The sequence below is a fragment of the Granulicella sp. dw_53 genome (genome assembly GCF_018449545.1).
GTDB lineage: Bacteria > Acidobacteriota > Terriglobia > Terriglobales > Acidobacteriaceae > Edaphobacter.
This window is the reverse complement of sequence record NZ_JAAVUR010000004.1, coordinates 57,672-173,014: the sequence shown is the minus strand read 5'-3', so window position 1 is coordinate 173,014 and position 115,343 is coordinate 57,672. Positions and strand designations below refer to the sequence as shown.

The following is a 115,343-nucleotide window of genomic DNA, read 5'->3' as shown; positions in this document are numbered from 1 at the left end:
ATCCTTCGTATCTCAGAGGAGACAGTCAAGGGTCATATGAAAAACATACTGTCCAAACTCTCGGCGAATGATCGGACACACGCTGTCACGATCGCGCTAAAACGAGGATTTTTAGACAGCTAATAAATCGCAACCTCAGATCATTCTCGCGTGCTTCGTTCGGAGATCTTCCTCCAAGTAGATTCCACTACGCAGTTTGGAGTCTGAGTCAGTCTTTTTCCGCTTTCTCTAACGCACTCAATGTTTCAGGGTGGCTTTGGTCGATCTTGTACTTAGCGGAGACGATTGAGCGAAATTGCTCAATTGCCCAATTGATCACCACATTGCTGGAGTATCTTCGGAATGCCAAGCGGGCCGGTACGATCAGAACCACTTTAGTTCCTTCGTCTACTCGGCTTTCAATTTGAAGCTTTGCCCCAATATTTTCTGCGCGCTCTCGCATGCCAAGAAGCCCCCAATGCCCCTCTCGACCTCGGGAGATGACTTGTGAATCAATCCCGCAACCATCGTCCCGAACTTCAACGATGAGATGCCGGGAGCTGCATTTAATCTTCACCTGGAGGTGTTTTGCTTGGGCATGACGATAGACATTGCCCAAAGCCTCCCGGCCGATGCGGCATACTTCCTCTTGGATACCAGGGCGCAACTCGCGTGGGGTCCCATCCACTGTGACCGTGTGCTTAATATCTTCTTCATCGTCGAAATCTTGCAAGATGGCCGTGAATGCATCTTCCAGCCACATTGGCGTTCCACCGGTCGAGCGAAGTCCGCGGACTGCATCTCGGCCTTCATCGAGAACTCTGCCCATCAGGCCAAGGATTCTGTTCAATTGCGATCTCGCGGGTAAGTCGATCGGCACTTGATCCGCGATCACATGAAGTTGCATGGAGACACTGAAAAATCCTTGCAGGAGAGTGTCATGAAGTTCCTGTGCAATACGCGTGCGCTCTGCAAGCCGCTCATCGAACATCAGGTTGGCCCGTTTGATAATCTGGCGCATCCGTAGTTGATAGAGCAGAAGGGCGAGCAATGCGAAACAAAATACTCCCGCGATCCTAAAGCTCCGTGTCTGCCAAAAGAAAGGGGCGATTGTGATCGGTGCGACTACCTCAAGACCAGACCAGGCTCCTTCGTTGTTACTCGCAATCACATGAAAACGATAAGAACCTGCTGCCAGATTCGTATAAACAGCTTGCCTTTCGGTGACAGGTTCACTCCACACCTTATCGAATCCATCAAGACGATACCGAAACCTGACAGTTTCAGGTGCGGCAAAACTTAAGCCCGTGTAATTGAATGCAATTCTTTCCTGGCCGGCGGCAATTTGAAAACCTCTATTTTCGGCGGTGGGTTTTCCATTCGCCAGCACACTTTCGATGTGCGCGATTGCGGGTGGAGGGCGTTTCGATACAGATGCTGGATCTACTACGGATAGCCCGTTGTTCGTAGACACCCAGATCCTTCCTGCCCAATCTTCGACCAAGGATCGGGTTCGTCTCACGCCTCCTACTCCTCGAAGCCCATCTGAGAATCCATATTGCCGGATATCTGAGGAGTTGATGGCTCCACTTAGAACGCTCTCGCTGGCGACACTAAAAACATGATCCGCGGTCGCAATCCATAAAGTTTTTCGCTCATCTTCTGCAACCCCGAGAATTCTCTCGTGTAGCAGGGGGTTCTGGTAAGAGACAGAATGAATGACGCCTCCAGAGCTGTATGCCAGCCCCTGGGCTGTGCCAATCCAGAGGATCTGCCGTTCGTCTTCGAACAGGCAGGTTATTTCGGAAGAAGGTAGGCCATCTTGCTCAAAATAGTTTCTCTTATAGGTGTTAGAAAAGACACTCAAACCGGCTGACGTGCCGAACCACATTGCGCCATCCAATCCTTCTGCGATGGCCGAAATGGCACCTGGGGCTAAACCATCGTACTTGCCGTAAGTCTTGGTCTCCCCGCCCGCAATGTGGATTACCTCCCCGGTCAGTGTGCCTGCCCACACGCTGGCGTCACGGTTTTGATGGACGGTGTATATAACGTATTGATTACGTCCGCTTCCTAGCTTGTAGGTCTTCGCCTTGGTCTTGCCATCTCTAAGATCTAAGTGGGTGAGCCCGCCTCTTTGTCTTCCAACCCAAATATCGTCGTCGCTCCCGTCGATGGAGTAGACGATATCGGAGCTCAGGCCATCTTCAATCGCCTTATGCACCTGCCCGTCTCGGAGCCAATATAACCCGCCTTGTTTCGGTGCAAACCAGGTGCGATTTTTAGCGTCGACAAAGATGGGGCCGTACTTATCTCCAGGCAAGCCTTCGATACTGGAGAATGTTGTGAACCTGCTGTCGCGGAGACGCTCAATGCCCCGTGAATCTCCGAACCATATATTGCCTTCTCGATCCTCTAGGAGCGAGGTCACCGGACGTCGAGCGCCGTCAGAGTTCTCAAGAACGGAAGCTCCCTTTGAGTTGAAGCGGACCAGGCCACTTTCTGTACCCACCCAGAGATTCCCGTCGTGGTCTTGAACGAGCGAAAGAATAGCTTCATGATCAAGTGGAACCGGCATGGATTTTTTGGAAAGCTCGGTTCCATCCCAAAGGGCTAAACCGCTATCGGTGCCGACCCAAAGTCGTCCATGATCTGCGGCCAGCAAGCAATTTACTTTATTATTTGGAAGTTTTCCAGCGATGGGAGTGGCGTGCTTGTCGTCTATAAAAAATAATCCTGACCCTCGGCTACCTAGCCACACTCTTCCGTCCGTCGTCTGAGCAATAGAGACTACAAGTAATTCCCATGATTTCCCCAGACTCTCGATCCCAGAGCCGACAGATCTGACATTCCCCTCGCCGAGAGTGGCCAGGAGGACTCCTTCCTTGTTTGCACGTCCGATCGCGGTAGCGTCGACCTCGTACGGGAGCGCAGGGAACGCATTTTGGAATACCCCGGCTTCGTATTTCAACAGGTGAGTTCCCTGGGCGCGAACCCACAAAGTCCCTTTGGCATCCACGGTAAGCGCCGTCACATGATGGATCGGTCCGATTGCCGACGCCTCCCCCTCTATCTCCTGGAATTTCTGTCCATCAAACCGATAGAGCGCGGTATCGGTTCCAACCCATAGATATCCATCAGGCGTCTGTGCAATCGCGCTAACTACGCCTGACAGACCTTGTTCGGTACTCCAGCTCTGACGAAAATACTGCGACATCTCACGCTTGCTATCAGCACCATACGCACTTCTGCTCAGCAAAATCATCGCCATTATCGTCACAAAAAGATAAGAGCGAGGAAGATGAGTTACAAACGTGTCACGGAAAATATTGAAATCTCTCAATGATGACCTCCGCATCGCGTTTTAGCGGAACCTTTGAAAAACTGTACTCGCAGAAATTTATGTGAACGGTCTCATTTGCAGGTACAGGAACACCTGAAATGAAGACATGATCGGATACAGTGGATGTCTCCCTTGATCCGGTTGATCCTCTTGACGTGCGAAATGATATACCTTCTGGTTCCCAATCGAACGAGTACGTCATCAAACCAGCGGGTACAACGAAGCGATAGACGTTGGAAGGCACATAGTAAGGCTGGACCACGTATTCGGCGTTCTTACTCTCTGGATCACCTCTTCGGGTAAGATCGATGTCCACTGCATTTTGTTCCTGGCTTTCTACGAGCGGTCCATAGGTAAACATCTCCAAATCCGCGGACGGTTCAAGGTGTGAGATATCCCTTACTACGAAGTTATAGGTTCCATACCCAAGACTGCGAAGAAGGGAAATCTCAGAGCACACCCACTTATCGTATCGCCGTGTTATCAGAAGATGCAGAAGTCCGTTCTTGTCGATCTGGACATTGGCCGGATCATAGGAATGTACGGCCCCTCCGTGTTCATTTTGAGCACCTTGTACTTGCCAGTCGTAACCACTGAAACTGATCAGTTTCTGAACTGTAGGTGGAGACTGTTCCGAGGCCGAAATTTGGCCCTGCACCGAGGCGACTGCGAGCACTCCGCCGCCTATCGTGGGTAACGCCGACAGAATTGGTGGAGGTCGATACCTGGAGTCAACTAACAAAGCCGCATACTCTGTTCCAGGATGAGTCGAGTTTGACCAGGTCCCATCGGCTTGAAACTCTGTATAGGGCTGCAGCCGGGTTGGCTGAACCCACCAGACATCCGCCTTCGCGAAGAGGACAACATGTTGTCCCGGCCGGCTGCCCAATATGTGACCCGCAATCTTCTCCACCTTATACGGGTCGCCGTCGTGCGCGGCCGGTACCACGGTGAATTCGATCGATGGAGTAGATGGAGAGTTCACATGACATCCTGCTAAAGCCGTGCAAAGAAACGAAACTAACAAAACCGTCGGCGACTTTAGGACTTTTTTCGAAGCATCTTTCAGCATTAATTTCATAGGTCGCAGATGCCATTTTCACTCAGCGGAAAAATTACTGAAGGGCTAAACCGCAGCTCCGAAAGCATCCCGAATGGATATAGGCGACACCGACGTGCTATTCAAGCTTTCGTCATGCAAGAAGAGATGTCAAATCACTCTATTTCTGAGACATTGCAAAGTTGATGACGCCGCTCCGTGCATATCGGCGTCAAAGAAGCTTTCCAGATCAAGTGTCGCCGACAGACACTCGCACTCAAACCCCTAAAGTAGGGCTCGAATATCCCCCCGAAAGGGTTGGAGGTTCTGGCGTAAAGGGCCACGAAACGACTCGGAGAAGGTTTCCGTTCTGTTCCTATCTCCATTGTTTGCATGCAAATCGGTTTTGGTCAGAAATAGCTGCTATCCCATGGGATAGATGATGATGTCCGAAAAGCGCGAGTTTTATGGCTCAGGAGGTGGGAAAATCTCAACATGAAGCTGCCGGATCATGAAGTCTGCTATCGAGCGTTGCAATGCAGAGACGACCGCTTCGACGGCTTGATATATGTAGGTGTCAAATCCACAGGCATCTATTGCCGACCCATCTGTCCGGCGCGAACACCGAAGAGCGAAAATTGCTATTTCTATGGTTCAGCAGAGGCTGCTCAAGAAGATGGCTTCCGCCCGTGCCTCCGATGCCGTCCTGAAAGCGCACCAGATCTCGCATCCTGGCGTGGTACATCGAATACGGTCTCGCGAGCCCTAAGTCTCATCGCGGAGGGTGCTCTCGATGGTGCGGAAAGCAACGTCGAGAAGTTGGCAGCACGGCTTGGCATGGGGGAGCGTCAGCTCAGACGCCTCTTTCTTCAGCATTTGGGTGCTCCACCGGTCTCAGTCGCTCAGACGCGCCGGGTGCTTTTTGCCAAGCAACTCATTCACGAGACACAGTTACCTATGACCGAAGTCGCATTGGCGGCTGGGTTTGGCAGTTTGCGGCGCTTCAATGAGACATTTCAGGAGCTTTTTCAGCGTCCTCCCATGGCCCTACGGCGGAAGACGTCGAACGGCCATGCAGGAGCCGGTACTGGGGTGACGTTGCGAATTCGATATCGATCCCCTTACGACTGGGATTCGATTCTTGCCTTTTTTCAGGCGCGCTCCATTCCAGGTGTCGAAGTAGTCGAGAACGGACACTATTTGCGCACTGTCGACATCGATGGACTAATTGGAAGCATAGAAGTAGCTCACCACGCTGAACGGCAAAGTCTAGGAGTCACAATTCGGTTTCCGAGTGTAAAGTCGTTGCCCACGGTTGTTGGGCGTGTACGCCGTCTCTTTGATGTAGGAGCCGACATCGAGACAATTGACGCACATTTGTCCAGCGATCCCTTTCTCGCACCGCTGGTGGCGCAGCGGCCCGGACTACGTGCTCCTGGCGGATGGGATGGATTTGAGATAGCGGTGCGCGCTATCCTCGGCCAGCAGATCAGCGTTGCTGCCGCACGTCGACTCGCAGGGCAACTCGTTGCACTTCACGGCAAGGATTTGCCGATGGAGCAAAGAGTCCATCCAGGATTGATCTATGTATTCCCCACCTCTCAGAGATTGGCTTCCGTGAAGTCTCTCGGTTTGTCTATGCCTGTAGCGCGGCAATTCTTCTTGAAGGCAATAGCGGAAGCCACGGTAGCAGACCCGAATCTTTTCCATCCACTTGGAAGTATCGAAGAAACGGTCGAGCGGCTCCGGATGATCCCTGGCGTTGGCGACTGGACCGCCCACTATATTGCCTTACGCGCTATTCGAGAGACGGATGCATTCCCAGCGTCGGACATCGGCCTGCTTCGCAGCGCGGGGGCGATACAAGGAGAGAAGTCGACCACAGCTCATTTGCTGGATCGTGCACGCTCGTGGCGTCCTTGGCGGGCCTACGCAGCACAGCATCTTTGGGCGGCGGGCCCGGTTGCCCCTTCGAAAGGCGTCAGCGTCGTTTGAGTCTGAGCAGATGTTTGGATAGCCATAAACATTACGTCAACCTAAAAAGGAAAGACAATGAAACTGGTGTATAAAACAATGGATTCTCCGGTCGGAGAGCTAAAAATTGTAGCAAGCGACAAGGGTCTTACCGCCATTCTTTGGGAGAATGACAATCCGCGTCGCGTACGGTTGGGTGAGCTCGTTGAAGACAAGAAACATCCCGTCCTCTGCGAAACAGAGCGTCAACTGAAGGAGTATTTTGACGGAAAGAGAAGATCGTTTTCGCTCGCGCTGGACATGAGAGGTACGCGGTTTCAAAACGATGTTTGGGAAGCTCTTCTGGCTATACCGTTCGGCGAGACGCGAAGCTATGGGCAACTTGCAAAACAGTTGGGAAACCCCAAAGCGACACGAGCCGTCGGCGCTGCCAACGGCAGGAACCCAATCTCTATCATCGTCCCATGTCATCGCGTAATCGGATCGTCTGGCAAACTAACAGGATTTGCAGGCGGTCTTGATACGAAGGCACGTCTGCTTGATTTAGAGGCTGGGAATGGGGAATTACTCAAGGGGAGCGTTAGGCCAGCCTGAGTACAACGATTTTTTCAAATGGTTGCTGCTGGATGGGCCGAACGCCTGTGGGAAGTTGAAAATCGCGTCCGTTAAATTTATGGAGCACCGAGAGGGGATCGAACCCTCGAATACTGGTTTTGCAGACCAGCGCGTTAGCCACTTCGCCATCGGTGCCCTTCTTATAGAACAGCGCTAAGCCATTGGGGAACATCATCCATGCGCTCTACGCTGCTGTGGCTATTATGCCTGTTCTCTATGCATCGAAGCGAACGAGGCATTTCTAGTCATGGAACGCATAGACCGGGAAGACGCCGAGTTCCTAAGCCAATGGAAAGGAAAAACCCACCCGGCGCTTAGCTCTGGGTGGGTTTCTGATGCGTCTCGAGGCTTGTTTACTCCGATTCGCTCATACACGCACACCCTGCATCGTCACAGCAACAGAGCAAGGAAGTCGTATTGGGAATCCTATTCATAGGAGTTCAAACCAATCTAATCGAATCTTTGCCGCAGCTAGCTAAGCTAGCATGGAGCAGGTTATCTCCATCGCGGTCTAAATTCACAATACGTACGAGGCCTCATCGTGTCAAATGGATCCCAAACTCTGCCTACTCCCCAACCCGCCACCCTCCGTGCCTTCGACTACGTCCAACTCGATGTATTCGCGGAGCATCCCCTTGAAGGCAATCAGTTAGCCGTCTTTACCGACGCCAGGGGGCTTTCCACGGAAGAGATGCAATCCCTGGCCCGCGAGACCAACCTCTCGGAGACCGCCTTCATCCTTCCTCGCGACCCTGATATGGAGCGTGGAAGCGGCGTCCAGGTCCGCATCTTTACCGTGGAAGAGGAGCTACAGTTCGCCGGCCACCCTACGCTCGGCACCGCGAGCTGGCTCTACTGGAATCATCCTGTCCTGTGCGGCTCCGAGACGATCACTTTGGACCTGCCCGTTGGGCCCATTCCTGTCCGCTTCAACTCGCCTCAGCTGGGAGAGCACGGCGTCTTCGGCACCATGCGTCAGAACGACCCGACCTTCGGAGCGATCCACACACCTGCCGACATCGCCGCCGCGCTCAATCTTTCGCCTGACGATTTCGATCCCAACCTGCCCATCCAAACCGTCTCCACCGGCATGGCCTTCTGCATCGTGCCGCTGCGTTCGCTTGATGTCGCCTCGCGTCTTTCGATCCCAGCGCAAAGCTCCCGCGCCTATCTCGAACGTAGCGACGCGAAGTTCTTCCACTGCATTACCCCTGCTGCGGCTGATTCTGGCGCGGACTGGCACTCTAGGATGCAGTTCTATAACGGAGAAGACCCTGCGACGGGTTCTGCTTCGGGCTGCACCATCGCCTACCTCGTCCGGCACGGCCTTGTCGCTAGTGACCAACCCATCGTTCTGGAGCAGGGGATTGAGATGCTTCGCCCCAGCCGCATCCATGTTCAGGCTTCGCTCAACGACGGAGTCGTTCAAAATGTGTTCGTCGGGGGACGCACCATTCCTGCTGCAAGTGGACGCTTTTTCCTGCCGTGATACACGCGATTTCAACAGCCTAGGCCTGACGAACCTCAATGTTCATCTGGCATTTACATATATCGGTGGATGCGCAAGCACCAAAGACCTCGCTCTTCGCTCAAACTTCGCTGTTGCCAAGCTCGGTAACGGTTAATACTCTGGGCAAGCGTTGATGACTGCTCTGCACCTTATGGGAGCGCGGTTAGAGACGATAACTTTCGCCTGAGTGTTATTGACAATTTGAGTTGAGAGAGCCCGGCTGTTCGCAGTCGCACCTCCCCGCACGCACTATCGCTGCTTGCACACGCAGTGAGGGGTACCCCCGTTTTTCGGGGGATTCCTCCCTGTATTCGCTACGGTCGGTTCCTTGCGTCGTGTGGAGTCGCGAGGCAACCTGCGCCGCAACCGGTCTCTCTCGCACCCCATGGTTCGGCAGCATTTTGCCGGCACCTGTGGCACTGCTCCTTCGCGAAGCAGACATGAGAGCCTCGTCTCCTTGTCTTATGCGCACGGAGGAGCCGCTACTTCCTACGCCGCAGTTCGCATGCAGCCGGGCCAGGGGTTAGTTTCAACGCTCCGGTCGGGGCCGTCCACAAACCAGCGGACGGCTCTGGCTGGCCCATCCGCCGCGACTCCGCCATAAGGCGGTCTCCGGCAGAATCGAGCACGCATGCGCCCTAAGAAGACCATCCTTTGCGTCGACGACAACGAAGCAATCCTCTCCGTTCGTACCTTTCTCCTCGAAACCCGCGGCTACCGCGTCATCTCCGCGCTATCCTCCCAGGAAGCCCTGGAACACATCAGCCAGTCGGTTCCCGGAAGCATCGATCTGCTCCTCTGCGACCTCATCATGCCTCAGATGGACGGCAATGAACTTGTCCGCCGCGCCAAGCAGCTCCATCCCGGCCTGCCTGCCATGATCGTCTCTGGCACCGTCACTGCCTTCGACCGCGCAGGCTGTGCCGATGTCTTTCTCCCTAAGGGAGCAGCCTCTCCGGCCGAGATGATCGAACGCATTCGCGTCCTCGTAGCTCGCAAACGCGGACCCAAGAAGCAACACCAGCCCGCCTCGGTCAACTCCCATGTCATGGAGCACGCCATCGCCAGCTAACGTTATCGCGGAGCCGCTCGCAGGGCACTCTCTGCGAGCTCCACCGCCCGATCCAGCGCTCCCTGAACCGCCACAGGGTCCGCGGTAACCCGTACAGGCCATGTGACGACCACCCGCGAGAAGGGTTTGGGAATGAGGAATCGGTCCCACGACCGAAGTTCCCAGGCTCGCTCAGGAAGCACATAAAACGCACTCACCTCCGCCTCTACCAGCGTCCCCAACTGCGCCGTCCCGGGTTTGGCTACCATCGCCGGACCCCGCGGACCATCTGCTGTAAAGGCACAATGGCGGCCGGCCCGAAAGGCCCGTTCCATATTGCGCAACCCTGGCGCACCACCGCGTGAACTGGATCCTCGAACAGGAATGAAGCCGAGCCGCTGCACGGTTCGCGCAATCAACTCTCCGTCGAAGCTCTCGCTAATCAGGATGGCAACATTTCGATTGCGGAAGCGCCAGGCACAGGCCAGCAGCGACCGGTGCCAGAACGTAAAGATCGCCGGCTCCGAAATCTCATATCCAGCGATGCCGCCCGCCTCAACCACATCTTCGTACCGCAACGTCATTCCGAGACAACGAATGAGAAGGCTCGCAAGCCGTGGCATTACGGCGAGGGTCAGGCGTTGCTTGAGAGTGAAGGCGCGCACAATCTTAAGTGTAGCTGCGCTTGCCTAGCTGTACTTCAACCAACGCAGAATCTCCGGCAGATTGGGCCGTTTTCCATACATCAGCACGCCCACACGGTAGATCCGTGAAGCGACCCACAGTACCGCATAGATCGTCGCGATCATCAGCACGATCGAGAGAGCGATCTCCTGCCATGGAGGCATCGCCAGAGAGATCCGGAGGTACATGATCAACGGCGTACAAAAGGGGATCAATGAGATCACCCGCGCCACCGGTCCACTGGGATTTGAAATGACCGGAGCCAGCGCAAACATGCACGCCGCCAGCGGCATCACCAGAAACATATTCAGTTGTTGCAGCTCCTGCTCCGAGTTCACCATCGCACCCAGCGCCGCCGCGATGCTGGAGTACAACATAAAGCCCAGGATGAAATAAACCACGAAGAAGATAATCTGCATCGCGCTAAGAGAGACATGAACCGAGCCGCCTCCAATTGCTCCCATGATCGGCCCACTGGTCAGCAGGATCGCAGCAGCCAGCCACACTGCCACTTGCGTGATCCCCACCGAGCCTACCCCGATCATCTTGCCCGCCATCATCTCCTCCGGACGAATCGTAGCCAGCAACACCTCAAACACTCGCGAGGTCTTCTCTTCAATAATCGAGCGAGCCACGTTCATGCCGTACAGCATTATCACCATGTACATCAGAAAGAACAGCACATAGATCGCAACGAAGCTGGAGGTAGTATCCGCGCTCTTCCCGGCCTGCGTAGTGTCCACCGTCACCGGCTCCATCATCGCGTTGACGTCCGAAGAGACCATCCCCTGATGCGCCAGCCGCTCCCGCAGCAACACTGTATTCAACGCTGACCGAATACTACCCTTCGTAGAAATATCCGCAGTCGAACGCGGAGTGTAAGAGAATTTGGGCCGTTCACTCGGAGTCGGCGCTGGATCGATCCACAGATAGCCATCCAGTTGCTTATCCGCGAGCATCGAGTCCAGCGTATCTCGCGTATGCGAGTTGCCCGGCGAGATCACATCCACTGTCATGTGGCTGTCTCTGCCGTTCTCCAACTCGGCCTGCAGATCGGTCGCGAGCTGTTGGTCTGGCGATACCACCGTAATGTGCGACGTGGACTTCGCCTTGCCTCCAGCAATGATCGAGCCGACGATTCCGCCGCCCATCAGCAACGGGATCAGAATCGTGGAGATCAAAAAGGCCTTCGTACGGACCCGCTCCAGGTACTCGCGCTTCGCAATCAGCCAGACATTACGCATCGACTTTATCTCCTACCGTGCTGATGAAGATCTCTTCCAACGTGGGCTCCATCACCTCGAACCGGGTGATGCGTGCATGTTTGACGGCCTCAGCCAGCAGGCCCTGACCATCGGCGTTCTCCACCAGTTTGATCTCGGCCTGGCCGTTGTAGTTCTTAAAGCTCTCGATGCTGGGGTGCCTGAGGAACGAGTCGTCTCCACTGAAGTGCAGCACAACCCGGTTCGCCGGATAGCGCGACTTGATCTCCCGCATCGCTCCTGAGAGAACCACTCTGCCGTTATCAATCAGACAGATCGCATCGCACAGCTTCTCCACCTGATCCATCCGATGTGTCGAGAACAACACCGCCTTGCCCTGCTGCCGCAGATCGATCAACGTATCCTGCAGCAGCGTCGCATTCACAGGATCCAACCCGCTGAAGGGCTCATCCATAATGATCAGCTCCGGATCGTGCAGCAACGCGGCGATAAACTGGATCTTCTGCTGCATCCCCTTCGACAACTCCTCTGTCTTCTTCGGAATCGCCTCGGTGATCTGCATCTTCTCGCACCACACATGCGCCCGCTTGCTTGCCACCGTCGCATCGAGGCCGTGAAGCTGACCCAGGAAGACCAACTGGTCCATCACCTTCATCTTCTTGTAGAGCCCGCGCTCCTCAGGCAGATACCCGACGCGCTTCAAGCTCCCTCGATCAAACGGTTTATCGAAGAGCTGTACCGTACCGGAGTCCGGCACCGTAATCCCAATCATCATGCGGATGCTGGAGGTCTTCCCCGACCCGTTCGGCCCCAGCAGCCCGAACATGGTCCCTGGTTCGATGGTGAAACTAATGTCGTCGACGGCCACCTTGGTGTCGTAAACCTTGCGAACATGCTGCAGTTCAACGATGGGCATAAGATCCTGTTACTTCATAGCTTTCAGCCAAGTTTAGCAGGGGACGTTGACTATCCATTCGTCTTTAGACGAAAATGAGAGCGTGCACGAGATCAGGCATTATGTAACGGCAAGTGGCGTGGATATCTTCGATCAATGGCAATCGTTATTACGAGATAACCGGGCAAGGGCTGCCGTCGACCGTCGAGTCGCCCGCATTGAACTTGGTAACTTTGGCGATCACAAATTCTGCCGCGAAGGTGTTTGGGAGTTGCGCATCGACTTTGGGCCTGGTTATCGCGTCTATTACGCGAAATCGGGTGACCGGATTATCTTGCTTTTGTGTGGTGGGGATAAGAGTAAGCAGAGCGCCGATATTGATCTTGCCTGCAAGTATTGGGCGGATTGGAAGGGGAGAGCGAATGAGAGATAGAAGTCGCGATGAAGCAATGGCGGAGGTCTACAGAAAAGATCCCGAATACGCCGTCGAGATGCTCAACAGCATTCTGGAAGATGGCGAACCCGGCGAACTGCTGATCGCTCTCCGCCAGATGACCAAGGCCTTCGGCGGAGTGCAGGCCGTAGCGGAAAAGGCAGAATTGAATCCTACCCAGCTCTATCGAACCTTATCGGCGGAGGGGAACCCAGCTCTCAGCAGCCTGACGGCGGTTCTCAAGGCGATGGGATTGCGCCTCGCCGTTCATCCAGTCAAGGCTGCATGACCCTGGCCTGATAGGGTAGCAACTCAGTACCCTCCACAACTTGATAGCATCGCATTGTGCTTGAACTCTCCACCCCTACCAAGTTCGTCAAGCGCGTGGGCGAGCGCGTCGCCGAAGGTATGGCCAAACGCGGCGTCGAGACCGTCGAAGACCTGCTTTATCACCTGCCCTTTCGCTACGAAGACCGCCTTAACCCGCTTCCCATGGCCTCCCTCGTCGCCGGAACCATGTCCTCCGTCATCGGCGAGGTGCGCGGCTCCGTCCTCCTCCGTACCCGCTCCGGCCCGCTCTTCGAGATGACCCTGGGTCAGGGCCTCGGCTCCCTCAAATGCATGTGGTTCAACGGCACCTACCTCCAGGACCGCTTCAAACTCGGCCAGATGGTTGCGGTCTATGGCAAACTCGAAGCCTCCCGCTCCGGTGGCCTGGGCAAGTTCAAGATGATCCAACCCCAGTTCGAGATCCTCCCCGCGCCGGACTCCCCCGAGGCCGAGTTCGTCATGCTGGAGATGGGCCGCATCGTCCCTGTCTACGAGTCCCTCGGCGGCACCACTCCGTGGGGCGCGAAGCTCACCTCCCGCTGGCTCCGCCGCGTCCTCTGGTCCATCTTCGAGGAGCTCGAAGAGTCCCGCGCCGAGAGCAAGCTCCCCGAGACCCTCCCCACCGCCCTCCGCGACCGCCTCAAGATCCCCGGCCGCCTTGAAGCCCTCCGCAACATCCACTTCCCCCCCGCTGGCACCCCCATGACGGAGCTGATGTCCTCCGCCACCCCCAGCCATCGCCGCCTCATCTTCGAAGAGCTCTTCTACCTCGAGCTCGGCCTGGAGCTCAAACGCCGCCGCATGCGCGAGCGTGCCGGCACCGTCTTCGCCACCAACGTTAAGGTCCGCGAAGCCATCAAGCAGGTCCTCCCCTTCCATCCCACCGCCGCCCAGAAGCGCGTCCTCGGTGAGATCGCCGCCGATATGCGTCGCACCCAGCCCATGCGCCGCCTCCTGCAAGGCGACGTAGGCTCCGGCAAGACCATCGTCGCCATGCAGGCCGCCCTCGTCGCCATCGAAAACGGCTACCAGGCCGCGCTCATGGCGCCTACCGAGATCCTCGCCACCCAGCACTACCTCAGCGCACGCAAGCTCCTCGCCAACGCCATCTCCCCCACCAGCGGCAAGCCTTACCGCGTCACGTTACTCACCGGCTCACTAGACGAACCCACCAAACGCGATGCCCGCGGCAAGATCTTCCGTGGCGAGACCAACCTCGCCATCGGAACTCACGCCCTCATCGAAGACAAGGTCGACTTCGAAAACCTCGGTCTCGTCATCGTCGACGAACAGCACCGCTTTGGCGTCCAGCAACGCTTCAAGCTCATGCGGAAACCCAACGCCGAAGGCGTCTCCAGCGAGCCCGACGTGCTCGTCATGACCGCCACTCCCATCCCCCGAACCATGGCTCTTACCCTCTACGGAGATCTCGATGCCAGCGTCATCGACGAGCTTCCCCCCGGCCGTACCCCCATCGTCACCCGCCGCACTACCGAGCAACGTGCCGAAGATGTCTGGCAATTTGTACGCAAACAAGTTACATTAGGCCATCAGGCCTACATCGTCTACCCCGTCATTGAAGGAGCCAAAGACGACCAGCCTGAGCTCGACTTCGCTCATGACGAACCCGTAGAGCTCGAGCCTCCAACGAAGTCTGCTACGATCAGGCGAACCCCTGCAACCGCTCCACTCCGTGCTGGTAAATCCACCAAACCCGCTAAGAAAGCCAAAGCCTCCAAGCCCGAAGCCCTCTTCCCCAAGAAGCCTCTTCGCTCCGCCAACCAGATGTACGACGAGCTCCGCGAGGGGGCTCTGAAAGGCCTCCGCCTCGGCCTCCTGCACGGCCGTCTCAGCGCCGACGACAAAGAAGTCGCCATGCGCCGCTTCCAGCGCGGAGACACCGACGTCCTCATCGCCACCACCGTCATCGAAGTCGGCGTCGACGTACCCAACGCCTCCATCATGGTTATCGAACACGCCGAGCGCTTCGGCCTGGCCCAGATGCACCAGCTCCGCGGCCGCGTAGGCCGTGGTGCCGCCAAAAGCTACTGCATCCTCATGACCGGCGGCAACGTCACGCCAGAGGCCGAGGCCCGCCTCGACGCGATGGTCCGCACCCAGAACGGCTTCGAGCTAGCCGAGCTCGACCTTCAGCAACGCGGCCCTGGAGAGTTCTTCGGCACCAGGCAGGCCGGGCTCCCCGAGTTCCGCGTCGCCAACCTCATCCGCGACAGCGCCCTCCTCGAGCTTGCCAAGACAGAAGCGACCCGCTTCGCCCTGCAACCCGACCCCGCCTCCGCCCGCGAAGAGATCGAAGCCGTCTGGGCCCGCCTCAAACACCAATGGCAACGCCGTTACGGCCTCGTCGAGGCTTAGGCACGGTTCAAGAACGCGTTATTCTTCAGCGTTCCTATTCCAGTTCGTCGACAGTCCAATCGCTTGATTGTCTTCGGGACTTCCCAGCCAATAGCCATATTCCTCAACCAGCTTGAGGAAATGCTCCTTCTGTGTAGAAGCTGTTTGGGCGTTCGGCTTGGTCTCGGCCGGGCTAGACGCTTTCTGCAAAAACACGCCCATCCTTACTGTGGTTACAACAAGCAAAAAAGCGCTGGATTGAGATGCATTGCGCCACGCATGTTTTGTATTGCTGAGCACGTCAACAAAATCTCCTTGCTTCAATACGTGCCAAGAGGTGCCGTCATAGAAGTTCATCTCTCCGGAAAGGACATAGAAGCTCTCCCGATCGGAGTGGCTATGAATGGGCACAACCGCACCGGCTCGCATCTCTCCAGAGAAGACACAATAGTCATCCGGTGGGAGAGATAAGTCAGTGAGATAGCTGTTACTGGGACGTAGATTCTGTGACTGGGAGCTATAAACGACAGCCTTACTACCATGGTTACTCATGCTTTTATGATATCCATGATCCGTTTCGTTTTTGCGAGCTTGTGTGCTACGACACAGGCGATTTGCGTTACATGAACCCAACCTCATCTGCATTTTGTTCATGGTCTCAATCTTGTTTCCATGATGTCGTCCCAACCCACTAAACTAAACACCAGTGCGCGTCTCCGACTTCCACTTCGACCTCCCCGAAGAACTCATCGCCCAGAACCCACCCGCCATTCGCGGCACCAGCCGCATGCTCGTCCTCGACCGAGCCACCGGCGTCTACACCGACCAGTCCTTCTCAGACCTTCCGAAGCATCTCCGCTCCGGCGACCTCCTCATCCTCAACGACTCCCGCGTCCTTCCCGCCCGCCTCTTCGCCACCCGCGCCGGCCTCCACACCCAGCACAACTCCCCCGACCCGAGCGGTCGTATCGAGGTCCTCCTCACCGAACAAATCGAGCCCGATCTCTGGTCTGCCCTCGTCCGACCCAGCCGCAAGATCCAGCCCGGCGAACGCCTCCTCTTCCGCGACGAAACCACCCCGGACTCCCCACCCCTCCTCGAGGCCGAGATCCTTACCACCGGCGAGTTCGGGGAGCGCACCCTCCGCTTCGCCTCCACCCCAGACTTTCACAACATCCTCCAACGCATCGGCCACATGCCCCTGCCACCCTACATCCACCGCCCCAAGGAGGCCCCCGATACCCCCGAGGATAGAGCCCGCTACCAGACCGTCTTCGCCCGCCAGACCGGCTCCGCCGCCGCTCCCACCGCCGGCCTCCATTTCACTCCGGAGATCCTCGCGCAGCTAAAACAAAACGGCGTCCAGATCGAATATGTCACCCTACACGTAGGACTCGGCACCTTCCAGCCCGTCCGCGCCGAACACCTCGCCGACATCCGCCTCCACGCCGAGCACTACACCCTTCCCGCCGCTACCGCGCAGGCCATCAATGACGCGCTCCATCAAAATCGAAGAATCATAGCCGCGGGAACCACCACGACCCGAACCTTGGAGCACTGCGCCCAACTCGCCGCTGGCCGCCCGCTTGAACCTCACGCCGGCCAGACCAGCATATTCCTAAGCCCTGGCTATAAATTCCGTATCATCGGCGGTCTCCTCACCAACTTCCACCTGCCCCAGTCCACCCTCCTGATGCTGGTGAGCGCCTTCGCCAACCCCGAAAAAGGCAGGGAAACAATCCTGGCAGCCTACGCCCATGCGGTCAAAGAGAAATACCGCTTCTTCTCCTACGGCGACTGCATGCTCCTCCTCTGATCACAGAGCATGTGCGTCTCATCAAAGGAGAAAATATTACTTTTTCGTTACTGTTCCAGCGATCCAATAACTCGTCCGCGCTGCGACAACGAAAGGACCTGGCGTACCAACTACTTCCACTTTGACTGTATGGAATCCCGGCTCCTTCGAGCTAGGGCGGAAGCTCAGCGTGTAGCCGTTGGCAAGGTCATTCGCCAGAAGCCACACTTTGTGTTCCAAATCGCCTTTATTTTTCAGTCGAACCTGTTCCCCACCGGAGAGAGCGGCCACCTCCGCGGCAGTATCTTCCTGCATCGCCTTCAGGACGGATGCCGGAGCCTCTAAAGCATTTGAGGATGCAATTGGAGAGAACTTGTTGACCGGAGCTTTGGGAAGAGGGTCGTTCGGGAGTGGCTTCTCTGGTGAGAAGCTCACACTGTAGATTGTGGCGTTGCTCTCTCCAATCCGGCGCACAACATCTGCCGCAGATACCTTGCTCTCATCATCCACCGGCTGACTCATCAGCAGAATAATCCGGCGAAGACTCAGCGGCTGCTGCTGTAACAGCTCAATGCCGAGGTTCACAGCATCCAGAATTGCTGCGCCCCGATCCCCTCTCTCAGGATGAATGAACGCGTGTTGCAGCCCATCCACCCTCGGAGGAAAATTCCAGATCTCTTGGGGCCGGCTGTCGAACGTTACCATCGCCACCTTGTAGATCGAGCTCCCCATCATGGGGCCGAGCAGCGTCGTCATGGTCTGGTAGTTCTGAAACTGCCGTGGTGCCGCACCGCCGGTCTGCATCAGAACTACCACCGCGATCGGTTGACGTTGAACCATTTCAACGGACACCTTCTGTTCGACCCCATTGTCGATGAGTCTGAAATTATTCGCCTTAAGCTCAGGAACAAGCTCCCCCAACGGAGTTCGAACCAGCGTCGGGACCATCACCAAAGTCGAAGTAGCTTTGATCGTTGCCGGCGGAGTCTCCTGGAGGCTGGGTCTGCTCTGTCCCAAGCAGGCGTAGCCCGTCAACAAAGGTGCTGCGAGCCACATTGGGATCTTCAAGGAATGTTCCTCATCTGTCCTTGCAACGCAAAGGGTTGCGCTGCTCAATCTTACGAGGACGAGGCCGCCGATCCCAAATAGGTCTCATACACCCGCCCCTGACGCGCTACCATCTAAAAGCCATGGCAACTGAACCCGCAAAGACCGCCACCCCCACCTCCAGCACCGGCGCCAAGCCTCCCATCTACCTCCTCGACAGCATGGCCTTCATCTTCCGCGCCTACCACGCCATGCAGCGCCAGCGGCCCATGTCCACGCGCACCGGCATTCCCACCGCGGCGACATACGTCTTCGTCAATATGATCAACAAGCTCCGCAAGGACTTCGCCCCCCACTACCTTGCGGCCATCTACGATCTCTCCGGCCCGGTCTTCCGCGACGCCCGTGCCAAGGAGATGAAGTCGGTCAAAAAGTTCAATATCAAGACCCAGCAGTTCGACGAGATCGACTACCTCGGCTACAAGGCCAACCGCACCGAGATGCCTCCCGACCTCGCCCAGCAGCTTCCCTACATTCGCCGCGCCCTCGAAGCCTTCCGCATCCCCATCCTCTCCTACGAGGGCTTCGAGGCTGACGACGTCATCGGCACCCTCTCCTGCAAGCTCGCCGAGCTCGGCCACCACGTCTACGTCGTCTCCTCCGACAAGGACATGATGCAGCTCGTCAACGAATCCGTCTCCATCCTCAATCCCACCAAAGACAACCTCATCCTCGATCCTGCCAAGGTTGAGGAAACCCTCGGCGTTCCACCCCGTCAAGTCATCGACGTCATGGCCCTCCGTGGCGACTCCATCGACAACATCCCCGGCGCGCCCGGCATCGGCGACAAGGGCTCCATTGAGCTCATCCAACAGTTCGGCTCTGTCGAAAACGCCCTCGATCGCGCCGACCAGGTCAAGAAGAAGACCTACCGCGAGTCGCTTGAGAACAATCGCGACAACATCCTCCTCTCCAAAGAGCTCGTCACAATCCACACCTTCGTCCCCATCGAGTTCTCCATCGAAGACATGGAGACCCAGCCCCTCGATAACGCCGCCTGCCGCGAACTTTTCTCCGAGCTCGAGTTCACCACCCTCCTCAAAGAGCTCGCCCCCTCTGTCGACAACACCCCTATCGTATTCAACCTCAAGCCCGCTCCTGACGATATCGCCGCCCTCCTCGCAGAGGCGCGTGCCTTAGGCCCTGACGGCAAGCCCAACGGCCTCTCCGTCTTCCTCTTCGAAGACGCTACCGCCATCGCCGAAGAGAAGGCCACCGACACCATAGATCCCGAGACCGAGGCCGAGCCTGCCCCCGCCGAATCCGGCTTTCTCTTCGGCACCCCGCAGGATCAAGCCGCTGCAGCCGCCGCTGTTACCCCAGCAGCCTCACCGCAAGACCCCGCCTGCAAACTGGGACTAGCCTCCAACTCCACCGCCGCGATCGAAACCTCGCTCGACGCCCCCGGCATCAAAGAGGCTCTCGAAGACCCAACCCTCCCCAAGCAGGTTCACGACCTCAAAGCCGTCCTCCGCGCCCTTGCCCCGCATAACGTCACCCTGCGTGGCCTTCGCGACGACGTCATGCTCTACAGCTACCTCGTCAATCCCACCCACGGCTCGCATACACTTCCCGACGTCACCGCCCGCTTCACCAACCGTGCCCTCTCTCACACTCCTGAGACCCTCCTCCCCGAGTCTGCCAACGCCATCCATCGCCTCGCCTCCCAACTTCGCGCCGACCTCGAAAAAGAGTCTCTCACTCACATCTACGAGTCCATGGACCTGCCCCTGGTCCCTGTTCTTCTCCGGATGGAGCAGGCCGGCGTCCGCATCGACCCCGAGATCCTCGGCACCATGTCCACCCGTCTCGCCGTAGAGATCGACGACCTTGCCGAGCGCATCTACGAGCAGTCCGGCCACCGCTTCAATGTCAACTCCCCCAAGCAACTCGGCGACGTCCTCTTCAACAAGATGCTCCTCCCCAAGCCTATGAAGTACGGCAAGGGCAAGGTCGTCTCCACCGCCCAGGATGTCCTCGAAGAGCTCGCCGAACATCACACCGTCCCCGCCCTCGTCCTCGAATACCGTCAGCTCGCCAAACTCAAGTCCACCTACCTCGACTCGCTCCCGCAGCTAGCCGACTCCCAGGGTCGCGTCCACACCACCTTCAATCAGGTCGGTACCGCCACTGGACGTCTCTCCTCCACCAATCCCAACCTCCAGAACATCCCCATCCGAACCGCAGTTGGCCGCGAGATCCGCGCCGCCTTCATCTCTGCCCCCGGCAACTTGCTTATGTCTGCAGACTACTCCCAGATCGAGCTTCGCCTCATGGCACACTTCTCTCAGGATCCCCTCCTTCTCAACGCCTACCGCACCGGTCAGGACATCCACACCCTCACCGCCTCCGAGGTCTTCGGCGTCGATCCCGCCACCATGTCCAAAGAGGTCCGCGCTCGCGCCAAGGCAGTCAACTTCGGCATCGTCTATGGCATCAGCCCCTTCGGCCTCGCCGCCCAGCTCAACATTCCTCAGAGCGAAGCCAAGCAGTACATCGAGACCTACTTCGACCGCTACAAGGGCGTCCAGCGGTTCATCGAGACCACCCTCGAAATCGTTCGCCGCGACGGTGCTGTCAAGACCCACTTCGGCCGCGTCCGCCCCATCCCCGACATACAGTCCCGCAACCCCAACATGCGTGGCTTCGCGGAGCGCACCGCCGTCAACACTCCTCTGCAAGGCACCGCCGCAGACCTCATCAAACTGGCCATGATCAAGATCGACGCCGAGATCACCCGCCGCAATCTTCGCTCCCGCATGACCCTCCAGGTCCACGACGAACTCCTCTTCGACGTCATCCCCGAAGAGGCCGAAGAACTCCAGTCCCTCGTTAAGCAGGAGATGGAAAACGTAGCCGAATTCACCATCCCCATCGTCGCCGAGGTAGGCCTCGGCCAGAACTGGCGTGACATCAAGTAAGCCGCTGCAAGACTACTTGCAAATCATAGGAATCGAGTTATGGCCGACAAACGAATCATGCTGAAGTATCTTCTCGCCTCATTGGTCTATCGAACTCAGAAGGCCCTCCGCGACGCTCCACCCGACTTCCCTGATTTCACCGCTGGCAACAAGGTCCGTTCGCCCCATCAACTCATTCGCCACATGGACAGCGTCCTCGGATACTCCCGAACCTTCTTCATCGGCGGCAGCTACCAGCCGCCATCTTTCCCGGACTTCGCATCCGCCGTGGCCCACTTCCACGAGGTCGTGACCGATCTCGCGCGCCATCTGGATCAGGGAAGCGAACTCCACGGCATCACCCTCGAAGTTCTCCTTCAAGGGCCCTTCTCGGACGCCATGACTCACGCAGGTCAGCTAAGTCTGTTGCGGCGTCTCGCCGGCAGCCCCGTAGCGCCGGAGAACTTCATCTACGCCGATATCAACCCCGCCAATCTGGGCATCGACCAGCCTCTGCCCGTAAGCCCCGACAAGGAGTGGCCGGAAAAGCTCTAAAGCACAAGCCACATTCAGACTTGCCCCACCTAAGTATCTATGACAGCCCCATACTTACTTACTCCTACGCCTGCGCGCAGGGCCAGTGGACTCCCGCACGATTAAAGTAGTCTTCACGCTGTGTTGCTCACCCTGAGCATGCGGATTGCTTTTGAGATGTTCGAGCGCATCGAAGAATACTTTGGCTAACTCATATCTCGGCAGCCGTAAGGTTGTGAGCGGTGGATGGACGATATCGCTCATCTCGATATCATCAAATCCTATGATCGAAACATCGCCAGGGATCGAGAACCCCATCTTCATCGCGGCGCGCATCCCGCCGATGGCCGTCAAATCGTTCGCAGCTAAGACCGCCGTGGGTCTGTCTTCGAGCGAGAGCAACTCACTCATTGCCGCCATGCCGCCTGTGATCCGGTAGTTGCCGACCTTGATGAACTCCGGCCGCGGCATAAGATCGACCCGCTTCAGCGCACGAATAAATGCCTGGACGCGGTGATCTGAAATAGTAAGGCCCGCAGACCCCCCGATATAGCCGATCTTTGTATGGCGCAGCTCTTTCAGATGCCGCAGAGCCTGGTCCATCCCGCTCTTGTTGTTGATCGCCACATCGCTCAATCCATTCCCAACATGCCCCCGGTCCATGGTTACAAGAGGGACTCGATTTTCTATCAGGTCTTCAAAGGGCTCTGTCTCGATCTCCGAGGCCAGCAACGCCACGCCGTCCACCTTGCGAATCAGCATCCGCCGAATCGACTGCTGCATTCGCCCCGAATGAAAGTCGGTTGTCGCCATCAACATCTCTTGATCGTTCTCGACGACGATTCCTTCGAAGCACTTAATGAACTCCGGAAAGAACGGATTTGTAATGTCCGGGATAATCAAGCCATAGGTCCCGCTTCGCCCATACTTCAAGGTCGTCGCACTGTTGTTCGGAAAGAATTTGACTTCTTCGATGACCTTGCGAACGCGCTCTACGGTCTCCGGCCGAACGAGACTCGATCCATTAATGACGCGCGATACGGTGGCGCTGGAGACACCTGCCAGCTTTGCGATCTCGCGCATATCCATTGTGCGATCCATCTCCTTCGTAGTGCGAGAACAGTGTGCAAGTTTACATCGAAGAAGTAAAGGGTTTACGCGGACGGGAAGCGACAGAGGGTGCGTCTACCAAATTAAAAGTTCCCGCTTGCCATATTCCCTTATGTACACGTATACATAGTACCGCGAGTTGCCCGTCTTTCAACGGCAACTCCCAACGAAACGAGAGCCCGAACAGGTTGAGTATGCGAGACGCATCCCCAACGCATACTCTGCGACAAAGCGCACAGCGAAAGCAGTGACTCGACGAAACATCTGCGGAGACGAACAGAAGATCGTCATGTCACCTCGGCTGCGGAGCAAGGCTCGGCAGCATGGCAACTCATTCAAACAGCAAAAGAGGAAATACATGACGACCATCCCCTCATCGTTCATCGCGTCAAGCCGCGTGTGCCGAAAGATCCGCAACTATCGCTCAGTCTATGCGGGTCTCTTAACGGTAACCGCCTTTCTAGGATCGGCGATCTCCGGACACGCCCAATCGCCTGGAGTTGCTGAGAAGCCTTACCTGGGCTGGAGCAGCTTCAGCCAGCAGACCATCTCCAGCAGCTTCCTCACACAGGCGAACATCGCGGCCCAATCGGATGCGATGTCGTCCTCCGGTCTGCAGGCACACGGCTTCAACTACATCAACATCGACTCCGGATGGATGGGAAGCTTCGACGCCAACGGGCGCCCCATTCCTAATACCTCCACCTTTCCCGATATCGCAGCCTTAGTGGCGCACATTCATCAGAATGGTCAAAAGGCCGGTATCTACTGGATCCCCGGAGTCGAACAACCAGCAGTGGATGCCAACTATCCCATCCTGGGCACGCAATATCACATCAAAGACATCCTTGCGGTCCCCTATACCGCGGGGAACTCCTTCGGTGGCTCCGGCACCTCTCCGTTTCATTACAAGATCGACTTCACCAAGCCCGGCGCGCAGGAGTACACAAACTCTGTCGTCAATCTCTTCGCATCCTGGGGCATCGACTTTATCAAGCTCGATGCAGTGACGCCCGGCTCTTATCGGGATGACACCTCGATCGACAACCGCCCTGATGTAGCCGCCTGGGCCAAGGCAATCGCCCAAAACGGACGGCCCATGTGGTTCACCATCTCCTGGGCGCTGGATCAGGACTATCTCAGCACATGGCAGACATACGCAAACGCCCGTCGCATCGAAGGCGACGTCGAATGCGAGGGGAACTGCTCTACGCTGACCAATTGGACGATGACATCGCAGCGTTTTTACGATCTCGTAGGCTGGCAGAACGCCGCTGGCCCGACGGTCGGTTGGAACGATCTCGACTCGCTCGAAGTAGGAAATCCCAATACCGATGGCTTGAGCCCCGAAGAGCAGCAGTCCGCAATCACCCTTTGGGCAATGGCAAATGCACCCCTCTACCTCGGGGGAGATCTGACAGCTCTGGACAGCGTTGGCAAACGCCTTCTATCCAACGACGAGGTCATCGCCGTTGACCAGTCGGGGGCTCCTGCAAAGCAGGTCGCCGGCGGATTCTCGCCTGTCTGGGCGATGCACACGGCAGACGGAAGCTACTACGTCGCTCTCTTCAATCTGAACGCCTTCCCATCGCAGGTCGCCATCAAGTGGAGCCCGCTCGGCTTCACGAGCGCTCCACGCGTCCGCGACGTATGGAACCAGATCGATCTTGGTCGTTTCGACGACGGCTTCAGTGCCGTTATCCTGGGTCACGGCGTTCGCCTGCTCAAGGTGACTCCAAACGGCCACGCCGCGCCACCCAACTCTCAGGTCTATGAGGCAGAGTCAGGAACACTGAGTGGATCGGCATCGGTCGTCTCCTGTTCAGCCTGCTCAAGCGGCTCCAAGGTGGGTAATTTGGGATTAGGCGTCAACAATACTGTGACGATTAACAACATTCGCGTCGACCGAGCGGGAACCTACGCGATGGAGATCGACTCTATGACGATCGGCAGCAGGGCGCTCCTATACCAGGTCAATGGCGGTCCATCCACAACTCTCAATGTAGGAGGCGGAAGTTTCAACCTTCCCTCCAGCACGACCGTTCCCGTCCAGTTGAAGGCCGGCTGGAACAGCATTCAATTTGGCAATCCCACCAGCTACCCTCCAGACCTGGATCGAATCGTAATCAGTGGCAATGGGTCCGCCGTTGCGCCGAACTACACCGCCTATGAAGCGGAACTCGCCACCTTCAGTGGAAGTGCCAGCGCCTCCTTCTGCGGGAGCTGCTCCGGAGTCTCAGAGGCGGGAAACATCGGTGGTGGCGCCAATAACAACGTCACCTTCACCCACGTCACCGTTCACGCAGCGGGCACCTATCAGATGGAGATCGACTACCTCACCAGCGGACCTCGCTCCTTCTTCATGAGTGTTAACGGTGGTACCAGCACAGAGCTAGATCTCGATGGCAGCAGCTTCAGCTTGCCCACTAGCACGGTAATTCCAGTGACGTTGAAGGCCGGCTCGAACACGATACAGTTTGGCAATCCGATCGGCTTTGCTCCGGCTCTTGATCGCATCGCAATCGCTCCGACGGCCGGGTCTGCAACGCTCTCAGGATCGATCGCAAAGAAACTTGGCCCTCCAAATCTTCGCATCTGGAAGCTATCTCTCGGCAATAGTGGCTCGACGCGCGCAGAAAGATCTCAGGTCAATCTCTTTTCCCTGACGCAAGCGGAAGGAGACAAAACCTGTCACCCTCGCGTAATAGGCCGATTGCCAATTGAAGTAGGAGACATCTCTCCCGGTGGCCAGAAGAACGTAGAGATCCCAATTGATTTCTCCAGATGTGCTGAAAACGCGACCTTTGCCGCAAGCATCGTGTTCTCGTCAAACAATGGAGCCGCCGTCGATACCATCACCGAAACCACTACAACAAAGTAACAATCTTCGTAGCCCTAGCGGCTGGTGACCACGGCATAAACTCCACGCCACGGGCGCCAGCCGCTTACTTTGAAACCGCCTCCAATGTGAATGCAGCAGCCTGAAAATCTCCCCGAAGATCCACATCCACACCATGCTGCATCCAGAATGCACCACTTGCAACTGCAGGTGAGCCCGTCGAAAGCTTTCCATCCAGTGCCTTAATCCGATACGTAACATCAGCCTTCAGCCCACGAAGGTAGATACGCGGAAACGGATAGAGCATCTGGCTAGAATGGAGGAATGCGAAGGCTACAGCCAGCTTCTGATCCTCCGCAATAGATTCAGTTACAGAGTATTCGCTCCCGTTCTGAGGGGAGATCAATCGGTAAAGAGATCCCCGTTGCACGGTCTCTCGGATCTGCTTGTACTGTGCAACCATCTTCTTCGCAGTCTCAAAATCCTGCGGTTTCCAATGATTCAGATCCGCCCCGATTCCAAGCGATCCTTGCATGGAAGAGAGAAAGCGATATTCGAGCGAGAGCGTACGTTGATTGACCCATGTGGGCGAATCTGTCACCCACGCCATCATCACCCCCGGCGTATAGGCATAGGTGAAGCCGTCTTGTATAAGCAGCCGGTCGAAGGCATCGGTATTATCCGAAGGCCAGACCTCATCGGTGTACTGCATAATGCCAAGGTCCACTCGCCCGCCACCACCAGAGCAGCTCTCGATCTCGACATGGGGATGTCTTCTGCGAAGCTCCTCCAGGATGGAATAGAGGTTCTGCACATACGTGATGTAGACCTTCTTCTGCTCTTCAGGAGCCACAGCGGGCCATCCGGGCTCAGACCAGTTACGGTTGTAATCCCACTTTAGAAAGGCGATGTCATTCTCGTTCAGAAGGGAATCGAGAAATTGAAAGACATACGCACGCACATCAGGTCGCGCAAGATTGAGCATGAGCTGATTTCGTCCCTCAGTCCGCGGACGGCCAGGGAAGTTCAGCACCCAATCAGGATGTTTGCGATATAGGTCGGAGTTAGGATTGACCATCTCGGGTTCAACCCAAAGTCCGAAGTCCATACCAAGCGAATGGACCTTATCAATCAGCGGCCTCAGCCCATGAGGAAATTTGACTGGATTTACATTCCAATCTCCCAGCCCCGCTTTGTCGCCCGATCGCTGACCGAACCAACCATCGTCGACCACGAAGCGTTCGACCCCAATAGTGGCAGCCTTCTCTGCAAGCGACTCCTGACCAGCCTCATCCACGTTGAAGCCAGTAGGCTCCCAGGAGTTATAAAGCACAGGCCGCAGCTTTGGATGAGGTGCGTTTGGCAGGATGCTGCCAAGTTCAAAGCGATGGAGAAGCCGTGAGGCGCCGCCGATGCCATCGTGCGAGTAGCCCGCATAGAAATTAGGCGTCTGGAGCCGTTCTCCCGCGGCCAGGCGATAGTTGAAGTCGAAGTCGTTCGGACCTCCCGTCACCCGCACCTGTTGGACCTGATCCTGCTCAATGCTGATCCGCCACGATCCACTCCAGCCCAGTGCCCCAAACCAGACATCACCATGGTCTTGATCGTTCGAGCCATCTCGGTCAATGGCGAACCATGGATTATTTTGATCCCCGGTAGATCCACGGCGACTCTCTAAAACTGTCTTGCCAGGCTGAATGCGCTGCTCCTGCAGCCTCCACTCTCCCGCCCACCGGCCCGTGAGGTAACGCAATCGGTAGTCTGTTCCACGAGGCAGATTCCAGGTGCCAGATGCGATCTGCCCAATATTCAGTGGGGAAGCAGTCTTGTTCTCAACCTGCGCTGACCTGCGCAGCACCCCGGTAATTGGATCCGCCTCATACTGTAGGTCAACGTAAACCTCACGCGATATATCCTTCAGCCTCAGAGTAAGCAGACGGCCATCGATAGTATGTGACTGATACTGCAATACCAGATCGCGGTTCCCATCCGGAAAGGTGACCTTCAAATCAGGTTCAATATAAACCCCGCCACCCCAGGCGACAAACTCTTGAGGTGTAGTGTTCGTGGAAAGATCGAACGAAGAGTTACCAGAAGCCGAATGCGGCGCCGCAAACGTATCGTCCATACTGAGGCGCTTCCCCCAGTAGAGCGTCTGTACCTGCTTCACCTCGTTGATGCCGAGGACATAAGACGTGTCGGCAGCATCGATGCGAAAGACCTTAGTCTCCTTGTCAAAGCGGATGGAGGCATCATTCGATTGCGCTCGAACCATCTGCGAAACGAATGGATTCAGAAAGAAAAACATGAGGAACGAGACATGGCAAATGCCAAGCCCGCGTATGGCCTCCGCGCGAAGGAATAATAAATCACTCAATCGACGAAGTATGGCTCTTCCTGAAGTATGCATCGCTACGCTCCATCCAACCATTTTGTCTGGCCCTCGGTAATAAAACTTATGACTGCTTCGTTCAAGGCGAATTCAGCAGAGTATCGATCGAAGCCTCTGAATGACCATCCCTGGCTTTAGCGGAAGACAATGCTCAAGCACAGACAGATGGCGAGGATAATGAGCGCGTGGAACACAGTCGTTCTAGGAATCCGAATAGATCCGCGGGTTCCGGTCCAGCAAGTGAGATCTGCAAGCTCCTCGTGCGGTTTAGCGGGAGTGATCGCACTGAGGAGCGCCGTAACGAGAAAGCAGCTCGTCCATGCAAGAATCGCCCCGTAAAAATTGGCGCTCATATCGCTGCCGTACGTGATCCAATGCAGCCGGTATGCGAAGTTATGTGCGATGGATGCCAGCGTGCCAAAAAGAAGTCCCCAGAATCCAGCCTTGGGAGTAGCCCATGTCGTGAACATACCAAGCAGGAATGTAGCCAGAAGCGGCGCGTTGAAAAGAGAAAATAGCAGTTGCAAATAATCCATCAGATCGTTGAAAGACAATGCCAGATACGCAGTCGCAATACTAAGCAAGATAGCAGCGAGCGTAGAGATTCTTCCCGCTAGAACATAGTGATCATCGCTCTTGCCAGGTGCCAGGGTAGCTCGATAGACGTCATGGGTCCAAATCGTAACCAGCGCATTGATATTACCCGCAAGTCCCGCCATAAGGCTTGCAAGAATGGCTGTAATGCCGAACCCTAGCAGACCATGGCGATAGTAACGCATCATAAGCACCGGCAAGGCCTGGTCGTAGTTGAACTCGAGCTGAGGACGAAAGAGGACGGCCGCCGCGAGACCAGGAAGCACGACCAGAACAGGGAAGAAGATTTTCACGGTAGCGGCGATCAACGGAGTGTTGATGACGCCTGCTGTGCTACGCGCAGCAAGAGCCCTCTGGATCAGCACAAAGTCCGTGCACCAATACCCGAAGCTCAGAACAAAGCCAAGTCCCATCGTGATGCCGACAACATCCATGCGGGCAACATGTGGACTCGCGATAGGAAGCCCAACCCACGTATGACGCATGGAAGGTTGCAACTGGGAGAGGATGGCGCCTAGCCCATGAAAATCGCGCAGAATGAAAAATACGAGCGGCAGTAGCCCCAGGATAATAAGTCCGAATTGAATTACTTCGTTGTACATGGTCGCGGTGAGGCCACCGAGCGAGACGTAGAGAAAGACAATCGCAGCGGCAGTGAGGGTGGTCTGCGTGAAGCTCCAACCGAGAAAGGTACGTAACACCTGCGACAGCGCATAGAGACTAATGCCAGAGACCAAAATCATCATGATCCCGCAGCAGATGACATTCAGCGTTCGGGTAGCCTCGTTGAAACGCAGCTTGAGGAATTCTGGCACCGTGAGAGCACGGCTTCGCATATAGATCGGCATCATGCAGAGAGCCACGAAGACCATGGCAGGAATAGCGCCGATCCAATAAAAATGTAAAGTCTCCGCTCCATACTTCGCACTCGCAGAGACGATGCCCACAATCTCAAGCGCCCCGCAGTTAGCTGCAAGAAAAGCAATCGCAGTGATGGCGGTGGGCAAGGTGCGAGCGGCATGGAAGAACTCCGAAGACGACTGTGCCTTTCTGCGAAAGAGCCACCCAACCACAAGTGTGGTGAAGAAATAGACCCCTACAGTCAAGAGGTCAACCGTGTTGGGAGGGAAAGAGCGCAACAAGCGAAATACTATCTGATCGTTGGGATAAGACCATATCGATGGCTAGAATATTCCGTCGGCCACTCGATGGTAGGGTGTTCGAAGCCGACGAGCGTCGCGCCATAAGAGATGATTTCACTAGGTAAAGATCTTCAGTTGACAACCCCCTATTCACTCAAATATAGATACTGACGCACTGCATTAATGTATACGTATACATTACCAGAAGGGCTGGTCCCGGGAAACGTCAATTTCATGCATCGAAAGGGAAGGCCAGAATATGTCTAGAGATCTAATCAAAAAGAGCCGAAAGCAGCTCTTTCTTAGTTCATGGTTTGTGTTTTCACTCTGTGTGCTTCTGCTTTTAGTGCCGACAACATGGGCGCAGGTCGATCAGGGAACCATCTCCGGCTTGGTACAAGATGAGTCTGGCGCAGTAGTCTCCGGGGCAAAGGTAACTCTTACCAATACCGACACCGGGTTTGTTCTGGAACGTACCGCAAACAGTAATGGCGTCTACGTCTTTTCGCCCGTGAAGATAGGGAACTACAAGGTGAGCGCCGGAGCGCCAGGATTTCAGACGACGGCTCGTGAAAATCTACACTTGGATATTCAGCAGCGCCTGAACGTCATGCTCGATCTGCACGCTGGCGAGGTTTCGCAGTCGGTAACGGTATCGTCCTCGGAGGTCCCTCTACTTCAAACGCAGGATAGCGCTGTGGGCCAAGTCATCAGCACGGAAACCATCAACAACACCCCACTTAATGGCCGCAACTGGGTCTACATCGCTCAACTCACCGCCGGCGTCGCTCCGCCCTTCGGAAACACTCGCGGGAGTGGAACGGGCGACTTTGTAGCCAACGGCCAGCGTGCGGAGCAAAATAATTTCATCCTGGATGGAGTGGACAATAACACCAACCTAGTCGACTTCCTCAACGGTTCAAGCTTTGTGATGCGTCCTCCCCCGGATGCCTTGGCCGAGTTCAATCTCCAGACCAGCAACTACAGCGCGGAGTTTGGGCACTCAGCCGGCGCCGTTATGAATGCCAGTATCAAATCCGGCACCAACCAGATCCACGGCAGTGTGTGGGAGTATCTTCGCAACACCAGTCTCGACGCACGGAATTGGAATACCTTGGCAGGAGCGCCCGTCCCTCCTTACCATCAGAATCAATTCGGAGCCACGCTCGGGTTCCCCGTCTTGAAAGACAAGCTCTTCTACTTTGGCGACCTGGAAGTAAATCGAATCGCGATTGGCCAGCCAAACATCTATACGGTGCCCACCCCACTGATGAGACAAGGCGATTTCTCGGAGTTACTAAACCCCTCCTTGACCGGGTCCAATCCGATCCAGTTATATCAACCAAACTCCGGCGGCGCGCAAACGCTATCTTGCGGCGGGAGAAACAACGTCTTTTGCCCAAATCAGATCAGTCCGGTCGCGCAAAATATTCTCAAGATGTATCCAGCTCCGAACACAAATGGCGGGAAAACCTTCAACAATCTTGATGAGAACATTGCGCGCCACGACAATACCTTTCAGTGGGATCAGCGGCTGGACTGGAATCCAACCTCCAAAGATCAGGCATACGCACGTTACAGCTATATGCATCAGATCATCTCGAACGGTCTTCCCCTTGGTCCAATCCTCGATGGAAGCGGATTCGGTGGGGAAAGCGATACGAACCTGGCCGAGAACTTCATGCTCAGCGAGACGCACGTCTTTACTCCCAGTCTCACCAACGAATTTCGATTCGGCTATAACTGGGGTGTCTTCAAGTTCCAGCAGCCAAATGCAAATAACACGACGTTAGCAGCGACACTCGGACTAGGTGGCGTTCCCAATCTAGGTCCAGGACTCGGAGGCCTGCCACTGGGATACTTCAACAACAACACCTCCACGCTGCAGCAGTGGGGTTCTGTCGGCACTCAAAACGAAGCTCAAAACGTATATCAGATACTGGATAACGTCAGCAAAACCCTCGGCAATCACTCGCTGAAGGTCGGCGTATCCTTCCAGGCGATCCGCGTCTTCGACCGGTACGCACCCGCTCCCCTAGGTCAATATTTCTACAACGCTGTATACACAGGAGCTCCAGGCGTAAACTTCACCGGCTATGGCGTGGCGGATTTTCTCGCCGACCAGATGAATACGGCAAGCATCGCGAACGCCCCCAACATCAATGATGCTCAGTGGTACGACTCCGTCTACGCACAAGATGACTGGAAGATCACGCATAACCTCACCCTCAATCTAGGCCTTAGATACGACTACTATCAGCCCTATAAAGAAAACAGCGGAGCTCAGGCGAACTTCATACAAACAGGAGGGCTCGGTATCGGCACCGGAACAGGCATCTATCAGCTTCCGAGCCGTTCGCGAAACGTAGATCTAGGCGCACCCTTCCTGGCCGCGCTCGCGCAAGACCACGTCGCTTTGCAGTATGTAGACAACGAGCGGCTGGCCACCTCGCAAAAGTTGAACTTCGCTCCGCGCATCGGATTTGCATATCAACCTGGTCAAAATACTGTCGTTCGCGGCGGCTTCGGTCTCTTCTACGGCGGTCTGCAAAGCCAGGGAAATACGAACCTGGGAACGAACTTCCCCTTTTCAAACACCGCAAATATGACAGCTCCAAATTGCGTACAAGGCAACTGCCCATCCCTGGCAAGTCAGGGCGTTAGTTTGGAGACGGGCCTTATATCGCAGACTGCCGGCGGTTTGCAAAACTTCGTATCGAACCCTACCCTTCACGCCATCGATTCTAAGATCAAGACGCCGTATACCATGAACTACAACCTGTCCGTCCAGCGATCGATATCGAACAACGTAGTCGCGACGCTTAGCTACGTTGGCAACGTCTCGCGTCATCTTTCGCTGTTCTACGATCCCAATACGATTCGAGGACTCTTCGCGCCGGGCACCAGCACCCAGGACAAACTACCATTTCCTAACCTGGGCAGCATCGGGACCATCCACTTCGGAGGTGTCAGCGATTACAACTCACTTCAAGCCAAATTAGAGAAACGACTGTCCCACGGTCTCACCTTCCTCGCAACCTATACATGGTCGCACGCGCTCGACGACAGCAGCGATGCGGGAGGTCTATCCACAGCGGTCGGCGACCGTAACATGGCAATCATCCCCTACACCGACGAGTACACCAACTCGCCCTACGACATCAGACACCGCGTCACACTTAATGGTAACTACCAGCTTCCCTTCGGCAAAGGCAGAACGTTTCTAAATAAATCACGTTGGGAAGATGAAGTAATCGGCAACTGGTCTTCGAGCCTTACGTTCGCCGCCCAGACTGGCACGCCGTTCACCGTCACTCCCAACAACAGCACCGCCGCGGGAGGGAGTGCGCGAGCAATTCAGATAGGCGATCCATTCGCCCCCGGCGGAGGTCCCAATTGCCCAACCCGGACCAAGACACGCGATAACTGGTATAACCCCTGTGCCTTTGCAAATCCGCTGGATGGCAGCACCATCGGAACTAGGTTCCAATCACCGGTAACAGACGAGCAAACTGCGATTGCACTCCTTGGTGGCAGGTCAAATACCATCTACGGACCTGGTTATTACAGCATCAATATGTCGCTGTTCAAAAACTTCACCACCTTCCGGGAGCAGTATCTACAGTTTCGTGTGGATACCTTCAATCTTCTGAACCATCCCACCCTAGCCAATCCGTCGACCACGAATAACAACTCGAATGGCGGTCAAATTACAGCTCCAAAGACCTTCCAGAACAACACTCCCGATGCCCGCTTCTTACAGGTCTCTTTGAAATATGCCTTCTAAGAAATAACAATCAGGATGGAATGGGTATATAACTCATTCCATCCTGGAAATTTGTAACATTCTGCCATAGGGATCTGTCATGAGATGTTCCATTCGTTGGCCCCGGATATCTGCACGAATTGAAATAATTGTCTTCGCCTGGTTCGTCTGGTTAACTTCTTTGCAGGCATCTGCATTCGCTAAATCTGCCGCACCAGACTACGAAGTTACCTTGCAAAGCCAACTGGTAACCGTTCGTTATCACATCCAATCTGGCACGATGGACATCTCTTGGAAAGACGGCCACAAGCTTCTTGGCATCACCAGCAGCGCTCGCTTGGAAGACGGGCGTTCGCTCTCAACTGCCGCTTACACGTTGCACGAACTAGACCGGTCAAGCAACACCGCAGATGCAGCCTCGGAGCATGAATACACCATCCGAAGCACGGCCCCCGGCCTGCCCTCGTTTCTTCAACACATCCGGCTCTATGACGGAAAACCCTGGATCTCAGTTGAATCAGAGTTAGCTCCGGAAGCAGGTGCGATTGGTACCCGGCACTTCGATACCGTGGTAGTCAAAGGCCCAGCCGCAGTGCAACTCGGAAAGATCCAATCCTTGCGGCTTCTGCACGTACCCTTCGACAACGACATGTGGTTTCGCTACAACAGCTTTGGCGTTGCAGCCATGAAGGCTGGTCAGACCTATACGAGTAATGAAGTTACAGCCATCTACGACAACGCCACCCGCCAGGCTCTTATCCTAGGTTCCATCAATCACGATACCTGGAAGACGGCCATCGAAACCCATGCTACGGATGGCCATCTGACCGACCTGGACATCTACGGCGGCATCTCTTCACCAACCGGAGTAAGAACCGACACGCACGACACGACAGAGCACGGCCTCGTTCACGGCCCGCATGTAGTCTCGCCTCGGATCTTTATTGGTTCCTTCTCCGATTGGAGAGATGGGCTCGAGGCCTATGGTGCGGTCAACGCGGCTATACATCCTCCTCTAAAATGGCCTGCCGGAACTCCCATGGGATGGAATAGCTGGGCGGCTTACGCAGAAAAGATCAACGACCATCGTTATTTAGAGTCCGCCACATTCGTTAGGGACACACTAGTTCCTCAAGGCTTCGGACGAAATAAGGTGGTCTACATTAATCTCGATGCTTTCTGGTCGAACCTCGACGGCGTGCAGCTTGCCGATGCGGTTGCCAACATCAAGGCCATGCATGGGGCAGACGGCACCCACTTTGAGCCCGGCATCTATTGGACACCCTTTGCCTACTGGTCTGACGATCTGGATGCCTACGTCGAAGGCACCGGAATGAAGTACCGGTACCGCGATATCTTGTTGAAGACGTCCGACGGGTCACCGCTCCCCAAGGTAGATGGTGGTCTGCCAATTGACCCCTCGCATCCTGGAGCGAAGGCTCGCGCCACCTATTTCCTGCAGCAGTTCCAGCAGCTTGGATTTAAATACCTGAAGCTGGATTTTCTCTCCCACGGCGCTCTCGAAGGAGTCCACTTCGATCCCAAAATTCAAACAGGAATTGAAGCCTACAACGCCGGCATGAAGCAGATCGTCGACGAGACAGGCAATCGCATGTTCCTTAGTCTCTCCATCGCTCCGCTCTTTCCCGCAGGATATGGACACGCACGGCGCCTCTCCTGCGACACTAAAGGCCACATCAGCGGCGGCGATCAGACCACCGAATACATGCTCAATTCATTGACCTACGGTTGGTGGACCGATAAAAATCTCTACATCACCGATCCCGATCACGTTGTCTTAGGTACAAAAGCCGACCAGGGCGCGCGAACCGTGATCGAAGGGAAGAGCCGCCTCCTCTCGGCAATCATCAGCGGCGGAATGATCCTCGACAGCAGCCGACTTGCCGATGATCCCCAGGGCCGCGAACTCGCCCAGGCGGTCTACAACGACCGCGAATGGTTTGCGATAGCTGACGAAGGGAAAACATTTCGCCCCATCGAAGGGGATACAGGGGATAAGGCGGCAGCCGTCTTCGTTCGTCCTTCGCCGCACGGCGAATACGTTGCACTCTTCAACTACGACGAGAAGCTCCCTCAAACGATCACGCTTCCTTTGAAGCGCATCGATCGCGCTGCCTCCTCTGTCTCCATCACGGACGTCTCGTCCGGCAAGACGCTTCAGTCTGCTCGCGGGACTGTCAGCATCGAGTTAGCGCCATCAGAGTCGAAGTTGATCGAGCTACATTGGAAGAAGTAGTTCAATCTCTGTCCCTAAGAACCTCTGTGCCTCGCCTGAAAAGTTTGCGAAAGGATTTACGTGACGACTACAAGACGAGACTTTGTGCGCGGATCCGCTGCCCTCGCGGTATATCCTCCTCGACTGCTCCCTGCAATGACGAGCCTTCCCACCCGCAAGACCGAGCTATGGTTCTCGAAGCCCGCCAGCCGCTGGATGGAGGCCTTGCCAATCGGGAACGGTCGCATCGGAGGCATGATCTTTGGCGGCGTATCCATGGAGAGCATCGCTCTTACAGAATCCACCGTCTGGTCAGGAGCCCCGAGCGACAGAAATATAAATCCAACTGCGTTTGAAAACCTCGGCCGCATCCGCGAACTGATGTTTGCTGGAAAATATGCTGAAGGCGGCGACCTATGCAAAGAGCATCTGCTAGGCCATCCCGACTCATTCGGAACCAATCTTCCCATGGCCACATTGCAGATTGCATTCGACGATATCGCACCCGTACAAAATTACCGGCGCTCCCTCAATCTGGACGAGGCGATCGCACACGTCGACTACACTCAGGGCGGCCTCAGCTTTCATCGTGAGATATTCTCATCCAACACTGACGACGCCCTCATAGCCCGTCTAACATGCAGCAAGGCAAAATCGATCTCCTGCACCATCTCCTTCGCGAAGCTGACCCTCCCCGGCAAGGTGACAACAGAAGGAGACGACACGCTTATCCTCCGCGGCCAGGCCTTTGAGCACCTGCACAGTAACGGCAAACAGGGCGTCGAATTTGAAGCTCACATTCGTCTGCGTGCGGAAGGAGGCGTAGTTACCAGTCGCGAAGAAAGTATCACCGTAAAGAACGCCGATGCTCTCACGATATTAGTCGTGATATCGACAAATTACGGCGGAGCAGATCCGTCAAAACGCTGCACCCAAACGCTGCAAGCGTTACGGCATAAGACCGTCACCCAACTTCGCTCTGCACATCTTGAAGACCACCGTGCACTCTATCGTCGCGTGGCGATCGACCTGGGGACAAATCCCGCCGCCGAACAGCGACCCACCGACGAGAGACGCAAAGCCGTTCAATCCGGAGGAGCGGATCCTGGCCTGTCGGCACTCTTCTTCCAATACGGTAGATATCTTACGATTGCAGGCTCACGCCCAAACTCCCCATTACCCCTTGCACTGCAGGGCATCTGGAACGACGGGCTCGCATCCAGCATGGGTTGGACGGACGACTTCCACCTCGACATCAATACAGAGCAAAACTACTGGGTGGCCGAGGTCGGCAACCTCTCCGAGTGCCAATCTCCACTCTTCGATTTCATCGACGCAATGCGCGTAGCAGGACGAATTACCGCCCGCAAGATGTATGGCGCACCCGGCTGGGTCAGCCACGTCGTCACCAACCCATGGGGATTCACCGCCGCTGGATGGGGCCTGGGTTGGGGAATCTTTCCAACCGGCGGCGTATGGCTCTCCTTGCAGCTATTGGAGCACTATCGTTTCACCGCGGATAAGCAATTCATGAAGCAGCGCCTATACCCCGTCTTCAAAGAGGCCGCCGAGTTTTTCCTTGCCTACATGGTCCAACACCCCCAACATGGCTGGTTGGTGACGGGCCCCGCCGTCTCACCCGAAAACTGGTTTCTCACCCCCGACGGAAAGAAATGCAGCGAATCGATGGGACCCACAGCCGACCGGGTTCTCGTCCACTCCTTGTTGAACGCTTGTATCGAAGCCTCAACGACCCTCGGCATCGACGAGGACTTCCGCGCAAAGGCAAAAGACGCGCTGGACCGCCTGCCTCCCCTCCAAATAGGAAAGCACGGCCAGCTTCAGGAGTGGCTGGAAGACTTTGACGAAGCGGAGCCCAATCATCGCAGCACGACGCATCTCATCGCGCTCTACCCTGAGCACCAGATCTCACCAGCTAAGACTCCCGCCCTCGCCCAGGCCGCTCGGATCACCATCGAGCGGCGCATCAGCCAGCCCAACTGGGAAGACTCCGAGTGGGGTCGGGCAAATCTCGTCAACTACTACGCCCGGCTTCTCGACGGAGAAGCAGCCCACAAGCATCTCATCGGTTTGCTTTCAAAAGCCGCAGAGGACTCGCTCCTGACTTATTCTCGCGGTGGCGTCGCCGGCGCCGAGAGCAACATCTTCTCCCTCGACGGAAACTGCGCAGGAGCCGCCGGCATCGCAGAAATGCTGCTTCAATCCCACGAGGAAGAGATCCACCTCTTACCCGCTCTCCCCTCCGCCTGGCCCCAGGGAAGCATCCATGGTCTGTGCGCTCGTGGCGGCGTACAGGTCTCGCTCTCCTGGGTTGCAGGAAAACTGATCTACGCCTCCTTCAAAAGTAAATTAGGAGGAACGCATAAGGTGCGTTACGGTACAGGCACCACGCAGGTCTCTCTCATAAAAGACCGTGAGGTCACAGTCCGCGCAAGAAGCTTCAACCACGGTTGAATCGGTTGAAGCCGGAAGGAAACGATGAGATCCCACTTACAGAAGGTCACCGCACTTACAACCCTGGTCTTCAGTCTGTCGATACTACTTAGCCCAATCCATACCTACGCCCAGAATCCATCTTCCCGGCCAGAAGAGATCGAGTGGACCTGGGAGGTAAGACCTTCCCACGTCGATACAAAGCTCCCCAACGTCCTGCTCGTAGGCGATTCCATCTCCAGAAACTACTACCCGGAAGTACAACGCCAACTGGACAAAGTCGCGAACGTCTACCTCATGGCCACATCGACCTCCATCGGCGACCCACGTCTCCCCTTGCAAATCGCAGAGTTCGCACGGATGGAATCCGTTCCTTTCAAAGTAGTGCACTTCAATAACGGCATGCACGGCTGGACCTACTCCGAGCCCGAATACCGTGCCGCATTTCCGTCACTTCTAGCCGCTCTGCACAGCATCGCCTCGGCTGCATCGTTCGTATGGGCAACCACCACTCCAGTCAAGGAAGATGCAACACCCGGGCCCACGAACCTCCGCATCGAAGCCAGAAACAGCATCGCCCTCTCCTTCATCAAGTCCGCCAACATCCCCATCGACGACCAGCACGAGCTCATGTCCCACCACGCCGATCAATACGAAGACAAAGTGCACTTCAACATCGCCGGAGCCGCGATCCAAGGCCAGCAGGCAGCACAAAGCATCCGCCTCCTTCTTACAAAGCCATAAAGCCGCTCCGCCGCTCGCCAGTTGCTTTCTATACGCCAAAGCCTCTATACCTTATGGCGCGGCAAATCTGGCACGATGCTGTCAATTCAATGGATTCCTTCGGAGAGCGTGCGTGAACAAGCGAGACTTCCTCAAATCATCAGGTGCAATTCTCACCGGCTCCATGCTGTCCCGCTTCGCAGCCTCGGAGTCCCTCGCAGATTCACAAACCTCTCGCACCGCACCCGCGAAGACCCCAGAGGTACGCACCAACTGGGGCGGCAACCTCCACTACAGCACCGACAAACTCATCACCCCCGGCACCGTCGCCGAGGTCCAGCAGGCCGTCAAATCTGCGTCCTCCCTCAAGACCCTCGGCTCCCGCCACGCCTTCAACACCATCGCCGACAGCTCCGTCGAGCAGATCTCCGTCAAGAACCTCACCACCATGACCGTCGATGCGCAAGCCCACACCGTCACCGTCGGAGGCGGCGTCACCTACTCTGACCTTCCTCCCTACCTTCACTCCCAGGGCTTCGCGCTCCACAACCTCGCCTCGCTCCCCGGCATCACCGTCGCCGGAGCCTGCGCCACCGCCACCCACGGCTCCGGCATCCACAACGGCAACCTCACCACTGCCGTCTCCGCCATGGAGATCGTCACCGCCGACGGCCAGCTCCTCCAGCTCTCCCGCGCCAAAGACGGAGACCGCTTCCTCACCGCCGCCGTCACCTTGGGAGCCGTAGGCGTCATCACCAAAATCACCCTCGACATCCAGCCCACCTTCCAGATGGCCCAGACGCTCTACGAGAACCTCTCCTTCTCCCAGCTCGAAAAGAACCTCGACGCCATCTTCTCCAGCGGCTACAGCGTCAGCCTCTTCACCGACTGGCAGCACAACCGTGCCGGCCAGGTCTGGATCAAACGTCGCGTCGAACCCAACGCAAAACTCGACATCCCCGCCCAGTTCTACGGAGCCACCCTAGCCAAGGAAAAACTCCACCCCGTCCCCGGTCACTCCGCCGACTCCTGCACCGACCAGCTCAGCGTCCCCGGCCCCTGGTTCGACCGCATGCCGCACTTCAGAATCGGAGCCGTCCCCAGCGCCGGAGCCGAAATCCAGTCCGAGTTCTTCGTCGCTCGCAACCAGGCCTACGCCGCCATCCGGGCCGTCGAAGAGCTCCGCGACCACATCACCCCTCACCTCTTCATCACCGAGTTCCGCACCATCGCCGCCGACAACCTCTTCATGAGCCCCTGTTACCATCTCCCCTCCATGGCCATTCACTTCACCTGGAAGCCCGAACTCGAAGCCGTCCGGAAGGTCCTGCCCCTCATCGAAGCCAAACTGGCTCCTTTCAACGCCCGCCCCCATTGGGCCAAAGTCTTCACCATGGCGCCCGCCCACCTGCAGTCTCTCTACCCCAGGCTGCCCGACTTCAAAGCCCTTCTCCAGCAATACGATCCCAGCGGCAAGTTCCGCAACCAATTCCTCCAGACCAACCTCTACAGCGCTTGAACCGCCGCCCCGGCAGGGAAGGGCCGACAGATACCCCATCCGCTGATAGACTTAAAGTTCTGCGTTGACCACTCGCGCTATCAAGTTCTCTCGAAGCGGACGACCGCAGCGAGCCAAAAGGAAAATCAACATCGTGGATCACGAAACTAAAGTAGCCCTCAAGAACGACCAGTTTGTCACCACCACCAGCCACGGCCTCGAGTGGGCCGCTCAGAATCGCCGCTCCGTCATCACCACCAGCGTGATTCTCATCTTCGTCATCCTGGTCCTCGTCGGCAGCTTCGTCTTCTTCAACAACCGCTCCCAGCAGGCCAGCGTTGCCTTTGGCGAGGCGATCGCAGCCTACCAGGCCCCCATCGCTCAGCCCGGCCAGCCCATCCCCGTCGGCATGAAGACCTTCAACTCCATCCCCGAGCGCGCCAAGGCCGCCAACGGCCTCTTCCTCGCAACCGCCAACAAGTACGGTATGACCCCCTCTGGCAAGAACGCGCGCTACTTCGCCGGCCTCACCTATATGGAAGCCGGCGAGAACGCCTCCGCCGAGTCCACCTTCAAGCAGGTCGCCGATTCCTGGAACAAGGACCTCGCCGGCCTCGCCAAACTCGCCCTCGCGCAACTCTACCGCCAGACCGGCCGATCCCCCCAGGCCATCGAGCTCTACAACCAGCTCACCGCCAAGCCCACCACTACCGTCCCCGCCGGCCTCGCCCAGCTCCAGCTCGCCGAGCTCTACGAGAGCCAGAACCAGCCCGACGCCGCCAAAAAGATTTACGCCCAACTCAAGGACAAGGACGCCAAGGGCCCCGCCGGACAAATCGCCGCGCAAAAGCTAAACCCCGCTCCCGCAGCCCCCGCCGCTCCTCCACAGTAACCTCCTAACCGCCACAACATTCGATTGCCCCATCCTTCGCTTTTGCAAAGGATGGGGCATCGCCTTTAAGCACCCGTCTTCCATAGACCACACCCAAACTCACCCTGCCACCACTGCACCAACTTCAACAATGCACAAATTTCTAGACCAATTAACAAATTTGTCATCCTGAGCGAAGTAACTCGCAGCTCCATCGCGAGTTACGCAGTCGAAGGACCTGTGGTTGTCTTTGCAGTTGCACTCGCCGTTGCCTGTCCTTACCCAACCCAACCTCAATGCCCCTCATCCTCCAGATCACTCGACACCGCCAAAGCGCTCACATGCACAGCCCCACCCAGCACATCTTCAGCCTCGCCCCGCAGCCGAGTGATCGTCCTCCACTGATCCTTCGCCTCTTTCTCCGGCAGCCAGGTTGGCAGCGGCATCCGCAGATACTCTGACAGCGCAATTGCATGCGGCTCATAAAGCGTACGAATCGTATGCAGCCGCTGCGCTGAAGCCGGATCGCCGCACATCCGTATGCTGATATCCCCCAGCGCATCGCACACCCGCGCAAACTCCTTCGGCGGCAGCCGGTCCAGCCGTGTCCCCTCATACAGGCACGCCTTCGACTTCTCCTCCAAATGGAACACATGCCCCAGATCGATCAGCGCATGTCGCGCCATCGCAAACGTCAACTGCGCCTGCCTCGCCGGAGTTCCATCCATGATCGAGATCAGCAGGGCACAGGTATCCAGGATCGAAACCAGCGCCGACAGCCAGCTCTGGTTGTCATGCTGCGACCGGTAGTAGCAAAGAATCGGATACGAGATGTGGGACTCCAGAATCTCCGCCGACCACCGCTCCCACTCCGCCAGCAGCAGACTCAGCGCCTCCTGCCCACCCTCGAACCCGTGCCTCCGCAGCAGCTCCGTGGCCGTCGGCGGCGAGCCCGCCCGCGCATCCAGCAGCGCCACACTCACCTCCCGCCGCGAAAACGCCTGGTACAACACCGGCACATAGCCGATCACCAGCGCCACAAACCCTAACCCCACCCCAGACTCCGAGATCAGCAGCACCCGCGCCGCCACCGCCCGCGGCACCACATCTCCCAGACCCAGCGTAAACAGCGTCGTGCCACTCACATACAAATCGGTGCCGAACCGCCCCAGCAATCCCGACCCCTTCGCCTGCATCGCATCTTGGAAAGGCGATCCCAGCGCAAAGTAGAAAAACGCAAATCCCGTCACCAGCAACAGCGCCCACAATCCCAGCAGAAGCAGCAACGACGACGGCCCATAAATGCTGTACGCCTGCTCACGTACTTTTTTATTGCGAATCCGCGGAACCAATATGGACCAAGGCCCCCAGGTGAGGGCAAAAAAAAGTGTCGTAATCCGTAGCCGTCCGGTGGGTCGTCGTGGAAGAATAATCGTCTGGAACGCATCCAGCGCTACGCCCAGGCAGCAGATTAATCCTGCAATCAACGCGACGAGGTGCATGGCTCCCTTTCTTTTTTCTGATGCGTCTCACCTAGAACAAAGCCGAAACCGTGAGTTGGGGGTTTAAGCTCGCAAGCCCTTGGCGCTATGTTAGATAGCCAACGTAACTGTCGGGAATTTTATTCGACAGTTGGATGTTTAAAGACTAGATTAAGGTTCTGCATTTACCCGTTGCTTCTCTTGGAGCACCTGTCTGCTGATCCTTTGGATGGTTTCACCAAGTAGAGATAGAGGCCCCCATGCAACGTGTTCTGATCGTAGATGACGAGCGTTTAGTAGCCGACACTTTGGCTCTGGTCTTCCAGAAAAGTGGTTTCGAGGCGCATGCCGCATATACCGTCAATACCGCGATGGTTGACGTTCGCACATTTAGGCCCGATCTTCTGCTCTGCGACATTACCATGCCCGGCAAGGATGGCCTCGCCCTGGTCCGCGAGATCACCAGGGAATTGCCAAGTTGTCGCATCATCGTACTCACCGGCTTCTACTCCAATCTTAAGATAGTTCGCGAAGAGGCAAACCGTCTCTCCCTGCCCGTCAGTATCCTCACCAAACCCTGCCAGCCCACCGACCTCCTCCGCGAAGCCAATAGCCTACTGGGGGCTATCGCCTAGTCTCTCCAACTGGGCTTCCCGAAGTGGAACCCGTCTCCGCTAACGTGGTTTTCCGGACAGACATAATCGCGCAATTCGACGACAATTCAGCCATGGAAACCGCCACCCACCCTCAGATAGTCTCTGCAGATCGGATGGATCACGGGGTCATTATTTACTTCAGCGATGGAAGCGCTGGACTCTTCTCGGACGTTCTCTTGTACTCCGTATTGTCCCAGGCATCGCCGCTCGATGAAGTCGATCCGCACGATTGATTCTCAGTTCGTCTGACCTTCAGCAACGATACCCTCCCGCGAGGCTGTCGACCACAGCCGCACCGGACCCTTCACGGCCCTCCCTCCTGCATCACCACCCCGCAAATGCTAGACTCAGGCGGTATGTCCGACAGGGAAGAGAACCCGCTCACGCTCGCCAGCCTGCGCGCACGCCCCTCGAAGGCCCGCTCTGCAAAGTCCCGCTTCACCGAGTCGGCCGCCCCCCGCAAAACCTCCGAAACCCCCCAGCTAGGCCTCCTCTTCAGCTCCCCATCCACCCCTCCTGAAAAAAACATCCCGGAAACACCCACCCCCGCAAAGCCAGCCGCCAAGCTCCCCCTCGAGCGCCGCATCTGGTCCGTCCGCGCCCTCGTCAGCGACGTCCGCCAGCACATCGAATCCGGCTACACCGACCTCTGGGTCGAGGGCGAGATCTCCAACTGCCGCCCCGCCCCCTCCGGCCACATCTACTTCACCCTCAAAGACGGCGAAGCCCAGCTTCCCGTCGTCCTCTTCCGCCGCCAGGCCCAGCTCCTCCGCTTTCGGCCCGCCGACGGCCTCGCCGTCCTCGTCCGTGGCCGCATCTCCATCTACGAGACTCGCGGCCAGCTCCAGCTCATCGCCGAAACCATGGAGCCTCGCGGCGCCGGAGCCCTGCAGCTAGCCTTCGAGCAGCTCAAAGCCCGCCTCCTCGCCGAAGGCCTCTTCGACGCCGCCCGCAAGCGCCCACTCCCGCCCTTTCCCCACTGCGTCGGCATCGTCACCTCGCCCACCGGAGCCGTCGTCCGCGACATCGTCAACGTCACCCGCCGCCGCCACGCCCGCCTCAACCTCCTCATCTACCCCGCCGCCATGCAAGGGCCCAACTGCCCCTCCACCGTCGCCGCCGGAATCCGCTGGTTCAACCAGCACCCCGGCAAAGTCGACCTCATCATCCTCGCCCGCGGCGGCGGTTCCATCGAAGACCTCGCCGGCTTCAACGACGAGCTCCTCGCCCGCGTCATCGCCTCCTCGCAACTCCCCATCGTCTCCGCCATCGGCCACGAGACCGACTTCACCATCGCCGACTTCGTCTCCGACCTCCGCGCACCCACTCCCTCCGCCGCCGCCGAGCTCGTCACCTCCGCCCAGCACCGCATCGAGGAGCGCGTCCTCGACCTCGAGCGCCGCAGCCACCGCGCCATCCGCTTTCATCTCCTGCACGCCCGTCAGCGTCTCGCCCGCCTCTCCGCCGACTCCGTCCTCCTCCGCCTCCGCGACTCCGTCAGCCGCCGCGATCAGCACCTCGACGAGCTCCACCGCCGCCTCGAAGACGCCATCGCCCGCCGCCTCCGCAACCGAACCCAGCGTCTCGAATCCCTCACCGCCCGCCTCCTCCGCCAGGACGTAGCCCTCCGCCTCGCAAACGCTCGCCACCGCCTCCAGACCGCTCGCCAGCGCCTCCTCCAGCTAGCCGCCCAGGCCGGAGCCCCCCAGCGCCACCGCCTCGCCCGAGCCTCCGCCCGCCTCGAAGCCCTCTCCCCCCTGGCTGTCCTCCAACGCGGCTACGCCCTCGCCTACTCCGCCGAGGGCACACTCCTGCGCTCCGCCACAGAAACCGCCCCCCACCAAACCATCCGCGTCCGGCTAGGCTCCGGCTCCCTCACCGCGGAAGTGGAAAAGATCGACCCCTAGAACCCGCAGAACCTCACCTGCACAAGACCTTCGTCTCGCCCTAGGAGACATGCTGTTCCCCTAACGGTTGAATGGATTCTTGTTCTGATCGAACCTGCGCCGGGCTGTTCGAGCCGTTCCTGTATACGTCTCGGTCCGGGCATCGCCAGCCAGCTTGCTGTACTTCGTGGCGTTAGCAAAAAGATCCTGATCGCGAATGTGTTCGAGATCCTCGGCGATGGCAATGTCCTGCGTATATCCGTAAATATTGCACAAGCGATAACCGAGGGTCCCCATCGCGGAACTGAATTGTTGGGCGAAACTTTGCTCGCCAAATCCAGAGCCACAACTGACAATTCGTATCGATCCGGCGAACATTCTGGATAAACCACTCCGCTGAAGCAGGAGCGCTAAATCGATAGGATCCAGAAAGGGGATGTCTGTGACGTCATTTCCCGTAATACGTGTCGACCCAGGCTCTCCATGACCCGTAATGTAAATATTGGTTCCAAATCCGGCATTGGACAAATTTTCAGCAGAATCTCGGTACAGAACCCGAATGTTTCGTTCTTCGAAGCTCTTGAGCAATCCAATATTAAACTTCCACCACTTCGGTCGCCTTCCCGTATTTGTGACCAGCCTCTGACCAGTGCCCCCAAAATCTTGTTCGGCCTGATTCTGGTCGAATGGAATATAAAAGATTGCCATATCTCTCCCGAAAGATCCGTGTAAAGCTCAACCCAAGACATCAGAGCGATACTCGTATTAAGTTCACGGCTCCTCGTTTTATTCCGCGCGACAGGGAATAAAACAACGAGCCCCCACACACCTAGGTAAACGCTCCCTCTCCAGCCGGGCATCGCCGGTTGAACTCCCTCGACAAGACAAAAATTGCGCTCTCGAACCCGCCACGCCTGATAATAAAAGGCGACGAACAAACTCAGACGCAAAGCCCGATCAGAACGACGGAGACCCACCCCTTCATGAAGAAGCTCTTTGGAACCGACGGCATCCGCTCCGTCGCCGGCCAGCACCCGCTCGACACCCCCACCGTACACGCCATCGGCCTCGCCTTGGCCCACTCCCTCGCCCGCATCACCCCTAGCCCCAGAATCCTCCTCGGCATGGACACCCGCGAGTCCAGCGCCTGGATCGCCGCGACCCTCACCGCCGGCATCATCTCCGCCGGAGTAGGAGCCGCCGTCGAATCCGCCGGCGTCATCACCACCCCCGCCGTAGCCTTCCTCGCCCGCGCCCACGGCTTCGCCGCCGGAGTCGTCATCTCCGCCTCCCACAATCCCTGGCAGGACAACGGCATCAAGCTCTTCGGCCCCGACGGCTTCAAACTCCCCGACGCCACCGAGCTCGCCATCGAAGACGAGATCTTCCACCAGCTGGCCACCTCCAAAGCCATCCCCGAGCTCTCCACCCCGCCTCCTGTCAACGACGCCGACCGCGCCGAGTACGTCCAGTTCCTCCTCGCCGCCGTCCCCGGCCTCTCTCTCGACAATCGCCGCATCGTCATCGACTGCGCCAACGGAGCCGCCTCCCCCGTCGCTCCCCAGCTCTTCGCCGGACTAGGCGGCGAAGTCATCATCACCCACGCCAGTCCCAACGGCCGCAACATCAACCAGGACTGCGGAGCCCTCTACCCCGCCATCGTCGCCGCCGAAGTCGTCGCACAAAAGGCCTCCATCGGCATCACCTTCGACGGCGACGCCGACCGCGCCCTCTTCGCCGACGAGCACGGCAACGTAGTCAACGGCGACGCCGTCCTTCTCCTCGCCGCACGCGACCTCCAGACCCGCGGTCTCCTGCAGAACCCCACCATCGTCGCCACCACCATGTCCAACATGGGCCTCGAAGCCGCCCTCAAACGCTCCGGCATCGCCATGCTCCGCGCCCCCGTCGGCGACAAGTACGTCCTCGAGCAGATGCTCGCCACCGGCGCGGCCCTCGGCGGTGAACAGTCCGGCCACATCATCTTCTCCGGACGCAGCACCACCGGCGATGGTCTCCTCACCGCTCTCCTCGTCCTCGACATCATCCACCGCTCCGGAAAATCCTTGGCCGAGCTCCTCGCCGACCTCAAGGTCTTCCCCCAGGTCATCGTCAACGTCAAGGTCCGCGAAAAAAAGCCCCTCGAATCCATCCCCGCCGTAGCCGCCGCCATCCTCGCCGCCGAGCAGGCCCTCGCCGACTCCGGCCGCGTCGTCATCCGCTACTCCGGCACCGAAGCCCTCGCCCGCGTCATGATCGAAGCCGAATCCGAGCCCCTCATGCGCCTCCACGCCGACACCATCGCCAACGCCATCCGCACCGAACTAGGCATCTAGCCAAGCCACAAAAACGGGTGCCCCATCCTTTTTGCAGCTTCATCGCAAATAGGATGGGGTATCGTGCGAAAGCACGACCGCTCTCCTCGACACCCTCAATAATCTCTCCCGAAAATTACGTCGCTGTCTCCAGCACCAATCGCCGCACCTTCACCCGCTTCTTCCGCGAAGCCACCCACAAGTCCCGTTGCACCTGCATCCGTAACCACACCTCTGCATCCAGCCCAAAAGCTTCGGACAGCTTCAAAGCCATCTCCGCCGAGACCCCCGCCTTGCTGTTCAGCACACGGGAAAGCGCAGCCCGCGTCACGCCAAGATGCTTGGCGACCTCGGTCACACTTCGCTCTCCCATAAACTCCGCCAGCAGTTTTCCCGGATGCGCCGGATTGTGCATCTGCATGGTCTTCTCCTTAGTGATAATCCTGATAGTCGACCAGAATCGCGTCCTCACCATCGAATGTAAAGGTCAATCTCCAATTTCCATTCACGCTTACCGCCCAATGACCCTCCAGCTCGCCGCGCAAAGGGTGCCATTGCCAGCCCGGAATGTTCATCTCTTCCGCTTTCTTTACGATATTCAGCAAAGTAAGCTGCAATGTGAGCTTTACGGCTTGTTTCGGTTGTATCCCCGCCTTCGACCCGGTTCGGAAATACCGCTCAACGCCCTTATGCCGAAAGCTCTTAATCATTCAGAGATATCGTATACCGAAACTGCACACTATACGAAATAATCTTGCCGGCGACCTGGCCTGCCACTCAACTCAAATCTCCACCTCAAGTCCAGCCGCAAAGGCCACCAGCAAACGCTGCCATCCCGAAGCGGATGGGGAGATAGGCTTACCGGGCCGAACCTCCTCTTGTCTTGCTGCCATTTGAAACATACCCTGCAACAAGGAAAGTGTAATAAGCATCGTCATCCTGTCTTGTACGCCAAGAGAACGAACGCGCTACAGATAATCAAGTCCAGATCACAAGGCCACAGGAAGCGACCACCGAATAGTTCGGCTGCCGCAACTGTGAGTTTTATTTGATGGGCCGGATGACGAGATTCACTTCATTGAGATGAACCGGCACGAGGATTTGGTGAGTGCTCGACGTTCGCAAAATCCTTTTAACATTTCTCTTTGTCATTCCTTCTTGCCTCATAACCCATTCCATTTACGCACAGCCTTGATTCCTCATACGAATTCGGGCAGAAAGTGATTGCGATGAAAAAATTCATTCTTTTTTCCCTATCTTTAATACTTGTTGGCGAGGCTCAGGCACGCATCTCAGGAAGCCCCTCGGGCGCTCTGCCAAATAGCATGTACGCCGGTGCACAGTTCAGAGACATCGGAGCTGAGGTCAACGACGAGATCGCTCTGCTCCCAACCGTAACTCAGAATGGACAAACATGGGCGCAAGGAACAGTAAATATTCCCGTAGGCAACTACGCGCAGACCACAACGATTCTCATCGCCTCTCCGTTTGTTAATTTGCGTTGCGAGCCCGGCACCATCCTCACATTTATGGGAGCTGGCGACGCCGTTCGCATCCTGCCCAGCGCACAGATCACAGGGCTCGCCCAGACCCAGCCGAATCAAGGTCCCTCCGTACAGAACTGTTCGTTCTATAACGTATCGCCGACAGCCACCAGCGCCATCCACGCCGGCGATATCTCTCAGATCCACATCTCCAATGTCGCCGTGAACAACTTCAACGGAACGCCCACATCGGCAGGCTACTGGTTCGATAACACCGTCTCCTTCACCGAGGGCATGGCTCTCAACGATATCGCCTCGAACAACAACTCCATCGGGATGCGCTTCACCAACACCGCCGGAGGCGTGCTCACCCAGAGCTTCGGATACGCATCCATTCGCGGCTTCCGTGCACAGGTCAGAACCAATCAAATCGGCATCTCCGTAGAGACCGGAACCTTTCTGTATCACAGCTTCATCGATGCCATCATGGAGACCTCGGACCCCACCGGCACGGCTATGTCTGTAACTGGAACCGGCAAAGTCGGAGGTAACTCCGGCGACGATGTCGTCTTCCTGCGCGGAGAGTGCGTCAACACCTCCGGGCCCTGCAGCGGATCGACCTTGCTCAACCTCGGGGCCGCCGCTCAATTCGTAGCGAACGGCTTCATGAACGGTCTGGGCAGTACCATGACAAACATCATCGCCCCCGGCGCGGTACTCACCTGGAACGGGACGACCGAGATCAACCAATCGACCTTCAACTTCGGTTGGAGCAGCGACAACAGCATCCTGATGCGCTTCGCCAGCACTCCTGCGGTAGCGATCTTCTCGAACAACATGAGGCTCGGTGGCTCGTACGTCCTGGGCTGGTCCACCGGACCCACCACCGCCGCGAACTACGTCGGCTTGTCTCCCTGCGTCTTCGGCGCTGCGACACTCTGTGTCGGAAATGGAGTAATCTCCGACGCCTCCGCTGGCGTCACCGCCGGCACCTTCACCGGATCGCAGTTCGTCGGCAACTCCCCTAGCCCCCTCATCTCCGCGGGACCCGCTGCAGGCATACAACCGGAGAACGTAACCCTCGCTCCCGGCAGTACCAACGTCTCCGGAACGATCGTCTTCAAGACAGGTTCTTCCCCAGCCGCCGGTGCCACGGTAGCGACGATCACCTTTGCAACCCCCCTGGCTCAACCGCCAAACGTCTGTATCGCCTCAGCACTCAATACATCGACAGCAGCAGCACTCAAAAGCCTCTTCATCCCGCAGCCCACCGCAACAGGCTTTGTACTGGCCAGTGGACAGATCCCTCTCAATCCGGCCACCGCATTCCTGGTCGGCTACGCCTGCTTCTAGAGCAAATTCTCTGATGGTATAGAAACGCTGCATAATGCAGGGCCGAAGATCCCACCGATCGCACGAAACTTACCCCGGAGATTTAGTTCTCCGGGGTAAGTCGCATAGCAAGCAGATATTGCCCAATGCATAACTGGAGATATTCATCCAGACATAACGGCGAACGTAATCGTAGCCTCACTCTATCAACGGCGCGCAGACTTACCGCACTCTCAGCGAATGGATATACAAAAAAAGAAATTGGTAGGAGTAAGAAGAAACCCAGAGGCTAGAGTTAAAAATCGGGGAAGTGATTTTCATAACAGGAAATCAACCTGCGTCCACTACGTCTTCCCAACCGAGTTATCCCAAGATCAGATCAAACCAAAGACTTCTCTAAAAGAAAGATGGACGAGGGCTGCACAAGAATCTCAGACCTTCGATACGCCACCTCTCTGACAATTTGAAAACCACAACGCAGATACGCAACAGTCAGCTCAGTCTTGGAGGCCAGAACCACGCCCTCCACGATGCGGCAACCATGCTCGCAGCAGAACGCTTCCCCCGCACGGATCATCTTCTTGCCCACGCTGGGGTGCACATTGGGATTTATCGTCAGCATCGCTAAATAACCGCGGTGCTTATCGCGAAGTTCGACATAAATTGCTGCGGCTATCTCCGTCTTTCCTTCTACTTCAGTCAAAAGAAAGCAGCCAGTCTCGAGAAGCCTCGCTATCTCCTCACGATGAGTGAAGTCGCTATCTCTAAAAGGATAGTTATCTTCGGCAAACCCATGATTGACGAACGTTACCAGGACATCCAGGTCTTCATAGGTAGCCACTCGAGTGGATAGCCTATCAACTAAATACAATTCGGCTTTCAATGGCGTTGATCTCCTTCACCTTAGTCTTTTAACTAACTAATATTGAGAAACACGTCTCCCTCCGTACTATTCCTAGGTCTTAGAAGAAGGAGAACAGACCACTCACAAGAGCTAATAAAAGATAGGACGAAAGACTTAGTCGCACCTGCCGAAAATTACGCATACATACAAATCCCCCACCACCACCCATAAAACATAACTAATCAGGAAGACACACGGCATGAGTTAATGCATACCCGACAAGAACTTGGACCCACCCAATCCTTGCAGATATTTAGCGCCCATAGCCCCGGGCTACATCCAGACGGACCCAGCCCACACGTAGCAACCATAGCTACGCATGCGGCTCCGTCATCCTCTTCGGATCGAGCACCTCGCGAATCTGCTCTTCGCTCATCAACCCCTGCTCCCGTGCCAGCTCCACGATGCTCCGCCCCGACGCCACCGACTCCTTCACCAGCCCCGCCGCCTTCTGGTACCCGATATACGGATTCAACGCCGTAGCCAGCGCAATCGTGCTGCCCGCATAGAAATCGCACCGCTCCCGATTCACCGTAATCCCCCGCACGCAACGCCGATCCAGTTCCCGTAGCGTATTCGTCAGAATCGTGATCGACTGCAGCGTATTGTGCGCCATCGCCGGCATCATCACATTCAACTCCAACTGCCCCGCCTGCACCGCCATCGCCACCGCCGCATCGTTCCCAATCACCTGGAACGCCACCATCGCTGTCAACTCCGCCAGCACCGGATTCACCTTCCCCGGCATGATGCTCGACCCCGGCTGCAGGCTCGGCAGATGAATCTCATTGAACCCCGTATTCGGCCCCGACGACAGCAGCCTCAGATCGTTCGAGATCCGCACCAGCTCCAGCGCCAGCCCGCGCAACGTCCCCGACACCTCCGCCATGCAAGCGCACGACTGCATCGCCCACCGCAGATCCTCCGCCGGACGCAGCTCCACCCCCGCGATCCGCGCCAGATTCGCCACCGCCTTCACCCTGTAAGCGCGATGCGTATTCAACCCCGTCCCCACCGCCGACCCGCCCAACCCCAAATCCCGCAGCCCCTCCGCCGCCCTCGCCAGCGAAGCCAGCGCCTTCCGCATCGCCACCGCATACGCCGCAAACTCCTGCCCCAGCGTGATCGGCACCGCATCCTGCATATGCGTGCGCCCCGCCTTCAACACATCGGCAAACTCCTCCGCCTTCTGATCGAACCCACCCGCCAGCCCGATCAGCACCGGATAAAGCTCATTCAACGCCAGCAGCGCACTCACCCGCATCGCCGTCGGAAACACATCGTTCGTCGACTGCCCATAGTTCACATGGTCGTTCGGATGCACCTTCGCATACGTCCCCAACCCCACACCCAGCATCTGATTCGCCCGATTCGCAATCACCTCATTGGCGTTCATATGCAGGCTCACCCCCGCTCCCGCCTGAAACACATCCACCACAAACTCCCCATCCAGCCTTCCCTCGATCACCTCCTGCGCCGCCGCCACAATCGCCCCACCTTGCTCCGGCGTAATCAATCCCAGCTCCCGATTCGCCTCCGCCGCCGCCCGCTTCACCATCCCCAACGCACGAATCAAAAACCCACTAGCCCGCAACCCGCTAATAGGAAAGTTCGCCACAGCCCGCGTCGTCTGCGCCCCATACAGCGCTTCTCCTGGAACTTCGACCTCTCCCAGCGAATCCTTCTCTACTCTTGTAGCAGGCATAATAAGACCCTCTCTTGGTATCATAGGATTCGGTTCTTGACCTCGGTGGATACCCACGATTCAAGAGGTGCAGAAGAAAAGGGAGATTTCGGATGAGCGACGAAGACCTTGCTGAATTCATCGCAAACATGAAGCGTCTTCGTGAAGAACGCGCCTCAACCCCCGAAGGCGCTCGCGCCGTTCTCATCGAAGAGGGCTACCTCGATCAAAACGGAGAAGTCGCCGAGCTCTATCGCTGATCTCTAGACAATCGTGCATCGACTCTCCTCCTCCTTTGTCCTCGGATACCACGGCTGCCAGCGCCAGACAGGCGAAAAGCTTCTCGCTGGAGAACCCTTCGTCCCCAGTGAGAACGACTACGACTGGCTCGGTCCTGGAATCTACTTCTGGGAATCCAATCCGCGCCGCGCAATGGAGTGGGCCGCTCTCTCCCACCAAAGAAAATACCCGGAAGGCCTCTCGGAACCCTTCGTCGTTGGGGCGGCAATCGATCTCGGCTTTTGCCTCGACCTGCTCTCTTCCAATGGCCTGGCCGCGGTCAAAGCAGCCCACGAAGACTTTGCCTATCATCTACAGATGTCAAACCGTCCGCTTCCGCGAAACTCCGGCGGTGAAGACCTGCTCTCACGCCGACTCGATTGCGCAGTCCTGGGACACCTTCACGACATCCGCTCGCGAAGCATCCAACCAGCATTCGATACCGTGCGTGGAGTCTTCATCGAAGGCGCTCCCATCTACCCGAACTCTGGTTTTCGAGAAAAAACGCACATCCAGATAGCAATCTGTAATCCTGATGTCATCAAGGGAGTATTTCGAGTCCCTCAAAAAGATCTGGAGTAAGCATCATGGCAATCATCAAACAAACCGACCTAATCCAATCCATAGCCGACGCGCTCCAGTACATCAGCTACTACCACCCGCTCGACTACATCACCAACCTCGCCCGCGCCTACGAGCTGGAAGAATCCCCCGCCGCCAAGGACGCCATGGCCCAGATCCTCATCAACTCGCGCATGTGCGCCGAGGGTCACCGCCCCATCTGCCAGGACACCGGCATCGTCACCATCTTCCTCAAAGTCGGCATGGAGGTCGTCTGGCAAGGCCCCAACGGCGGCCCCGCCACCCTCACCCTCCAGCAGATCTGCGACGCCGGCGTCCGTCAGGCCTACCTCGACCCCGACAACAAGCTCCGCGGCTCCATCCTCGCCGACCCCGCCTTCTCCCGCAAAAACACCGTCGACAACACCCCCTGCGTCGTCGAGGTCTCCCTCGTCAGCGGCGGCGAGGTAGACGTCATCGTCGCAGCCAAGGGTGGTGGCTCCGAGGCCAAATCCAAGTTCGTCATGCTCAACCCTTCCGACTCCATCGTCGACTGGGTTCTCAAGACCGTCCCCACCATGGGCGCCGGCTGGTGCCCCCCCGGCATGCTCGGCATCGGCATCGGCGGCACCGCCGAGAAGGCCATGCTCCTCGCCAAGCAGTCCCTCATGGACCCCATCGACATGCAGGAGCTCAAGCAGCGCGGACCCCAGAACAACCTCGAAGCCCTCCGCATCGAGCTCTACGACAAGGTCAACAACCTCGGCATTGGAGCCCAGGGACTCGGCGGCCTCACCACCGTCCTCGACATCAAGATCCTCGACTACCCCACCCACGCCGCCAACCTTCCCGTCGCCATGATCCCCAACTGCGCCGCCACCCGCCACGCCCACTTCCACCTCGACGGCGGCGGCCCCGTCATGCTCGACCCACCCTCGCTCGACTCCTGGCCCCAGCTCACCTACGACGTCAGCTCCGCGCGACGCGTCGACCTCAACACCGTCACCCGCGCCGACGTCCTCACCTGGAAGCCCGGCGAAGTCGTGCTCCTCTCCGGCAAACTCCTCACCGGACGCGACGCCGCCCACAAGCGCATGACCGATATGCTCTCCCGCGGCGAAAAACTTCCCGTCGACTTCACCGGCCGCTTCATCTACTACGTCGGCCCCGTCGACGCCGTACGCGACGAAGCCGTCGGCCCCGCCGGACCCACCACCGCCACCCGCATGGACAAGTTCACCCGCCAGATGCTCGAACAGACCGGCCTCCTCGGCATGGTCGGCAAGGCCGAGCGCGGCCCCGCTGCCATCGACGCCATCCGCGACAACCAGGCCGTCTACCTCATGGCCGTCGGCGGAGCCGCCTACCTCGTCTCCAAGGCCATCAAGAGTAGCCGCGTCCTCGCCTTCGAAGACCTGGGCATGGAGGCTATCTACGAGTTCGACGTCAAGGACATGCCCGTCACCGTAGCTGTCGACTCCAAAGGCACCAGCGTCCACACCACCGGCCCTGCCGAATGGTCCCACCGCATCGCCGCCAGCCAGGCCATCGCGGGAGTTCCAATCCTCGGCCAATAACCAGGAAAGACAAGGGCTCACTCGACCTGTGAGCCCTTGTCCTCATCCCAACCTCCAGGCTCCGAGTCGTCCCTGACACTGTCCGGCCGCTCCACAAAGTCCGAGTGGAGATAGCTCGTTCCCTTCATATCCGGGTGGATCGAGCAATACAAACCGCCATCGACTGCTTCTCGCTCGCATTCAAGACATTGCATACTTCACCTCGCAAACAAACCCACGACACTCGCAATCACCCGTACACAAAGGTTCTCCACCAGCACCAACAGCAGAGCGGTCGCAACCAGCCCCATCGCCACAGTTAAAAGTGTCTGTGCCCACCGCAGAATCGAAGCCTTCTTTTGATTCATCTTCTGCTGGCGGTCCAACATCTTGTCCCACAGACGGTCGGACGAAACTCTGGAACCCTCCTGCAGCTCGTCCGTCATCGACGTCACGGGACGCTTCAGGATACTGGACTCCATCCTCCGAAAGACCTCCATCGGAGCCACCTGCTCGCGTACCCATAACACCCACAGACACAGCCCAACCGCAACGGTCAAAATAAAGATCGCGCACGCCAGCAGCAGAAGCGTCCAAAATCCGCCCAGTGGCGAGTCCGCTCGAAGATTCTCCTGCTTGATAAAACCGAAGCCCGCCGCCAGAAACACACCCGACAAAGCTGCAACCTTTTGCGCCTTATCCTCGATCACCGCCATCACCCGAACCATCTCTTTATACGACTCGGTCGCGTGCGAGATCATGGACTTCAACAGATCGTCGCGGTAGGCTCGTGATTCCATTTTTGATGGAGCATACAGCAGTTTCCGCAGACAAACCAGTAAATCCGTGCTCTCTCCGGCTCAATTTTTCAATCGACTTTTGCGAGACGCTCTGCTCGGCTCCAAAGCAAATTTCCTGACGGGACAAAGAGCGCATGGATGTAGGGTCGAAGGTCCGCTCGATATCAGCATCTGGAGGACGCCAAGGATAAGGGGATGCGATAAACCAAGGGCCAAAGGCCCGCTCTATACTAGCCTGGGGCAGGGCCCCAGGCTAGACTACAAAATCCGCGAAGGATGCTCTGCAGGCGGTGCAGCCTTTGCCTTCCGGCTCAGCACACTCGTCCGCCTCGTCCTCGCCCGCTCGCTGGCATGGTCGATCTTCTTCCAGAACCCCACAAAGTAATCCACCGCCGAGATAATCGACACCGCCGTCATCCAATAGATCGCCGTCACCGCGATCAGATGGACCGCCACCACAAAGTGCCCACCGAACCACAGCCAGTAGTCCCAGCGATGCGCCAGAATCGCCGCCACCACGCTCACAATCTGGATCACCGTCTTCAGCTTCCCAATCTCGCTCGCATCGATGGTGAAGCCCTCAGACGCCGCAATCGACCGCAATCCACTCACCAGGAACTCCCGCCCGATAATCAGCACCGCAATCCACGCCGGAACGATCCGCGGGTTATACGCCACCAGGATGATGTACGCCGCCGTCACCATCAGCTTGTCGGCCAGCGGATCCAGCAGCATCCCGATGGTTGTAATCTGTTGCCGCTTCCTCGCCAGATAGCCATCCAGCCCATCCGTAATGCTCGCCACAATAAACAGCGCCGAAGCCGCCAGCTCCTGCTCCCCGTTATTCCCCTTGAAGGGAGAATGAGGGCTCAGAAACCAAATCAGCAGAGGCACGCTGGCAATGCGGCTCATCGTAATGGAGTTGGGCAGATTCATCGTCGAAGCGAAACCCGGAGACACACACATTCTCCCACACCCCGGCATCAAAGGCGTAACGGTGGTCCAAGGGATAAAGGCTGATAGGAGCAAGACAAAAACTTAACGCCGATCTTCACCGATCACACCAATTTGATCTGTCTGTCATTCTTTGTTTGTCCTCCCGCTTCGGACCGTTTTTGTTTGTCATCCATCCACCAGCCACGCCCAAATTAAAAATCCCGCAAAACCCCAGCAAAATCGCATGTCAAGCCCCAAAACCACCTAACCCACTCAACCACATCAACTTACAAGTGGCACTTTAGTTTCGGTCCATTCCATAAAATAGAACTAGACATTAAGAAAGCCTCGGCAAACACGCCGGGGCTTTCGCATTTAACCAGCTAAGTCCAAAGCTGACACGAATTTGGACGCAACCCCAATGGTTGCACCGATTTAGCGGAGCAAGCCTCCGCTAGCTGCAAGCAACCATTGCGCTTACACGCAGGCAAGGGGGGGGGACACCCCCCGGAAAACGGAGCACATAACATGCAATACGCACTCTGCCGTCACATCAAGACCAACGGAACCCGCTGCCAGGCTCCATCCCTCCGCACGGGAATCTACTGCTACTTCCACCAGAGCCTCCACCAGCGCCACAGCGGCTTCCGCCACACCCAGGCCACTCGCAGCTACCTCGTCCCCGGCCAGCACGTAGAGCTCACCGCCCTCGAAGACCGCGAATCTGTCCAGATAGCCCTCTCCGTCGTCGTCAACGCCCTGGCCACCGGCCAACTCGAGACCAAACGAGGCACAGCCATCCTCTACGGCCTCCAGCTAGCCAGCATGAACTCCGCCCGCCTCAACACCCAACCCTACGCCCCCACCATAGTCCAAACCTCAACCCCCTCCCCAGAAGGCCTGGACCTGGCAGACCCAGCAATCAAAGAAATCCTAGAAGAGGAAGAAGAAGAAAACCCAACCAACTAACAAATCAAAAAAGCACAGCGAAGCCCATAAAAAGAAAGCACTAGCAAGGAAAACAAAGAAGCGAAAGAAGGCAGGAAAGGTAAAGGTAAAGAAGAAAGAAAGGTAAGAGAAATGAGCACAGGCAAGAGAACAGAACAAGCAGACCCAAAACAAAGATCGGTGCAATCGGTGAAAATCGGTGTTAAGCCGTTATCCCGCTTTTATCAGCAGTTATCCCTCGAGTCACCGTTACGCCTTGGCCGTGATCCAAGGGTCCTTGCCCAACCCACCACCCTGCTCTACTCTAAGGACAGCCATGTATGAAGACTTCACAGTAACCGACCGCTGGACAGCCGAGCCCCTTCACTGCACCTGGAAGGGCACCGTCGTCGCCATCGCGACCCGCCACGCCGACGCCACCGACATTCGCTTCGCCGTCAACGGCCGTCCCGTCTGGATCGCCATGCCCAATACGGCCTGGGTCGAGCAGAAGCGCCGCACCGGCTTCGTCATCACCGACTACCTCGCCGCCCAGACCGCTGGCCGCTACCTGAAGACCGCCATCGAGTCCGGCTACGACAACGGCCGCGAGATGTACACCATGACCGTCGACGAGGTCCTGGAGCACGCCGACGCCGTCGTCCGCGAGGCAGGCAGCACGGACAAGCTCCCCAGCCTGCCCGTCATCTCCGACGACATGAAGCCCGAGAGGTTCCTCGGCCAGCTCCCCGGAGACCCAGGCTCCGCCGCCTACTTCGGCACCGCGGAACCCAGCGTCAACGACAAGGCGACCATCTACCCCGAGTCCCATCAGGCTCCCGAGAACCTGACGCGACCCTAAGAGGTCGACCAAAACAACGCATCCCCGAGCTTCAGCTCGGGGATGCGTTGTTTAACAGGTTGTGTTTTGAGTCGTGCTCTTATTCGTCGTAATGCAGCAGACTGAAGACGTCATACTCCGGGAACTTCGCCCGGCCCTTCAGGAAGTCCAGCTCGACCGCGAAGCCGAGTCCGGCAATATCGCCACCAAGCTGACGCACTAGCTGCACCGTCGCCTGCATGGTTCCACCCGTGGCCAGCAGATCGTCCACGATGATCACACGCTGTCCCGGCTGAACCGCATCGAGGTGAATCTCGAGCGAGTCAGTACCGTACTCCAGGTCGTAGTTCACCCGGGCCGTCGGAGCCGGCAGCTTCTTCGGCTTGCGAATCGGAACGAAGCCCGCGTTCAACCGGTACGCCAGCGCAGGCCCGAAGATGAAGCCTCGCGCCTCGATGCCCAGCACCAGGTCGATGTCCTTACCGATGTAGTACGCGGCGAACGCATCGATCAACTGAGCGAAGCCGTTCTTGTCCTTCAGCAGGGTCGTAATGTCGTAGAACAGAATCCCCGGCTTGGGGAAGTCAGGTACCGTGCGAATGAGCTCTTTCAAAGGCTCACAATTAATTGGAATCGTCATGGGTCACCAGGCTCCTTCAATCTCAAATGCTCCAAGCTGCGCGCCTTCGCTCTCGAGCAATTCGTCTTCCAGTACAGCATCGACGCGGCTTCCACGCGATCCTTTGCGCAGCGCGGCCTTCAGCTCAGCCAGCAGATCGGCTTCGCCAGCGGCCACAATCTCAACGTGTCCTCGATCGGTGTTCCGCACCCAGCCGCGCAGACCAAGCTCAGCCGCCTCCCGCTGCACAAACCAGCGAAAGCCAACTCCCTGAACTCGGCCTTTGACGAGGAAATGCAGCACCATGGCTCGCTTACGCCCTGCTGATGTAAGCGCCTTCAGCGGTATCGACGCGAATCTTCTCGCCCTCGTTGATGAACGGAGGAACCGCAACGACCAGACCAGTCTCCATTTTGGCAGGCTTCGTCACCGAAGACGCAGTCGCCGACTTGATGCCAGGTTCCGTCTCCATCACCGTCATCTCCACGACGCCAGGAAGCTCGATGCCAACCGCTTTGCCGTCGTAGTAGCTGACGCTGATGCTCAGGTTCGGAATCAGGAACTCGACCGCATCGCCCAACGTCTCACGCTTCAGCATGGTCTGCTCGAAGGCCTCGTCCATGAAGTAGTAGTCGTCGCCGTCGTTGTAGAGGAACTCCATCTTGATCTCATCGACGATGACGCGGTCGATCGGATCAGGCGAGCGGAAACGCTCGATGAACATCGCGCCAGTGCGAACATTCCGCAGCTTGGCCTGGATGAAGGCACGAAGGTTGCCCGGAGTGCGATGCTCCACCGAGAAGACCAGGTGAAGGTCGTTGTTGTGCTTGATAATCATGCCCGGGCGCATCTGCGTTGCGGGAATCGACATAGAAAGAGAACCCCTGATCTGTGCTGTACTTCACTTTAGTTGCTAAGCTGCGCTGTCATCGACAGAAGGCGCTCGCTGCTCGACCGACTGGACTACAACCCTTCGATTGTAGCGCAGCGGGCGCAGATCGAGCCCTTCAGCCCTGGCCAAACAACCGCTTGAAGAAGTGTCCGATGCGATGAACCAGATCCGTCCCGGAAGGCGCCGCTGGCGGCGGAGGAGCCTCGGCACGGACGTCAGCCGGCGGATTGGCTGGCGCAGCCGGAATCGCCACGACATTGGGAGCCGCTGGCGCAGGGCTACTTCCAGCCGGAACGGAGGTGCTGTCAGGAGTCGTTCCAGCGCCTGCTCCGTTGCCCGCTGGAGCCGCGGCGTCGAAGCTCAAGGTCGCTGCCACCTGCGTGTGGACCGCTCCCGGAGGAGCAGCTGGAACTGGCGGTCCGGGCGCTAGACCTTGGCTGACCGCCGCAGGAAAGGGATGCTCTTGTGCGGCCTGCTGCGCCGCAGCCGCGCTTCCAGGAAGCGCCAGCGTGGAGGAACTGGCACCCGCATCCGCGACGGAGACCACAGGTTGCGGAGGACATCCGCAGGGAGAGCTCTCGTGATCGACGACCTCCTTCAGGCTGGCGTGTTCGAAGAGGACGTGTTGCCCGCTGTGAAGATCGTAGCTCGCGTCGCCGAAGGTGTCGGAGATGTGGAGGATCGGCGCGTTGCTGCCCCGATTCTCGACGCAGGTGTCGCCGCTTCTGCTTACACGGAGCCTCAGGTCAAGCGGCCCTGCGCCCTGAATCACGAAGCGCAGATCCGGAGTCAGCACGGCGTCGTTGGCGGTCGCAGCCATCTGCACCTCGATCGCACCGCGGTCGAGCGACAGCATCAGCGGCTGAACGCCGGGCAGGCTCTTGCCAGGGCTCAGATGCAGTCCGCTGGTGGCGCAGACCAGAACCTTGCCGCCGCGGTCCAAGGCGATCTCGGCGGTATGGTCCTTCGCCGTGACGGTGGTGTTGCCAACTAGCATGGCTCGTCCGTTCTCGATCTGCAGAGCACCGGTAACGGTCGCATCCTGAACGCCGACGTTCCCCAGCGCTTGCTGCTGTCCCATCGCCACCGCGGAGAAGAGTCCGATCTGGACGAGTTGCAATACAAGCATCCGAACCATCTTCGTTCTACCTTCGTTCCTACATCTTTAGGAAGTTTTCGATGATCTGCTTGCCATGGGAAGTTAGCACGCTCTCTGGATGAAACTGAACGCCCTCGATCGGAAGCGTGCGATGCCGCAGCGCCATGATGGTCTCGCCGTCAGCAGTTCGAGCGGAGACCTCGAGCTCCTCCGGAAACCCCTCTTCGGCGACGATCAGCGAGTGATAGCGCGTGCAAGTCATGGTCGATGGAAGACCTTCGAAGATGGTCTTACCGTCGTTGTCTACCTCGCTGGTCTTGCCGTGCATCAGCTTCTGTGCACGAACGACGTTGCCGCCAAAGGCCGCGCCGATCGCCTGATGCCCGAGGCAGACGCCGAGAATCGGTACTCTGGCAGACACGTCTGGATTGGCAAAGTGCTGGATGAGCGCGATGCTGATTCCTGCGTCCTGAGGAGTACAAGGTCCAGGCGAGATAAGGATGCGGTCCGGATGAAGCGCCTCAACCTCAGCCGGAGTCAACTCGTCGTTCCGGCGGATCACCATCTCCGCGCCGAGCTCGCCCATGTACTGGACCAGGTTGTAGGTGAACGAGTCGTAGTTGTCGAGAACAAATACCATAGCTGCTTCCTTCATTCTACGCGGGTCTGAGGGTCAGATTCCCCTCGCCCGTTCTATGGCCCGAACCACTGCGCGAGCCTTGTTTCCGCACTCCTCGAACTCCTTTTCGGGAACCGAGTCGGCGACGATGCCTGCTCCGGCCTGGATGTAGCCCTTTTCGCCGTTCATGAAGAGGGTTCGGATGGCGATGCAGGAGTCCAGATTGCCGTTGAAGTCCGCGTACAGGATGCTTCCGCCGTAGACGCCGCGTCGTGCAGGCTCAAGCTCTTCGATGATCTCCATGGCGCGGATCTTGGGCGCGCCGCTGAGAGTTCCCGCAGGGAAGCAGGCCTTGAAGGCGTCGATGGGCGCGAGGTTGGCGCGCAGGCTGCCCTCAAGGGAGCTGACCAGGTGCATGACGTGGCTGTAGCGTTCGACGAACATGAGGTCTTTCACGCGGACGGTGCCGAACTCGCTCACTCTGCCAACGTCGTTGCGGCCCAGATCGACCAGCATGACGTGTTCGGCGACCTCTTTGGCATCGGCGCGAAGGTCGGCTTCCAGGGCCAGATCTTCGACCTCGTCGGCGCTTCTGGGCCGGGTTCCGGCGATCGGCCTGTATTCGACCGTCTTTCCGTGGACTCGGACGAGCAGCTCCGGCGACGAGCCGACGATGTGAGCGACGCTGCTCGCAGCCTCGGGCGAGGCCGCTTCCAGGCCGAAGCGCAGGAAGTACATGTACGGCGAAGGATTGACGATGCGCAGCGCACGATAGATATCGAAGGCGTCGACGTTGGGGACGCAGTCGAAGCGCTGCGAGAGGACGCACTGGAAGACGTCTCCCGACGCGACGTACTCTTTGACCTTGTTCACCGACTTCAGGAACGTAGCCTTGGAGGTTCGCGCCGTCAGCTTGAGGGGGCCTTGAGGCTTCTTCTTCCGGACGATGGGAAGGGCCTGCGCCAGACGGCGCTCCATCGCGTTCAGCCTGCGGATGGACCGCTCGTATGCGCCTTCGCGGGGCTCGCGCTCGAGATCGGCGGTCGCAATCAGGTGAATCTCCTTCTTGACGTGATCGAAGGCCAGGACCTGATCGAAGAACATCAGGCAGGAGTCAGGGACGCCAAGCTCATCGGCCGCGGTCGAGGGCAGACGCTCGATCTGGCGAACGACATCGTAGGCGAAGAAACCTACTGCGCCTGCGGTGAAGGGAGGCAGACCGGGAAGGCGAGCGGGCGTGTGTCCGCTGAGGGCCTTCTTGAGCTCCTCGAAGATGTCTCCGGTGAAGGAGCGCTGCTTGCGGCCTTCGTGCGAGGTGATGTTCTTGCCGCGCGAGACCAGCTTCTTGTAGGGCTTGATGCCGATGAAGGTGTAGCGGCCAACGTACTTTCCGCCTTCGACGGATTCGAAGAGGAAGGCTTCGGGCTCTTCGGCGGCGATCCGGAGGAAGGCCGAGACTGGCGTCTCAAGGTCTGCTGTGACGGTTCGATAGACCGGAACCAGTGAGTGCTTGCGGCTGAGCTTGAGGAAGTCGGCGACGGACGGAAGAACGTTATTGCGCGCTTGAGACATGTTCTTTCCATCATAAATTGTGGCGAATCCGAAGGCACTTCCGCCCCCTCGCGAGGAGGTTTGCCGGGGACGGGAGGGTGAGTCTATACTCCGCAGGGTTCTTGAGGTCCTTCCGCGAGGCGTATGCTCCTCTCGTGGGGGATGCGTATGAAGACCAGAGAATCGCTGATACCAGCAACGGAGAAGAAGGAAGACCTGATGACGACACTTACGCTTGAGCAGGAGACGAATCCCTGGGAAGCTCAGGCTGCTCGATTCGATTACGCGGCAAAGAAACTCAACCTCGACCAAGGCATCTGGAAGGTGCTTCGCTACCCTACGCGAGAGATCATCGTGCACATCCCGGTGGGGATGGATAACGGCTCCGTAGAGGTCTTCACCGGCTACCGGGTGCAGCACTCGATTGCGCGCGGACCGGCGAAGGGCGGCATCCGCTACTCGCCGGATGTATCGCTCGACGAGGTTCGGGCGCTGGCGAGCTGGATGACCTGGAAGTGCGCGGTCGTCAACATCCCGTTTGGCGGAGCCAAAGGCGGCGTGATCTGCGACCCGAAGAAGATGTCGCAGGGCGAGCTGGAGCGCATGACGCGGCGCTACACGGCCGAGCTGATCGAGTTCATCGGACCGGAGAAGGACGTTCCCGCCCCGGATATGGGCACCGACGAGCAGACGATGGCGTGGATTATGGACACCTACTCCATGCACACGCGGCAGACCTGCACCGCAGTAGTGACGGGCAAGCCGGTGAATATCGGCGGCTCGCGAGGTCGGCGCGAGGCCACCGGACGCGGCGTCTCGGTCGTATGCGACCAGGCAATCCAGCACCTGGGCATGTCGATCCAGGGCTGCCGCGTGATCGTGCAAGGCTTCGGAAACGTCGGATCGAACTCGGCCAAGATCCTGGCTGAGAAGGGTTATACCGTCATCGGCATCGCCGAGTATGACGGTGCGCTGTACAACCGCAACGGCATCGATATTGTCGCTCTGATCGCCCACAAGAAGGCCGCGGGCACGATCAACGGCTTCACCGGAGCGGAGGCCGCCGACAAGGACGAGCTGCTGACCTTTGAGTGCGAGATCCTGATTCCGGCGGCGACCGAGAACGTGATCACCAGCCGCAACGCCGCGCAGCTACGATGCAAGATCCTGTGCGAGGGAGCGAACGGCCCGACCACGACCTTGGCGGATGACATCCTCGACGACAAGCGAATCTTCGTCATTCCAGACATTCTGGCCAACGCAGGCGGCGTGACCACCAGCTACTTCGAGTGGGTGCAGGACCGCATGGGCTACTTCTGGACCGAGGCCGAGGTGAACCAGCGGCTGGACTCGATCATGACGGAGAGCTTCTCCGACGTCGTCGCGTACGCCAAGTCGCACCTGGTGAACAACCGGATCGCGGCTTATATGCTGGCGATCGACCGGGTGGCTTATACGACTAAGCAGCGGGGGATGTACGCCTGACCTCCCCCCGCGGCGAAGCAACGAACGCATACGCTTAGCGAGGTTCGTTACTTGATCTTGCCGAAGCGGTAGACGATTCCGGCGTTGACCCCGATGTTGTTTTGAACTTCGCCGCCGAAGGTGGTTCCCACGTAGGTGGGGGTCAGGCGGAAGGCGAAGTTGGGGTAGAAGTTGTAGTCCAGGTTGAAGCCGGCGGAGAAGACGGCCTTGTTCGAGGTGGGCCACATGCCGAGGAGCGTGGCAGGGATACCCTTGGTGCCGCCGTCGAAGTTGCCCAGCGAATAGCCGCCGAGGACGTGGACGCTGGCTGCCATCTTCTGCTTGGCGTAGAAGCGGTAGGTGGGGCCGCCCATGAAGGTGTACTCGGTGATGAGCGGGTTACGGATGTTGAAGATGGTGTTGCCGACCTTGGCGTTGCCGTAGGAGCCGCGCACATCGGCGATGATACCGACCTTGGGATTCAGGAAATAGGTGGCGCTGGTGGCCCAGGTGATCTCGTTATTGCGCTGCAGGTTGTCCCCAGAGCGGAAGCGGAGATAGCCGCCGCCGCCGAAGAACTCGTAGCGGTGGTTGTAGGTCTCTTGGGTGGTGCGGGCGATGCGGGCCTTGCGGTTGGCGTTGGACTCGCGGCGATTACGGCGGAGTTGGGCGTGAGCGGAAGGAGTTGCAACCATCATCGTTGCGACGGCGAGAGCTGCGATGGTGAGGGCCGCGACGCGAGAGAGGAGGCTCTGCCGCTTGGTGCTCGATCTGAAACCAGACATCTATTCTTACTCCTGCAAAAGCTTTGATCGTACTGCAAATGCTGGGATTGCTCCTGCAGATGCCTTTGTTTGCTCTTGTGCAATTTGCGGACTGCATCCAGACTTGATTGCAGTCCTGTCTTATTAGAACATTTGCGACCCTTCGCGGGGCGCACGAACCTGCAAGGAGTGCATGAGATGGCGAAAAAGAGTGGCGGCGGCCTGGGCAAGGTGCTTTTGGGCTTTGTGCTGGGTATTGTGGCGGTCGCCGCGGTGGTTTTCCTGGATCTGAGGTTTGGAGCCCTGCCGGTAGCGGTCGCGGACAAGGCTTTTCCGCTTGAGGCCCAGATTGTGAAGGTTCCAATGCAGGAACGGATCGACCGGGAGAAGAAAGAAGCTCCGTTTGGAATCAGTGAGGACGTCTTCGAGGGGGGAGCGAAGGTGTACCGGAAGGAGTGCGCGAGCTGTCATGGGACGCCGGGCCACGATGTGCCGTATGCGAGGTTCATGTATCCGGCGGCGCCACAGTTGTGGAAGAAGCATCCGCGCGGAGAGGTGGTAGGAGTCAGCGACGACGAGACCGGGGAGACCTACTGGAAGGTCGCCAACGGGATTCGCCTGACGGGGATGCCGTCGTACAGCAAGGTGCTCTCGGATACCCAGATGTGGCAGGTGAGTTTGTTGCTGAAGAATGCGGATAAGGAACTGCCGATGCCGGTTGCGGAGATTCTTAATGGGCCTGGTAAGTAGCGTTCTGGTTAAATAACAACGGTCGTGCCGATTTCTCGGCACGACCGTTGTTATTTGGTCTTCCATAATTCAGGGTGTTAAGGATGACGGCGTAAACGTACCACGGCAAGTAACAACGACAGCATCCGCAACCAACTAACAATCGGCAACCAAGCCGCCAACAACGCTCTAGTGGAGGGTATAGGTAAGGCCCGTAACAAACTGGTAGCTGTTCTTCTTGAATCCGGGTGAGGGGTTGTTGAGGAAGTTGTCGGTGGTGTTGAAGCTGACGCTGAGGCGATGGTAGACGGGCAGGGCCAGGCCGGCGGTGGCGTTGGCGGAGTAGGCGTTGGAGTTATTGAAGGCGGGCAGGGCGTTGAGCGACTCGGTGAAGACCAGTTTGCCCGGGAGGTTGCGCATGTAGTTCTCGGCGATGGTGGCGCCGATCAGGTTCTGGTTGCTGGCGTCCAGCTCGAAGGTCTGCTTTTCGTAGTGGATGTTGACGGTAAGGTCGAGCTGCTGCTTCGCGTTCTGAACGGGAGTCCAGCCGATTCCTGCGCCGTAGACCTGCTGCAGGTCGAGGCCCTGGGAGAAGTTGTGATCCAGAGAGGTGGTTCCTAGTGCGTACAAGCGGGCGCTGAAGTATTGGTCCTGCTCGAAGTCGGTGTGGAAGATGTTGGTCTTGGTGACGGAGGCGATGATGTTGCTTTGGGGGACCGCCGGCTGGGTCAGCTTCCCATAGGTCTCGGAGAGGTTGAAGATGCTGCGGCTGCGCTTGGGAAGGTAAGGAACGGTCGGGATGGCGCGGATGGCGGTGACGCTGGCATTGAAGTTGGATCCGGTCTGGGTAGAGCGGACGATGGTAGCGCCAGCGGTGATCGATCCGTTCCAGCCCTGCCAGGGCTTCTTATGCCCTTCGAGCTCATTGGTGTAGGTGGGGGAGTCGATGATGAAGGCGAGCTGCTTGACGGGGATGGTCTCGATGGTTCGGCTGGAGCTGGAGCTGGAGACGGTGATGTTACCGTCGTCGAGCTTAATGGTTCCAGCCTCGACAGCCTTGCGGGTAAGGGGGACGTCCTTGCGCAGGACGGCGAAGTTGGAGTTCGAGCGCAGCTCCTTCACCTTATCCAGGGGAACGGTGATCTCGCCGGCCATATCGCTCTTAAAGACGATGGAATCGCCGACCCCGCGTTCGAGAGTGCCCGTGAGCTGATCGCCGTTGGTGAAGATAAGGACGTCTGGCGCGGGCTTGGGCGCAGGGGCAGGAGCCGGGGGTGTCTGAGCCGCTGCGGTGGCAGGTTGGAACATCAGAACGCCGGCTGCCAGAGAAAAGGCGAAGAGACCGCTCGCGAGGACGGAGCCTCGGGGGGGGAAGGGCTGAAATCTGCTCATCTGGTTAATTTAGCTTAGGCTACCTGATAAGGAGACAACTCATGCACCCTGTCGTTCGTGCGCTTGGAAAGGTTTTGCGTCTGGTTGGAATATCGAGCCCCGAGGATGCACTGGCGAAACGGGAGGCCTCCGATGGTCCGCCGTCGTGGCGCAAAGAGGCGGAAAAGTCTGCCGTGGTGGCCTCGGATTCGAATACGAAACGGGAATAAATTGGAAGATGCGCTTCGGCGGTGGGGCGCCGGGCGGCTTAAATGGCAGCGGACGGACTTGTTTTGGCTTGGGCGGAAGGGCCTAAATCGTCAATTTGCTGGGGAATTCTGCATTTCCGGAAAGTGCCGAACTGTTGCTGTCACAAATGCGAGATTGATATTGCCAATCATCCATAAAGAGGCATAGTATCCGTTTCGGCTCGGATCGAAAGCGTTTTATCAGACGTTTTCCTCCGGGTCACGGCCAGTGTAAGCGTTTTTAAATGAGCAATCTCCGACCAAATCTGGATTGAGATCACTACCACTTCCTGACGGGGCAGTAAGACCCCTCAGCGTATTGAGGAAGGTACAAAACCATGGCATGGTACGCCTACTGTATTGCCGAACGACAGGCATTTCCTGAGCTCTGCCGCCACCGTCGCCCGATGCCCCTTACGGGAGTCTCGGGTCTGTTTGGGAACCAAACGTTCCTGTTTCCTGCCAGCGATCTCGCAGTCATCGTCTCTGAACACAGCCCCGAGGACAACGCCCGCATCCAGGAGTCCGGTCAACAACCCGCCAAAGATCACGCCCGCGTTATTGCAGAATGCTTCAAGCACTCCACAGTACTGCCGTTCCGTTTCGGTACCACGTTTCAGGATGACGACTCGCTCCGGCGGTCGGTCCGTTCCAACCAACGTCACTTCCAGGCCAATGTAGAGCGTCTGCGCGGCAAGGCGGAGATGCATCTCAAGGTGCTCGTCGACGATACCTGCCCTGGCAACTCGGCCCGCAATATGACCGTGGGACAGGAGTATCTGACCAGCCTGCGCGAGAGCGCGAGCCGGCAGCGGGAGCGCCAGTCCAAGGCGCGCGCGTTGTCCATCCAGATGCACCGCATGTTCCTTCCGCTCGCGGAGGAGATCACCTGCAAACGCATGGACTCCGGCAAGATGCTGCTAGATATCGCGCACCTGATCGACAACAAGACGGTCGAGCGATACCAGAATAAGTACTCGTCAGCGACACAAGAGCTGAAGGAATGCAGCATGCAGCTCTCCGGCCCTTGGCCTCCGTATCACTTCGTTCACCGGTCTGGCGCGCATCCTTCGCACGCTTAGGCGCACGTTTATAAACTTCATTAATTTTTGACTTCGAGCCCGCTTCTTTTCCGGTCATTTCGACGGAGGAAGAGCGGGCTCTTTCTTTATATGGAATCTTTTAGCCGGACTACCTTTGTTTCTGTATTGGCATCGCATGATGTAGCCGTGATTCGCCTCGAATCCCTTGTGTTCACGGCTAACGCCGATACGGCAAGGAGAACGAGCGATGGAACGCACGACAGGAACTTTGACAGGCCGGATTACACTGGCTCTTTTTATTGGAAGTTCACTTGGTCTAAGCAGCATCACTTTGAATGCGCAGGAACCAAATCCCACCGCTACGATGCCCGGTCAGGAAAAGCCGGAGCGGAACGGCATCAAAGAGCAGGATGGGATCTATCTCTATCGTGTGAAGGTTGTACAGCGTGACCTGGATGCAGTGAACTATCTGCACCGCAGTGGTTCCACGACCATCGGCTTCAAAGGCACGACGCTTCTGCCGATGGCCAAGGGCGAAGCAAAGGTTGAGAGCGAGCGCGGCGGAATCACGGTCGACGCGAAGTTCGAAGGGCTCACCCCTGCGAACGGATTCGGTCCGGAGTATCTGACCTATGTCCTTTGGGGAATCAGTGCGGATGGTCGGCCAGCGAATCTTGGCGAGATCCTTCCGTCGGGCAATAAGAACACCATTCATGTGACGACTGCACTGCAATCCTTCGGCATGATCGTGACGGCGGAGCCTTACTTCTCCGTCTCGCAACCGAGCGATGTGGTCGTTCTGCAAAACGTGATTCAAAACGACAAGACCTCGGGCGTTCTCGAGAAGGTGAATGCACACTATGCCCTGCTTCCGCGTGGCACCTATGCGGATACGGACGGCTCCAAGAGTGTAAGGAACCCGATTACGCGCGATGAGCGGTCTCCGTTGGAGTTCTACCAAGCCAACAACGCCGTACGGATCGCGCAGAATGCAGGCGCGGATAAGTATGCCGCCGACATTATGCGTGAGGCACAGGAAGACCTGAAGAACGCAGCCGACATCGACAGCAACAAGAAGGGCGATCGCAAGATGGAGATCACCTTTGCGCGGCAGGCGGTACAGCGGGCTGAGGATGCGCGGTTAGTGACTTTGCGCAAGCAGGCGGCCGAGCGTCAGTTGAACGCAGAGCTCGCCAAGCGGGATGCACAGGCTCAGGCCCAGCAATCGCAGATGGATGCGGCTCAGGCGCAGGCTGCCAAGGCCCAGGCGGATGCGGATCGTGCACGCGCCGAAGCTGCAGCAGCAGACGCCAGAGCGCGGGCTGCCGAGGCGAATAAGAGTGCAGACAACGCCAATTCGATTCGTGAGAAGCTGCGTGCGCAGTTGAACAGCGTTCTGGCTACCAGCGAGACGGCCCGCGGTTTGATTGTGAACATGTCCGATGTGCTCTTCGACACCGGTAAGTACACGTTGAAGACCGAGACCAAGGTCAGCCTGGCCAAGGTCGCCGGTATTCTGCAGGCGTATCCGGGGCTGAAGCTGCAGGTCGAAGGCTATACGGATAGCGTCGGCGGCGATGACTACAACCAGAAGCTCTCGGAGAATCGGGCTTCTGCAGTGCGTGACTTCCTGGTCTCTCAGGGTGTGCAGATGAATAATATTTCGGCTGCCGGTTACGGCAAGAACAACCCGGTTGCGGACAACGGTTCGGCTACGGGGCGTGCGCAGAATCGGCGCGTTCAGCTGGTCGTTTCGGGCGATGCGATTGGTATCCAGCAGAGCGGTCCTGAGGCTGGGACGACTCCGCAGTAAGACCTCGCGAGAGGGGAGAAGGAGAGGCCGCCCTATGCGGCCTCTCCTTTTTTTGTTTATAAGAGAAGGCATGAGCAAACTTAGCGGAAGTACGGTACTGGTGACGGGGGCAAGCTCGGGCATCGGTCGAGCAACGGCGTTGGCATTTGCGCAAGAGGGCTGCAAACTGCTGATCTGCGCGCGGCGGGTGGAGCGTCTGGAGGAGCTGGAGCAGGAGCTTCTTAGGGCGGGCGCGGCAGGCGTCCATCGATTTGCATTGGACGTGACCGATCGGGGAGCGGTGAATTCCACGCTTTCGACGCTGCCGGAGGGATGGACCGAGATCGATGTCCTGGTCAACAATGCGGGGCTGAGCCGCGGTCTGGCGAAGGTCTACGAGGACGATCCGCAGAACTGGGAAGAGATGATCGACACCAACATCAAGGGACTCCTCTATGTCACGCGGCAGGTGGTGCCGGGGATGGTGGCGCGGAACCGCGGGCATGTCATCAGCCTGGGTTCGACGGCTGCCTACATCACCTATGCGGACGGAGCGGTGTACTGCGCGACCAAGGCGGCGGAGAAGTCGATCAGCGAGGGTTTGAAGCTGGACCTGATGGGAACGGCGGTGCGAGTAACATCAGTCGATCCGGGGATGGTGGAGACGGACTTCAGCAAGGTGCGGTTTCGCGGCGACGAAGGCCGTGCCGCGAAGGTCTACCAGAACATCACGCCCTTGCAGCCGGAGGATATCGCGGATGCCATCGTTTGGGCCGCTGGTCGGCCTGCACACGTAAATATCCATACCATCGTGATGACCACGATCGATCAGGGGAACGCAGTGACCTTCCATCGGCGCGGATAGAGGGCCGGAAGCTTCTGTTTAGAGGTGGATGGTCCAGCCGAGCTCGGCCAGTTTCTCTTCGATGTCCGCGAGGGCGTTGGTGAGGGCGGTGCGGCGGTGAGGGCTCGAGGTGCGCTCGGAGAGGATGCGTTCGCGCTGCAACTGCAGTGCCTGGAGCTTGCGTTTCTTCTCCGCCTCCTCCACGCGGCCGGTGGGAACGGCCTGTTTTGGCGCTGCAGCCTGGGTCAGCCTCTCGGCTTGCTGTTCTTCGATGGACTTGCTCTCCCAGCCTTTGGACATGGGTTCATTCTAACTCCTCCCTGCAAATGAACGGGAGTCCAAAGGTTTTTTGCAACAGAATCGGGTGGGCCAACGTCCTTAAAGAGAACCCTAAAACTGGCAGTTTTCCGCGATTCGCGGATGTGTGTTCCTCGTGCCCACCTTGTGGAGGCCGTGTAGCGCACACTTGGTTCGGTAATCGACCAAATCTTTACCGTCGTACGACGGTTCTACTAGGCAGGTCACCAGATGCATCGGCACAATAGGGAGTCGGAGATGGACGGCTGCGCAAAGGGGCTGACGGAACCATCTCTCGATGCAACAATGGTTACACCGGCAATCAATGTAGCTTGTATCGGACCGACACTCTTCCGCCTGGCGCGAAAGAAGGGGAACTGAGATGTGGATTGTTCGACTTGCGCTGCGACGGCCTTACACCTTTGTGGTGATGTCGCTGCTGATCCTAGTAATGGGTATCGTCAGCATTCTGACCATGAGTACGGACATCTTTCCGACCATCGATATTCCGGTGGTCACGGTGATCTGGACCTATAGCGGCACCAGTCCCGACGAGATGGAGAAGCGCTTCACGACCGTCAGCGAGCGCGCCATGACGACCACGGTCAACGACATCGAGCACATTGAGTCGCAGTCGGTCAGCGGCATCTCGATTATCAAGATCTTCTTCCAGCCGGGAGCCAAGATCGAGGCGGCTGTGGCGCAGGTGACGTCGGTGAATCAGACGATTCTGCGCATCCTCCCGCCCGGCAGTACCTCGCCCTTCGTGCTGCAGTTCAGCGCTTCGAATGTGCCGATCCTGCAGGCCGTGCTCTCCAGCGACAAGCTCTCCGAGTCGGACCTCTTCGACTTGGGATCGAACTTCGTGCGAACCCAGCTGGCGACGGTGCAAGGCGCGCAGGTTCCGCAGCCCTACGGAGGCAAGGCCAGGAATGTGACGGTGGACCTGGATCTGGGTGCGCTGTACTCCAAGGGACTGTCGCCCACGGATGTGGTGAACGCCCTCACCGCGCAGAATTTGATCCTGCCCGCAGGAACGGCGAAGGTCGGAACGATGGACTACATCGTCCGCACCAACGGAAGCCCCACCGTGCTGGAGCAGTTGAACGATCTGCCGGTGAAGAGCTCGAACGGAGCCGTGGTGTACATGCGGGACGTAGCGCAGGTGCACGAAGGCTTCGCCATCCAGCAGAACATCGTGCGGGTCAACGGCCAGCGGGCCGCGCTGCTGACGATTCTGAAAGCAGGCTCCGCCTCCACCTTGGACATCGTGAAGAAGGTAAAGATCGCGCTGCCCCGCATCACCGCCGGACTGCCTCCAGAGCTGAAGACGACGCTGCTCTTCGACCAGTCGCTGTTCGTGCGCGCGGCTCTGCAGGGGGTGGTGAAAGAAGCCGCCATCGCCGCCACGTTGACGGCTCTGATGATTCTGCTCTTCCTGGGAAGCTGGCGCAGCACGGTCATCGTGGCCATCTCGATTCCGTTGTCGATCCTGACCTCGATCATCATCCTGAAGCTCTTCGGCCAGACGCTGAATACGATGACCCTCGGCGGTCTGGGGCTGGCCGTAGGCATCCTGGTGGACGACGCGACCGTAGAGATCGAGAACATCCACCGCAATCTCGGCGAGGGCAAGGAGCTGGAGCCCGCGATTCTCGATGGAGCGGCGCAGATCGCTGTCCCGGCCTTCGTCTCGACGCTGGCGATCTGTATCGTCTTCGTTCCGGTGGTCTTCCTCTCGGGCGCTGCGAAGAGCCTGTTCACGCCCTTGGCGATGGCTGTGGTCTTCGCGATGCTGGCCTCTTACCTGCTATCCAGAACCCTGGTCCCGACGATGGTGAAGTTTCTCCTCGCCGGTGAAGTCGAGATGTACCAGGACCACGAGCAGGGCCACGAAGCGGCCTCGGCCAGTGGCGGACCGATCTGGCGGATCCACCATCGCTTCAACGCTGGATTCGAGCGGCTGCGGCTACGCTATCAGGCCGTCCTCGTCTGGGTTCTAGGACACGCCCGCTTCACCCTGGGATGTTTTGCGTTCTTCGCGTTGCTCACCTCTCTGCTGGTGCCCTTTATCGGCCAGGACTTCTTCCCCACGGTGGACGCGGGCACCTTCCGGCTGCACGTCCGCGCCGCGCCAGGAACGCGAATCGAAGAGGTAGAGCAGCTCTTTACCCGCGTGGAGTCCACGATCCGCGAGGTCATCCCAGCGAACGAGCTGGCGATCGTACTGGACGACATCGGCATCCCCAACGGAAGCTTCAACCTGGCCTTCGGCGATGGAAGCCTCACCGACGTGCAGGACGGAGAGATCCTGGTCTCGCTGGACGAGAAGCACCACCCGACTGCCGCGTACCGGGAGCGCCTGCGAAAGGTGCTGCATGAGCGCTTCCCGGATGTGATCTTTTACTTCCAGGCCTCGGACATCGTGAATCAGATTCTGAACTTCGGCCTGCCCGCACCGATCGACATCCAGATCAGCGGACGGCAGTTCCAGGCGAATCTCGATATCGCGGAGAAGATCCGGCGGGACGTCGCCGCCGTCCCCGGAGCCGTGGACGTCCACCTGAACCAGGTGGTCTACGCCCCGGAGCTGCGCGTCGATGTGGACCGAAGCCGCGCCCAGACGATCGGGCTGACCGAGTCGAACGTCGCGAACAGTATGTTGTTCGCGCTTTCCGGCAGTGGACAAGCGTCGCCGAACTACTGGCTGAACCCGCAGAACGGGGTCAATTACCAGGTCGTCGTGCAGACGCCGCAGTACAAGATCTCCACCGTCGATCAGTTGAAGAGCATTCCGATTACCTCCGGCGACGGATCGTCTCCGCTAGGCCCCAACGGCCAGCCGCAGAACCCGCAGGTGCTCAGCAATCTCGCCCAGGTGCGCCACGCTACCAGCCCGGCGATCACCAACCACTACAACGTGCAGCCGGTCTTCGACGTCTTTGTGAACACCCAGGGCCGCGACCTCGGCGGCGTCTCCAACGACATCGACAAGATTCTGGAAGGCTATCGCAAACATCTGCCCCCCGGAGCGCAGCTCACCGTGCGCGGACAGGTCACGAGCATGCACGAGTCGTTCCTGGGCCTCGGCTTGGGAATGATCTTTGCCGTGCTGCTGGTCTACATGCTGATGGTGGTGAACTTCCAGAGCTGGCTCGATCCCTTCATCATCCTCACCGCCCTTCCCGGCGCTGCGTGCGGCATTCTGTGGATGCTCTTCCTCAGCGGCACAACCTTCAACGTGCCGTCGTTGATGGGCGCGATCATGACCGTGGGAGTGGCGACCGCCAACTCCATCCTGATGGTGACGTTCGCAAACGATCAGCGGGCCGCCGGAATGACGTCCCTCGAAGCCGCGGAGTCCGCAGGCGCCACGCGTCTGCGTCCGGTGCTCATGACGGCATTGGCGATGATCATCGGAATGCTTCCGATGTCGCTGGGCATGGGCGAGGGCGGAGAGCAGAATGCTCCGCTGGGCCGTGCCGTGATCGGCGGCCTGCTCGTCGCCACCTTTACTACCTTGTTGGTTGTTCCTTTGATCTACAGCCGTCTGCGCAAGGGCGAGAGCTCCGCCTTGCAGATGGAAGAGGTGCCGGAGTAAGGGGCGGAGGCGAAAGCCTCCGTCCTGGAACGGCTTCCCGCACGCAGACTTTTGATTATGAGAGACCCAATGACTCTGACTACACCCGCAGCTCCGGAACGCAGCAACCGTACTCCCTATCTGTCGGCGATGGCGTTCTTCGCCCTCCTGGTCGTCGTCGGCGTCATCGCCCTGTTGCCCAAGTTGCGCCATCGCGATTCGCTGAAGGTGGAGGCAGAGGCGGCCTCCGGACCTCCGATCGTGTTGGCAACGCGGCTGAAGGCGGGCGAAGCGGGCGGCCACCTCGAGATGCCCGCGAGCATCGAGGCGTTCGCGCAGACGCCGATCTACGCCCGCACCTCCGGCTATGTAAAGGCGCGGTACGTCGATATCGGCGACCGCGTGAAGAAGGGACAGTTGCTGGCGGTGATCGACGATCCGCAGACCGAGCAGGCGCTGCTGCAGGCCAAGGCCTCGCTGGCGCAGTCCAAGGCGCAGGTAGCCCAGGCCCAGGCGAACGCGGATCTCTCCAAGACCACCAACCAACGCTGGCAGAGCCTGCAAGGCGAAGGAGTCGTGGCGCAGCAGGATGCGGACCAGAAGCGTGCCCAGTTCGGAGCGGACGCCGCCAGCGTCATCGCAGCCCAGGCGAATGTAGCCGCCAGCGAGGCCAACGTACGCAACCTCTCCGAGCAAGCCTCCTTCGCGCGGGTGATCGCCCCCTTCTCGGGGATCGTTCTATCCCGCTCCATCGATAACGGTTCGCTGATCAGCTCCGGCAGTCAGACCGGCGTGACGCAGATGTTCACCATCGGTCAGGCCGATACGGTGCGTGTCTTCGCTAACGTTCCCCAGACGAACGCCGTCGGGCTGCGCGAGGGTCAGGTGGCCAAGGTCGCCGTTCGAGAGCTGGCCGGACAGACCTATACCGGAATCGTCGCCCGCACCAGCAGCAGCATCGATCCAGGCACACGCACGTTGCTGATCGAGGTGGACCTGAAGAACGATGGACGCATCCTACCGGGAATGTATGCCAATGTGATCGTAGATATCCCTCACGGAGGGACATTGCCGGTGTTGCTGCCTGCAAACGCCCTGATGGTCCGTACGGCCGGTCCGCAAGCCGTGGTGGTCGACTCGGACAACACCGCCCACTTCCGGTCGATCGTCCTGGGCCGGGATCTCGGGGTGGCGATCGAGGTGATCAGCGGTCTAAAAGACGGTGATTTGGTGGTGTTGAGTCCGGGGGACACGGTTGTGGACGGCATAAAGGTACGGCCCAACGTCCAACGGTAGGGTTGCTTATAATCGGAAGGCCTAACGTTTAGGGAAGACCGGGCTGTCCAGGAATGCCGGCGGCGGGGAGATGGTCTGCGTTGATTGTCGAGATTGAAGGGCTTCAAAAGATATATGAGGGCAAACAAAGGGTAGTCGCCGTCAATGGGATCGACCTGAACGTCCGGGAGGGCGAACTGTACGGTCTACTCGGCCCGAACGGCGCGGGGAAGACCACCACCATCAGCATCTGCACGACGCGTGCTCTGCCAACCCACGGCAAGGTAAGGATCGCGGGAATCGACGTCGTCTCGGCTCCGGCCATCGCCCGCAAGGGCATCGGGGTCGTCCCGCAGTACAACACCTTGGACCGCGCCTGCACCATCTTTGAAAACATCCACTTTCATTGCCTGTACTTCGGCTTCTCACGCCCAGAGGCCAGGGCCCGGACGGAGCAGTTGCTGGAGCAGTTCCACCTGACCGAGCGGTCCACGGCCTATCCCTCGCAGCTCTCCGGCGGCCTGGCCCAGCGGGTGCAGATCGCGCGCGCCATCGCGCACCGGCCCAAGGTGCTCTTTCTCGACGAGCCCAGCGCGGGCCTGGATCCGCAGAGCCGTATCGCCATGTGGGACGCAGTCCGCGGACTGCGCCAGGAGGGCATCACGGTCGTATTGACCACCCACTACATGGAAGAGGCCGACGAGCTGTGCGACCGCGTGGCAATCATCGACCACGGTAAAATTCTGGTAGAGGACACCCCCGCTGCGCTGAAGGCTTCCATCGGCGCGCAGCGTGTGTATATGCTGGACCTGAAGGACCGGAAGGGAATCCAGGCGCTGACGGCGCGGCTGAATACGCTGAACGGCGTGACCAGCGTGGAGGCGACCGATCAGGGCGTCCGCATCTTCGCCGAAGGCGCGGAAGGCCTGCTCTCCGAGATCGTGCAGGAGGCGAATCTATACGGCCTGCGCGACCTGACCATCAATGAAACCAGCCTCGAGACCGTATTTATCCGATTGACCGGCAGAGATCTGCGCGAGTAGCCCAGGCAGCGGGAGGCGAACCATGAGCATGACCGAAGTTGCATTGGAATCGAAGGTAAGCCCCAACAAAGAGGCCTCCCGGTCCGTACAGTACACGCGTGCGTTTGCGGGACTCTTCCTGCGCGACCTGTACGTTCTGCGGCGCGAGCTCTTCCCCTTCATCATTCGCGTCTGCATGAATCCGCTGCTGTTTCTCTTCGTCTTTACCTTCATCATGCCGCACATGAGCGGCGGCGCGGCGATGAACCCGACCGCTTCCATGGCCGGAGCCAACTTCGGCACAGTGCTGCTGCCCGGGCTGATGGCGGTCGCGATCATGTTCAGTGGAATCGCCGCGGTAGCCTTGCCGCTGGCTCAGGAGTTCGGAGTAACCCGCGAGATCGACGACCGTGTGATGTGTCCGCTGCCGGTGGCCGCGGTTGCAATCGAGAAGATGTGCTTCTCAGCGTTGCAGAGCATGATCGCGGCAGCGGTGGTCTTTCCGCTGGCGTACTACATCCCTTCGACGCCGGTGGCGGCCCATGTCACGAGCTGGCCCTTTCTGCTCGCGGTGCTGGTGCTTGCCAGCCTGACCTCGGGTGCGCTCGGCCTCACCATCGGCACCAGCGTAAAGCCGCAACAGATCGGACTGATCTTCGGCGTAGTAGTGATGCCAATTACATTTCTAGGCTGCGTCTACTATCCCTGGGCCGCCTTGAATCACATCCGCTGGCTGCAGATCGGGGTCCTGATCAATCCCATCGTCTACATGAGCGAAGGACTGCGCGCCGCCTTGACTCCCGTGCTTCCTCATATGCCACAGGCGCTGATCGTTGGGATGCTCTGCGTCTTCCTGGCCCTGCTGAGCTGGCTTGGCATCCGCGGATTCATGCGCCGCGTAATCGGCTAGACCGGCTGCCTCTGATCCTGCGCGTTGTGGTCCAGCACGCTGGAGGAGAGATGGTCCGCGATAAGCTTGCCATGGAAGCGCCCGTTCTCGATAAAGATCTCGTTGGTGCGCTCTCCCGCCACGATGACGCCCGCGAGGTAGATCCCCGGGACGTTGCTCTCCAGCGTCGCCGGATCGCAGACGGGGCAGCGGTCGTTCTCCGCGTCCAGCTTTACGCCCAGCCCTTCGATGAAGCTGAAGTCCGGATGATATCCCGTCAGGGCAAAGACAAAGTGATTCGGAAGAGTAAGCTCCCCTTGAGGCGTAGCGATGGTCACATCATCCTCTGAGATCTTCGTGACCGAGCTGCTGAAGTGCGCAGTGACCTCGCCGTTGGCGACGCGGTTGTTGATGTCCGGCAGGATCCAGTATTTGACGTGGCGATGCATCTCCGCGCCTCGATGCACCAGCGTGACGCGCGCGCCGTGCCTCCAGAGATCGAGCGCCGCGATGGCGGCGGAGTTCTTGCCTCCGATCACCACCACGTCGAGTCCATAGAACGGATGCGGCTCATGATAGTAGTGCATCACCTTGGGCAGATCCTCGCCAGGAATACCGAGGTAGTTGGGCAGATCGTAGTAGCCCGTGGCGACGACCAGCTTGCGGGCGCGGTGCTGCGAGATGCGTCCAAAGCGGTCGGTGGTATGCACGGTGAAGTCGCCATCGCTTCCGCTGACCGAGTTCACCGTCTCATACTGTCGAACCTCGAGGCGATAGTGCTCCGCCACCTTGCGGTAGTACTCCAGCGCCTCGTTACGGTTGGGCTTCTGGTTGGGGCTGGAGAAGGGCATATCCCCGATCTCCAGAAGCTCCGGCGTGGTGAAGAACGTCATGTTCGAGGGGTAGTGAAAGAGCGAGTTGCACAGGCAGCCCTTATCCACCAGTACGGCGGAGAAGCCCGCACGTTGTGCCGCGATGGCGCATGCCAGCCCCGTAGGCCCGGCTCCGATGACCAGAAGATCTGCAATGTTGGATAAGTCTGAAGTTACGCCGTCGGTCATACACCCATTTTACCGAAGCGGCCCACGCACCCTCGCGAAGGCCCTTCCGAGCGCATTAGCCAAGAGCATTAGCTGTCGAGCGCGACCAGCTTATGTGCGATGGCAAACAACGCCAGCTCCAGGCGTGTGGAGACGCCCGTCTTGTCGAAGACGTTCGACAAATGACGCTTCACCGTCTCCTCGCTAATCGTGAACTGCCTCGCAATATCCTTATTGCTACATCCTTCGACGATGCAAGTCGTGACCTCGAGCTCACGCGGCGTCAGTCCATACGTCTTACGCTCGGGGATAGCTGCAGCCTTCTCCATCAGTTCGCGGAGCGCGCGCAGCAGGTTGACGACGCGTTCGCCGCCGATCCAATAGTCGCCCGAGAGCACCGCACGCAGCGCCTGCGACAGATCGCCTGCGACCGAGTCCTTCAGGATGATGCCGCGAGCGCCGATCTGCAGCGCCTCGATGATCTGTTGCGTTGAAATCGTGCCGGTAAGCAGAATGATCTTTACCCGCGGCGAGCGGCTCATGATGGCGCGCATCGCCTCCAGCCCCGGCAGGCGCGGCATCGCGAGATCAAGCAAAAGAATGTCAGGTTCCAGCTCCAGCGTCTGGGTGATGGCGACGTCGCCATCCTCAGCCTCGCCCACCACCTCAAAGCCAGGCTCGCTCATGAGCATGTTCTTCACCCCGAAGCGCACGACAGGGTGGTCGTCAGCCACTACGATTCGAATGGACGCCAAGCCGAGTGGAGCTTCGTTGGACTTCTTGACCGCTTGATTCATACGTGCCTTCTCCTGACGTCCTGTGTCCATGCTTGCTCTAGCAATTCTCCTGTGGGTCTATAGGAGAGGCTTCGAATCTATGGCCGTTTTTTATCAAGAAAAACGGCACTTCTCAACTTCATCCACTCCACAGCAACAGGAGAATTGCTTTAGATCGCCCGGTGTTCGTGTGCGACCAGCATACTCCGCAGCCGTTCGCACGCTTTCAGCATTTCATCGAGTGAAACTACATAATTAGCATGTTGGATGCCAAATGTCTCCGCCGCGGCGGCAAGCCGCTGCAGTTCGATCGCCCCCACCATGCTCGAGCTGCCTTTGATGGCATGCGCCTCCGCATGGAAGGTAGCATCGTCTCCAGAGGCGCCTGCAACACGCATGCGTTCGATCCGTGTCTGGGCGTCGCTAATGCAGAGCGCATAAAGCTCCTGTAACTGGGCGGCTGGAAGAGATGTCTTCAGCCGTCCATAGGTGGTTTCGTCCAGATAGATGGTCTCGTCCAGACTAGGGACATCTGCTGCTAACTCCTCGCCTGAGTCCCCTTGCTGGCTCTCTAAAGCTCGGCCGCCCTCGCCGGCAAGCGCCACAGCAAGCTGCTCCATCGTGAAAGGCTTCGCAAGAAAGCCATCATAAGCAGCGAGAAGCTCTCTGCCAGGATGGCTCGCACTCATCGCCAGCAAGACCATCCCCTCAACCCCTGCAGCGCTCGCCAGCGAGCGAAGCTCCCGCGCCAGCTCCAGGCCCGAGACGCCAGGCATCTGCAAATCCGTCAGTACAGTCTCGGGAAGCTGCGCTGTCTCCTTCAACTGGCGCAAAGCCGCATCCCCGGAGTCGGCGGTCTCGAGAACATACCCCTCGGCTTCGATCTGAAGCGTCAAAACCTCGCGGGTCAGTTCATCATCCTCGATCAGTAGAAGGCGAATTGGTCTGTTGCCAGTATTCATCGGGTGAAAAGGGAACTTACAGCAAGCTTTGATGGTAAGGATGGCGTTAGAGTAGTTTTTATGGGCCGTGATTTCGAGTTCGATTCAGAGCATCAACAAGCACTAAGTGGATCGGCTAAGTCCGAGGAGTTCGCGGCCCTCGCTGCCAGAGTGACTGCACTCGAGCAGCAGGTGGCCACCCTTCGTGCAACGCTCTCCCCACAAGGCGAGAGCGTAACCAACCAGCAGTATCCCGCTGAAGCAGCCGAAGTTGCGCCTCCACCTCCGAAGCCTACAACAAGTGCCGCTGCGCAGATATTTGCACACTCCGCCGCAGCCCCAGCCAACCCCAGATCCTTGGAAGATCGCCTAGGCTCACAGATCTTCAGCCGTGTCGGCATCGTAGCTCTGCTCATTGGTGTGACCTGGTTTATGAAGCTGGCGATCGATAATCAGTGGATCGGACCCACCGGGCGAATCTTGGCCGGCCTGATCGCGGGAGCCGGGCTGGTGGTCTGGTCCGAGCGCTTTCGCAACCGGGGGTTCTCCGCCTTCTCCTACTCCTTGAAAGCTGTAGGCAGTGGAGTCCTCTACCTCTCCCTGTGGGCGGCGTTTCAGATCTACCATCTGCTCCCCGAGAGCGTCGCCTTAGCGGCCATGCTCTTGGTCACCGCATGGAACGCCTATATGGCGTGGGCCCAGAACGCCCAACTACTCGCCGCCTACGCGCTCATCGGAGGCTGCGCCACTCCGTTGCTGCTCTCAACCGGCGGCAACCACGAGAGCTTCCTCTTCACCTATCTCCTCGCGATGGACGTCGCCGCCATCGTCCTCGTCCGCCTCAGACCCTGGCCTCGTCTCTTGATCGGCGTCTTCCCAGCCACCGTGGCTTACTTCATCGGATGGTACGTGCAGTTCTACTCGGCGGACCAACTCGGCCTCACCTCCGTCTTCATCGCTCTCTTCTTCCTCAGCTTCGCCGGTGTCCCGCTCCTGGCATCACGGAAGCCTCAAAGTCAGAGCCCAACCTCCCCACACCCCAGCATCATTACCGAGATCCTGCTGCCGTTGGCGAACGCGGTCTTCGCCTCGCTGGCGTTCTACGCCGTGCTGCAGAGCTCCGGTTATCATGGCTGGCTTCCATGGATGGTGCTGTTATTCTCCGCGGCCTATCTCGCCATCATGCGATTGCCGCAAAGCACCGCGGCCTCTGCCGTTCACCTGTCCCTTGCGATCGTCTTTCTCACCATCGCAATTCCTCTCAAGATCAGCGGCCGCTGGATCACCGTCTCCTGGCTGGTGGAAGGAGCGGCGCTGCTGTGGGTCGCGGCGCGCCTCGCCTCCGCCCGTTCAACGCGGGACGACTCCCCAGCGGACGCCTATCGTGTGCTGCGAGCCTTATCCATCGTCGCGCTTCTCCTCGGACTCGCTGGCCTCCTCCTCCCCGCATACGGCTTCGATCTCTCCGAAGTGGCGTTCCTCAATCGCCGCTTTGCAACGGCGCTGGTCGGGATCGCGGCCTTCTCCATCGCCTGCTGGATCGCTCTCCACGTAAGGCAAAGCGAGCCCCCCTCTAGCCCGGCGGCGCTGCCTACGGTATGGTCGCGCATCGCCGGAGGCTCCATCATCGCGATCAATCTGATCGCAATCTTCGCCACCGTGCACGAGATCGTCGCGCTCTGGAACGGCACCCCGGCGAACTCCGAAGGCACCCTCCAGCAGGCGCTGGCCATCTCGGCCTTCCTCATGCTCTACGGAGCGGCTCTGCTCGCCGTTGGCTTCTGGAAGCGAACCGCCTTCATCCGCTGGCAGGCGCTACTGTTGATCGTGTACACCATCGCGAAGACCTTCCTCTACGACATGCGCAACCTCAGCCAGGGATACCGCGTAGCCAGCTTCATGGCTCTCGGCGCCCTGCTGCTGGCCGTCAGCTTCGCCTATCAGAAGGACTGGCTGGCATTGAAGGACAGCATCCCAGCCGAGGTTCCGACAGAGGATCGTCCATGAGCCTCGCGCCCGTCCTTCTGCTCGCCGCCTGGCTTCAAGGTGCCCCTCAACCTCCAGCCACGCAGCCGCAGCAGTACTTTCGCTATCACCGCAGCGTCATGGCGGTGCAGGGAAGAGGCGAGGCCTGCTCCGTCATCGACCCCGGCATCTTCCCCAACGCCGCGCCTTCGCTGAAGGATCTGCGCCTCTACCAGGACGGCCGCGAGATCCCCTACGCCGTAACCCTAAGCGAACCCGAGCAGCTCGACAGCGACTCCGCGCGTGTCCTCAACCTCGGCATGCGCGGAGCAAGCATCGTCTTCGACCTCGAGATGCCCTCGCGTTCCTATACCGACGTCGTGCTCGATCTCACAGGCAAAGACTATCTAGCCACAGCCTCGGTCACAGGCGGCGACTCGCCCGACACTACGCCCACGAAGTTGGGAGAGTTTACCCTCTTCGATCTCACCTCGCAGCATCTCTCCCACACCACCACCCTGCATCTGCAGGAGTCGAACCTCCGCTTCCTGCACGTCGTCCTCACTGCCTCTCCCGCACCCGGCACCGTAGGGTTTACAGCCTCCCCGCAGATGGTGCAAGGCGCGACCGTCCCACCCAGCCGCGAGGCCCAGACCCTCTACACCACCGCCATCGCCCTCCGCGACATCCAGCAACGCGGCCATCAGACCGTCGCAAAGGCCTCCCTGCCCGCAAGGCTGCCGATCGAGCGCGTCTCGTTCCTGCTGGCTCCCGAGTACAAAGGAAACTTCAGCCGCGACGTTATGCTGTCCGTGCATGCAGCCCATCAGACGGAGGTGGAGCGCATAAGCGGCGCCATCCTGCGCGTGCACCTCAACCAGACCGGCCGCGAGATTCGGCAACAACAACTAAGCATCCCCGCTGTGCTGGGGTCGAACCTTCAAGAGAGTGCGCAGTTGGAGGTAGCGGTCGAGAACGGAGACGACGCCCCGCTTCCCATCACCGAAGTCCTGCTGGAGATGCGCCAGCGCCAGCTCTGCTTCGACGCGTCCGTAGCCCCTAAGCCGGAGCTCTTCTACGGCGACGCCGCACTGCCCACGCCGCAGTACGACTTTGCGCGGTTGTTCTCGCCCTCCGCCCATCTCATCCAGGCGCAGCTCGGCCCGGAGCAGAGAAACGTCGGCTACCATGCGCGGCCCGACACGCGCTCCGCGGCGGAGCGGCATCCCGACCTCATCTGGATCGTGCTGATGATCGTCGTCTGCGTCCTCGCCGTGGTCGCGCTGCGGTCCTCCCGGGCGCTTCCAAGATAAAAAAAGACAACAGAACTTAGGATAAAAAAGACAATAGAACTAGGATAAAAAAGACAACAGAACTAACGAATCGCCGCGTCTACTTCGCTGATCCAGCTCGGTGACTTCAGAATCTCGCGTGGCTTCGATCCATCCGCCGGACCTACCAGGCCATCGTTGTACATCATGTCGATCAGGTGAGCCGCACGGCCATACCCGACGCGCAGACGGCGCTGCAGCAACGAAGTGCTCGCCTTGCCGAACTCGAAGACCAGCCGCACCGCATCGTCGTACATCGGATCGTCGGTCTCGCCATCCGAGCCGCCATCTCCATCCTTGCCATTCTCTTCCTTGGGTCCTTCGAGGAAGCCATGAACATACTCCGCCTCGCCTTGCGCCTTCCAGAAGGCCGTAACCGCGGAGATCTCCTTCTCGGTCACGAACGGAGCATGGACACGCTGCACACGGCTGGTGCCTGGAGGAAGGTAAAGCATGTCGCCTCGGCCCAGCAGGCTCTCAGCGCCGTTCGAGTCGATGATAGTTCGCGAGTCCACCTTCGTCGCGAGCCGGAAGCTCATACGCGTTGGAACGTTGGCCTTGATCAAGCCGGTGATGACGTCCACGCTGGGCCGCTGCGTCGCAAGCACTAGGTGAATGCCAACGGCACGCGCCATCTGCGCCAGCCGAGTGATGGACTCCTCAACATTCGAGCGGTCCAGCATCATCAGGTCGGCCAGCTCATCGATGATGATGATGATGTAGGGCAACGGCTCCTGGTTCTGATCTTCAAAGAGATACTCGCTGCCATGATCGAAGAGCTTGTTGAACTGGTCGATGTTGCGAACATGATTCGCGGCAAGCAGCTTCAGCCTGCGCTCCATCTCACGTACCGCATTGCGGAGCGCGTTGGCCGCCAGCTTGGCCTCCGTGATGATCGGAGTAAAGAGATGCGGAATGCCCTCGTACATGCCAAGCTCAACCCGCTTCGGGTCGACCAGGATCATGCGAACCTGCTCCGGCGTGCTCTTGAACAGGACGCTCATGATCATGGCATTGATGGCCACTGACTTACCCGAACCAGTCGAGCCCGCGATCAGCACATGCGGCATGCTGGCAAGATCGGCGGTAACGATCCGTCCGTTGATGTCCTTGCCCAGCGCGATGGCCAGCTTGGACTTCGACTGCGCGAAGCTCTCGCACTCGACCACATCCCGCAGCCAGATCGTCTCGCGCTCGCTGTTGGGCACCTGGATGCCGACCGTGCTCTTCCCCGCCATGCGCTCGATCAGGATCGACTCGGCCGCCATCGCAAGACACAGATCATCGGCGAGCCCGGTGATGCGCGCCACCTTAACCCCTGCATCGGGACGGAACTCGAAGGTCGTGACCACCGGCCCGGGGTTGATGTGCGTGACCTGCCCGTTGACGTCGAACTCGGCGCACTTCTCCACCAGGATGCGGGCCTCCTCACGCAGCGTCTCCTCGCGAACCACCGTCTGCTCATCGCTACGGTACAACAACGACGACGGCGGCAGCTTGTAGCCTCGGATGCTCTTCGGAACGATGGTGACCGGCTTGATATCCGCATCCGCACGCTTCCCGAAGGAGATGGACTCATCGGCAGCCGCAGGCAAAGGCATCGCTGCAAACGGAGCAATCGGAACCGACCGCACCGGCGCTGCAACAGGAGGATTCGGAGGGCGAATAGGAGTCGGAGTGCGTGCAGGCCGTAGCTCAGGAGTCTCCACCCGTCCTTCCCCAAAGTCGAAGCCGCGCGGACTATCGAAGTTGGAGACGTCGTCCACCGCATGGATCGGAGCAGCCGCCTTCGCCAGTGCATCCGCAAACGGCGCTACCGCCGCGGCAGCCGTGCCCAGCGCAGTCACCGGAGGAGCATCGACCAGCGTGCGCGGCATAGCCTGCCACATCGAACCCGCAGGCGAGGCGACTTCTCCGCCGTCGTCCTCAGGTGGAACCATGAGCGGCTCCGTACGCCGCTTCCTGCGTCCCAGCCAGCCAAAGAGGCTGCCCAGCAGCGTGGTGCTCTCTTCTGTCTTGCTCTCTGCCTTGGCCTCTGCAAGCTCGCGTGCGCGCCGAGCCTTCTCTTCCATCTGCTCCCGCTTGCTGCGGAACTCCTCCTGCTGCGCCTCGAACGCATCGGGCAGCTCCTGCAGCCTCGCGTTCGCGCGGCGGTTGCGGAAGTTCGTCCACCGGGCCCAGATGGAATGCAGGAAGCCGAACCGCATATAGGCCCACTCCCCCGCCGTGTTGAAGGTAAACGTCGTGGCAAGATACAGCGAAAGCGCAACCATCAGCGTGAGAACGATGCTCGCACCCGGAAGGTTCAGGTAGTGCACCATCGCATCGGAGAGCAGACGTCCCGTAGTCCCTTCCACCGGCAGCGCATGGCGCCAGTGTAAATGATAGGGAAGCAGCGCAATCGCCGCAGGCGCAAAGATCACCCACAGCCCAAGCCCCAGAAGCTTGGCCTTCGGCGAGCCCGCCGGGCGCGACCGCATCCAGCAAAGTCCCAGCCGTCCAGCGACCAGCGGAAGAAAGAATGCCGCGACGCCGATCATCTGCAGAATGGCGTCGGAGAAGTAAGCTCCCACCATCCCCGTCCAGTTGTGCGCCGGACGTCCTGTGGCATATCCGCCCACCGTGCTGAAGGAGGGATCGGTCGGCGTGTAGGTCGCCATCGCCAACAGCAGTAGGCCGGCAGCGACCAGTACCGTCAGCCCGAGGATCTCATTCAAGCGCCGGTTGCGCGTCGGAGTGGTAACGAGGCGAAGACTCTTCATTTGGGGGTGCCTTCCTGGAGGTGCGCGTGGCCTCTCCCGTACCCGGCGGCACGTCTTCCGGCCGGGACGATCGGGCGAACTTCGATAAGGCCGTAAACCACCAGAGCAACTTTGATTATCCCAGAGCGGCACCGCCAAAAGGGCCATCCGGCGTTTGGGGTATCTGGATGCAAACCCATGGCGAAACCTTGCATCTATAGTCTTCAGTACGCGAAAGCATACATTCGCCGCCGGATTTTATTCCCGGCGGACCTTAGTAAACGGCTGGCAGGGGAGCGGGATTTTCGCGATTTCTTCTGCTTGCCGCCGGTGAAGGAGAATCGCACTCAGCCGGCGGACCCTGCTCCAGCCGTAACGCACGCACACGAATTCAGTACGTATCCGAGGACATCATGGCGACAGACGAGAGCAAACAGCAAGAGATGCAACGTGTTTTGAAGTCCGTCATCAACACCCTGCAGGACAGTCAGAAAGGCTTCGCCGACATCGGGGAGCACCTCAAAGACGACACCCTGAAGCGCTACTTCCTCGCAGAGTCCCTCAAGCGCGCCAACTTCCGTGCGGAGCTCGAAAACGAGCTGCACCGCGCCGGCGTTCACGACGTGCATGAGACCGGCACCACCTCCGGCACCCTCCACCGCGTCTGGGGCGACCTCAAGGCCAAACTCGGCGGCGGCGATCATGGCCTCCTCGAAACAGCCGAACAGGGCGAAGACGTCGCTAAGAAAGAGTACGAAGACGCTCTAAAGCAGGATCTGCCCTTGCCCATCCGCCAGCTACTGGCCGAGCAGCAGGCGCACGTCCTCACCTCCCACGACTACGTAAAAAATCACCGCGATGCGTTAGTCGCGAAGTAGCAAATACTAAGTAGCAAATTCAGCGTTTACATCTGTAAGATTTAGGGCGGAAGTCTACGATTGGGCCGGCAGAATCCACTGCCGGCCCGTCAGTTCTTATGGAAGGAACGCGATTGGGCGTCATTCTCGAAGATCGCGCAAGCGAGAGTGCGGGGCTCGGAAGAATCTTTCTGTCGATTGTCTTCATCGGAAGCGGAGTCCTGCACTTCGCCGTCTCTGACGCCTACATGAAGATCATGCCGCCCCAGCTCCCTCAACCGCTCCTGCTGGTTCAGATAAGCGGCATCGCGGAACTTCTGGGCGGAATCGGCCTGCTCGTCGACTCCACCCGCCGAGCAGCCGCGTGGGGATTGGTAGCGCTCCTCATCGCCGTCTGGCCCGCCAACGTGTACATGGCAATGGCCCACCTGAATTTCCCTGGTGTCTTAGGCCAGAGCTGGGCGCAGTGGCTGCGTGTGCCACTGCAGATCCCCATGATCCTCTGGGCATGGCTCTACACCCGCAGCCCGCACCCTCTGGCGAGACATCTTCAGTAGCCTACATGGTGCAGATAGAACACCACGAACGAAGCCACAATGCAGTAGATCCCAAACAGATACCAGCGGCCCTGCTCCAGCCAGCTGCTCAGCCACCTCAGCGCCACCAGTCCGGCAAAGAATGAAAACACCATCCCCAGCAGACTCGTCACAAGGCTGGCATGCAGATCGATCGGAACGCCCGAAGCCGTAGCCTCATGCGACGCCTTCACCAGCCGCAGCGCCTCTAGCCCCACAACCGCGGGAGTCAATACCACAGCCAGCGCAAAGCTGAACCGCTCCGCCCGCTCCTTCGACGCCCCCACCAGCATTCCAGCCGAGATCGTCGAGCCCGAACGCGAAAACCCACGGAAGGGAAGTGCCAGCCCTTGCACGGCTCCCATCCATCCCGCCTGCCGCATCGTGACGCTGCCCTCACCCAGCCCCAGCGTGCTGTTGATCTTCGGAGCCGCTCCCAGCATCTGCCGCTTCTCCAGCAATCCAGCGATCAGGATCAGAATCCCCGCAGCCAGCAGCGCCGGGGCAATCAGATCCAGCCGCCCAAACAGTTGTTCGATCTCTGCCTTCTCGGCTCCTTTGAACAGAGTCTTCTCAATCACCTTCTTGATCAGCTCCCCAAGAACCCCAGTCAGCGCCGTAGCCCAGATCACCCGCACCGCAAATCGCTGGAACGCATCGGAGCTCGAGAAGTAAGCCCTCTTCCACTGGTTCCAAAAGTAGACGATGACAGCGAACATCGTGCCGGTATGCAGCATGACAAGCAACAACGTCATCTGCGGCGAGGAGGGGTCCAGCCCCATCAGCTTCTCCGCGACGACCACATGTGCAGAGCTGGAGACCGGCAGAAGTTCAGCCAGGCCCTGCACGACAGCCAGGACAATTACATGAAAGATCGACATCCTCCTATCCTAAACGGACGGCACAGAGAGGAAGATGAACGAAGATGAATCAATCAGTCGAGAAGCTTCTCGAATACCTTCGACGTCTTCACCTCCGTGAAGCCATCCCGCAGGTAGAAACGATGCGTATCGAAGCGTGTACTCCGCGAAGTAACCCGCAAAACCTTGATGCCCCGCGCACGAGTCCACGCCTCAGCCTCCTCGCACAGCCGTCTGCCAATCCCCGCGCCGCGCAGCCCCTCCTGCACTACCAGCCCGCCGATCAGCACAAACGGCGCGGACTGCAGATGGTAAGTAATGGCCACCTCGATCCAGCCCACCAGCCGAGCCTCCATACAAGCCACAAAGACCGCCTGGCTCTCCTGGCAGCTCGCCAGCCTCTCGATCCGCTCGCGCAGCTCCACCCCCGAAGCCTCATACCCAAGCTGCACGCTCAACGCAGCCACCGCCTCCGCATCCTCCACCGTCACCCGCCGAACCAGCACCTGCGCAGCAGCCGTCAGCTCTTGGTTCAGATCAGTCATTAGTCGCGATCAGTCCCATAGATTGGAATCCCCTGCTGCACCCGATAAGCAATGCTAGCCGCTCGAGCTGAGTAATCCGACTGGGGAAACTTTGCCTTCATCTGCTGTGCGATCGATTGAAGATGAGCATTCGCCGCATCGGCCTTCTTCTTGTTCTCTTCGACGGTATACATCGTCACCACAACGCCCTGCCGGTAGGCCGCGTTGTATAGCGCCTCCGCCGTCTTCGGCCCATCGGGAAACTGCTGCGCATACTTCTCATACAGCCCGGTCTCCATCTCCGGACACTTCGGCAACCCCTGCCAATCCCCGCAGAGCTTGTTATCCAACATCTCGAACGCGGCCTGCGCGGCGTACTTGCTGCCCGGATAGGCCTTGATAATCCGCTTCATATCGGTGTCGTAGATCTGCGGCCGAAGATACGCCTCCTGCTCCTTCGCAGAGGGCAGCGACCGCGTATCCAGACGCTCGATCTGCCACCGCACATCCGCCGACCGCCACGCCGCCTCCGCCGCCAGCGGCGAGTCCGGAAAGTAGTCCGCCGCCCGTCGGTAGAGCATATGCGCCGCCCCAGCCGCACCCTTGGGAGCATGAGGCTGCGACGCCAGCTCCTCCAGGTTCGCCGCCGCGCCAAACAGAATCGCATCGCCTCCAGGCGTCGTCGGAGTCACGACGCCCTTATCGCGAATCCAGCCCGAGGCCGGCGTCACATTGTCCTCATCCCCAAAGATCGGCTTCGAGTCCTCATCCGGATCCTCTTCCACATCCGTATTGGCAAAGACCTTCACCCACGGTCCGCTGTGATCCACGATCACCACCTCGTGGCCCGGCGTCACCAGCGAGACCCTCTGGCTCTCTGGGTCCGCGGCGACATACACGATCGCCTCATGCAGCAGCGTCGCCCGCGCCGAGCGGTCATAGCCGGAGCGATTATCCTTCTTCTTCTGCGCAGGCGAGGTGGAAGAAAAGCACGCAACCGCAAGCAAGGCAGCACAGCAGGCAGATCGTCTCAAATGGCGTTCACGCATAAACATCAGAACCTCGAAGGAGCAGGGGGTTGGAGCTGCTTCATTAGACGCTTCTTCTAGCTTTGGAGAAAGTGCACAGCGCCGGCCGCTCAACTGGCCTGCGCAGCCGCCAGCTCCCGCTCCAGCCGGTCCTTCAACGCTGGCTCCAGATTGCCTCCGCTCAGAATAACTGCGACCTTGCGAACCTTGTCCAGACCGATCTCCTCCGCGTGGAAGAGCGCTGCCGCCAGCGTAACCGCGCCGCTCGGCTCCGGCACCAGCTTCGTGATCGTCAGCATCAGCCGCATCGCTGCAAAGATCTCGTCCTCGCTCACCGTGCAAATCCCATCGACGTAGCGCAGCACATGCTCGAAGTTCAGCGCGCCCAGGCTCTGCGTGCGCAGACCGTCGCCAATAGTGCGTGTCGTCATCGCCGCAGGCCACTCCACCAGCCTCTTCGTCTCGAAGCTCTCCTTCGCATCCGCCGCCAGCGCGGGCTCCGCGCCCCACACCTTCACGCCGGGCTTCGCCAGTCCTGCCTCAGCCGCCAACTTCACCGCCGTGGCAGTCCCACTCAACAACCCGCCGCCGCTCACCGGCGACAGAATCACATCGACATCCGGAAGTTGCTCGACGATCTCCAGCCCGCACGTCGCCTGCCCCGCGATGATGTGTGGATGATCGTACGGCGGAATCATCGCATAGCCGAACTCCTCCGCCAGCTCCTCCGCCTTGATCCTGCGCTCCGACGAAGCCGGCCCCACCAGCACAATCTCCGCGCCCAGCGCCTCCGTGGCCACCTTCTTCACCTCCGGGGCGTTATCCGGCATCACGATCACGGCCTTGGTCCCCAGCGCTCGCGCTGCGTATGCCACGCCCTGCGCATGGTTGCCGCTGGAGTAGGTGATCACCCCGCGCTTCAAAACCTCCGGAGCCAACTGCGCCACCATGTTGTACGCGCCTCGCAGCTTGAAGCTGCCAATAGGCTGCTCACTCTCCGCTTTGATGTAGAGATCGAAGACCGGCTCTGCAAACTTCGTCATCCGCAGCCGCGCCCGCTCCACCCTGTATAATGGGGTTCGAACCGCCACTCCCGCAATGCGCTTCTCTGCCGCGCGTATCTCGTCCAACGTAACGAACTCGCTCATATCGCTCCATTATCTCTTTCCAAGGCAGTCACCGCGAAACAAGAAAATTACCAGGCAATGCAACACATCCGCCTTGGGAAGATCGAAAAACGCTGTCAAGCCCTCAAAAGCCGGTAAAATCCTCTAAGCCCATAAAAACAAACCAGATAATAAATAAAACAAAGTGGCATGTTAGTTATGCGCCACTCGATAAAATAGAAACAGCAGCAGAAAAACAAAACCCCGGCCAACCGGGGTTTCGCTCTTTAAAACAGTTCAGTACCTTAACCCAAGTGATTGCACATATTTGGCCGCAAGCCTTTTATTTGGAAGAACTTGCCGCGGGTCGCCCCGCGTATCTCGTTGCCATAGCTCCGTTTACGCCTAGGCAAGGGGGGGGCACCCCCCGGACCGGAGCGAACTGAAGTTTAAGCAGGAAGAGCGCCCCAAAGGAGCGCTCTTCTAGACAAGCGTTGACGGCAAACCCGATCAAAGCTCCAGAATCACCGGCATGATCAAAGGCCGGCGGCTGGTGCTCTTCTGGATGTAGCGCTTCAGGTCGTTGCGAATCTTTTCCTTGATCACGCCATAGTCGGCCTTCTCTTCAGGACCCGAAGAGTCGAGCGTCCGCTGCACGATCTGTCGTGCCTCGGCGATCATCTTCTCGTCGTCGATGGCCATGCCGCGGATCACGATCTCAGGCGTATTCTCCAGCTTGCCCGTTCGACGGTTGATCGCGATGATCGGCAGCACAATGCCATCCTCGCTCAGATGCTTGCGGTCGCGGATGACGACATCTTCCACCACATCGGTGGACGTGCCGCCGGAGTCGATACAGACGCGTCCCACCGTGACCTTGCCAGTCTTGGTGGCAGTCGTCTTGTCGAACTCCAGGACCTCACCGTCCTCCAGCATGATCGCCTTCTCGACGATGCCCATGCCGGCGGCCAGCTCCGCGTGACGCTTCAGGTGACGGTAGTCGCCGTGCACCGGAATGAAGAACTTGGGACGGACGAGATTAATCATCAGTCGCAGCTCTTCCTGGCTGCCATGTCCGCTGACGTGGATCAGGCCCTGCGTACCATCGTCGTGGATCACCTTGGCGTCGCGGCGCTCCAGGTGGTCGATCATCCGGTAGATGGACTTCTCGTTGCCCGGAATCACGCGCGAGCTAAGCAGCACGGTGTCGCCGGCGTCGATGCGGGCGAACTTGTGGTTGTTCACCGCGGCGCGGCTCAACGCGCTCATCGGCTCGCCCTGCGTTCCGCTGATCAGGACGCAAACCTTGTTCGCCGGCATCTCCTTGATCTGCCCCGGATTGATGATCAACCCCGCAGGAAGATCCAGATAGCCAAGGTCCTGCGCGATCTCGGTCGAGTTATCCAGCGAGCGCCCGATCACCGCGACCTTGCGGCCATGCTGGTGAGCCAGCTCCATCGCCACCCGAATGCGGTGGATCGAGGAGGAGAAGCAGCTAAAGAACAGCTTCTTCTTGGCCTGGGTAAAGATCTCGTCCAGCCGAGGACGAACCGCCCGCTCGCTCGGCGTGTAGCCGGGACGGTCGACGTTGGTGGAGTCCTGCAGCAGCGCCAGAACGCCCTGCTTGCCCAGCTCCGCAAAGGCGTGAAGATCGAAGGCCTTGCCGTCCGGCGGTGAAAGATCGATCTTAAAGTCGCCCGTGTGGAGAATGACGCCCACAGGCGTATGGATCGCCAAAGCGACGCAGTCCACCAGCGAGTGCGTCACCCGGATGGGCATGATGGAGAACGGCCCCAGCGTAAAGCGCTTGCCGGGCAGCATCTCGATCAGGTCGGCGTCATCGAGCAGCCGGTGCTCTTCGAGCTTGCCCTCGACGTAGGCGAGGGTGAACTCGGTCCCGTAGACGGGAACGTTAAGTTCAGAGAGTATCCAGGGCAGGCCACCGATGTGGTCTTCGTGCCCGTGGGTCAACAGGATTGCGCGGACTTTACTCCGGTTTTCAGTCAGGTAGCTGATGTCCGGGACAACAATGTCAACACCCAGCAACTCTTCTTCAGGAAACATCAGACCGGCATCGATGACAATAATGTCATCTTGCCAGCGGAGAGCCATGCAGTTCATACCGAACTCGCCGAGGCCCCCCAGCGGTATCATCTTCAACTTATCGTTAGCCATCAATGCTCAATCTTAGCACTGGCAACGAAATGTCCTTTAGAAAGTGCGAATCCGAGCCGCTCAAAGCGCTCGCCGTTCCCGTTTGCTAAAACCAGCCTAAGCGTGACGTAATATCTCATGGTTGGGACCTCCAAAAGGACGTCTGCGAGAGATGGAACCTGCCCAGCAGAGAGGCAACAATGGCGAACACAGAACACTTCGACGCGATCATTCTAGGCACTGGAGAGGCCGGCAAGTATCTGTCCTGGCACCTCGGCGGCCAGGGCCAGCGCGTCGCCGCAATCGAGAAGGACGACATCGGCGGAGCTTGTCCCAACGTCGCCTGTCTGCCGACGAAGAACGTCATCCACAGCGCCAAGGTCGCCTCCTACTTCCAGCGCGGCAAGGAGTTCGGGATAGCGCACGGAGATTGGCACGTCGAGATGGCGGGCGTCGACGCTCGCCGCCAGAAGATGGTCGACGACCTCCATCAGGTCCATCTTGGAAACTTCACCAAGAGCAAGACCGAGATCGTGATGGGATTTGGCCGCTTCGTCGCCGAACGTACCATCGAAGTGGACTTGCACGCCGGAGGAACCCGAACGCTGACCGCCGACAAGATCTTCGTCGACACTGGCTCCCGCGCCACCATCGACCCTATCCCCGGCCTCGCGGAGGCAAAGCCGCTCACCCACGTCGAAGCGCTGAGACTGGACGTTCTGCCGGAGCACCTGATCATCCTCGGCGGCGGATTCGTCGGCCTCGAGTTCGCCCAGGCGATGCGTCGCTTCGGCGCTCGCGTCACCATCGTCGAGCGGAACCCCCGCCTCGTTCACCGCGAAGATCTCGACGTCTCCGAGGCATTGCAGCAGCTCTTTTACGACGAAGGCATCGACATCGTGACCAGCGCCAGGATCAGCCGAGTCGAAGGCCTCTCCGGGACCAAGGTCTCGCTGCACCTGACGCACGCAACCGGAGATTCGGTTCTGGAAGGTTCGCATCTGCTCGTCGCGACAGGCCGAACGCCCAACACCCAAGGCATCGGACTCGACCTCGTGGGAGTGAAGACCACATCAAGCGGCCACATCCAGGTGAACGATCGGCTGGAGACCTCCGCGCCCAACGTCTGGGCCATGGGAGACTGCGCGGGCTCGCCGCACTTCACCCACATCTCCTTCGACGACTTCCGCGTCGTTCGCGACAACCTCGCTGGAGGCAATCGCACCACCGCTGGCCGACAGGTGCCCTCCTGCACCTTCACCGACCCGGAACTGGCTCACGTCGGCCTCACGGAGACCGAAGCAGCCCAGCAGGGAATCGCCTATCGCCTGGTGAAGATCCCCACGCTGGCGATCCTCCGCGCACGCACCCTCTCCGAGACGCGCGGCTTTATGAAAGCGCTCATCGCGAAAGAGAGCGACGCGATCCTCGGCTTCACGGCCTTCGGGACAGGAATGGGAGAACTACTTCCGACCATCCAACTGGCGATGGTCAACGGACTACCCTATACGGCGATTCGGTCGCTCATCGTCACCCATCCGACAATAGCCGAAGGCTTGGTGACACTCTTCTCCGCGACGCCGTCGATCCCGGCGAAGCAGGCGGACGCGCATTGAGCACGGCCGCATTGCTCTAGCGGAGCAGGTCTTCGAGCGCGAGAGAAAGCTCGGTCTTCTCGTCGCGGTACTTGACGATCACCGGAGTCGCGACCGAAAGTCCCCACTCCGCGCCTTTGCCGGAGGTGACCGCGCGCGAGCCGGGAACCACGACCGCGCCCTCCGGGATGATCAAGGGAGTCTCCGCCGTCGCCTTGTAGATCTCGCCGCGCACCAGGTCATAGACCGGAGTGCCGCGGGTCAGGATCGTTCCCGCCGCCAGCACAGCGCGTCGGCGCACGATTGTGCCTTCGTAGACGCCGGTATTGCCGCCGATCAGCGCATCATCTTCGATGATCACTGGCGAGGCGTTCACCGGCTCCAGCACGCCGCCGATCTGCGCCGAGGCGGAGAGATGGACACGCTTGCCGATCTGCGCGCAGCTCCCAACCAGCGCGTGCGAGTCGACCATCGTTCCCTCGTCGACGTAAGCGCCGACGTTGACGTAAGCAGGTGGCATCACCACCACGCCCTTGGAGACGTACGCACCGCTACGGACGCTCGAGCCTCCGGGAACGACTCGCACTCCGTCGGTGATGGCAAAGCGCCGTGCGGGATAGGTCGCCTTATCCACGAACGAGAGTCCTTCGGACCCTCCCATCTCGACCATCGACCCGAGACGGAAGCCAAGAAGGATTCCCCGCTTCACCCACGCATTCACCCGCCAGCCGAGGGCGAGGGAATCGTCCGGCTCTGCCGAGCGGAGCGTACCAGCCTCCAGCCCGTTGCGGAGCTCATGAAACGCCGCCTCTGCCTCTGCGTTCCCAATCGCGGCTGCCCCCTGGGCAAACCAATGCTCAATCTTTTCCTGCAAGTTGTCGCTCAAAAGTCTCTTCCTGTTCTTCTAGATGGTTTGTTCGCGGGCTAAAACATCCGCAGATCTTCGCCGTTGGAAGGCGCAGTCGCCAGCAATCCCAGTTCGCCCACCATGGTCTCCAGCTTGCGCCGCGTGCTGGACGAAACTGGCACCATCGGCAGACGCAGCACGTTCTCGCAGCGTCCCAACAGCTCCAGGACTGCCTTGATCGGTCCTGGACTCGCCTCCCAGAAGTGCGCCTGCATCAGCCGGAAGAATCGCCGGTTGATCCGCCTCGCCTCGGTCCAGTCCTCTTCGAGCGCCGAGTCGACCATCGCCGCCATCTGCGCCGGAATGGCGTTCGACGCCACCGAGATCAGTCCTGCTCCGCCCAGCGCGATCACCGGCAACGCCACGCTGTCGTCACCTGCGAAGACCTTGAAGTTGCGCGGAACGCTCGTGATCAGCTCCGTAATCTGAGCGATGTTCCCACTCGACTCCTTGATGCCGATGATGTTGTCGATCTCGGCCAGCCGCAGCACCGTCGCCGGCTCCAGGTTCACTCCCGTGCGCCCAGGGATGTTGTACAGCAGCACCGGAAGCTCCGCCGCCTCTGCAATGGCGCGGAAGTGCTGGTACTGTCCCTCCTGCCCGGGCCGGTTGTAGTACGGATTCGCGGTCAGAATGCCATCGAGTCCGTGCACCCGCGACAGCTTGCGCGCCCTCGCCACGACCTCGTGAGTTGCGTTGTGAGTACAGCCCGCAAAGACCGGAATCCGCCCAGCGGCCGTCCCTACCACCAGCTCCACGGTCCGCAGCCATTCGGTCTCGCTAAGAGTCGACGCCTCACCTGTCGTCCCGCAGGGGATCAGGAAGGAGATGCCGCTTTCGATCTGCCAGTTCACCAGCGCATGCAGCGCCGGCTCGTCCACACTGCCGTCCCTGCGAAAGGGAGTTACCAGTGCCGTTCCACAACCCATCAGTTCCATAATTCCTGTAAGTCTATCGCGTTTGGCGAGGGCAAATATCGTTCCCCGCGCCATCGGCAGCGAGAAAGCTTTGGTGAGACAAAGAAAAACCCCGGCAGTCGCCCGCCGGGGCCTTCGGTTCAAGTGGAAGACAGAGTTAAGCGTACATTCCGCGGTACAGCTCGGAGGGTGCGTTGTACTCAGGCAGATGCAGCTCCGCACCGGCGGAGACGACTCCCGGAGTCTGGTCCATGCACTTTACGAACGCCGTCTGGAACTTCGTCATCTCATCCTTGGTGCCGACGGTGACGCGAACGTAGTTCGGCATCGCGGGCCAGCTGCGGCCGATCGCAATATTCTCCTTCATCATGGCAGCGCCGAAGTCGCGGCCCGGACGCTTTACGTCCACCATGAAGAAGTTGGCCTGCGAGCCCGGCAGAACCGTATAGTTCTTCTTCGCCAGGAACTCCAGCGTCTCCGAACGGATATCCGCATTGATCTTGCGGCGCAGCGGCACCAGATCCTTATCCTGCAGGCTGGCGCGAGCGGCAGCCGCGCTGGTGATGGAGATGCTTGCCAGGCTACGGCCAGCAGGAGAGACGGTCTGGAACTTCTGCAGCAGGTCAGGACGAGCCACCGCAAAGCCAGCGCGAATGCCGGCCATGCCGTAGATCTTCGAGAAGGTGCGCAGAACGATGATGTCTTTGTCCTTTGCAACCAGGTCGATGCAGGACTCGTCGTTCGAGAAGTGGTGATACGCCTCATCGACGATAATCACCGAACCCGCGGGCTTGTTGGCCAGCAGCCACTCGATATCGGCCTTCGGAGTCATCGTGCCGGTCGGGTTGTTGGGGTTCACGATGTAGTAGGCGCCGGGCGAAGGATGGGCCGCGAGCATCGCCTTCACGTCGTGCGCGTAGGTCTTGGTCAGCGGAACGGGGAACTTCGGTGCCTTCATGGCATCGGCGGCGCGGAAGCCCTGCTCGTAGCTGGGATCGCCGTAGACGAGCGGCTTGTCCGGGCCGATGTTCGACATCAGCGCGAGATCCAGCGGTCCACCCGATCCGGGGAAGAGCGCGGAGTAGCCGGGCTTGCCCATCGCGGGCATCGGCAGGGCAAAGATCTGGTTGAAGGCCTTGATGGTCTCCATGCTCTGCTCCTGGTGATAACGTCCACCCAGGGCAGCGGTCGTACAGATGGCATCGAGCGCGGACTTCGCCGGCCCGAGGGGATTCTCGTTCGAGCTGATGATGACCGTGTCGGGATTGCGCATCGCACGCATGTCGCCCATGTCGGACATACCGCCTGCGCCACGTCGGGAGGCTGCCCCTGCGGCAGGTGCCTGCGAGGCAAAGGCCGGAAGCGTGGTCGCTGCCGAGGCTGCTCCAAGAATGCGCATGAAGTTTCTGCGCGATACACCATTTTTGAGATCGGAATTCATTTAAGTCTCCTGTGCCTTCGATGATGGGAATATGACTTTGTACGACAGAGGTACGAGTGCCTTCGGCTCGAAGACAGGTACCAACTACGGACCGGATACATCGATTCCCTGCTCAGCGACGTGGCTGTCAGCGACTTGAAAATTTGGGGGGCAACACACTACAGACGAATCTGCACTGTCTATGAGATTCAATTTACCGCATTTTCTTATTAATGCCGAAGAATTTAGGGAATTTTTGTCGAAATCGCCTAAACGCCCGTTCCAGAAAGCCCAAACGGGCGTTTCACGCCACTTCGGCGGCAAACGCAGCCTGGGAATCTCCAGAATCAGCTTGCAGAATCGGAGCTAGACCCACTCACCGCGGCGCATCAGCGGCTCGTGTGTGCCATCGGCCGCAACGCCGTCCACGTTCATCTCTCCCGAGCCGATCATCCAGTCCACATGAATCAGGCTGGAGTTCGCGCCCAGCTTGGCAAGCTGGGCCGCATCCATCTTGTCCCCGCCGATCAGGCAGGTCGAATAGGCCTGTCCCAGCGCGATATGGCTCGCTGCATTTTCATCGAAGAGCGTATTCCAGAACAGCACGCCGCTCTGCGCAATCGGAGAAGAGTGCGGCACCAGCGCCACCTCGCCCAGCCGCCGCGCTCCATCGTCGGTCGAGATCAGCCGGTTCAGAACGTCCTCGCCCGCTGTCGCCGTCGCTTCCACGATCCTTCCACCCTCGAACCGCACCGCGATGTTCTCGATCAACGTTCCCTGGTGAGAGAGCGGCTTCGAGGCCTTCACGACTCCATCCACGCGGTCCTTGTGCGGAGTCGTAAAGCACTCCTCCGTCGGGATATTCGGCTGGCAGTAGATGCCATTGCCCGCCGTCGTGCCGCCTCCTGCCCACAGATGATCGTCCGCCAGGCCGACGGTCAGGTCGGTCCCGCCATCCTCGGACTTGAAGTGCAGGGCAGAGAAGCGCTTCGCATTCAGCAGGTCGACGCGCTGCTTCAGACGCGCTCCATGCTGCTGCCACTCGGCGACCGGATCATCGACGGCGATGCGCGAGGCGACGAAGATCGCCTCCCAAAGCTTCGCCACCGCGACGTCTTCGAGCTCTCCAGGAAAGACCAGCTTCGCCCACTCGGACGTCGCGCAGGCCACGATCGTCCAGTTGATCTCGTGCCGCGTAATCAGCTCCATGGCTGGCTTTGAAGCCTTGGAGATGGCCACATTCGCCCGCGCTACCTTGGTCGGATCCTGTCCGGCGAGAAGTGCCGGATTGGTGCCGGAGATGGCGAGCCGCGCCGCGCCATTCCTGAACGCCGTGGCAATCGCCTCCTGCAGCCAGACCGGTGCATAGTCGAAGCTCCCGTCGGGGCCGTACTGGAATCGAGAGAGCACGGAAGGATCGTCGCTGTAGAAGGTCGTCACCAGCAGCGCGCCCACCTTGTAGGCATGCTCCGTAATGCGCCGCACCAGCGGCAACGCCTCGATGGGAGCCGACATCACCAGCTCCTGCCCGGCACGCAGACCCAGCCCAATCTTCACTGCAACCTCGGCCAGACGGTCCAGCTTCTGGTCGAAGGTCAGTGCGGAAAACTTCGTCGAAATCATTGCCTCTGCCACGCTCATCGGTTCAGCCCCTGCTAGATCTTGGTGTACACATCCTGGAAGTCGTAGCATCCGGTGCGCGTCGAAAGCCACTCCGCCGCCCGGACCGCACCCTCTGCAAAGCCGCGCCGCGAGTAGGACTCATGCGTCAGCACCAGGCGATCCGCCTCGCTCTTCGCCGCCAGGACGTGCGTTCCAGTGGCATCGCCTTCGCGGTGCGAGGTGATCGGAACATCGCCGATCCCGCCCCCGGACTTCACTGCCTGGGCCAGCGTCAGCGCAGTGCCGCTGGGCGAGTCAACCTTGCTGACGTGATGGGTCTCGTCGATGGTGAAGGCATAGCCAGCATCCTTCAGCAGCTCACCCATCTTGGTCGCCAGTTGCAGCATCACCTGCACGCCGATGGAAAAGTTCGTCCCGTACAGTAGCCCGGCCTGCTTGCGCTCCGCCAGACCTCGCATATCCGGCAGCTTCTCATACCAGCCGGTGGTGCCGACGACCATCTTCGCGCCGGTCGCGAGGCATGCGCGCATGTTCTGCACGACCGCCTCGGGCGCGGTAAAGTCGATGACCACGTCGAAGCCTGCCACGAACGGCGGTGTCAACGCCATCGCATCGGGATTCTCCTTTGCGTCCAGTACATGCACGCTGTGGCTCCGCTCGGCTGCAACCTGTGCCACCAGCTTGCCCGTCTTGCCGTGTCCCAGAACCAGAATCCGCATTGTCTTCCTTCCTAATCTCAAACCTTGCTCGCCACCTGAACTGCAGCCGCTACATCCCGTGCAGCGACGTCGAAGACCGTTGCATCCGGATCGGCGAAGAAGACCGCATGAAGGCTGCGAATCGCCTCCTCCACATCTTCTTCCTCGATCATGAAGCTCATGTTGATCTCGCTCGCCCCCTGCGAGATCATTCGGACATTTACATGGCTTACAGCAGTGAAGACGCGCCCCGCGATGCCGTTGTGTCCGCGAATATCCTCTCCCACCAGGCAGATCAGCGCCTTGTGGCCTTCCATCTTTACATCGGCGATCTTGGCCAGCTCCGCACAGATCTCCGGAAGCCGCTGGTTGGAGTCAACCGTCAGTGAGATGCTGACTTCGCTGGTCGAGACCATGTCGATCGCACACTCAAACTTGTCGAAGACATCGAAGACGGCTTTGAGATAACCGTGCGACATCAACATCCGGCTCGCGACGATATCGATGATCGTCAGCCGCTTCTTCGCCGCGATGCTCTTGAAGGGGCTCGCACACTTCGGAGCCACCGCCGTAATCTTCGTCCCTTCGTTCTCCGCGTTGCGCGAGTTCAGCACCCACACCGGAATACTCTTCTGCACCGCTGGCAGAATCGTCGCCGGATGCAGCACCTTCGCTCCGAAGTAGGCCAGCTCCGCCGCCTCCTCGAAGCTGATGGCCTTCACCCGCAGCGCGTCCGGACAGATGCGCGGATCGGTGGTCATGATGCCATTCACGTCCGTCCAGATTTCGATGGCTCCGGCGTGCAGTCCGCCGCCCACCAGCGCAGCCGTGTAGTCGCTTCCGCCGCGTCCCAGCGTCGTCGTAATACCTTCCGCTGTAGAGCCGATAAATCCGCCCATCACCGGCGTCTGACCGGCCTCGATCAGGGGAAGCACCAGCGCCAGCAGCTTCTGCTCGATGGCAGCCTCCTGCGGAACTGCCTTGCCATAGTGCGTGTCGGTGATGATGCAGGTCCGCGCATCGACGTGCGCGCCGTTCAAGCCTCGCTGTGCAAAGGCCTCAGCGACCATGCGGCTCGAAAGCCGTTCGCCGAAGCTCACCACCAGATCGTTTGTGCGCGGCGTCAGCTCACCGACCGCCGCGATGCCGCGCAACAGATCGTCCAGCGCGTCGAACTCCAGATCCAGCGTCACCCGCAGCTTCAGCAGCCGCTCCGCATCCAGCAGGTCGGCGGCAGTATCGATGTGCCGGTTGCGCAGCCGCGACGAGACCGCCAGTGCGCCCGCCCGGTCGCCGCGCCCAGCCGCAACCGCAGCCGAAAGCAACTGATCCGTAACCTTGGCCATCGCCGAGACGACGACCACCGCTCCCAGCCCTCGATTCCTGCGGCCCGCGACGATCGCCGCTGTCCGCTCCATCGCCTTGGCATCTTCGACTGAGGTACCGCCAAACTTCATGACTACGATAAATTCCCGCATTCCACTCACGCCAACACCGCCATCGGCTGTGGTGGAACGCCCAGCTTATCCAGCTTGCCCAGCAGCGCCAGCACCTCGGCGTTCAATACGGCAGCTCCCGCCGCCCCGCGGATAGTGTTGTGCGACAGTACGACAAACTTCCAATCCAGCAGGCTGCACTCGCGCAAACGTCCGACCGTAGCAGCCATGCCCGCTCCGCGCATACGGTCCAGCCGGGGCTGCGGACGGTCCACCGTCTCCTCGTATTCGATGGGCTGATCGGGAGCCGTAGGCAGCGGCTTGCCACCGGCAAAGCCACGCAGCGGGGTAAACTCACTCCACGCCGCCAGAATCTGCTCCTTGGTCGCCTTGGTGCGCAGCTTGATGCTGACGCACTCCGTATGGCCATCTTCAACCGCGACACGGTTGCAGTGCGCGCTCAACTTGGCATCCAGCATCTGAACGTGATCGCCTGCTACCCGGCCCAGCAGCTTGACGACCTCCTCTTCCATCTTCTCTTCCTCGTTCTTGATGAACGGGACGACGTTCCCCAGGATGTCCAGCGAAGGCACGCCCGGATAGCCCGCGCCGCTTACCGCCTGCATCGTGCTCACAAACAGGCTCTCGATCCCGAAGCGCTCCTGGAGTGGCTTCAACGCCAGAACCAGCCCAATCGCGCTGCAGTTCGGGTTGGTGACGATGTAGCCCCCACTCTCCTTGCGCCAGCTCTGCTGCTCGATCAGTTCGAGGTGATCCGCATTGACCTCCGGCACCACCAGGGGGACATCGGTCACCATCCTGAAGGCGCTCGAGTTGGAGATCACCGCGCAGCCCACCGCGGCAAACTTCGGCTCCAGTTCCCGGGCGATATCGGCGTCGAGCGCCGCGAAGATAATCTTCGGCAGCTCCCCGACGCAGCCCTCCGGAACGTTCGGCTGAACCGTCATCGCGGCGATCTTGGGCGGCAGAGGAGTGTCCAGCTTCCACCGGCACGCCTCGCCGAACGTCTTGCCCGCGCTGCGATCGCTCGCCGCGAGCCACGTAATCTCGAACCAGGGGTGATTGCTCAGTAACTGAATGAATCGCTGCCCGACCATGCCGGTCGCGCCGAGTATGCCTACCTTGCGCCGTTCCATATCCCTCAAGAATAACGCGGTCTACATAAAACCGTCACATCGGGCCGGAAATCGCCTCTAGTAGTCGTCCCTGCGCCTGCGCCGCGAGTGATATCCGCCCGAACCGCCCCAGACCAGCAACGCCACGATCAGATGGATGAGAAACCATGTGCTCAGGCCCTGATCCAGGTAGATCAGATAGCACACCAGCGCCCTTGGCAACAGCACCCAGAAGACCAGCGGCACCAGTCCTACCAGGTGGAACGGGACCAGCGTCGTCTGCAGCCACGCCACCAGAAGGGCGACACGCGGTAGAAACAACGCAAACACCAGAAACCAGAACGGCAGAGTATGGATCAACATCAGGATCACCTCAAAGACGAATGCCGCAGTTCGCGGGTTACTTCATTCCAAATCTGAAATCTGCCTTGCCCGTCTCGTGTGGTTCGATCGTGACGGTCAGGGTCTGCTCACCCAATCTCTCATGAACCGCTCCAAAGACATAAGTCCCCTCCGGCAATCCTTCGATCTCGAACTGGCCATCCTCGTCCGTCACCGCGAAAAACGGCGTATCGGACACATTGATAAACCCGGTCATCCACGGATGCAGATCGCAGCGCACCGGCATCATCACCTCCGGCTGCTGAAGCCTCACAACCTCCGGCGTCCCCTTCGGACGCTGCGTCACGTTCACCTGCCTGCTGTCGCCCTCCGGCAGGGTATGGATGTTGTGCATGGTCGCATCCGAGCTGCGGAACTCCACCATCCCGCTCCGCATCACCGCCACGACATGCGGCGCATACTGGCAGCCCTTCTGGTCCATCACCACCGGTTTGTTGGTGGTGGGAGGAGCAGCCAACGCCGCCGCCGGTCCACTCTTCATGTAGATGTAGACGTTCGCCAATCCCCCCTGGTGCACCACATACTGCTCGGAGTAGTTCTCCTGTCCAGTCCCGACACACGCCGGGTCCTGGCTCATATCGATCCGAACCCGCGCCGGCGGCTTGCCCTCGAAGCGGACCTTCCCGCTCAGGCTCCCCAGCGTCTCGGGATCCAGGACCTCCGCCGCCTTCGTCCCGTTCCCCAGCACCGCGCCTTGCTTGATCGCTCCACTGGGCTTGCAGCCCGCCAGCCCCAACACCATCGCGCCGGATAGCCCAACCGCGGCCATCCACTCGTACATGCGCTTCATAAAGCCTCCGTATTCGGTCGTGCAGAACCACGGGCCCAAAGGTATACGAACGGCCGCGATGTGTCGAAGCAGCGGGCGCAAAGCCGAATTAAGCAGGAACCGCCACTGGAGACTCCATCGCCTGCAACACCGCCTGTGCGAAGGCCTTCGTCCCTGCCTTGCCGCCAACGTCTTTGGTCAGCGTCTTGCCCTCGCGATAGACCTGTTCCAGTCCGGTCTGTACTCGCTCCGCCGTCTCCGACTCGTTGATGTGGTGCAGCATCAGCACCGCGCTCTGCAGCAGAGCCGTAGGGTTGGCCATATCCTTACCCGCGATATCAGGAGCCGAGCCATGCACTGCTTCGAAGATCGCGCACTCCGTCCCCAGGTTCGCTCCCGGAACCAGCCCAAGCCCACCCACAAACGCGCTGCAAAGATCGCTCAGGATGTCGCCGTACAGATTCTCCGTCAACAGAATGTCGTATTGGAACGGATTCATCACCAGTTGCATGCAGGTGTTGTCCACGATGTGCTCGTGGTACTCGATCTCCGGAAAGCCCTCACGCACCTTGCGGCAGCAGCTCAGGAACAGCCCATCCGACAGCTTCATGATGTTGGCCTTGTGGATCGAGTGAATCTTCTTCCGGTCATGCTTCCGTGCGTAGTCGAACGCAAACTTCGCAATGCGGGTAGAGCCCTTCTCCGTGATGATCTTCAGCGCCTGCACCACACCCGGCACCACCACATGCTCCAGGCCGGCGTACAGATCCTCCATGTTCTCGCGCACGATGATCAGATCCAGCCCCGGATACCGCGTCTGCAGCCCGGGCAGGTTCTTCACCGGACGGAAGTTCGCAAACAGCTCAAACTTCTGCCGCAGCGTCACATTGATCGACGAGAAACCTCCGCCGATGGGCGTCGTCACCGGCCCCTTCAGCGCCAGCCGGTTCTCCTCGATGGAGTCGTACAGATCCTGCGGAATATAGTGGCCCGTCTGCTCGAACGCCTCTGCTCCTGCGGCAAAGCGGTGCCAATCGAACGCGACTCCGGTCGCCGCTCCAGCGGCCTCCAGAATCTCCACCACTGCTCCTGAAACCTCGGGCCCAATCCCGTCGCCGGGAATCAATGTAATCGTATGCGTGCGCTTTGCAGTACCTGGTTGAGTTGCCATGAAATCGCTTTCTCCTCGAAACGTTTGTTGTCTTATAAAAATCTTGGTCTAACGCCGTTTTTGGTTGTCTCTATTGCTCAGCAGTTCTTCAAGCTCTTCCTTGAACTCGCGAACGTCTTTAAAGTCCCGGTACACGCTCGCAAAACGGATATAAGCCACCGTGTCGATGCCCTTCAATCGCGTCATGATCAGCTCGCCGACCTCGCTGGTCGAGCGCTCCCGCTCCGGCGAATCCACCACATAAGCTTCCGTCTCATCGACGATCTGTTCCAGCTTGCTCGCCGACACCGGACGCTTCTCGCAGGCATGCAGTAACCCGCTCAATACCTTCTGGCGGTCGAACTTCTCCCGCCGTCCATCCTTCTTCACCACCATGTACGGAATCTCGTCGATCCGCTCGTACGTCGTAAAGCGCTTATTGCAGCCCTCACACTCGCGCCGTCGGCGAATGGAATCGGCCTCTTTACTCTCGCGGGAATCTACAACTCGATCCTGGGCAAAACCACAGTAAGGACATCTCATCGTTATAGAACGATTCTAGCAGTGGTTACCGGGGCATCTCTTCCCCATCCTGGCTCGCGGCGGCTTCGCTCTCCTTCGCCACCTGCTTGAGGCTCACATGTTCCACCCGCGCAAACACCAGTCCCGTCGGAATAATGCAGATCATCGTCACCACCAGCAGCATCGCTCCGCACGCCGTCGCCACCTCAATCGGTGCGCCGTACAGCGCGTGCATCGTGCCCGCCGTTACTGCAATCTGCGTGAACCATCCAACGATAGGAAGCTGCAGTAGAGATCCACCCAGGCTCGCCGCCATCAGCAGCATGGTGCGCGAAAAGGTAAGCCCCGCCAGCTCCGGCGTATCGACGAACGCGTGCACCGTCTGCAGATACGCCCCGCCGATCATCCCCCACATCGCCAGCGACAACAACGCCGCCACTCCAAAGTCCCGTATCGACGAGAGTGCATTCAGCCCATCGCGAAAGCCCAGAATCTTCGTCGCAATACTCTCCGCCACCGGCTTGGAGAGCACCCCCAGCGTCACTCGCGAAAAACCCGCCACCGCCGCACCCGCCACCCGCACCACCACCGCGAAGACCGCAAGCGCCAACGTCGCACCCAGACTCAAAAGCCCCGTCCGAACGAACAGATCGTGATGCGGCAGATCCTTGGGGGTAAACGCCAGGGCACTCGAAAAGATAATCGCCGCCGACCCCAGGTCGAACATCCGCTCAATCGTGTACACCGCCACCTGCGAGCTAAGCGGCAACGCGATTCTCCGGGCCACCAGGTAAGGCCGCGTCAGGTCCGCCAGCCGCCCAAACAGCGCCACCGCCGTAAATCCGATGAACTGCGATCCAATCAGGGAACTGGGCGACACCTTCTTCGTCGGCGACACAAATACCGACCATCGGACCGCGCGCAGCCAGTACGTCCCATAGATCAGCGCTACCCCCGCGCCAAGATGCCACGGGCTGGCATGCTTCAACTGCTTCCAGAACATCTCCCAGTCGAAGTGGATCTTGTCGTGGAACAGCACCACAGCCAGAACCAGCACCACCACCAGCGAGAACCAGAGAATCCCATCGCGCTTCTTCATCGACTCCTAATGTACTCGCAACGAAGAGGTTTACTGCGCCCGCGCCACCAGCGAGCTCTGTTTTCGCCGATTGAACTCCCGTATCACCCGCGCCACATAGGCCCGCGTCTCGGCATACGGAGGCACCCCACGATACCGGTCCACCGCCTTCGGCCCGGCGTTATAGGCCGCCAGCGCCAGGGCGATATTGTCGTGATACCGCACCAGCAGAGCATCAAGATACGCCGTTCCGCCTGCGATATTCTGGTCGGCCTGGAACGAGTCCTGCACTCCAAGATCGCTCGCCGTCCCCGGCATCAACTGCATCAGCCCCCGAGCGCCGGTCCGCGAGACCGCCCGTACATGCCCGCCACTCTCGGCCCGCACCACGCTGGCCAGCAGGTCGGCATCGATATGATGCGCCGCCCCCGCATGCGTCAGCATCTCCTGCAACTCGGCTTTGGTCGGCTCCGTAAACAGGGAACCCGCCGCCTTTGCAGGCGTAGCAGCAGAAGGCAAAGGAGCTACATCCGCAATCGGCTCCACCCGAACCACGGAATCCGCCGCCACTTCAAGAAAGTTCATATCCTCAGAACCGGAAGCCCCGGCAGAAGTAGAACCGCCAGCAGCGTTCGTCGCAAAGTACAGCCGTACCTTGTCCCCCGATATCTCCCGGCGAACACAATCCAGTTCAAACCCATTCCGCAGCGTGACATGCTCCATCGCACGGACCAGAGGACACGCAGCACATAGAGCCATCAACAGCGCGAGACCGCGCCCAATCGAACTGAATCTTAAGACCACGCTAAAAGCCTACCACCGCCGGACCAGTGCAAGCCTGCAACTAACGCGTACTGGAGAGCGCCCCTTCCAGAGCCGCCTCAATCGCCACCGCCACCCCGTCCTCATCATGCCGTCCACCCAGCGTCCATCCCATCGCGGCGGCCCGCTCCTTCAGATCCTCCGGAGCGTTCGCCATCAAAACCCCGCGGCCAGCGGCCTCCAGCATCGAAACGTCGTTCCAGTTATCCCCAATCGCCAACAGCTCCTGCATCTTCACCCCGCGCTTCGCCGCCAGCCGCACCAGCGCCGAGCCCTTGCTGCACCCAGCCGGAAGAATATCCACGATGCTCAGGTCGCGCCCCGGATACTCCGTCCGGTGCAGCGCCACCTCTTTCCCCGCCGACCGCTCCTGCATCTCCACGCCTACCGCGGATACGCCGGGATGCTCCAGCAGCCGGGCCTCCGCCCGCCGCATCCGCTCCGTCGTCCCGCACAGCATCATCTGGATCGGTGCCTCGTCCAATCCGCTCTCCGGCCCCGGCAACGCCAGCTCGATCGGGTTGACGTGCGAGATATACGGCTCGTTCGCCGCCATCCACTTCTCCATGCTGTGATTCAGCTCTTCAAAGCGCTCCACCACCAGCGCGCCGCGCGCATCCTCGCCATCAGGACCCACCTTGTCGAAGGTCACCACCAGCGCATTGCGAAACTCCCCAAGATGGCCGCACAACCACAGCGCCGTCTCCCTGCCCAGCAGATTCCGTTCGATCAGCTCCGTCCCCAGCGTTCGCGTCACCGTGCCGTTCGAGCTCACCAGCGCGTTCGCCTCGTTCAAACCCAGACCCCGCAACTGACGCATCGCATAGCAGTGCCGCCGCCCGGTCGCGACCACCACCTCCACTCCAGCCTGCTCCGCAGCCTTCATCGCCGCGAGGTTCCGTGCGCTCACTTTGCCATCCGAACCCAGCAGAGTGCCGTCCATATCCACCGCGATCATCCGAACCGGTAAACCATGTGACCCCACGCGTCTCGCCCTCGGTGTTTCTTTGGATATTCTCTCACCGCTTTGTATAAATATTCATAAACTGTTTTATTTGAGTAATTTACAGGAAATTGACTGGACTTTTAGGCTATTTTGAGGTGAAACTTGTTATAGGCACCACAAAGGCTCGTATATGTTTCACAAAAATGTCTCAAACTCCATCCGGAGTGGCTTTTCCCCAGCAGCAAACGATTCGAATCAGTTCCTTCCTCAACCGCCCCGTCTCGTCCTGGTTCCAACAGGAGGTGGCGGCTCCACTCAGACGGCGTCCTCCCCGCTCGTCGATCTCATCGCCATCTCCGCCCATCGCTGCTCCTCGTTCTTTGCAGAGGCGGCGGTTCTGGTCCTCGTCCTGGCCCTGCTCGACAGGTTCATGCTCAAGGGCCGTATGGAGCTCAGTTGGGTCGTCAGCGCCTTTTCGATCAGCCTGGCATTGCTCGCCGCCAGCATCGCCACCGAGTTCTCCGCTCGCCGCTGGCTCAAAGCCCACTAGCAGTGCCAGCGTACCTCCTCTCTTCCACTCTGAATAAGGCAACGGGAGAGTCTCGGCGCAAAATCCCAATCAATCTTCATCGCCTATAGGTCGATGAGCGATCGCGACAGATCCACCTGTTCTCATCGTCATCTCGGGATGACTGTGTGAGAACAGGCGAATCTGCGTTTTATACTTGCCGGCTAAACAAGTTTGCAGCGCTGTCCCGAGAGGCCGATCCTGCGCTCTGAGTTTGGTACTCCTCCATGTGGGAACGGTGGCAGTCCAAGCAGGTGATGGGTGGGACACTATATATGCTCTAGGGCAGAGGAAAGGCGCCATACACTGAGTCACTTGGGAGCGCTAGAACGGATTGCAAATGAGCAGCCGGATAGTACGAGGCTTGATCCTAACTATCTTGTGACATGCATTCGAGCGTCTCAAGGCGAATCTTCACTTTGCTATTCGACTTATATTTGTATTGCCTTGGAGATAGTGTATGAGCCAAATATCTGTAATCGTCCCTGCCTACAACGAGGCGTCACACCTTGAGAAATGCCTCCAAGCCCTAGCCAACCAATCTCTTTCGGAGTTCGAAGTTGTCGTAATTGATAACGGATCGACGGACCATACTCCTGACATCGCCAAGACGTTTATGAGCACCCTAAACCTAAAGGTGCTTTCAAAGCAGCGAGAGAGTATATCTGCGGCAAGAAACTATGGCGCGTCGTTATCCAAAGGGGCCATCGTTGCATTCTTGGACGCCGACTGTGAACCCCAACCAGATTGGCTGGAGAACGGAATAAAGGATTCTACCCAAAATGCAGTGTGGGGAGCCCATTACCGAATACCAGAGAACAGCACATGGGTAGGGAAAATCTGGAACAAATATCAGGCGACAGAGCAGGAAGGAGAGGTATCGTTCCTGCCTGGTGGGACCATTTTTATCCACCGCAGCGACTTTGAATCTCTAGGTGGCTTTAGTGAAGTCGTGGAAACCAGTGAGGACGTGGACCTATGCACCCGCGCGAGAGACCAAAGAATGTCGGTACTCGCTTACAAGAACTTGTCCGTTGTGCATGACGGAACACCACGTACCCTCGTGCACTTCTATAGGCAGAACCGTTGGCATGGGAGACACGTCGCGAGGAACTTTTTAGAAAATCTACCTTCTACTAAAAATATTGCTGTCGTGGCTCTTAGCGCTTACACGCTTCTGATGTTCTGGATCTTCATCCTGTCTTTATTCCTGCTTTTCACGGGGAACCTATGGCTCCAGGTAAGTGCTTTGATATTGCTATTTCTGCCACCTTTGGCACTATCGGTAAGCAAGGCAAGGGCATCTATGTCCGACACCACAGCTTTATTCGTTCTGTACTCGGTATATGCTCTTGCCAGAGCGGCTGCTTTGACCAATATAAAAAAAGACCGTTCTCGCTAGTCGATGCGGAACGCACTCACCGTGACCGTAGCCGTTCCTGGCTGCCGCCCTCAAACGATGCAGGAAGCATAGGCAACCACATCATCGCGAAGCTGGATCGCCTCAGTCGCAACGTCGCCTTCATCGCTACCTCATCCGGCGCTTCATACATCTTCTCAGCGAATGCGAACATGGCCGGCGTTACTGGAAACGCATACGCGTGCCAACCCTCGAATGATTCGATTTTTGATCTGAAAGCCTTTGGGCGAGGCTGGATAAATTTCGGTTGGACTCCCAGCCGATTGCGACTCGGCGCCCAAAATCCGTTAGCATTCAAAGATGCCTGCAATCGCTTTCCTTGAGTGCTCTCGCTGCCGCCACCACGTCTCCGCCGCAACCCCGCAAACCCTCTGCCCCCTCTGTGCCGGCTCCCTCTACGTCCGTTACGACATGGAAGCCCTCAAGCGCACCGCCAAACGCGAAGACATCGTCCCCCGCGCCGCCGCCAGCTCCACCTCCCTCGGCATGTGGCGCTACTCCGCCGTCCTGCCCGACGTAACCCCCGTCACCCTCGGCGAAGGCTGGACGCCCATGCTCAAGAGCAAGCGCTACCCCGGCCTCTTCATCAAGGAAGAGGGAGCCAATCCCACTGGCACCTTCAAGGCCCGCGGCCTCGGCCTCGCCGTCACCATGGCGAAGCACTACGGCCTCCAGCACCTCGCCGTCCCCTCCGCCGGAAACGCCGCCGGAGCGCTCGCCGCCTACGCTGCCGCGGCCGACATCGCTGCCCACATCTTCATGCCCAAGGACGTCCCCTTCGCCAACTACCTCGAAGGCATCGTCTACGGGGCCGACGTCACCATGGTCGACGGCCTCATCTCCGACTGCGCCCGCATGGTCGGCGAAAACATCAAGGCTCAGAAAGAAGCCAACACCCCGCCCGAGCAGGTCTGGTTCGACATCTCCACCCTCAAGGAGCCCTTCCGCGTGGAAGGCAAGAAGACCATGGGCTACGAGCTCGTAGAGCAGCTCGGCTGGACCTACCCCGACGCAGTCTTCTACCCCACCGGAGGAGGCGTAGGTCTCATTGGCATGTGGAAGGCCTTCGAAGAGATGGAAGAGCTCGGCTGGATCGAGAAGGGAAGCAAGCGTCCCAAGATGTACGCACTCCAGGCTGCCGGCTGCGCCCCCATCACCACTGCCTTTGAAGCCCACAAGCCCGTCAGCGAGTTCTTCCAGAACGCCGCCACCTTCGCCGCCGGCCTGCGTGTTCCCAAGCCCTACGGCGACACCATCATTCTCGACATCCTCGCCAAGTCCGGCGGACAGGCCATCTCCGCCACCGACGAAGCCATCCTTGCCAGCATCCTCGACTGGGCCAAGAACGAAGGGCTCTTCCTCTCCCCCGAAGGCGCAGCCGCCACCGCCGCCTACGACCAGCTCATCGCCTCAGGCGACCTCAAGCCCACCGACAAGGTCGTCCTCTTCAACACCGGAGCCGGCCTCAAGTACACCGACATGACCGCCGAAGCCATGCACCTCAAACGTCCCAGCTAGAGCAATTCTCCTGTGGAATTGCTCTAGGCTGCGGGCGGACCGCACTCATGCAGGCGGTAGGTATTGCGGCCGCCGTCTTTCGCCCGGTACAGAGCCTGGTCTGCCTGCTCCAGCAAGAGCTTTTGGTCCAGCACGATCCCGGGCGGCCAGCACGCGACCCCAATGCTGATGGTGACCACCCCATACGGACTATCAGCATGCGGTATGGCAAGATCCATGATCGCCTGCAGTATCTTGCGGGCGATCACCTCTGCGCCCGAGAGATGAGTCATCGGCAAGAGCAGGATGAACTCCTCGCCGCCAAAGCGCGCCGCCAGATCCGGATCGCGTCGTAGAACACGTTGTAGAACGGTAGCGATCTGCTTCAGGCACTCATCGCCGGGAATGTGTCCATAAAGATCGTTGAACTGCTTGAAGTAGTCCACATCCAACAGCAGCACCGAGACGTCACGGTTGGAGCGCATATGCCGCAGAGCCTCTCGCTCCAGCGTCTGGTTGAACGTCCTACGGTTGGCAATGCCGGTCAGCTCATCGAGCGCGGCTACCTCCGAGAGCTCGCGGTACTCCGACGCAAGAGCATCCTCCCGCTTTCTCTGTTCGGAGACATCCCGGACGGTGGCGATATAACCCGCGGGCTTTCCCGTGACAGGGTCGCTGTATCCGATGGCCAACGCCTCAACCCAGCAATAGCTTCCACCTTTACGCAGCATCTGGAAGCTATAGACCTCTCGGACAGCTCCATTCTTCAGATTCTCAATCCCGTCCTGAGCGCCCTTAAGGTCCTCCGGATGGATCGAACCCAACGCACCGATCTCCAGGTACTCTGCCGGCGTAAAGCCAGTGATCTGGGTCACCGCCGGCGACACGAAGCGGCTCGTATTGTCGAAGGACGAGATGATGATCATGTCCGGGGAATGGTCCAGCAACAGGCTGTAGATGGCCTTGTTCTCCCGGGCCGCACGCTCGGCCGCCTGCAGGAACAGTTCGTTGCGTTTGCGCTCGGTAATATCCACGAACGTAGCCAGCGCCCATCCCGTTTCGGGAAGAATCACTCCGCTGTGCAGAATCGTCTTGATCTCCCCGTTCTTACACAGAATGCGAAGCTCCATCGGCTCAATGGAGAACTCAAAAAGATCCGGCGCGGAGAAGTACGCCCCCCAGCTCTTCCAGGCCAGATCCCGGTCTTCGACAAAGGGATAAGTTCGCTCAATCCAGTCGGCGATATCCACGAAGTCGCCCATCACGTAGCCGAAGATCTCCGTGAACATGCGGTTCATGTAGCCGATCTTCTGATCCGCAAGATTTGCCCACGAGACGCCCACCGGCATCGCATTGAAACCGACCTCCAACGCATGTGCGCTCGGCAGCGGTCGTTTTTCCGTGCCA

General features: G+C 58.9%; 97 protein-coding genes, 1 tRNA gene and 1 pseudogene (1 of these 99 only partly in view). 46 read left to right on the top strand and 53 right to left on the bottom strand.

Annotation, left to right across the window (positions count from 1 at the left end; genetic code table 11):
* Window positions 1-123, top strand: the end of a protein-coding gene (locus tag HB393_RS08165) for a response regulator transcription factor (protein WP_213804670.1). The gene continues 507 nt to the left of window position 1, outside the view; the window shows 123 of its 630 coding nt (coding positions 508-630); its start codon lies beyond the left edge, outside the window; it ends in the stop codon at window positions 121-123.
* Between the two features lie 85 nt (window positions 124-208).
* Here the strand turns inward: HB393_RS08165 and HB393_RS08160 are convergent, their stop codons facing one another.
* Window positions 209-3,322 (bottom strand): sensor histidine kinase, encoded by a 3,114-nt coding sequence (locus HB393_RS08160; RefSeq protein WP_213804669.1) that lies wholly within the window; start codon window positions 3,320-3,322, stop codon window positions 209-211.
* On the bottom strand, window positions 3,297-4,394 hold the full coding sequence (locus HB393_RS08155) for a glycoside hydrolase family 16 protein (RefSeq protein WP_213804668.1): 1,098 nt from the start codon (window positions 4,392-4,394) through the stop codon (window positions 3,297-3,299). The genes HB393_RS08160 and HB393_RS08155 overlap by 26 nt, the downstream gene beginning before the upstream one ends.
* A gap of 462 nt (window positions 4,395-4,856) precedes the next feature.
* Between HB393_RS08155 and HB393_RS25160 the strand changes: the two are divergent.
* From HB393_RS25160 to HB393_RS08145, 3 genes and pseudogenes are all read left to right on the top strand, one after another.
* A pseudogene (locus tag HB393_RS25160) lies at window positions 4,857-5,060 on the top strand (Ada metal-binding domain-containing protein); the annotation flags it as partial.
* A gap of 138 nt (window positions 5,061-5,198) precedes the next feature.
* The gene (locus tag HB393_RS08150) at window positions 5,199-6,356 is read left to right on the top strand and encodes an AlkA N-terminal domain-containing protein (RefSeq protein ID WP_255550927.1); all 1,158 of its coding nucleotides are present in this window, start codon (window positions 5,199-5,201) and stop codon (window positions 6,354-6,356) included.
* A gap of 57 nt (window positions 6,357-6,413) precedes the next feature.
* Window positions 6,414-6,929: a methylated-DNA--[protein]-cysteine S-methyltransferase gene (locus HB393_RS08145; RefSeq protein ID WP_213804666.1), complete on the top strand. Its 516-nt coding sequence runs from the start codon at window positions 6,414-6,416 to the stop codon at window positions 6,927-6,929.
* Window positions 6,930-7,009: 80 nt separating this feature from the next.
* On the opposite strand, the gene HB393_RS08140 is transcribed toward HB393_RS08145, so the two are convergent.
* Window positions 7,010-7,085, bottom strand: a tRNA-Cys gene (locus HB393_RS08140).
* Window positions 7,086-7,491: 406 nt separating this feature from the next.
* On the opposite strand from HB393_RS08140, the gene HB393_RS08135 reads away from it, so the two are divergent.
* Both HB393_RS08135 and HB393_RS08130 read left to right on the top strand, forming a co-directional pair.
* Entirely contained in the window at window positions 7,492-8,439 is a 948-nt protein-coding gene (locus HB393_RS08135; RefSeq protein WP_345945095.1) for a PhzF family phenazine biosynthesis protein, read from the top strand.
* Window positions 8,440-9,091: 652 nt separating this feature from the next.
* Entirely contained in the window at window positions 9,092-9,532 is a 441-nt protein-coding gene (locus tag HB393_RS08130; RefSeq protein ID WP_213804665.1) for a response regulator, read from the top strand.
* Window positions 9,533-9,534: 2 nt separating this feature from the next.
* Here HB393_RS08130 and HB393_RS08125 read toward each other — a convergent pair whose 3' ends face one another.
* From HB393_RS08125 to HB393_RS08115, 3 genes are read right to left on the bottom strand one after another with little or no spacing between them, the layout of a single operon-like run.
* Window positions 9,535-10,176 carry a lysophospholipid acyltransferase family protein gene (locus HB393_RS08125; protein ID WP_345945094.1) on the bottom strand — a complete coding sequence of 214 codons (642 nt, stop codon included), beginning with the start codon at window positions 10,174-10,176 and terminating at the stop codon, window positions 9,535-9,537.
* 24 nt (window positions 10,177-10,200) lie between these two features.
* Window positions 10,201-11,439, bottom strand: coding sequence for an ABC transporter permease (locus HB393_RS08120; RefSeq protein ID WP_213804664.1), 1,239 nt, complete (start codon window positions 11,437-11,439; stop codon window positions 10,201-10,203).
* A complete protein-coding gene (locus tag HB393_RS08115; RefSeq protein WP_213804663.1) occupies window positions 11,432-12,334 on the bottom strand; it encodes an ATP-binding cassette domain-containing protein in 903 nt (300 codons plus the stop codon). The genes HB393_RS08120 and HB393_RS08115 overlap by 8 nt, the downstream gene beginning before the upstream one ends.
* An 82-nt stretch (window positions 12,335-12,416) precedes the next feature.
* Here HB393_RS08115 and HB393_RS08110 point away from each other — a divergent pair, with 82 nt between their 5' ends.
* The 3 genes from HB393_RS08110 to recG are packed head-to-tail and all read left to right on the top strand — an operon-like array spanning window position 12,417 to window position 15,452.
* Window positions 12,417-12,746 carry a type II toxin-antitoxin system RelE/ParE family toxin gene (locus tag HB393_RS08110; RefSeq protein WP_213804847.1) on the top strand — a complete coding sequence of 110 codons (330 nt, stop codon included), beginning with the start codon at window positions 12,417-12,419 and terminating at the stop codon, window positions 12,744-12,746.
* Entirely contained in the window at window positions 12,736-13,035 is a 300-nt protein-coding gene (locus HB393_RS08105; RefSeq protein WP_213804662.1) for an addiction module antidote protein, read from the top strand. The genes HB393_RS08110 and HB393_RS08105 overlap by 11 nt, the downstream gene beginning before the upstream one ends.
* Before the next feature lie 56 nt (window positions 13,036-13,091).
* A complete protein-coding gene (gene recG / locus HB393_RS08100) occupies window positions 13,092-15,452 on the top strand; it encodes an ATP-dependent DNA helicase RecG (RefSeq protein ID WP_213804661.1) in 2,361 nt (786 codons plus the stop codon).
* A gap of 18 nt (window positions 15,453-15,470) precedes the next feature.
* On the opposite strand, the gene HB393_RS08095 is transcribed toward recG, so the two are convergent.
* Window positions 15,471-15,860 carry a cupin domain-containing protein gene (locus tag HB393_RS08095; RefSeq protein WP_213804660.1) on the bottom strand — a complete coding sequence of 130 codons (390 nt, stop codon included), beginning with the start codon at window positions 15,858-15,860 and terminating at the stop codon, window positions 15,471-15,473.
* A gap of 277 nt (window positions 15,861-16,137) precedes the next feature.
* Between HB393_RS08095 and queA the strand changes: the two genes are divergently transcribed.
* Window positions 16,138-17,247 (top strand): tRNA preQ1(34) S-adenosylmethionine ribosyltransferase-isomerase QueA, encoded by a 1,110-nt coding sequence (gene queA, locus HB393_RS08090; RefSeq protein WP_213804659.1) that lies wholly within the window; start codon window positions 16,138-16,140, stop codon window positions 17,245-17,247.
* Between the two features lie 36 nt (window positions 17,248-17,283).
* Here the strand turns inward: queA and HB393_RS08085 are convergent, their stop codons facing one another.
* Window positions 17,284-18,294, bottom strand: a complete 1,011-nt coding sequence (locus HB393_RS08085; protein ID WP_213804658.1) for a hypothetical protein — start codon at window positions 18,292-18,294, stop codon at window positions 17,284-17,286.
* A 122-nt stretch (window positions 18,295-18,416) separates the two neighbouring features.
* On the opposite strand from HB393_RS08085, the gene polA reads away from it, so the two are divergent.
* Together polA and HB393_RS08075 are read left to right on the top strand one after the other, a co-directional pair.
* Window positions 18,417-21,254, top strand: a complete 2,838-nt coding sequence (polA, locus tag HB393_RS08080; protein ID WP_213804657.1) for a DNA polymerase I — start codon at window positions 18,417-18,419, stop codon at window positions 21,252-21,254.
* A 39-nt stretch (window positions 21,255-21,293) separates the two neighbouring features.
* Window positions 21,294-21,788, top strand: coding sequence for a hypothetical protein (locus HB393_RS08075; protein ID WP_213804656.1), 495 nt, complete (start codon window positions 21,294-21,296; stop codon window positions 21,786-21,788).
* 54 nt (window positions 21,789-21,842) lie between these two features.
* Here the strand turns inward: HB393_RS08075 and HB393_RS08070 are convergent, their stop codons facing one another.
* Window positions 21,843-22,868, bottom strand: coding sequence for a LacI family DNA-binding transcriptional regulator (locus tag HB393_RS08070; RefSeq protein ID WP_213804655.1), 1,026 nt, complete (start codon window positions 22,866-22,868; stop codon window positions 21,843-21,845).
* Window positions 22,869-23,235: 367 nt separating this feature from the next.
* On the opposite strand from HB393_RS08070, the gene HB393_RS08065 reads away from it, so the two are divergent.
* Entirely contained in the window at window positions 23,236-25,758 is a 2,523-nt protein-coding gene (locus HB393_RS08065) for a CBM35 domain-containing protein (RefSeq protein WP_213804654.1), read from the top strand.
* Between the two features lie 64 nt (window positions 25,759-25,822).
* Here the strand turns inward: HB393_RS08065 and HB393_RS08060 are convergent, their stop codons facing one another.
* Both HB393_RS08060 and HB393_RS08055 read right to left on the bottom strand, forming a co-directional pair.
* Window positions 25,823-28,093: an alpha-galactosidase gene (locus HB393_RS08060; RefSeq protein WP_345945092.1), complete on the bottom strand. Its 2,271-nt coding sequence runs from the start codon at window positions 28,091-28,093 to the stop codon at window positions 25,823-25,825.
* A gap of 149 nt (window positions 28,094-28,242) precedes the next feature.
* Entirely contained in the window at window positions 28,243-29,808 is a 1,566-nt protein-coding gene (locus HB393_RS08055; protein WP_213804653.1) for a sodium:solute symporter family protein, read from the bottom strand.
* Between the two features lie 295 nt (window positions 29,809-30,103).
* Here HB393_RS08055 and HB393_RS08050 point away from each other — a divergent pair, with 295 nt between their 5' ends.
* The 6 genes from HB393_RS08050 (at window position 30,104) to HB393_RS08025 (ending at window position 41,413) form a co-directional block, all read left to right on the top strand.
* Window positions 30,104-33,631 (top strand): TonB-dependent receptor, encoded by a 3,528-nt coding sequence (locus tag HB393_RS08050; RefSeq protein WP_213804652.1) that lies wholly within the window; start codon window positions 30,104-30,106, stop codon window positions 33,629-33,631.
* Between the two features lie 211 nt (window positions 33,632-33,842).
* Window positions 33,843-35,867: a hypothetical protein gene (locus HB393_RS08045; protein WP_213804651.1), complete on the top strand. Its 2,025-nt coding sequence runs from the start codon at window positions 33,843-33,845 to the stop codon at window positions 35,865-35,867.
* An 84-nt stretch (window positions 35,868-35,951) separates the two neighbouring features.
* Entirely contained in the window at window positions 35,952-38,321 is a 2,370-nt protein-coding gene (locus HB393_RS08040; protein ID WP_213804650.1) for a glycoside hydrolase N-terminal domain-containing protein, read from the top strand.
* A gap of 24 nt (window positions 38,322-38,345) precedes the next feature.
* A complete protein-coding gene (locus HB393_RS08035; protein WP_213804649.1) occupies window positions 38,346-39,044 on the top strand; it encodes an SGNH/GDSL hydrolase family protein in 699 nt (232 codons plus the stop codon).
* A 112-nt stretch (window positions 39,045-39,156) separates the two neighbouring features.
* Window positions 39,157-40,542, top strand: a complete 1,386-nt coding sequence (locus HB393_RS08030) for a D-arabinono-1,4-lactone oxidase (protein WP_345945091.1) — start codon at window positions 39,157-39,159, stop codon at window positions 40,540-40,542.
* Window positions 40,543-40,675: 133 nt separating this feature from the next.
* Complete coding sequence (locus tag HB393_RS08025; protein WP_213804648.1) at window positions 40,676-41,413, top strand: tetratricopeptide repeat protein; 738 nt, start codon at window positions 40,676-40,678, stop codon at window positions 41,411-41,413.
* Between the two features lie 272 nt (window positions 41,414-41,685).
* Here HB393_RS08025 and HB393_RS08020 read toward each other — a convergent pair whose 3' ends face one another.
* Entirely contained in the window at window positions 41,686-42,894 is a 1,209-nt protein-coding gene (locus HB393_RS08020; RefSeq protein ID WP_213804647.1) for a potassium channel family protein, read from the bottom strand.
* Between the two features lie 239 nt (window positions 42,895-43,133).
* Between HB393_RS08020 and HB393_RS08015 the strand changes: the two genes are divergently transcribed.
* Together HB393_RS08015 and xseA are read left to right on the top strand one after the other, a co-directional pair.
* The gene (locus HB393_RS08015) at window positions 43,134-43,508 is read left to right on the top strand and encodes a response regulator (protein WP_213804646.1); all 375 of its coding nucleotides are present in this window, start codon (window positions 43,134-43,136) and stop codon (window positions 43,506-43,508) included.
* Window positions 43,509-43,885: 377 nt separating this feature from the next.
* Window positions 43,886-45,436: an exodeoxyribonuclease VII large subunit gene (gene xseA, locus HB393_RS08010; RefSeq protein WP_213804645.1), complete on the top strand. Its 1,551-nt coding sequence runs from the start codon at window positions 43,886-43,888 to the stop codon at window positions 45,434-45,436.
* A 60-nt stretch (window positions 45,437-45,496) separates the two neighbouring features.
* On the opposite strand, the gene HB393_RS08005 is transcribed toward xseA, so the two are convergent.
* A complete protein-coding gene (locus HB393_RS08005; protein WP_213804644.1) occupies window positions 45,497-46,123 on the bottom strand; it encodes a hypothetical protein in 627 nt (208 codons plus the stop codon).
* A gap of 275 nt (window positions 46,124-46,398) precedes the next feature.
* Here HB393_RS08005 and glmM point away from each other — a divergent pair, with 275 nt between their 5' ends.
* On the top strand, window positions 46,399-47,751 hold the full coding sequence (gene glmM, locus HB393_RS08000) for a phosphoglucosamine mutase (RefSeq protein ID WP_213804643.1): 1,353 nt from the start codon (window positions 46,399-46,401) through the stop codon (window positions 47,749-47,751).
* A gap of 115 nt (window positions 47,752-47,866) precedes the next feature.
* On the opposite strand, the gene HB393_RS07995 is transcribed toward glmM, so the two are convergent.
* Window positions 47,867-48,151 (bottom strand): HigA family addiction module antitoxin, encoded by a 285-nt coding sequence (locus HB393_RS07995; RefSeq protein ID WP_213804642.1) that lies wholly within the window; start codon window positions 48,149-48,151, stop codon window positions 47,867-47,869.
* 10 nt (window positions 48,152-48,161) lie between these two features.
* Entirely contained in the window at window positions 48,162-48,440 is a 279-nt protein-coding gene (locus HB393_RS07990; RefSeq protein WP_213804641.1) for a type II toxin-antitoxin system RelE/ParE family toxin, read from the bottom strand.
* Between the two features lie 519 nt (window positions 48,441-48,959).
* Here HB393_RS07990 and HB393_RS07985 point away from each other — a divergent pair.
* A complete protein-coding gene (locus HB393_RS07985; protein ID WP_213804640.1) occupies window positions 48,960-50,567 on the top strand; it encodes a hypothetical protein in 1,608 nt (535 codons plus the stop codon).
* A 358-nt stretch (window positions 50,568-50,925) separates the two neighbouring features.
* Here HB393_RS07985 and HB393_RS07980 read toward each other — a convergent pair whose 3' ends face one another.
* Both HB393_RS07980 and HB393_RS07975 read right to left on the bottom strand, forming a co-directional pair.
* On the bottom strand, window positions 50,926-51,429 hold the full coding sequence (locus tag HB393_RS07980) for a hypothetical protein (RefSeq protein ID WP_213804639.1): 504 nt from the start codon (window positions 51,427-51,429) through the stop codon (window positions 50,926-50,928).
* Window positions 51,430-51,763: 334 nt separating this feature from the next.
* The gene (locus HB393_RS07975) at window positions 51,764-53,155 is read right to left on the bottom strand and encodes an aspartate ammonia-lyase (protein WP_213804638.1); all 1,392 of its coding nucleotides are present in this window, start codon (window positions 53,153-53,155) and stop codon (window positions 51,764-51,766) included.
* Window positions 53,156-53,247: 92 nt separating this feature from the next.
* On the opposite strand from HB393_RS07975, the gene HB393_RS07970 reads away from it, so the two are divergent.
* The 3 genes from HB393_RS07970 to HB393_RS07960 are packed head-to-tail and all read left to right on the top strand — an operon-like array spanning window position 53,248 to window position 55,551.
* Window positions 53,248-53,394 carry a hypothetical protein gene (locus tag HB393_RS07970; RefSeq protein WP_213804637.1) on the top strand — a complete coding sequence of 49 codons (147 nt, stop codon included), beginning with the start codon at window positions 53,248-53,250 and terminating at the stop codon, window positions 53,392-53,394.
* Between the two features lie 13 nt (window positions 53,395-53,407).
* On the top strand, window positions 53,408-53,995 hold the full coding sequence (locus HB393_RS07965) for a hypothetical protein (RefSeq protein WP_213804636.1): 588 nt from the start codon (window positions 53,408-53,410) through the stop codon (window positions 53,993-53,995).
* A gap of 2 nt (window positions 53,996-53,997) precedes the next feature.
* On the top strand, window positions 53,998-55,551 hold the full coding sequence (locus HB393_RS07960) for a fumarate hydratase (RefSeq protein ID WP_345945111.1): 1,554 nt from the start codon (window positions 53,998-54,000) through the stop codon (window positions 55,549-55,551).
* Between the two features lie 17 nt (window positions 55,552-55,568).
* Here HB393_RS07960 and HB393_RS07955 read toward each other — a convergent pair whose 3' ends face one another.
* The 3 genes from HB393_RS07955 to pgsA all read right to left on the bottom strand — a co-directional run bounded on the left by HB393_RS07955 (window position 55,569) and on the right by pgsA (window position 57,266).
* The gene (locus tag HB393_RS07955; RefSeq protein ID WP_213804634.1) at window positions 55,569-55,745 is read right to left on the bottom strand and encodes a hypothetical protein; all 177 of its coding nucleotides are present in this window, start codon (window positions 55,743-55,745) and stop codon (window positions 55,569-55,571) included.
* Window positions 55,746-55,748: 3 nt separating this feature from the next.
* A complete protein-coding gene (locus tag HB393_RS07950) occupies window positions 55,749-56,330 on the bottom strand; it encodes a hypothetical protein (protein WP_213804633.1) in 582 nt (193 codons plus the stop codon).
* A gap of 258 nt (window positions 56,331-56,588) precedes the next feature.
* Window positions 56,589-57,266 carry a CDP-diacylglycerol--glycerol-3-phosphate 3-phosphatidyltransferase gene (gene pgsA / locus HB393_RS07945; RefSeq protein WP_213804844.1) on the bottom strand — a complete coding sequence of 226 codons (678 nt, stop codon included), beginning with the start codon at window positions 57,264-57,266 and terminating at the stop codon, window positions 56,589-56,591.
* Between the two features lie 528 nt (window positions 57,267-57,794).
* Here pgsA and HB393_RS07940 point away from each other — a divergent pair.
* Together HB393_RS07940 and HB393_RS07935 are read left to right on the top strand one after the other, a co-directional pair.
* Window positions 57,795-58,235: a hypothetical protein gene (locus tag HB393_RS07940; protein WP_213804632.1), complete on the top strand. Its 441-nt coding sequence runs from the start codon at window positions 57,795-57,797 to the stop codon at window positions 58,233-58,235.
* A gap of 295 nt (window positions 58,236-58,530) precedes the next feature.
* Window positions 58,531-59,055, top strand: a complete 525-nt coding sequence (locus HB393_RS07935; RefSeq protein ID WP_213804631.1) for a hypothetical protein — start codon at window positions 58,531-58,533, stop codon at window positions 59,053-59,055.
* 79 nt (window positions 59,056-59,134) lie between these two features.
* Here the strand turns inward: HB393_RS07935 and HB393_RS07930 are convergent, their stop codons facing one another.
* The 6 genes from HB393_RS07930 to trpE form a co-directional block, all read right to left on the bottom strand.
* Entirely contained in the window at window positions 59,135-59,674 is a 540-nt protein-coding gene (locus HB393_RS07930; protein WP_213804630.1) for an adenine phosphoribosyltransferase, read from the bottom strand.
* Window positions 59,675-59,677: 3 nt separating this feature from the next.
* A complete protein-coding gene (locus HB393_RS07925) occupies window positions 59,678-59,959 on the bottom strand; it encodes an acylphosphatase (RefSeq protein WP_213804629.1) in 282 nt (93 codons plus the stop codon).
* Between the two features lie 7 nt (window positions 59,960-59,966).
* Complete coding sequence (gene efp / locus HB393_RS07920; RefSeq protein WP_213804628.1) at window positions 59,967-60,524, bottom strand: elongation factor P; 558 nt, start codon at window positions 60,522-60,524, stop codon at window positions 59,967-59,969.
* A 136-nt stretch (window positions 60,525-60,660) separates the two neighbouring features.
* Window positions 60,661-61,674, bottom strand: coding sequence for a nuclease (locus HB393_RS07915; RefSeq protein ID WP_213804627.1), 1,014 nt, complete (start codon window positions 61,672-61,674; stop codon window positions 60,661-60,663).
* A gap of 28 nt (window positions 61,675-61,702) precedes the next feature.
* The gene (locus HB393_RS07910) at window positions 61,703-62,284 is read right to left on the bottom strand and encodes an aminodeoxychorismate/anthranilate synthase component II (RefSeq protein ID WP_213804626.1); all 582 of its coding nucleotides are present in this window, start codon (window positions 62,282-62,284) and stop codon (window positions 61,703-61,705) included.
* A gap of 33 nt (window positions 62,285-62,317) precedes the next feature.
* The gene (trpE, locus tag HB393_RS07905) at window positions 62,318-63,835 is read right to left on the bottom strand and encodes an anthranilate synthase component I (protein ID WP_213804625.1); all 1,518 of its coding nucleotides are present in this window, start codon (window positions 63,833-63,835) and stop codon (window positions 62,318-62,320) included.
* A 198-nt stretch (window positions 63,836-64,033) separates the two neighbouring features.
* Between trpE and HB393_RS07900 the strand changes: the two genes are divergently transcribed.
* A complete protein-coding gene (locus HB393_RS07900; protein ID WP_213804843.1) occupies window positions 64,034-65,299 on the top strand; it encodes a Glu/Leu/Phe/Val dehydrogenase in 1,266 nt (421 codons plus the stop codon).
* Window positions 65,300-65,346: 47 nt separating this feature from the next.
* Here HB393_RS07900 and HB393_RS07895 read toward each other — a convergent pair whose 3' ends face one another.
* Window positions 65,347-66,063 (bottom strand): hypothetical protein, encoded by a 717-nt coding sequence (locus HB393_RS07895; protein WP_213804624.1) that lies wholly within the window; start codon window positions 66,061-66,063, stop codon window positions 65,347-65,349.
* Between the two features lie 177 nt (window positions 66,064-66,240).
* Between HB393_RS07895 and HB393_RS07890 the strand changes: the two genes are divergently transcribed.
* Window positions 66,241-66,792 carry a cytochrome c gene (locus HB393_RS07890; RefSeq protein WP_213804623.1) on the top strand — a complete coding sequence of 184 codons (552 nt, stop codon included), beginning with the start codon at window positions 66,241-66,243 and terminating at the stop codon, window positions 66,790-66,792.
* 168 nt (window positions 66,793-66,960) lie between these two features.
* On the opposite strand, the gene HB393_RS07885 is transcribed toward HB393_RS07890, so the two are convergent.
* A complete protein-coding gene (locus HB393_RS07885; protein WP_255550911.1) occupies window positions 66,961-68,163 on the bottom strand; it encodes a DUF481 domain-containing protein in 1,203 nt (400 codons plus the stop codon).
* 41 nt (window positions 68,164-68,204) lie between these two features.
* Between HB393_RS07885 and HB393_RS07880 the strand changes: the two genes are divergently transcribed.
* The 4 genes from HB393_RS07880 (at window position 68,205) to HB393_RS07865 (ending at window position 72,090) form a co-directional block, all read left to right on the top strand.
* Complete coding sequence (locus tag HB393_RS07880) at window positions 68,205-68,372, top strand: hypothetical protein (protein ID WP_213804622.1); 168 nt, start codon at window positions 68,205-68,207, stop codon at window positions 68,370-68,372.
* Window positions 68,373-68,728: 356 nt separating this feature from the next.
* A complete protein-coding gene (locus tag HB393_RS07875) occupies window positions 68,729-69,472 on the top strand; it encodes a GvpL/GvpF family gas vesicle protein (protein ID WP_213804621.1) in 744 nt (247 codons plus the stop codon).
* Window positions 69,473-69,680: 208 nt separating this feature from the next.
* Window positions 69,681-71,246, top strand: a complete 1,566-nt coding sequence (locus tag HB393_RS25510) for an OmpA family protein (RefSeq protein ID WP_275951538.1) — start codon at window positions 69,681-69,683, stop codon at window positions 71,244-71,246.
* Between the two features lie 70 nt (window positions 71,247-71,316).
* Window positions 71,317-72,090 (top strand): SDR family NAD(P)-dependent oxidoreductase, encoded by a 774-nt coding sequence (locus tag HB393_RS07865; protein WP_213804620.1) that lies wholly within the window; start codon window positions 71,317-71,319, stop codon window positions 72,088-72,090.
* Window positions 72,091-72,108: 18 nt separating this feature from the next.
* On the opposite strand, the gene HB393_RS07860 is transcribed toward HB393_RS07865, so the two are convergent.
* Window positions 72,109-72,369 (bottom strand): hypothetical protein, encoded by a 261-nt coding sequence (locus HB393_RS07860; RefSeq protein ID WP_255550910.1) that lies wholly within the window; start codon window positions 72,367-72,369, stop codon window positions 72,109-72,111.
* Window positions 72,370-72,748: 379 nt separating this feature from the next.
* On the opposite strand from HB393_RS07860, the gene HB393_RS07855 reads away from it, so the two are divergent.
* The 4 genes from HB393_RS07855 to HB393_RS07840 all read left to right on the top strand — a co-directional run bounded on the left by HB393_RS07855 (window position 72,749) and on the right by HB393_RS07840 (window position 79,153).
* Window positions 72,749-75,967 (top strand): efflux RND transporter permease subunit, encoded by a 3,219-nt coding sequence (locus HB393_RS07855; protein WP_213804619.1) that lies wholly within the window; start codon window positions 72,749-72,751, stop codon window positions 75,965-75,967.
* Window positions 75,968-76,036: 69 nt separating this feature from the next.
* Entirely contained in the window at window positions 76,037-77,242 is a 1,206-nt protein-coding gene (locus HB393_RS07850) for an efflux RND transporter periplasmic adaptor subunit (protein ID WP_213804618.1), read from the top strand.
* An 80-nt stretch (window positions 77,243-77,322) separates the two neighbouring features.
* The gene (locus HB393_RS07845) at window positions 77,323-78,264 is read left to right on the top strand and encodes an ATP-binding cassette domain-containing protein (RefSeq protein WP_255550909.1); all 942 of its coding nucleotides are present in this window, start codon (window positions 77,323-77,325) and stop codon (window positions 78,262-78,264) included.
* A gap of 28 nt (window positions 78,265-78,292) precedes the next feature.
* Window positions 78,293-79,153: an ABC transporter permease gene (locus HB393_RS07840; RefSeq protein ID WP_213804839.1), complete on the top strand. Its 861-nt coding sequence runs from the start codon at window positions 78,293-78,295 to the stop codon at window positions 79,151-79,153.
* Here the strand turns inward: HB393_RS07840 and HB393_RS07835 are convergent.
* The 3 genes from HB393_RS07835 to HB393_RS07825 all read right to left on the bottom strand — a co-directional run bounded on the left by HB393_RS07835 (window position 79,150) and on the right by HB393_RS07825 (window position 81,910).
* The gene (locus HB393_RS07835) at window positions 79,150-80,193 is read right to left on the bottom strand and encodes a YpdA family putative bacillithiol disulfide reductase (protein ID WP_213804616.1); all 1,044 of its coding nucleotides are present in this window, start codon (window positions 80,191-80,193) and stop codon (window positions 79,150-79,152) included. The genes HB393_RS07840 and HB393_RS07835 overlap by 4 nt on opposite strands.
* 68 nt (window positions 80,194-80,261) lie before the next feature.
* Window positions 80,262-80,969, bottom strand: a complete 708-nt coding sequence (locus HB393_RS07830; RefSeq protein ID WP_213804615.1) for a response regulator transcription factor — start codon at window positions 80,967-80,969, stop codon at window positions 80,262-80,264.
* 149 nt (window positions 80,970-81,118) lie between these two features.
* Complete coding sequence (locus HB393_RS07825) at window positions 81,119-81,910, bottom strand: response regulator (protein WP_213804614.1); 792 nt, start codon at window positions 81,908-81,910, stop codon at window positions 81,119-81,121.
* Between the two features lie 60 nt (window positions 81,911-81,970).
* On the opposite strand from HB393_RS07825, the gene HB393_RS07820 reads away from it, so the two are divergent.
* Window positions 81,971-83,896, top strand: coding sequence for a DUF2339 domain-containing protein (locus HB393_RS07820; protein WP_213804613.1), 1,926 nt, complete (start codon window positions 81,971-81,973; stop codon window positions 83,894-83,896).
* On the top strand, window positions 83,893-85,167 hold the full coding sequence (locus tag HB393_RS07815; protein WP_213804612.1) for a DUF3999 family protein: 1,275 nt from the start codon (window positions 83,893-83,895) through the stop codon (window positions 85,165-85,167). The genes HB393_RS07820 and HB393_RS07815 overlap by 4 nt, the downstream gene beginning before the upstream one ends.
* Window positions 85,168-85,229: 62 nt before the next feature.
* Here the strand turns inward: HB393_RS07815 and HB393_RS07810 are convergent, their stop codons facing one another.
* Window positions 85,230-87,947, bottom strand: a complete 2,718-nt coding sequence (locus HB393_RS07810) for a DNA translocase FtsK (protein ID WP_213804611.1) — start codon at window positions 87,945-87,947, stop codon at window positions 85,230-85,232.
* A 392-nt stretch (window positions 87,948-88,339) separates the two neighbouring features.
* On the opposite strand from HB393_RS07810, the gene HB393_RS07805 reads away from it, so the two are divergent.
* The gene (locus HB393_RS07805) at window positions 88,340-88,804 is read left to right on the top strand and encodes a PA2169 family four-helix-bundle protein (RefSeq protein ID WP_213804610.1); all 465 of its coding nucleotides are present in this window, start codon (window positions 88,340-88,342) and stop codon (window positions 88,802-88,804) included.
* 113 nt (window positions 88,805-88,917) lie between these two features.
* A complete protein-coding gene (locus tag HB393_RS07800) occupies window positions 88,918-89,340 on the top strand; it encodes a DoxX family membrane protein (protein ID WP_255550908.1) in 423 nt (140 codons plus the stop codon).
* Here the strand turns inward: HB393_RS07800 and HB393_RS07795 are convergent.
* The 5 genes from HB393_RS07795 to HB393_RS07775 form a co-directional block, all read right to left on the bottom strand.
* Window positions 89,334-90,239, bottom strand: coding sequence for an undecaprenyl-diphosphate phosphatase (locus tag HB393_RS07795; protein WP_213804608.1), 906 nt, complete (start codon window positions 90,237-90,239; stop codon window positions 89,334-89,336). The genes HB393_RS07800 and HB393_RS07795 overlap by 7 nt on opposite strands.
* A gap of 53 nt (window positions 90,240-90,292) precedes the next feature.
* The gene (locus HB393_RS07790) at window positions 90,293-90,763 is read right to left on the bottom strand and encodes a GNAT family N-acetyltransferase (RefSeq protein WP_213804607.1); all 471 of its coding nucleotides are present in this window, start codon (window positions 90,761-90,763) and stop codon (window positions 90,293-90,295) included.
* Entirely contained in the window at window positions 90,763-91,791 is a 1,029-nt protein-coding gene (locus tag HB393_RS07785) for a hypothetical protein (protein ID WP_255550907.1), read from the bottom strand. Before HB393_RS07785 ends, HB393_RS07790 begins: the two co-directional genes overlap by 1 nt.
* Before the next feature lie 89 nt (window positions 91,792-91,880).
* A complete protein-coding gene (locus HB393_RS07780; protein WP_213804606.1) occupies window positions 91,881-92,918 on the bottom strand; it encodes a threonine/serine dehydratase in 1,038 nt (345 codons plus the stop codon).
* A gap of 468 nt (window positions 92,919-93,386) precedes the next feature.
* Entirely contained in the window at window positions 93,387-95,051 is a 1,665-nt protein-coding gene (locus HB393_RS07775) for a ribonuclease J (RefSeq protein WP_213804605.1), read from the bottom strand.
* Between the two features lie 179 nt (window positions 95,052-95,230).
* Between HB393_RS07775 and HB393_RS07770 the strand changes: the two genes are divergently transcribed.
* Window positions 95,231-96,646 carry an FAD-dependent oxidoreductase gene (locus HB393_RS07770; RefSeq protein WP_213804604.1) on the top strand — a complete coding sequence of 472 codons (1,416 nt, stop codon included), beginning with the start codon at window positions 95,231-95,233 and terminating at the stop codon, window positions 96,644-96,646.
* Window positions 96,647-96,662: 16 nt separating this feature from the next.
* Here the strand turns inward: HB393_RS07770 and HB393_RS07765 are convergent, their stop codons facing one another.
* From HB393_RS07765 to HB393_RS07700, 14 genes are all read right to left on the bottom strand, one after another.
* Window positions 96,663-97,511: a 2,3,4,5-tetrahydropyridine-2,6-dicarboxylate N-succinyltransferase gene (locus HB393_RS07765; protein WP_213804603.1), complete on the bottom strand. Its 849-nt coding sequence runs from the start codon at window positions 97,509-97,511 to the stop codon at window positions 96,663-96,665.
* A 38-nt stretch (window positions 97,512-97,549) separates the two neighbouring features.
* On the bottom strand, window positions 97,550-98,470 hold the full coding sequence (dapA, locus tag HB393_RS07760) for a 4-hydroxy-tetrahydrodipicolinate synthase (RefSeq protein ID WP_213804602.1): 921 nt from the start codon (window positions 98,468-98,470) through the stop codon (window positions 97,550-97,552).
* 136 nt (window positions 98,471-98,606) lie between these two features.
* Window positions 98,607-99,890, bottom strand: coding sequence for an aminotransferase class I/II-fold pyridoxal phosphate-dependent enzyme (locus HB393_RS07755; protein WP_213804601.1), 1,284 nt, complete (start codon window positions 99,888-99,890; stop codon window positions 98,607-98,609).
* Window positions 99,891-100,235: 345 nt separating this feature from the next.
* Window positions 100,236-101,510, bottom strand: a complete 1,275-nt coding sequence (locus HB393_RS07750; RefSeq protein ID WP_213804600.1) for an aminopeptidase — start codon at window positions 101,508-101,510, stop codon at window positions 100,236-100,238.
* Window positions 101,511-101,524: 14 nt separating this feature from the next.
* A complete protein-coding gene (locus tag HB393_RS07745; RefSeq protein ID WP_213804599.1) occupies window positions 101,525-102,211 on the bottom strand; it encodes a dihydrodipicolinate reductase C-terminal domain-containing protein in 687 nt (228 codons plus the stop codon).
* 17 nt (window positions 102,212-102,228) lie between these two features.
* Entirely contained in the window at window positions 102,229-103,668 is a 1,440-nt protein-coding gene (lysC, locus tag HB393_RS07740; protein ID WP_255550906.1) for a lysine-sensitive aspartokinase 3, read from the bottom strand.
* 5 nt (window positions 103,669-103,673) lie between these two features.
* Window positions 103,674-104,783, bottom strand: a complete 1,110-nt coding sequence (asd, locus tag HB393_RS07735) for an aspartate-semialdehyde dehydrogenase (RefSeq protein WP_213804598.1) — start codon at window positions 104,781-104,783, stop codon at window positions 103,674-103,676.
* Window positions 104,784-104,840: 57 nt separating this feature from the next.
* On the bottom strand, window positions 104,841-105,125 hold the full coding sequence (locus HB393_RS07730; RefSeq protein WP_213804597.1) for a hypothetical protein: 285 nt from the start codon (window positions 105,123-105,125) through the stop codon (window positions 104,841-104,843).
* Between the two features lie 37 nt (window positions 105,126-105,162).
* Entirely contained in the window at window positions 105,163-105,954 is a 792-nt protein-coding gene (locus HB393_RS07725) for a hypothetical protein (RefSeq protein ID WP_255550905.1), read from the bottom strand.
* Window positions 105,955-106,042: 88 nt separating this feature from the next.
* Window positions 106,043-107,104 carry an isocitrate/isopropylmalate dehydrogenase family protein gene (locus HB393_RS07720; RefSeq protein ID WP_213804596.1) on the bottom strand — a complete coding sequence of 354 codons (1,062 nt, stop codon included), beginning with the start codon at window positions 107,102-107,104 and terminating at the stop codon, window positions 106,043-106,045.
* 48 nt (window positions 107,105-107,152) lie between these two features.
* Window positions 107,153-107,626: a transcriptional regulator NrdR gene (nrdR, locus tag HB393_RS07715; protein ID WP_213804595.1), complete on the bottom strand. Its 474-nt coding sequence runs from the start codon at window positions 107,624-107,626 to the stop codon at window positions 107,153-107,155.
* A 25-nt stretch (window positions 107,627-107,651) separates the two neighbouring features.
* Window positions 107,652-108,704, bottom strand: coding sequence for a lysylphosphatidylglycerol synthase transmembrane domain-containing protein (locus HB393_RS07710; RefSeq protein ID WP_213804594.1), 1,053 nt, complete (start codon window positions 108,702-108,704; stop codon window positions 107,652-107,654).
* A 30-nt stretch (window positions 108,705-108,734) separates the two neighbouring features.
* Window positions 108,735-109,487: a lytic transglycosylase domain-containing protein gene (locus HB393_RS07705; protein WP_345945087.1), complete on the bottom strand. Its 753-nt coding sequence runs from the start codon at window positions 109,485-109,487 to the stop codon at window positions 108,735-108,737.
* A 40-nt stretch (window positions 109,488-109,527) separates the two neighbouring features.
* Window positions 109,528-110,490 carry an HAD hydrolase family protein gene (locus HB393_RS07700; protein WP_345945086.1) on the bottom strand — a complete coding sequence of 321 codons (963 nt, stop codon included), beginning with the start codon at window positions 110,488-110,490 and terminating at the stop codon, window positions 109,528-109,530.
* Between the two features lie 151 nt (window positions 110,491-110,641).
* Here HB393_RS07700 and HB393_RS07695 point away from each other — a divergent pair, with 151 nt between their 5' ends.
* The 3 genes from HB393_RS07695 to HB393_RS07685 all read left to right on the top strand — a co-directional run bounded on the left by HB393_RS07695 (window position 110,642) and on the right by HB393_RS07685 (window position 113,957).
* Window positions 110,642-111,001 carry a hypothetical protein gene (locus HB393_RS07695; RefSeq protein ID WP_213804593.1) on the top strand — a complete coding sequence of 120 codons (360 nt, stop codon included), beginning with the start codon at window positions 110,642-110,644 and terminating at the stop codon, window positions 110,999-111,001.
* A gap of 478 nt (window positions 111,002-111,479) precedes the next feature.
* On the top strand, window positions 111,480-112,421 hold the full coding sequence (locus HB393_RS07690; protein ID WP_213804592.1) for a glycosyltransferase family 2 protein: 942 nt from the start codon (window positions 111,480-111,482) through the stop codon (window positions 112,419-112,421).
* 318 nt (window positions 112,422-112,739) lie between these two features.
* Window positions 112,740-113,957 carry a threonine synthase gene (locus HB393_RS07685; protein WP_213804591.1) on the top strand — a complete coding sequence of 406 codons (1,218 nt, stop codon included), beginning with the start codon at window positions 112,740-112,742 and terminating at the stop codon, window positions 113,955-113,957.
* Window positions 113,958-113,980: 23 nt separating this feature from the next.
* On the opposite strand, the gene HB393_RS07680 is transcribed toward HB393_RS07685, so the two are convergent.
* On the bottom strand, window positions 113,981-115,285 hold the full coding sequence (locus HB393_RS07680; protein ID WP_213804590.1) for a sensor domain-containing diguanylate cyclase: 1,305 nt from the start codon (window positions 115,283-115,285) through the stop codon (window positions 113,981-113,983).
* Window positions 115,286-115,343: the final 58 nt, after the last annotated feature.

Coding starts and splice junctions, on each gene's coding strand:
- HB393_RS08155 (WP_213804668.1), bottom strand. CDS start 4,394: ATGCTGAAAGATGCTTCGAAAAAAGTCCTAAAGTCGCCGACGGTTTTG.
- HB393_RS08150 (WP_255550927.1), top strand. CDS start 5,199: ATGGGGGAGCGTCAGCTCAGACGCCTCTTTCTTCAGCATTTGGGTGCT.
- HB393_RS08145 (WP_213804666.1), top strand. CDS start 6,414: ATGAAACTGGTGTATAAAACAATGGATTCTCCGGTCGGAGAGCTAAAA.
- HB393_RS08130 (WP_213804665.1), top strand. CDS start 9,092: ATGCGCCCTAAGAAGACCATCCTTTGCGTCGACGACAACGAAGCAATC.
- HB393_RS08120 (WP_213804664.1), bottom strand. CDS start 11,439: ATGCGTAATGTCTGGCTGATTGCGAAGCGCGAGTACCTGGAGCGGGTC.
- HB393_RS08115 (WP_213804663.1), bottom strand. CDS start 12,334: ATGCCCATCGTTGAACTGCAGCATGTTCGCAAGGTTTACGACACCAAG.
- HB393_RS08105 (WP_213804662.1), top strand. CDS start 12,736: ATGAGAGATAGAAGTCGCGATGAAGCAATGGCGGAGGTCTACAGAAAA.
- HB393_RS08095 (WP_213804660.1), bottom strand. CDS start 15,860: ATGCGAGCCGGTGCGGTTGTGCCCATTCATAGCCACTCCGATCGGGAG.
- polA (WP_213804657.1), top strand. CDS start 18,417: ATGGCAACTGAACCCGCAAAGACCGCCACCCCCACCTCCAGCACCGGC.
- HB393_RS08075 (WP_213804656.1), top strand. CDS start 21,294: ATGGCCGACAAACGAATCATGCTGAAGTATCTTCTCGCCTCATTGGTC.
- HB393_RS08070 (WP_213804655.1), bottom strand. CDS start 22,868: ATGGATCGCACAATGGATATGCGCGAGATCGCAAAGCTGGCAGGTGTC.
- HB393_RS08065 (WP_213804654.1), top strand. CDS start 23,236: ATGACGACCATCCCCTCATCGTTCATCGCGTCAAGCCGCGTGTGCCGA.
- HB393_RS08050 (WP_213804652.1), top strand. CDS start 30,104: ATGTCTAGAGATCTAATCAAAAAGAGCCGAAAGCAGCTCTTTCTTAGT.
- HB393_RS08035 (WP_213804649.1), top strand. CDS start 38,346: ATGAGATCCCACTTACAGAAGGTCACCGCACTTACAACCCTGGTCTTC.
- HB393_RS08020 (WP_213804647.1), bottom strand. CDS start 42,894: ATGCACCTCGTCGCGTTGATTGCAGGATTAATCTGCTGCCTGGGCGTA.
- HB393_RS08015 (WP_213804646.1), top strand. CDS start 43,134: ATGCAACGTGTTCTGATCGTAGATGACGAGCGTTTAGTAGCCGACACT.
- xseA (WP_213804645.1), top strand. CDS start 43,886: ATGTCCGACAGGGAAGAGAACCCGCTCACGCTCGCCAGCCTGCGCGCA.
- HB393_RS08005 (WP_213804644.1), bottom strand. CDS start 46,123: ATGGCAATCTTTTATATTCCATTCGACCAGAATCAGGCCGAACAAGAT.
- glmM (WP_213804643.1), top strand. CDS start 46,399: ATGAAGAAGCTCTTTGGAACCGACGGCATCCGCTCCGTCGCCGGCCAG.
- HB393_RS07995 (WP_213804642.1), bottom strand. CDS start 48,151: ATGCAGATGCACAATCCGGCGCATCCGGGAAAACTGCTGGCGGAGTTT.
- HB393_RS07990 (WP_213804641.1), bottom strand. CDS start 48,440: ATGATTAAGAGCTTTCGGCATAAGGGCGTTGAGCGGTATTTCCGAACC.
- HB393_RS07985 (WP_213804640.1), top strand. CDS start 48,960: ATGAAAAAATTCATTCTTTTTTCCCTATCTTTAATACTTGTTGGCGAG.
- HB393_RS07975 (WP_213804638.1), bottom strand. CDS start 53,155: ATGCCTGCTACAAGAGTAGAGAAGGATTCGCTGGGAGAGGTCGAAGTT.
- HB393_RS07970 (WP_213804637.1), top strand. CDS start 53,248: ATGAGCGACGAAGACCTTGCTGAATTCATCGCAAACATGAAGCGTCTT.
- HB393_RS07955 (WP_213804634.1), bottom strand. CDS start 55,745: ATGCAATGTCTTGAATGCGAGCGAGAAGCAGTCGATGGCGGTTTGTAT.
- HB393_RS07950 (WP_213804633.1), bottom strand. CDS start 56,330: ATGGAATCACGAGCCTACCGCGACGATCTGTTGAAGTCCATGATCTCG.
- pgsA (WP_213804844.1), bottom strand. CDS start 57,266: ATGAATCTGCCCAACTCCATTACGATGAGCCGCATTGCCAGCGTGCCT.
- HB393_RS07940 (WP_213804632.1), top strand. CDS start 57,795: ATGCAATACGCACTCTGCCGTCACATCAAGACCAACGGAACCCGCTGC.
- HB393_RS07935 (WP_213804631.1), top strand. CDS start 58,531: ATGTATGAAGACTTCACAGTAACCGACCGCTGGACAGCCGAGCCCCTT.
- HB393_RS07930 (WP_213804630.1), bottom strand. CDS start 59,674: ATGACGATTCCAATTAATTGTGAGCCTTTGAAAGAGCTCATTCGCACG.
- HB393_RS07925 (WP_213804629.1), bottom strand. CDS start 59,959: ATGGTGCTGCATTTCCTCGTCAAAGGCCGAGTTCAGGGAGTTGGCTTT.
- efp (WP_213804628.1), bottom strand. CDS start 60,524: ATGTCGATTCCCGCAACGCAGATGCGCCCGGGCATGATTATCAAGCAC.
- HB393_RS07915 (WP_213804627.1), bottom strand. CDS start 61,674: ATGCTTGTATTGCAACTCGTCCAGATCGGACTCTTCTCCGCGGTGGCG.
- HB393_RS07910 (WP_213804626.1), bottom strand. CDS start 62,284: ATGGTATTTGTTCTCGACAACTACGACTCGTTCACCTACAACCTGGTC.
- trpE (WP_213804625.1), bottom strand. CDS start 63,835: ATGTCTCAAGCGCGCAATAACGTTCTTCCGTCCGTCGCCGACTTCCTC.
- HB393_RS07900 (WP_213804843.1), top strand. CDS start 64,034: ATGACGACACTTACGCTTGAGCAGGAGACGAATCCCTGGGAAGCTCAG.
- HB393_RS07895 (WP_213804624.1), bottom strand. CDS start 66,063: ATGTCTGGTTTCAGATCGAGCACCAAGCGGCAGAGCCTCCTCTCTCGC.
- HB393_RS07890 (WP_213804623.1), top strand. CDS start 66,241: ATGGCGAAAAAGAGTGGCGGCGGCCTGGGCAAGGTGCTTTTGGGCTTT.
- HB393_RS07885 (WP_255550911.1), bottom strand. CDS start 68,163: ATGAGCAGATTTCAGCCCTTCCCCCCCCGAGGCTCCGTCCTCGCGAGC.
- HB393_RS07880 (WP_213804622.1), top strand. CDS start 68,205: ATGCACCCTGTCGTTCGTGCGCTTGGAAAGGTTTTGCGTCTGGTTGGA.
- HB393_RS07875 (WP_213804621.1), top strand. CDS start 68,729: ATGGCATGGTACGCCTACTGTATTGCCGAACGACAGGCATTTCCTGAG.
- HB393_RS25510 (WP_275951538.1), top strand. CDS start 69,681: ATGGAACGCACGACAGGAACTTTGACAGGCCGGATTACACTGGCTCTT.
- HB393_RS07865 (WP_213804620.1), top strand. CDS start 71,317: ATGAGCAAACTTAGCGGAAGTACGGTACTGGTGACGGGGGCAAGCTCG.
- HB393_RS07860 (WP_255550910.1), bottom strand. CDS start 72,369: ATGTCCAAAGGCTGGGAGAGCAAGTCCATCGAAGAACAGCAAGCCGAG.
- HB393_RS07855 (WP_213804619.1), top strand. CDS start 72,749: ATGTGGATTGTTCGACTTGCGCTGCGACGGCCTTACACCTTTGTGGTG.
- HB393_RS07850 (WP_213804618.1), top strand. CDS start 76,037: ATGACTCTGACTACACCCGCAGCTCCGGAACGCAGCAACCGTACTCCC.
- HB393_RS07840 (WP_213804839.1), top strand. CDS start 78,293: ATGACCGAAGTTGCATTGGAATCGAAGGTAAGCCCCAACAAAGAGGCC.
- HB393_RS07835 (WP_213804616.1), bottom strand. CDS start 80,193: ATGACCGACGGCGTAACTTCAGACTTATCCAACATTGCAGATCTTCTG.
- HB393_RS07830 (WP_213804615.1), bottom strand. CDS start 80,969: ATGAATCAAGCGGTCAAGAAGTCCAACGAAGCTCCACTCGGCTTGGCG.
- HB393_RS07825 (WP_213804614.1), bottom strand. CDS start 81,910: ATGAATACTGGCAACAGACCAATTCGCCTTCTACTGATCGAGGATGAT.
- HB393_RS07820 (WP_213804613.1), top strand. CDS start 81,971: ATGGGCCGTGATTTCGAGTTCGATTCAGAGCATCAACAAGCACTAAGT.
- HB393_RS07815 (WP_213804612.1), top strand. CDS start 83,893: ATGAGCCTCGCGCCCGTCCTTCTGCTCGCCGCCTGGCTTCAAGGTGCC.
- HB393_RS07810 (WP_213804611.1), bottom strand. CDS start 87,947: ATGAAGAGTCTTCGCCTCGTTACCACTCCGACGCGCAACCGGCGCTTG.
- HB393_RS07805 (WP_213804610.1), top strand. CDS start 88,340: ATGGCGACAGACGAGAGCAAACAGCAAGAGATGCAACGTGTTTTGAAG.
- HB393_RS07795 (WP_213804608.1), bottom strand. CDS start 90,239: ATGTCGATCTTTCATGTAATTGTCCTGGCTGTCGTGCAGGGCCTGGCT.
- HB393_RS07790 (WP_213804607.1), bottom strand. CDS start 90,763: ATGACTGATCTGAACCAAGAGCTGACGGCTGCTGCGCAGGTGCTGGTT.
- HB393_RS07785 (WP_255550907.1), bottom strand. CDS start 91,791: ATGCGTGAACGCCATTTGAGACGATCTGCCTGCTGTGCTGCCTTGCTT.
- HB393_RS07780 (WP_213804606.1), bottom strand. CDS start 92,918: ATGAGCGAGTTCGTTACGTTGGACGAGATACGCGCGGCAGAGAAGCGC.
- HB393_RS07775 (WP_213804605.1), bottom strand. CDS start 95,051: ATGGCTAACGATAAGTTGAAGATGATACCGCTGGGGGGCCTCGGCGAG.
- HB393_RS07770 (WP_213804604.1), top strand. CDS start 95,231: ATGGCGAACACAGAACACTTCGACGCGATCATTCTAGGCACTGGAGAG.
- dapA (WP_213804602.1), bottom strand. CDS start 98,470: ATGGAACTGATGGGTTGTGGAACGGCACTGGTAACTCCCTTTCGCAGG.
- HB393_RS07755 (WP_213804601.1), bottom strand. CDS start 99,890: ATGAATTCCGATCTCAAAAATGGTGTATCGCGCAGAAACTTCATGCGC.
- HB393_RS07750 (WP_213804600.1), bottom strand. CDS start 101,510: ATGAGCGTGGCAGAGGCAATGATTTCGACGAAGTTTTCCGCACTGACC.
- HB393_RS07745 (WP_213804599.1), bottom strand. CDS start 102,211: ATGCGGATTCTGGTTCTGGGACACGGCAAGACGGGCAAGCTGGTGGCA.
- lysC (WP_255550906.1), bottom strand. CDS start 103,668: ATGCGGGAATTTATCGTAGTCATGAAGTTTGGCGGTACCTCAGTCGAA.
- asd (WP_213804598.1), bottom strand. CDS start 104,783: ATGGAACGGCGCAAGGTAGGCATACTCGGCGCGACCGGCATGGTCGGG.
- HB393_RS07730 (WP_213804597.1), bottom strand. CDS start 105,125: ATGTTGATCCATACTCTGCCGTTCTGGTTTCTGGTGTTTGCGTTGTTT.
- HB393_RS07725 (WP_255550905.1), bottom strand. CDS start 105,954: ATGAAGCGCATGTACGAGTGGATGGCCGCGGTTGGGCTATCCGGCGCG.
- HB393_RS07720 (WP_213804596.1), bottom strand. CDS start 107,104: ATGGCAACTCAACCAGGTACTGCAAAGCGCACGCATACGATTACATTG.
- nrdR (WP_213804595.1), bottom strand. CDS start 107,626: ATGAGATGTCCTTACTGTGGTTTTGCCCAGGATCGAGTTGTAGATTCC.
- HB393_RS07710 (WP_213804594.1), bottom strand. CDS start 108,704: ATGAAGAAGCGCGATGGGATTCTCTGGTTCTCGCTGGTGGTGGTGCTG.
- HB393_RS07695 (WP_213804593.1), top strand. CDS start 110,642: ATGTTTCACAAAAATGTCTCAAACTCCATCCGGAGTGGCTTTTCCCCA.
- HB393_RS07690 (WP_213804592.1), top strand. CDS start 111,480: ATGAGCCAAATATCTGTAATCGTCCCTGCCTACAACGAGGCGTCACAC.
- HB393_RS07685 (WP_213804591.1), top strand. CDS start 112,740: ATGCCTGCAATCGCTTTCCTTGAGTGCTCTCGCTGCCGCCACCACGTC.
- HB393_RS07680 (WP_213804590.1), bottom strand. CDS start 115,285: ATGCCGGTGGGCGTCTCGTGGGCAAATCTTGCGGATCAGAAGATCGGC.